At 43.7% G+C, this 115,343-nt stretch carries 105 protein-coding genes and 1 other annotated feature (2 of these 106 running past the window's edge); of the genes, 19 read left to right on the top strand and 86 right to left on the bottom strand.

The genetic code is table 11. The features are described 5' to 3' along the window. A protein-coding gene (locus tag NSU15_RS21045) for a D-alanyl-D-alanine carboxypeptidase family protein (RefSeq protein ID WP_081390066.1) crosses the window boundary here: on the bottom strand, positions 1–655 show its 5' portion. It extends 482 nt beyond the left edge of the window; 655 of the gene's 1,137 nt are visible here — the first part of the coding sequence; the start codon lies at positions 653–655; the stop codon falls past the left edge of the window. 373 nt (positions 656–1,028) lie between these two features. Here NSU15_RS21045 and NSU15_RS21050 point away from each other — a divergent pair, with 373 nt between their 5' ends. Next, positions 1,029–2,042, top strand: a complete 1,014-nt coding sequence (locus NSU15_RS21050; protein ID WP_339287454.1) for a serine hydrolase — start codon at positions 1,029–1,031, stop codon at positions 2,040–2,042. Between the two features lie 98 nt (positions 2,043–2,140). On the opposite strand, the gene NSU15_RS21055 is transcribed toward NSU15_RS21050, so the two are convergent. The 9 genes from NSU15_RS21055 to NSU15_RS21095 all read right to left on the bottom strand — a co-directional run bounded on the left by NSU15_RS21055 (position 2,141) and on the right by NSU15_RS21095 (position 10,406). Then, positions 2,141–3,472, bottom strand: coding sequence for a pyrimidine-nucleoside phosphorylase (locus tag NSU15_RS21055; protein WP_076121485.1), 1,332 nt, complete (start codon positions 3,470–3,472; stop codon positions 2,141–2,143). A gap of 161 nt (positions 3,473–3,633) precedes the next feature. After that, positions 3,634–4,458: a purine-nucleoside phosphorylase gene (locus NSU15_RS21060; RefSeq protein WP_042129737.1), complete on the bottom strand. Its 825-nt coding sequence runs from the start codon at positions 4,456–4,458 to the stop codon at positions 3,634–3,636. 44 nt (positions 4,459–4,502) lie between these two features. After that, positions 4,503–5,681 (bottom strand): phosphopentomutase, encoded by a 1,179-nt coding sequence (deoB, locus tag NSU15_RS21065; protein WP_339287455.1) that lies wholly within the window; start codon positions 5,679–5,681, stop codon positions 4,503–4,505. 226 nt (positions 5,682–5,907) lie between these two features. Then, on the bottom strand, positions 5,908–6,801 hold the full coding sequence (gene xerD / locus NSU15_RS21070) for a site-specific tyrosine recombinase XerD (RefSeq protein WP_042129741.1): 894 nt from the start codon (positions 6,799–6,801) through the stop codon (positions 5,908–5,910). 159 nt (positions 6,802–6,960) lie between these two features. Beyond that, positions 6,961–7,194, bottom strand: a complete 234-nt coding sequence (locus NSU15_RS21075) for a DUF4227 family protein (RefSeq protein ID WP_339287456.1) — start codon at positions 7,192–7,194, stop codon at positions 6,961–6,963. Positions 7,195–7,357: 163 nt separating this feature from the next. Then, positions 7,358–7,822 carry a Fur family transcriptional regulator gene (locus NSU15_RS21080; RefSeq protein WP_042129744.1) on the bottom strand — a complete coding sequence of 155 codons (465 nt, stop codon included), beginning with the start codon at positions 7,820–7,822 and terminating at the stop codon, positions 7,358–7,360. Positions 7,823–7,911: 89 nt separating this feature from the next. Beyond that, positions 7,912–8,562 carry a stage II sporulation protein M gene (spoIIM, locus tag NSU15_RS21085; RefSeq protein ID WP_339287457.1) on the bottom strand — a complete coding sequence of 217 codons (651 nt, stop codon included), beginning with the start codon at positions 8,560–8,562 and terminating at the stop codon, positions 7,912–7,914. Between the two features lie 81 nt (positions 8,563–8,643). Next, positions 8,644–9,843, bottom strand: coding sequence for an endonuclease Q family protein (locus NSU15_RS21090; protein ID WP_076121478.1), 1,200 nt, complete (start codon positions 9,841–9,843; stop codon positions 8,644–8,646). Beyond that, the gene (locus NSU15_RS21095) at positions 9,834–10,406 is read right to left on the bottom strand and encodes an NUDIX hydrolase (protein ID WP_042129751.1); all 573 of its coding nucleotides are present in this window, start codon (positions 10,404–10,406) and stop codon (positions 9,834–9,836) included. The genes NSU15_RS21090 and NSU15_RS21095 overlap by 10 nt, the downstream gene beginning before the upstream one ends. Positions 10,407–10,483: 77 nt before the next feature. On the opposite strand from NSU15_RS21095, the gene NSU15_RS21100 reads away from it, so the two are divergent. Then, positions 10,484–10,657: a hypothetical protein gene (locus NSU15_RS21100; RefSeq protein ID WP_156114838.1), complete on the top strand. Its 174-nt coding sequence runs from the start codon at positions 10,484–10,486 to the stop codon at positions 10,655–10,657. Positions 10,658–10,920: 263 nt separating this feature from the next. Here NSU15_RS21100 and NSU15_RS21105 read toward each other — a convergent pair whose 3' ends face one another. Then, positions 10,921–12,048, bottom strand: coding sequence for a tripeptidase T (locus NSU15_RS21105; RefSeq protein ID WP_042129753.1), 1,128 nt, complete (start codon positions 12,046–12,048; stop codon positions 10,921–10,923). A gap of 98 nt (positions 12,049–12,146) precedes the next feature. Here NSU15_RS21105 and prli42 point away from each other — a divergent pair, with 98 nt between their 5' ends. Further along, positions 12,147–12,248 carry a stressosome-associated protein Prli42 gene (prli42, locus tag NSU15_RS21110; protein WP_094872112.1) on the top strand — a complete coding sequence of 34 codons (102 nt, stop codon included), beginning with the start codon at positions 12,147–12,149 and terminating at the stop codon, positions 12,246–12,248. Between the two features lie 82 nt (positions 12,249–12,330). Here prli42 and lipB read toward each other — a convergent pair whose 3' ends face one another. The 5 genes from lipB to lpdA all read right to left on the bottom strand — a co-directional run bounded on the left by lipB (position 12,331) and on the right by lpdA (position 18,235). Beyond that, positions 12,331–13,041 carry a lipoyl(octanoyl) transferase LipB gene (gene lipB, locus NSU15_RS21115; protein WP_042190382.1) on the bottom strand — a complete coding sequence of 237 codons (711 nt, stop codon included), beginning with the start codon at positions 13,039–13,041 and terminating at the stop codon, positions 12,331–12,333. A gap of 57 nt (positions 13,042–13,098) precedes the next feature. Beyond that, complete coding sequence (locus NSU15_RS21120) at positions 13,099–14,463, bottom strand: dihydrolipoamide acetyltransferase family protein (RefSeq protein WP_339287458.1); 1,365 nt, start codon at positions 14,461–14,463, stop codon at positions 13,099–13,101. A gap of 198 nt (positions 14,464–14,661) precedes the next feature. Beyond that, complete coding sequence (locus tag NSU15_RS21125; protein ID WP_042129758.1) at positions 14,662–15,648, bottom strand: alpha-ketoacid dehydrogenase subunit beta; 987 nt, start codon at positions 15,646–15,648, stop codon at positions 14,662–14,664. A 3-nt stretch (positions 15,649–15,651) separates the two neighbouring features. Further along, complete coding sequence (locus NSU15_RS21130; RefSeq protein ID WP_339287459.1) at positions 15,652–16,683, bottom strand: thiamine pyrophosphate-dependent dehydrogenase E1 component subunit alpha; 1,032 nt, start codon at positions 16,681–16,683, stop codon at positions 15,652–15,654. Between the two features lie 130 nt (positions 16,684–16,813). Continuing rightward, positions 16,814–18,235, bottom strand: coding sequence for a dihydrolipoyl dehydrogenase (gene lpdA / locus NSU15_RS21135; protein ID WP_339287460.1), 1,422 nt, complete (start codon positions 18,233–18,235; stop codon positions 16,814–16,816). Positions 18,236–18,402: 167 nt separating this feature from the next. On the opposite strand from lpdA, the gene NSU15_RS21140 reads away from it, so the two are divergent. Next, positions 18,403–18,708: a DUF2627 domain-containing protein gene (locus tag NSU15_RS21140; RefSeq protein WP_042129764.1), complete on the top strand. Its 306-nt coding sequence runs from the start codon at positions 18,403–18,405 to the stop codon at positions 18,706–18,708. A gap of 180 nt (positions 18,709–18,888) precedes the next feature. Here the strand turns inward: NSU15_RS21140 and NSU15_RS21145 are convergent, their stop codons facing one another. From NSU15_RS21145 to NSU15_RS21155, 3 genes are read right to left on the bottom strand one after another with little or no spacing between them, the layout of a single operon-like run. After that, positions 18,889–20,748 (bottom strand): ABC transporter ATP-binding protein, encoded by a 1,860-nt coding sequence (locus NSU15_RS21145; protein ID WP_339287461.1) that lies wholly within the window; start codon positions 20,746–20,748, stop codon positions 18,889–18,891. Beyond that, positions 20,729–22,462 (bottom strand): ABC transporter ATP-binding protein, encoded by a 1,734-nt coding sequence (locus NSU15_RS21150; RefSeq protein WP_076121470.1) that lies wholly within the window; start codon positions 22,460–22,462, stop codon positions 20,729–20,731. The genes NSU15_RS21145 and NSU15_RS21150 overlap by 20 nt, the downstream gene beginning before the upstream one ends. A gap of 17 nt (positions 22,463–22,479) precedes the next feature. Further along, complete coding sequence (locus NSU15_RS21155; RefSeq protein ID WP_042129770.1) at positions 22,480–22,689, bottom strand: hypothetical protein; 210 nt, start codon at positions 22,687–22,689, stop codon at positions 22,480–22,482. A 158-nt stretch (positions 22,690–22,847) separates the two neighbouring features. Here NSU15_RS21155 and NSU15_RS21160 point away from each other — a divergent pair, with 158 nt between their 5' ends. Next, entirely contained in the window at positions 22,848–23,417 is a 570-nt protein-coding gene (locus NSU15_RS21160) for a thymidine kinase (protein ID WP_042129772.1), read from the top strand. A 110-nt stretch (positions 23,418–23,527) separates the two neighbouring features. On the opposite strand, the gene NSU15_RS21165 is transcribed toward NSU15_RS21160, so the two are convergent. Continuing rightward, positions 23,528–24,046 carry a DinB family protein gene (locus tag NSU15_RS21165; RefSeq protein WP_339287462.1) on the bottom strand — a complete coding sequence of 173 codons (519 nt, stop codon included), beginning with the start codon at positions 24,044–24,046 and terminating at the stop codon, positions 23,528–23,530. A 134-nt stretch (positions 24,047–24,180) separates the two neighbouring features. Between NSU15_RS21165 and NSU15_RS21170 the strand changes: the two genes are divergently transcribed. The 4 genes from NSU15_RS21170 (at position 24,181) to sda (ending at position 26,215) form a co-directional block, all read left to right on the top strand. Beyond that, positions 24,181–24,846, top strand: coding sequence for a hypothetical protein (locus tag NSU15_RS21170; RefSeq protein WP_042129776.1), 666 nt, complete (start codon positions 24,181–24,183; stop codon positions 24,844–24,846). Between the two features lie 504 nt (positions 24,847–25,350). Further along, positions 25,351–25,470: a cyclic lactone autoinducer peptide gene (locus NSU15_RS21175; protein WP_139328656.1), complete on the top strand. Its 120-nt coding sequence runs from the start codon at positions 25,351–25,353 to the stop codon at positions 25,468–25,470. 21 nt (positions 25,471–25,491) lie between these two features. Next, the gene (locus NSU15_RS21180; protein ID WP_052414675.1) at positions 25,492–25,824 is read left to right on the top strand and encodes a LytTR family DNA-binding domain-containing protein; all 333 of its coding nucleotides are present in this window, start codon (positions 25,492–25,494) and stop codon (positions 25,822–25,824) included. A gap of 217 nt (positions 25,825–26,041) precedes the next feature. Beyond that, on the top strand, positions 26,042–26,215 hold the full coding sequence (sda, locus tag NSU15_RS21185) for a sporulation histidine kinase inhibitor Sda (RefSeq protein ID WP_081390100.1): 174 nt from the start codon (positions 26,042–26,044) through the stop codon (positions 26,213–26,215). A 182-nt stretch (positions 26,216–26,397) separates the two neighbouring features. Here the strand turns inward: sda and NSU15_RS21190 are convergent, their stop codons facing one another. The 5 genes from NSU15_RS21190 to NSU15_RS21210 all read right to left on the bottom strand — a co-directional run bounded on the left by NSU15_RS21190 (position 26,398) and on the right by NSU15_RS21210 (position 36,213). Further along, positions 26,398–26,706 carry a hypothetical protein gene (locus NSU15_RS21190; protein ID WP_042129778.1) on the bottom strand — a complete coding sequence of 103 codons (309 nt, stop codon included), beginning with the start codon at positions 26,704–26,706 and terminating at the stop codon, positions 26,398–26,400. Between the two features lie 119 nt (positions 26,707–26,825). Further along, complete coding sequence (locus tag NSU15_RS21195; protein WP_042190416.1) at positions 26,826–27,485, bottom strand: helix-turn-helix transcriptional regulator; 660 nt, start codon at positions 27,483–27,485, stop codon at positions 26,826–26,828. Positions 27,486–27,878: 393 nt separating this feature from the next. Continuing rightward, a complete protein-coding gene (locus NSU15_RS21200; protein WP_042129780.1) occupies positions 27,879–34,328 on the bottom strand; it encodes a phosphodiester glycosidase family protein in 6,450 nt (2,149 codons plus the stop codon). Positions 34,329–34,557: 229 nt separating this feature from the next. Beyond that, positions 34,558–35,169: a PfkB family carbohydrate kinase gene (locus tag NSU15_RS21205; RefSeq protein ID WP_052414676.1), complete on the bottom strand. Its 612-nt coding sequence runs from the start codon at positions 35,167–35,169 to the stop codon at positions 34,558–34,560. Positions 35,170–35,301: 132 nt separating this feature from the next. Continuing rightward, a complete protein-coding gene (locus NSU15_RS21210; protein ID WP_042129782.1) occupies positions 35,302–36,213 on the bottom strand; it encodes a LysR family transcriptional regulator in 912 nt (303 codons plus the stop codon). A 163-nt stretch (positions 36,214–36,376) separates the two neighbouring features. On the opposite strand from NSU15_RS21210, the gene NSU15_RS21215 reads away from it, so the two are divergent. Continuing rightward, complete coding sequence (locus NSU15_RS21215) at positions 36,377–37,126, top strand: SDR family oxidoreductase (protein WP_042129784.1); 750 nt, start codon at positions 36,377–36,379, stop codon at positions 37,124–37,126. Between the two features lie 58 nt (positions 37,127–37,184). On the opposite strand, the gene NSU15_RS21220 is transcribed toward NSU15_RS21215, so the two are convergent. Continuing rightward, entirely contained in the window at positions 37,185–37,475 is a 291-nt protein-coding gene (locus NSU15_RS21220; protein ID WP_042129787.1) for a MazG nucleotide pyrophosphohydrolase domain-containing protein, read from the bottom strand. A 309-nt stretch (positions 37,476–37,784) separates the two neighbouring features. Next, positions 37,785–38,270, bottom strand: a complete 486-nt coding sequence (locus NSU15_RS21225; RefSeq protein ID WP_042129788.1) for a hypothetical protein — start codon at positions 38,268–38,270, stop codon at positions 37,785–37,787. Between the two features lie 310 nt (positions 38,271–38,580). Between NSU15_RS21225 and NSU15_RS21230 the strand changes: the two genes are divergently transcribed. After that, positions 38,581–40,323, top strand: coding sequence for an ATP-binding cassette domain-containing protein (locus tag NSU15_RS21230; RefSeq protein ID WP_042129790.1), 1,743 nt, complete (start codon positions 38,581–38,583; stop codon positions 40,321–40,323). 110 nt (positions 40,324–40,433) lie between these two features. Here NSU15_RS21230 and NSU15_RS21235 read toward each other — a convergent pair whose 3' ends face one another. The 27 genes from NSU15_RS21235 to NSU15_RS21365 all read right to left on the bottom strand — a co-directional run bounded on the left by NSU15_RS21235 (position 40,434) and on the right by NSU15_RS21365 (position 63,752). Continuing rightward, complete coding sequence (locus NSU15_RS21235) at positions 40,434–41,027, bottom strand: hypothetical protein (protein WP_339287463.1); 594 nt, start codon at positions 41,025–41,027, stop codon at positions 40,434–40,436. 514 nt (positions 41,028–41,541) lie between these two features. After that, positions 41,542–42,357: a sporulation transcription factor Spo0A gene (gene spo0A / locus NSU15_RS21240; protein ID WP_042129795.1), complete on the bottom strand. Its 816-nt coding sequence runs from the start codon at positions 42,355–42,357 to the stop codon at positions 41,542–41,544. 199 nt (positions 42,358–42,556) lie between these two features. Then, complete coding sequence (gene spoIVB, locus NSU15_RS21245; RefSeq protein WP_339287464.1) at positions 42,557–43,669, bottom strand: SpoIVB peptidase; 1,113 nt, start codon at positions 43,667–43,669, stop codon at positions 42,557–42,559. A gap of 138 nt (positions 43,670–43,807) precedes the next feature. Continuing rightward, positions 43,808–45,535, bottom strand: a complete 1,728-nt coding sequence (recN, locus tag NSU15_RS21250) for a DNA repair protein RecN (protein WP_042129799.1) — start codon at positions 45,533–45,535, stop codon at positions 43,808–43,810. Between the two features lie 63 nt (positions 45,536–45,598). Then, complete coding sequence (argR, locus tag NSU15_RS21255; RefSeq protein ID WP_042190440.1) at positions 45,599–46,048, bottom strand: transcriptional regulator ArgR; 450 nt, start codon at positions 46,046–46,048, stop codon at positions 45,599–45,601. A 148-nt stretch (positions 46,049–46,196) separates the two neighbouring features. Then, the gene (locus tag NSU15_RS21260; protein ID WP_094873657.1) at positions 46,197–46,643 is read right to left on the bottom strand and encodes a hypothetical protein; all 447 of its coding nucleotides are present in this window, start codon (positions 46,641–46,643) and stop codon (positions 46,197–46,199) included. Between the two features lie 146 nt (positions 46,644–46,789). Beyond that, positions 46,790–47,689 (bottom strand): TlyA family RNA methyltransferase, encoded by a 900-nt coding sequence (locus tag NSU15_RS21265; protein ID WP_339287465.1) that lies wholly within the window; start codon positions 47,687–47,689, stop codon positions 46,790–46,792. Between the two features lie 46 nt (positions 47,690–47,735). Further along, entirely contained in the window at positions 47,736–49,640 is a 1,905-nt protein-coding gene (dxs, locus tag NSU15_RS21270) for a 1-deoxy-D-xylulose-5-phosphate synthase (protein WP_339287466.1), read from the bottom strand. 99 nt (positions 49,641–49,739) lie between these two features. Next, entirely contained in the window at positions 49,740–50,687 is a 948-nt protein-coding gene (locus NSU15_RS21275) for a polyprenyl synthetase family protein (RefSeq protein ID WP_339291410.1), read from the bottom strand. Continuing rightward, on the bottom strand, positions 50,674–50,931 hold the full coding sequence (xseB, locus tag NSU15_RS21280) for an exodeoxyribonuclease VII small subunit (RefSeq protein ID WP_042129807.1): 258 nt from the start codon (positions 50,929–50,931) through the stop codon (positions 50,674–50,676). Before xseB ends, NSU15_RS21275 begins: the two co-directional genes overlap by 14 nt. Further along, on the bottom strand, positions 50,909–52,288 hold the full coding sequence (xseA, locus tag NSU15_RS21285) for an exodeoxyribonuclease VII large subunit (RefSeq protein ID WP_076121751.1): 1,380 nt from the start codon (positions 52,286–52,288) through the stop codon (positions 50,909–50,911). Before xseA ends, xseB begins: the two co-directional genes overlap by 23 nt. A gap of 11 nt (positions 52,289–52,299) precedes the next feature. Further along, complete coding sequence (gene folD / locus NSU15_RS21290; RefSeq protein ID WP_042129810.1) at positions 52,300–53,157, bottom strand: bifunctional methylenetetrahydrofolate dehydrogenase/methenyltetrahydrofolate cyclohydrolase FolD; 858 nt, start codon at positions 53,155–53,157, stop codon at positions 52,300–52,302. Between the two features lie 143 nt (positions 53,158–53,300). Further along, the gene (nusB, locus tag NSU15_RS21295; protein ID WP_042129811.1) at positions 53,301–53,753 is read right to left on the bottom strand and encodes a transcription antitermination factor NusB; all 453 of its coding nucleotides are present in this window, start codon (positions 53,751–53,753) and stop codon (positions 53,301–53,303) included. Between the two features lie 292 nt (positions 53,754–54,045). Continuing rightward, positions 54,046–54,279: a DUF2273 domain-containing protein gene (locus NSU15_RS21300; RefSeq protein WP_042129813.1), complete on the bottom strand. Its 234-nt coding sequence runs from the start codon at positions 54,277–54,279 to the stop codon at positions 54,046–54,048. A 15-nt stretch (positions 54,280–54,294) separates the two neighbouring features. Then, the gene (amaP, locus tag NSU15_RS21305; RefSeq protein ID WP_042129814.1) at positions 54,295–54,834 is read right to left on the bottom strand and encodes an alkaline shock response membrane anchor protein AmaP; all 540 of its coding nucleotides are present in this window, start codon (positions 54,832–54,834) and stop codon (positions 54,295–54,297) included. Positions 54,835–54,908: 74 nt separating this feature from the next. After that, a complete protein-coding gene (locus NSU15_RS21310; RefSeq protein WP_042132343.1) occupies positions 54,909–55,325 on the bottom strand; it encodes an Asp23/Gls24 family envelope stress response protein in 417 nt (138 codons plus the stop codon). Positions 55,326–55,439: 114 nt separating this feature from the next. Beyond that, positions 55,440–56,783, bottom strand: coding sequence for an acetyl-CoA carboxylase biotin carboxylase subunit (gene accC / locus NSU15_RS21315; RefSeq protein ID WP_042129816.1), 1,344 nt, complete (start codon positions 56,781–56,783; stop codon positions 55,440–55,442). A gap of 54 nt (positions 56,784–56,837) precedes the next feature. After that, positions 56,838–57,347 carry an acetyl-CoA carboxylase biotin carboxyl carrier protein gene (accB, locus tag NSU15_RS21320; RefSeq protein ID WP_042129818.1) on the bottom strand — a complete coding sequence of 170 codons (510 nt, stop codon included), beginning with the start codon at positions 57,345–57,347 and terminating at the stop codon, positions 56,838–56,840. A 147-nt stretch (positions 57,348–57,494) separates the two neighbouring features. Further along, positions 57,495–58,409, bottom strand: coding sequence for a SpoIIIAH-like family protein (locus NSU15_RS21325; RefSeq protein WP_339287467.1), 915 nt, complete (start codon positions 58,407–58,409; stop codon positions 57,495–57,497). A 67-nt stretch (positions 58,410–58,476) separates the two neighbouring features. Then, positions 58,477–59,118, bottom strand: a complete 642-nt coding sequence (gene spoIIIAG, locus NSU15_RS21330; protein ID WP_042129823.1) for a stage III sporulation protein AG — start codon at positions 59,116–59,118, stop codon at positions 58,477–58,479. 41 nt (positions 59,119–59,159) lie between these two features. Further along, the gene (gene spoIIIAF / locus NSU15_RS21335; RefSeq protein ID WP_339287468.1) at positions 59,160–59,921 is read right to left on the bottom strand and encodes a stage III sporulation protein AF; all 762 of its coding nucleotides are present in this window, start codon (positions 59,919–59,921) and stop codon (positions 59,160–59,162) included. Positions 59,922–60,016: 95 nt separating this feature from the next. After that, complete coding sequence (spoIIIAE, locus tag NSU15_RS21340; RefSeq protein WP_076121744.1) at positions 60,017–61,258, bottom strand: stage III sporulation protein AE; 1,242 nt, start codon at positions 61,256–61,258, stop codon at positions 60,017–60,019. Positions 61,259–61,300: 42 nt separating this feature from the next. Further along, a complete protein-coding gene (gene spoIIIAD / locus NSU15_RS21345) occupies positions 61,301–61,690 on the bottom strand; it encodes a stage III sporulation protein AD (protein WP_042129828.1) in 390 nt (129 codons plus the stop codon). Positions 61,691–61,697: 7 nt separating this feature from the next. Next, positions 61,698–61,901, bottom strand: coding sequence for a stage III sporulation protein AC (spoIIIAC, locus tag NSU15_RS21350; protein ID WP_036682849.1), 204 nt, complete (start codon positions 61,899–61,901; stop codon positions 61,698–61,700). Positions 61,902–61,914: 13 nt separating this feature from the next. After that, positions 61,915–62,433 (bottom strand): stage III sporulation protein SpoIIIAB, encoded by a 519-nt coding sequence (spoIIIAB, locus tag NSU15_RS21355; RefSeq protein WP_042129830.1) that lies wholly within the window; start codon positions 62,431–62,433, stop codon positions 61,915–61,917. Next, positions 62,426–63,427 carry a stage III sporulation protein AA gene (spoIIIAA, locus tag NSU15_RS21360; protein ID WP_076121742.1) on the bottom strand — a complete coding sequence of 334 codons (1,002 nt, stop codon included), beginning with the start codon at positions 63,425–63,427 and terminating at the stop codon, positions 62,426–62,428. Before spoIIIAA ends, spoIIIAB begins: the two co-directional genes overlap by 8 nt. A gap of 82 nt (positions 63,428–63,509) precedes the next feature. Beyond that, a complete protein-coding gene (locus tag NSU15_RS21365; RefSeq protein WP_042132345.1) occupies positions 63,510–63,752 on the bottom strand; it encodes a YqhV family protein in 243 nt (80 codons plus the stop codon). A gap of 322 nt (positions 63,753–64,074) precedes the next feature. Between NSU15_RS21365 and NSU15_RS21370 the strand changes: the two genes are divergently transcribed. Beyond that, complete coding sequence (locus tag NSU15_RS21370) at positions 64,075–64,941, top strand: YitT family protein (protein ID WP_081390085.1); 867 nt, start codon at positions 64,075–64,077, stop codon at positions 64,939–64,941. Between the two features lie 96 nt (positions 64,942–65,037). Here the strand turns inward: NSU15_RS21370 and NSU15_RS21375 are convergent, their stop codons facing one another. Further along, positions 65,038–65,883 carry a hypothetical protein gene (locus NSU15_RS21375; protein ID WP_339287469.1) on the bottom strand — a complete coding sequence of 282 codons (846 nt, stop codon included), beginning with the start codon at positions 65,881–65,883 and terminating at the stop codon, positions 65,038–65,040. A gap of 24 nt (positions 65,884–65,907) precedes the next feature. On the opposite strand from NSU15_RS21375, the gene NSU15_RS21380 reads away from it, so the two are divergent. Beyond that, on the top strand, positions 65,908–66,333 hold the full coding sequence (locus tag NSU15_RS21380; protein ID WP_076121737.1) for a hypothetical protein: 426 nt from the start codon (positions 65,908–65,910) through the stop codon (positions 66,331–66,333). Between the two features lie 861 nt (positions 66,334–67,194). On the opposite strand, the gene NSU15_RS21385 is transcribed toward NSU15_RS21380, so the two are convergent. From NSU15_RS21385 to NSU15_RS21400, 4 genes are all read right to left on the bottom strand, one after another. After that, positions 67,195–68,448 carry an aspartate kinase gene (locus NSU15_RS21385; RefSeq protein ID WP_339287470.1) on the bottom strand — a complete coding sequence of 418 codons (1,254 nt, stop codon included), beginning with the start codon at positions 68,446–68,448 and terminating at the stop codon, positions 67,195–67,197. 317 nt (positions 68,449–68,765) lie between these two features. Further along, positions 68,766–69,323 (bottom strand): elongation factor P, encoded by a 558-nt coding sequence (efp, locus tag NSU15_RS21390; protein WP_042129835.1) that lies wholly within the window; start codon positions 69,321–69,323, stop codon positions 68,766–68,768. 47 nt (positions 69,324–69,370) lie between these two features. Then, positions 69,371–70,441, bottom strand: coding sequence for a Xaa-Pro peptidase family protein (locus NSU15_RS21395; RefSeq protein ID WP_042129837.1), 1,071 nt, complete (start codon positions 70,439–70,441; stop codon positions 69,371–69,373). Positions 70,442–70,515: 74 nt separating this feature from the next. After that, positions 70,516–71,007 carry a YqhR family membrane protein gene (locus NSU15_RS21400; protein WP_339287471.1) on the bottom strand — a complete coding sequence of 164 codons (492 nt, stop codon included), beginning with the start codon at positions 71,005–71,007 and terminating at the stop codon, positions 70,516–70,518. Positions 71,008–71,163: 156 nt separating this feature from the next. Here NSU15_RS21400 and NSU15_RS21405 point away from each other — a divergent pair, with 156 nt between their 5' ends. Together NSU15_RS21405 and NSU15_RS21410 are read left to right on the top strand one after the other, a co-directional pair. Continuing rightward, positions 71,164–72,162 (top strand): DUF1385 domain-containing protein, encoded by a 999-nt coding sequence (locus NSU15_RS21405; RefSeq protein ID WP_042129840.1) that lies wholly within the window; start codon positions 71,164–71,166, stop codon positions 72,160–72,162. A 7-nt stretch (positions 72,163–72,169) separates the two neighbouring features. After that, positions 72,170–72,511, top strand: a complete 342-nt coding sequence (locus NSU15_RS21410) for a hypothetical protein (protein WP_042129842.1) — start codon at positions 72,170–72,172, stop codon at positions 72,509–72,511. An 82-nt stretch (positions 72,512–72,593) separates the two neighbouring features. Here the strand turns inward: NSU15_RS21410 and NSU15_RS21415 are convergent, their stop codons facing one another. The 3 genes from NSU15_RS21415 to mntR form a co-directional block, all read right to left on the bottom strand. Beyond that, entirely contained in the window at positions 72,594–73,523 is a 930-nt protein-coding gene (locus tag NSU15_RS21415) for a patatin-like phospholipase family protein (protein ID WP_339287472.1), read from the bottom strand. An 89-nt stretch (positions 73,524–73,612) separates the two neighbouring features. Continuing rightward, complete coding sequence (locus NSU15_RS21420; protein WP_339287473.1) at positions 73,613–75,262, bottom strand: family 10 glycosylhydrolase; 1,650 nt, start codon at positions 75,260–75,262, stop codon at positions 73,613–73,615. Positions 75,263–75,567: 305 nt separating this feature from the next. Beyond that, on the bottom strand, positions 75,568–75,993 hold the full coding sequence (mntR, locus tag NSU15_RS21425; protein ID WP_042129847.1) for a transcriptional regulator MntR: 426 nt from the start codon (positions 75,991–75,993) through the stop codon (positions 75,568–75,570). A 193-nt stretch (positions 75,994–76,186) separates the two neighbouring features. On the opposite strand from mntR, the gene splB reads away from it, so the two are divergent. Then, positions 76,187–77,263, top strand: coding sequence for a spore photoproduct lyase (gene splB, locus NSU15_RS21430; protein ID WP_076120634.1), 1,077 nt, complete (start codon positions 76,187–76,189; stop codon positions 77,261–77,263). Here splB and NSU15_RS21435 read toward each other — a convergent pair. From NSU15_RS21435 to NSU15_RS21470, 8 genes are all read right to left on the bottom strand, one after another. Then, positions 77,260–77,973, bottom strand: coding sequence for a cytochrome c biogenesis protein CcdA (locus tag NSU15_RS21435; protein ID WP_042129852.1), 714 nt, complete (start codon positions 77,971–77,973; stop codon positions 77,260–77,262). The genes splB and NSU15_RS21435 overlap by 4 nt on opposite strands. Positions 77,974–78,067: 94 nt before the next feature. Further along, the gene (locus tag NSU15_RS21440; protein WP_076120635.1) at positions 78,068–78,871 is read right to left on the bottom strand and encodes a metal ABC transporter permease; all 804 of its coding nucleotides are present in this window, start codon (positions 78,869–78,871) and stop codon (positions 78,068–78,070) included. A gap of 376 nt (positions 78,872–79,247) precedes the next feature. Further along, positions 79,248–79,997, bottom strand: a complete 750-nt coding sequence (locus NSU15_RS21445; protein ID WP_042129853.1) for a metal ABC transporter ATP-binding protein — start codon at positions 79,995–79,997, stop codon at positions 79,248–79,250. A 34-nt stretch (positions 79,998–80,031) separates the two neighbouring features. Next, positions 80,032–81,018, bottom strand: coding sequence for a zinc ABC transporter substrate-binding protein (locus tag NSU15_RS21450; protein WP_249923610.1), 987 nt, complete (start codon positions 81,016–81,018; stop codon positions 80,032–80,034). Between the two features lie 220 nt (positions 81,019–81,238). Continuing rightward, positions 81,239–83,251, bottom strand: a complete 2,013-nt coding sequence (gene metG, locus NSU15_RS21455; protein ID WP_076120637.1) for a methionine--tRNA ligase — start codon at positions 83,249–83,251, stop codon at positions 81,239–81,241. A gap of 49 nt (positions 83,252–83,300) precedes the next feature. After that, positions 83,301–83,561: a binding site (T-box leader), on the bottom strand. 40 nt (positions 83,562–83,601) lie between these two features. Then, positions 83,602–83,865 carry a membrane protein insertion efficiency factor YidD gene (yidD, locus tag NSU15_RS21460; RefSeq protein ID WP_042129859.1) on the bottom strand — a complete coding sequence of 88 codons (264 nt, stop codon included), beginning with the start codon at positions 83,863–83,865 and terminating at the stop codon, positions 83,602–83,604. Positions 83,866–83,867: 2 nt separating this feature from the next. Next, positions 83,868–84,329 (bottom strand): Fur family transcriptional regulator, encoded by a 462-nt coding sequence (locus tag NSU15_RS21465; protein WP_042129860.1) that lies wholly within the window; start codon positions 84,327–84,329, stop codon positions 83,868–83,870. Positions 84,330–84,556: 227 nt separating this feature from the next. Next, positions 84,557–86,806, bottom strand: a complete 2,250-nt coding sequence (locus NSU15_RS21470) for a stalk domain-containing protein (protein ID WP_339287474.1) — start codon at positions 86,804–86,806, stop codon at positions 84,557–84,559. A 319-nt stretch (positions 86,807–87,125) separates the two neighbouring features. Between NSU15_RS21470 and NSU15_RS21475 the strand changes: the two genes are divergently transcribed. The 3 genes from NSU15_RS21475 to NSU15_RS21485 are packed head-to-tail and all read left to right on the top strand — an operon-like array spanning position 87,126 to position 91,485. Beyond that, a complete protein-coding gene (locus NSU15_RS21475; protein WP_339287475.1) occupies positions 87,126–88,928 on the top strand; it encodes a sensor histidine kinase in 1,803 nt (600 codons plus the stop codon). 11 nt (positions 88,929–88,939) lie between these two features. Then, positions 88,940–90,184 carry a response regulator gene (locus NSU15_RS21480; protein WP_042129866.1) on the top strand — a complete coding sequence of 415 codons (1,245 nt, stop codon included), beginning with the start codon at positions 88,940–88,942 and terminating at the stop codon, positions 90,182–90,184. A gap of 23 nt (positions 90,185–90,207) precedes the next feature. Continuing rightward, positions 90,208–91,485, top strand: a complete 1,278-nt coding sequence (locus tag NSU15_RS21485; RefSeq protein ID WP_339287476.1) for an extracellular solute-binding protein — start codon at positions 90,208–90,210, stop codon at positions 91,483–91,485. 82 nt (positions 91,486–91,567) lie between these two features. Here NSU15_RS21485 and NSU15_RS21490 read toward each other — a convergent pair whose 3' ends face one another. From NSU15_RS21490 to NSU15_RS21565, 16 genes are all read right to left on the bottom strand, one after another. Beyond that, positions 91,568–93,166, bottom strand: coding sequence for an ABC transporter substrate-binding protein (locus NSU15_RS21490; RefSeq protein ID WP_339287477.1), 1,599 nt, complete (start codon positions 93,164–93,166; stop codon positions 91,568–91,570). 93 nt (positions 93,167–93,259) lie between these two features. Beyond that, positions 93,260–94,222 (bottom strand): carbohydrate ABC transporter permease, encoded by a 963-nt coding sequence (locus NSU15_RS21495; protein WP_339287478.1) that lies wholly within the window; start codon positions 94,220–94,222, stop codon positions 93,260–93,262. A gap of 15 nt (positions 94,223–94,237) precedes the next feature. Continuing rightward, entirely contained in the window at positions 94,238–95,230 is a 993-nt protein-coding gene (locus NSU15_RS21500; RefSeq protein ID WP_339287479.1) for an ABC transporter permease subunit, read from the bottom strand. Between the two features lie 725 nt (positions 95,231–95,955). Then, entirely contained in the window at positions 95,956–96,741 is a 786-nt protein-coding gene (locus tag NSU15_RS21505; RefSeq protein ID WP_339287480.1) for a response regulator, read from the bottom strand. Next, on the bottom strand, positions 96,716–98,572 hold the full coding sequence (locus tag NSU15_RS21510) for a sensor histidine kinase (RefSeq protein ID WP_042129874.1): 1,857 nt from the start codon (positions 98,570–98,572) through the stop codon (positions 96,716–96,718). Before NSU15_RS21510 ends, NSU15_RS21505 begins: the two co-directional genes overlap by 26 nt. A 29-nt stretch (positions 98,573–98,601) precedes the next feature. After that, positions 98,602–99,432 (bottom strand): carbohydrate ABC transporter permease, encoded by an 831-nt coding sequence (locus tag NSU15_RS21515; protein WP_042129876.1) that lies wholly within the window; start codon positions 99,430–99,432, stop codon positions 98,602–98,604. After that, positions 99,432–100,316: a sugar ABC transporter permease gene (locus tag NSU15_RS21520; RefSeq protein WP_339287481.1), complete on the bottom strand. Its 885-nt coding sequence runs from the start codon at positions 100,314–100,316 to the stop codon at positions 99,432–99,434. The genes NSU15_RS21515 and NSU15_RS21520 overlap by 1 nt, the downstream gene beginning before the upstream one ends. Positions 100,317–100,442: 126 nt before the next feature. Next, positions 100,443–101,852: an extracellular solute-binding protein gene (locus NSU15_RS21525; protein ID WP_042129880.1), complete on the bottom strand. Its 1,410-nt coding sequence runs from the start codon at positions 101,850–101,852 to the stop codon at positions 100,443–100,445. Between the two features lie 426 nt (positions 101,853–102,278). Continuing rightward, positions 102,279–103,016 carry a pyruvate formate-lyase-activating protein gene (gene pflA, locus NSU15_RS21530; RefSeq protein WP_042129882.1) on the bottom strand — a complete coding sequence of 246 codons (738 nt, stop codon included), beginning with the start codon at positions 103,014–103,016 and terminating at the stop codon, positions 102,279–102,281. 217 nt (positions 103,017–103,233) lie between these two features. Next, positions 103,234–105,495 (bottom strand): formate C-acetyltransferase, encoded by a 2,262-nt coding sequence (pflB, locus tag NSU15_RS21535; protein WP_042129884.1) that lies wholly within the window; start codon positions 105,493–105,495, stop codon positions 103,234–103,236. A 251-nt stretch (positions 105,496–105,746) separates the two neighbouring features. Further along, complete coding sequence (adhE, locus tag NSU15_RS21540; protein WP_042129885.1) at positions 105,747–108,368, bottom strand: bifunctional acetaldehyde-CoA/alcohol dehydrogenase; 2,622 nt, start codon at positions 108,366–108,368, stop codon at positions 105,747–105,749. A gap of 403 nt (positions 108,369–108,771) precedes the next feature. Next, positions 108,772–110,235, bottom strand: coding sequence for an extracellular solute-binding protein (locus NSU15_RS21545; RefSeq protein ID WP_042129888.1), 1,464 nt, complete (start codon positions 110,233–110,235; stop codon positions 108,772–108,774). 132 nt (positions 110,236–110,367) lie between these two features. After that, complete coding sequence (locus tag NSU15_RS21550) at positions 110,368–111,240, bottom strand: carbohydrate ABC transporter permease (protein WP_042129889.1); 873 nt, start codon at positions 111,238–111,240, stop codon at positions 110,368–110,370. A gap of 1 nt (position 111,241) precedes the next feature. Then, entirely contained in the window at positions 111,242–112,162 is a 921-nt protein-coding gene (locus NSU15_RS21555; protein WP_339287482.1) for a sugar ABC transporter permease, read from the bottom strand. Between the two features lie 117 nt (positions 112,163–112,279). Then, a complete protein-coding gene (locus tag NSU15_RS21560; RefSeq protein ID WP_042129893.1) occupies positions 112,280–113,608 on the bottom strand; it encodes a response regulator in 1,329 nt (442 codons plus the stop codon). A gap of 19 nt (positions 113,609–113,627) precedes the next feature. Continuing rightward, positions 113,628–115,343: the 3' portion of a histidine kinase gene (locus tag NSU15_RS21565; protein ID WP_339291412.1), read on the bottom strand. The gene runs 6 nt beyond the window's last position; the window shows 1,716 of its 1,722 coding nt (coding positions 7–1,722); the start codon falls outside the window, past its right edge — the gene reads right to left on this strand; it ends in the stop codon at positions 113,628–113,630.

Consider the following 115,343-nt stretch of genomic DNA (forward strand, 5'->3'; position numbering starts at 1 on the left):
TCAGTCCATCAGCACCAGTGTAGAAACGCACCAGCTTGTTCGTATTCACCAACCAGAACGGTTTGGTTGAATCCTTGCGTAAGTAATCCTGATAGGAACCCGTATATTTGATAATTTGATCATGCTTCAAAAGTTCCCGACTGATGACCGCAATATCGTATGCTGAGGAATAGTGATTGGCGGCTGGAAGACCGTTACAGTTGGCAAAATGGGTATCTTTTAGACCCAGCTCCTCTGCACGTTTATTCATCAAGTCTACAAAAGCACTCTCTGAACCCGCTATTTTTTCCGCCATAGCGACAGAAGCATCATTACCAGACGCCATAGCGATGCCTTTGAGCATATCGTCTACCGTCATTTCTTCACCCGGCTCCAGAAAAATCTGCGATCCGCCCATCGAAGCCGCATATTCACTTGTCCGCACCTTATCCGTCAGTTGCAGTCTACCTTCATCCAGCGCTTCCACCGTTAGTAACATCGTCATAATCTTCGTAATACTTGCGGGAGGCAGCTTATCATGGCTGTTCTTCTCATAAATAACAGTACCGGTACCAGCGTCCATCAAAATCGCAGAACGTGCTCCCGGTGCGAGGTCTACAGCGGCAGCTTTACTGCCAGAGTCCTTGTTTTTTTCCTCTGCATAAGCGCCTGACATAGGTCCTAGAACCGACACAGCAATACAGAGCACAAGCACAGCAAAACGCAATTTTCTCACAATGGTTCCCCTCCTGAACGTTAACCTTCATATCACAGGTACTGTGTTCCAGTTTCGTCAGAAAGGGTGGAAATTATTCCATTTTCAAGGAAATAACCACAATTATTTATCACAAGAAGTTATAAGGTTATCAATTAAAAAAAGCCCAGCAGCAGTTGCAGAGCATTTTTATTATAGGGGAGATCAAAAATTATTTCAAATTTTAATGTTTTCCATTTTTTCCGTATTCATTTAAGCCCCTTTAAAGGAAAATGAAAGGTTAGAACGAATCTATTTAAGAACTTAACAGGTTTATAGAGGAGTGAATATACAGATGAACCATCTTGCAGATTGTATTGAAGCAGAAGCTAAACAGAACAATTTCTCTGGTATAGTGCTGGTAAATCAACAGGATAAAGAAATCATCAGCAGCTGTTACGGTTATGCTAATAAGTCGGATAAACGCGAAAACAATATTCATACTCGGTTTGGGATTGCTTCCGGGTGTAAATTATTTACGGCGGTTGCCGTCTGCCAACTTGTCGAACAGGGATTGATTTCTTTCGAAAGTAGAGTCTTAGATTATCTGAAAAAGGTAGATTTCCCTCTCTTTAATCCTGAGATCACCATACATCAGCTGCTTACGCACAGTTCTGGTATTCCGGATTATTTTGATGAAACAATCATGGATGATTTCGAGGAACTGTGGAAAACACGACCTATGTACACTTTGCGGCAGCTTAATGACTTTGTGTCGTTGTTCCAAAACCTCCCCATGATGCGGACCCCTGGCGAACGTTTCCACTACAACAATGCCGGATATATCGTGTTAGGCCTTCTGGTGGAGGAATTGAGTGGAATGTCCTTTTGCGACTATGTGGAGCTTCACATCTTTAAGGCTTGTGGAATGAAGCAATCCGGTTATTTTACGTTAGATGCCTTACCTGCCAATTGTGCACTCGGATACATAGAGGAAGAAAACGGTGACTGGAGGACCAACATCTATTCAATCCCGGTAAAGGGAGGCGCTGACGGTGGAGCTTTTGTAACCGCTCCCGATATGCAGCTATTCTGGAAAGGGCTAATGAACCACACACTTTTGAGTCCAGTACTCACTTCGTTGTTACTTACACCCCACATTCATGTGGACGGCGAAGGATATTATGGTTATGGCGTATGGATCACCCTCCGAGAAGGAGAGGTGATCAAGTTCCACATTATGGGCTACGATCCCGGCGTTTCCTTCCGATCGGCTTTCTATCCTACTAGTGGTGAGACTGTAGTAGTAATGTGTAATACAAATAGCGGGGCTTCTCAGATTTTCAATAAGATCGATAATCGTCTGTAATTGTTACCAAAAAAGAGCAGCGATCTTCCCGTAATGGGAAGATCGCTGCTCTGCTGTCTGTTTAGGGTCTTCGTCATGACCATAATTATTTACCTTGACTAGTACCGTGTTACCCCATCCTTCGTAACAAGCGCGAATACCAGTGGTAATGGTGGAATCGATTCAGATGTAATACGGTAGGCTTCTAATACCTTATCTTCAGCTTCCTCTACCTTCTTATCACTGGCATCGTTGATATGCAATACTGCAAGGGTATCGCCGACCTCTACTGCATCTCCAACCTTTTTAGAAAGTTGAATACCCACAGCCAAATCTATCACAGATTCCTTGGTTTCACGTCCGGCACCAAGCAGCATAGCAGCAATGCCGATTTCTTCTGCTTGAATCCCCTCAATGAACCCCTTAGTTTTTGCTTTCACTTCAATGAATCGTTTGGCAGCAGGCAGTTTCTCCGGATCATCGATTTGCGAAACATCTCCGCCTTGCGCACTCACGATTTGTTTGAATTTCTCCAACGCTGTGCCATCTTCAATATGTGTCAAAAGCATCGAGCGGGCCTCTTCTTCATCCTTGGCTTTGCCACCAAGAACAAGCATCTGGCTACCCAGAATAAGACAGACTTCCTGCAGATCCTTCGGACCGTGACCTTTTAAGGTCTCGATTCCTTCCTTGATTTCGAGCGCATTGCCAATTCCATATCCGAGCGGTTGATCCATGTCGCTGATGATAGCGACTGTATTACGACCCAGATGTGTGCCGATGTCAACCATGGCTTGAGCAAGCGCAATAGAATCATCAAGCGTCTTCATAAAAGCACCGCTGCCGGTTTTGACATCTAGAACAATAGCGTCTGCACCTGCTGCAATCTTCTTGCTCATCACTGAGCTTGCGATAAGAGGGATGGATTCAACAGTCGCAGTTACATCCCGAAGGGCATACAGCTTTTTGTCTGCGGGTGTAATGTTGCCCGACTGGCCGATCACGGCAGCACCGATTTCACCTACTTGATCAAAGAAACGATCTCGATCCATCTCTACTGAGAAGCCAGTGATCGACTCCAGCTTATCGAGTGTACCTCCTGTATGCCCAAGACCCCGTCCAGACATCTTTGCTACAGGTACTCCAGCAGAGGCTACCAAAGGAGCAAGTACAACAGTAGTCTTATCTCCCACTCCACCTGTCGAGTGTTTATCAACCTTAATTCCTGCGATTGGGCTAAGATCTACTTGATCACCGGACATCGCCATTTCCATCGTTAGATCGCCGGTCTCCCGTGCGTTCATGCCTTGAAAATAAACCGCCATGGCCCAAGCGGAAAGTTGATAATCAGGAATTTCACCTTTACTGTAGCCTTGAATTAGGAAAGATATTTCCTCACGACTCAGCTCTCCACCATCTCTTTTTTTCTGAATAATATCGACAGCTCTCATCTTACACCTGCAATTCACGGACATTTGCGCGAGCAAATCCGATATATTTTGGTTTAGTCAAATTAACTACTTTCATTACCTGATCATACGTTAATGGCTTACGTTTAATCACTTGTGTCATAAATATGACCTCCCAGTAATTCAAAATGCAGTCCCCGAAATTACATTTTTGGAATAAAGCCTAAGACCAGCTTCAAGAAACGCTCACGCACACGTTCTGCAGTTTCCATCACCTCTTCATGATTGAGAGGTTGATCCAGGATTCCCGCAGCCATATTAGTAATACAGGAGATACCCAATACTTCAATACCCGCATGACGCGCAACAATGGTCTCCGATACAGTAGACATCCCCACAGCATCCGCGCCTAGAATACGAAGCATTACGATTTCAGCAGGCGTTTCGTAACAAGGTCCCAGGAGACCTGCATATACGCCTTCTTTGAACTCGAAATTCTGCTGAGCTGCCGTTTCCTTTGCTACCTGAATCAGGCGGCGACTGTAGGCGGTCGACATATCTGGGAAGCGCACCCCAAGTGCAGGATCATTAGGCCCTATTAACGGGTTACGTCCAGTCATATTAAGATGATCTGTAAGAAGCATAAGATCGCCTGGTTTGAAATCTGTGTTCACTCCACCAGCAGCATTCGTTACTAGTAAACTGGCTATACCAAGCTCTTTCATAACCCGCACAGGAAATGCTGTTACTTCCGGTCCATAGCCCTCATACATATGAAAGCGACCCTTCATCATCACAACACGGCGTCCTTCTATCATACCAATCAACAGCTCGCCCTCATGTCCTTCTACAGTAGACACAGGAAAGTGAGGAATCTCATCATATGGAATGCTCACTCCATCAGTGATAAGATCTGCCAGCACACCGAGACCTGAACCAAGGATCAAGCCAATTTCCGGAGCCACCGGACATTTGTCTTTTATATAAATGGCTGCTTCTTGAATTTCTTTTTGAGTTAACGCGCTCATGGATGATCCTCCTTCATTAATGTTGTGAAGCCGCCCACAATCTCTTATTGCAGTTTCGCTAAAAAGCTTGTCCCATACTGAGGCGCCTTCGCACCAAAGTTATCAGCAATGGTTGCAGCTACATCAGAGAAGGTTTCACGAATGCCCAAACTTTCTGGATGTTTAAACCGTGGGCTATAGATTAAGAGCGGCACATATTCACGGGTATGGTCAGTTCCAGCATGGATCGGATCGTTACCATGGTCTGCAGAAATAATCAATAGATCATCTTCACCGAGTGTAGATAGAATTTCAGGCAGTGCCTGATCGAATACTTCCAGTGCATGGCCGTATCCTTCTGGATCACGACGATGCCCATACAAAGAATCAAAATCCACCAGATTTGTAAACAGGAAACCGTCAAAAGGCTGACGAAGCTGCTCAATAGTCACTTCGATTCCATGTTCATTGCTCTTCGTAGGATAAGAAGCTGTAACCCCTTCTCCTGTAAAGATATCGTTGATCTTACCTACTGCGATAACATCCTTGCCGATATCAGCCAGCGCGTTCATTACCGTTGGTTCTGGGGGCTTTACAGCATAGTCATGCCGGTTTGGCGTCCGAACGAAATTTCCTGGTTCGCCAACATATGGACGAGCAATCACGCGACCCACCGAGAATTCTGGAGCCATCGTCAGCTCACGGGCTATTTTACATGCGCTATACAGCTCTTCGAGTGGAATGATATCTTCATGTGCAGCAAGCTGGAATACGCTGTCCGCAGAGGTATAAACTATCCAAGCCCCAGTTTTCATTTGCTCTTCGCCATATTCAACTAGAATCTCCGTACCGGAAGCCGGTTTATTACCGATCACCTTGCGACCAGTTGCCGCTTCGAACTTCTCAATCAACTCTGCTGGAAAGCCATCAGGATACGTATTGAAGGGAACCTCAATCTTCAGCCCCATTAGCTCCCAGTGTCCGGTCATCGTATCCTTGCCTACTGATACTTCCTGCATTTTGCCGTAGTACCCTGTTGGTGAAGCTACAGGCTCAAGCGGCGGGAGCGGAGCAATATTAGCTAACCCAAGCTTCTGGAGATTAGGTAGCTTCAATCCAGGTACACGATCCAATATATGACCAAGCGTATGCGACCCAGCATCACCGAAATTCGCAGCATCTGGCGCTTCACCGATACCAACACTATCTAGAACAATAAAACCAATTCGTTTAAATGAGGACATTGTTGTCTTCACTCCTTTTTTATATAGGTATTCTTTCGTACCAACAAGAAGAAACGGCTGTACCGTCTTCCAGAAGACATACGCTTCCGAAACTAGCGATACAACGTACCGCTTATCAGGTATCCGTTTCTGCTAAAGGATAACCTGCGGAGCAATCCCCAGTCTATCCTTTCAGTATGATTCCATCATAACCATCTTACTCACAAAAAGCATCTTTGAAGCAGAATTAACGAGCTCTGGGATGGTGGCTCTCATATACTTCCTTCATATTCTTACGGGCAATACCGTTATAAATCTGAGTCGTCGAAATATCGGCATGACCCAGCATTTGTTGTACGGATCGTAAATCTGCCCCGCCTTCCAGTAGATGGGCTGCAAAGGAATGCCTAAGTGTATGCGGTGTAATATCCTGCTCAATGTTTGCTTCCCGCGCGTATTTTTTTATGATTTTCCAAAAACCTTGACGGGTTAATCTCCCGCCTAAACTATTCAGGAACATAGCCGGCTCCTCCTGTTGATCACGGAGCAGCTTGTCCCGCATATGTGAAATGTAAGCCGCTACACTCTCAGCAGCAATGGTTCCAATCGGAACCACCCGCTCCTTGCCGGAAGTTCCTGTGCAACGTGCAAATTTCATATCCGTATGCACATCGTTCACGTTTAGCGAGATTAATTCAGAGACCTTAATGCCTGTTGCATAGAGCAATTCCAACATAGCCTTATCGCGCATCCCTTGTGGCGTATTCACATCTGGTGCAGCTAATAGCTGCTCAATTTCTGAAATGGTAAGCACCATAGGAGTTTTCTTATCAGGCTTCATTGTCTCCATGTCCAGCGTTGGGTCCTGCTCAATCAAACGTTCCTTCAACAAATAATGAAAAAAAGCACGAAGGGACACTGCGTTTCTGTTCAACGTTGCAGTTGCTCGTCCCGCTCCGCGTAATGAGCCAAGATATAACATCACATGAGATCTTCGGATCTCCTCAGGCTGAACTGCCCCCCGCTCTTCAGCAAACTCCAAAAACTGCGATACATCCCTACCGTAAGATTCCAATGTATTCGGAGATAAGCCTTTATCTCCGGATAAATAATGTAAAAAAGGCTGCAAGTGTGACTTCATTATTTCACGCTCCTGTCCTGGCGCAGCTACTCATAGTGACTTCCTGCAGCACATTCAGCATGAGGGTTCTGCAGATGTGTACATTTAGTATACGCTGCATGAATCCACCCTAGTTTTCTTCGACATTCTTCTCGCCTGTTCCTGCTTCCCACGAAGCTTTCATTCTCCGTACCAGTAATAAAAGCGCAAGCGCTGTCTTGTATCCAGACCATCATCACTACGATCGGCATGATCAAATGCCCGAACAGCGGTGCCTTCAGGAATTCCATAATTCTCTATCGGACTAATCCATTCACCAAGCCAGCTCATAGCACTGTAGAGCAAATAACTTAGAGCCACAAACATGATCATAAAATACAGCTTGCGAACTGTTTTGGGCATAGAAACGATCATATGGACGCCTCCCACTAATATATAGTTAAGATCTGCTCGTCCTTCACCTTATGCACCAAAACGGGCTGATATGTATACCTCCAATAGACCAATCATTTAAAAAGCTCTCTCCGGTAAAAAAAACCGGGGAGAGCTTATGAAGTGAATTTCATTATAAGATGACTTAGGACGGATTTCCGTTTGAATTATTCTTATCGCTACACCGATAGCATATCCCATGAAAATCAAGTCTATGATCAAGCACTGTGAAATTAAATTCTTTCTCCAGTCGCTCTTCTAGCGGTCCTAGCCAATCCTCGCGGATCTCATCCATACTACCGCATTGCACACAAATTAAATGATGATGATGGTGCTTTGCAGTATCTGTTCGTAGATCATAACGGGCGACACCGTCTCCGAAGTTAATCTTTTCTACGACATGAAGCTCGCTAAGAAGTTCCAGGGTACGATATACAGTCGCAAGACCGATCTCGGGAGCCTTCTCTTTCACAAGCATAAAAACATCTTCTGCACTAAGATGATCTTCCTCATTCTCCAGCAGCACTCTTAAGGTCGCTTCCCGTTGGGGTGTAAGCTTGTATCCTTGGGATTGTAACTGTTGCTTAATTTTGTCTATCCGGGCTTCCATTGTCTCCCTCCCCCTTGGAAAATTACCTCACCGGTCTTCAAACCACTTCTTCCATTATAGGGGGTGTCGCTTTGAGAAGTCAAACGCTTTTACTGCAATCCCAAGGTAGTCACTGCTTGTACAAGTGAAGGCGTAACCCAGCGCATCATGATCGGCGTAACATAGGTCTCAAAACTAGAAACGCCCAGAATCAACAGAGCCATCACAAGTGACAATATCGTGTACATAGTAAAAGGTCGCGTCACTGGTGTCCGGCGTTGACCTAACACTCGGCTACGAATCATCTGCAAGGAAAAGGCAATTGCCGCAGCACTACTCACTAACAACACAGGGATCAGCACCAGATTGTGCGGTGCCACAGAGACTAGAGCAAACAGCATCCCGTGCCACGAATATTGACTGACTAGACAACCGACCGAAAAACCGATCAATACCCCTTTAAGAAAATCAAGAATCAAGATTCCCGGTAACCCAATGACTGATAATCCAAGGATCCAGATCAGCCCAATCCATTTTAGATTCAAGGCCGCTATACTCCAATACGAATCAGGTGCCGCTGGTAGACTCTGTTGATCAACCGTCACAAAGAAATTCCCCAGATAATCACCCAGTTCCTGTTGCTGATCCATCGTAAGCGCACTAACGATAAGAGCTCCAAATACAACACCTACCAGAAATAATACGCCGACAAAAATATACAGAGGCGTCTGTTCCTTCATCATCAGCCTTAAATTACGCATCGAGACGTTCCCCTTTCCGGTTACATGTTACACCATATGAGAAAACGCCCCGTGATATGACTTGTCCTTAGTACAATAACTCTACATTTCGGGTTGCACGACTTTACCGTATGTTCCCCCACCGCCTGCAGATAGTTTCAATATACCTGAGCGAGCCTGAACGATCATAGAAGCCAAATCCACTCCTACTACGCTAGCAATTTCCGCTTCACCACAACCATGCAAAATGTTCATCTCGGTGCCAAAAGCTTGCAGCAACGCATTCATTTTAGCCTTCCCGAGACCCGGTATAAATTCAAGTGGAACCTGATAGTGATAAGGCGGACGGTCTGCAGGCACTACAGGTTTCTTGCGGTCAGCAATATCTAGGATGCGGTCGAATACACCCCTCACCAATTTCAGACTGCCACAATACTGGCAACGCTCCGATGTGACATATGCTTCATCAATAATACTACCGCAGCCTCCGCAGTAGGTTCGGTGGTATTTACCAAGCCGAGGATTAAGTCCGAAATTGGCAGTTACCTTCCGTCCTTCCTTACGTTCAAGTGCGAGTCGCAGTTCAGCAAAAGAAGGTTGTGCCAAAGCCATTACATTATACTCGCGGCCTAATTTGCCCAGAGAATGCGCATCAGAGTTCGTTAAGAATGTGAAGTTATCGAGCTCAGAAAGATAACCTGCCATTTCAGAATCTGCACTCAGCCCAAGCTCAACTGCAGCTATCCGATCCAGATCAAAGATATCTGACATCCGTTCCGCAGTGCAGCCGTACAAGCCCTTGTGAGGCGTGAAAATATGTGCAGGGATTAGAATGCCCCCTCGCTCATAAATCTCATCCTGAAGCTCTCTAGCCGGTGCATAGAGGCGCTGGGAACTAAGGTTCACATTTCGCATATGGCGACTCATCCAAGCACTGAAATCTGTCATCCGCTCCACGTCGGGCATGAAGGCGAGTACGTGGCACTCTTTTCGCCCAGGTTCGCGGATTTCAATCTCCGTTCCTAGGATGATCGTAGTCCCCTGATAAGCGATCCCTCCACCTTGTGCTAGCGTCATCTCTCCAGATTCTAAGGAACGCTGAATATCACGTAGAACGCCAGGTGAATGACTATCAATAATACCTATCATCTCAAGACCCTTACGCTCTGCAGCTTCTTTAGCGATTCCAGCAAAGGTGAGCTCGCGGCTGCCGCTGATTTTGACCGCTTGTCCTTCCGACGTTCGTCCGATATGAACATGCAGATCGCAATAGAAGTTCTTCAGTTCAGGTGTTAGTTCCATTGGCCTGTCAGGGTGTATAAATGCCAAGCGTACACCGCCATCATCGTCTTCGCGTCCGCGATACGTCCGTCAGCTATATATTGATAGGCTTCCTCCAAGGTAAGCTCCGAGACCTCTAAAAATTCATCCTCGTCAAGCGACATGTCCCCTGGCTCGGCATTATTAGTAACATACAAATGAATAATCTCATCAGCAAAGCCGGGAGAAGTATAGAACGATTTAAGTAACTTCAGATCACCGCTATGAAAACCGGTCTCTTCCTTCAGCTCACGACCAGCCGCAACTAAAGGGTCTTCCCCTTGATCCAGCTTACCGGCTGGAATCTCCACCTCTGTACGGTGCATAGGCTGACGATATTGTTCCACAACTAACATTTTGTTGTTGTTCAAAGCAAGCACTGCTACTGCGCCGGGATGCTTCACAACCTCACGTGTTGCGGTATTACCATCCGGCAATCTCACAGTGTCCACTTGTAAAGATATGATCTTCCCATCAAATATAGGCTTTGTAGACAGCGTCACTTCGTCAAGCTCCGGCTTGCTGTGTAAATGTTGGTTTCCCATAAAATTTCTGGTCTCCTTTATCTCTATTCTGCATACGGTGTATTATAGCAAACTTAAAGGGAAAGAAGGAATTTCAGATGAACGAAATCTTCAGCCGTACAAGCTCATCCGCAGTCACAATGGTAGGTAAACCGGAAGAAATCAAAGCCATCTTAGCTAGGTGGATAGAGCGGTATGGGCCCGATATGCCCCTCACATACATCCTTTCCCTAAAGGATCAATCCAAGATCATTCCGTCTAAGGCCGGATAACTTTCCATTAGGACATAGTGATACTTGTCCCTAAAATTATGGGGTGTTCCAATAGCCATTCACTGGCTGCTGGAACACCCCTTAAATTTGGGCTTCCCTCTGCTGAATCTGAATAGCAATCTTCCTATCGGACTCAGCTGAGCTTAAACGCGGGTATTTTCATACTGTCCTTTGACCTTGCCCAGTAGATAAAACTTACCTATAAAAAAAACAGAGCAGCAATCCTACACGGAGGATCGCTGCTCTACTGCCTTATACAAAGGTTAGCCCTTTACACTCTCTTTAACAATGTTCACTACAAGCTCAGCCACTTTAACAATGTCTTCGGCTTTAATCCGTTCCTTAGTAGTATGGATATGTTCGTAACCTACAGCGAGGTTAACGGTCGGAACATCTAGGCCATTGAACACGTTAGCGTCACTTCCTCCACCAGAGTGGAACAGTCGTGGTGTGAGTCCCATAGAAGTAATAGCCCGCTGTGCAAGCTGTACCACTGGATCATTCTCATTAAAACTGAACGCTGGATAAATTATTTCACTGCGGAATTCGCATTCTGCACCATATTCTCGGACAGTGGTCTCCAGTGCTTCACGCATCGAAGCGATTTGATCGCCAACCTTTTCCTGCACGATACTACGTGCTTCGGCATCCAATTGAACGTGATCGCACACCACATTCGTAGGGCCGCCGCCGGCGAATTTACCGATATTCGCAGTCGTTTCGTTGTCGATCCGACCAAGCTTCATAGCAGCGATCGCTTTGCTGGCTACTTGAATCGCACTGATGCCGTCCTCTGGATTAACACCTGCATGAGCAGATTTTCCAAATATTTGCATCGTTATTTTAGCTTGCGTAGGTGCCGCAACTGCAATCGCTCCGACTTCACCATTGGAATCGAGTGCGAAACCGAAATCTGCATCCAAGTTACTCGGATCCATCGAACGCGCACCTAGCAATCCAGATTCTTCACCCGCAGTAATTACAAACTGAATCTGACCATGTGGTAATTTTTGCTCTTGAATCACTCTAATTGCTTCGAATAGTGCAGCTAGTCCAGCTTTGTCATCCGCTCCAAGAATTGTAGTGCCGTCACTTGTAATCCATCCATCCGCGCCAAGCGTAGGCTTGATATTTTGTCCAGGAACAACCGTATCCATATGGCAAGTGAACAGTAGCTTTGGTGCAGCTCCACCGTTCTCAGCCGGCCAGGTAATGAACAGATTACCCGCTCCATGTCCTGTTCTTTCCTGGGAATCATCTTCGGTAACTTCTAATCCCAGAGCGTTAAATTTACTCTTAAGTACATCGGCAATCTGCCGTTCATTTCTTGTTTCACTATCAACTTGGACAAGTTCCATAAATTCTTGAATCAATCTGTCTTGTGAAATCACTGGACTTCCCTCTCTTTCGTGAATACGTTACAATGGTTGTACAGAAAGACCATCCATCTTCATGCTATTAACTTAAACTAAATCTAAAGGAGCTACTCATGCAACGTAATAAGTGGTTCAAAATCTTCATCTACGTCATGTTGTTCGCCATGATTGCCTCTACGCTCTTTATGGTTATCGAGCCTTTCCTTGCAGGTTAATATCTACACAAGGAACATTGATAATAGCGGCTAGGGACCCCCTTGCCGCTATTTGGCTTGCCTGTTAGTTCGTTAATCAACCTTAAGCCATAGTGCCAAAGAACTCATCCTGCTCTTCATAAGGAAAGTGTCTTAGAAAATACGGAACCAATTCTTTAGCCACATCTTGAAGTTCAAAACGACGACCTGCACACTCCTCTAGGGAAGTTACTCCAAATTCAGTGATACCGCATGGAATAATCCCTTGAAAGCCGTATCCAGATATTCCTTCAGAAATGTTAAAAGCAAAACCATGGCTAGTAACAAACCCTCTTCGGAATTTGCTTTTGTTAAACTTGACTCCAATGGCACAGATCTTCTCGTCGCCAACCCATACCCCTGTATACTCCGGCTTCCGTTCTCCTACAATTCCGTAGGATGCCAAATAATCAATAATCACTGCTTCCAGACTGCGCAAGTACCCGCGTAAATCTACCTTACCTTCTTCACCGAGCATAAGGATCGGATAACCTACAAGCTGACCCGGTCCGTGATATGTAATATCTCCTCCCCGGTCGATTTCAAACAGCGCAATTCCTTTTTCTTTGAGCTGCTCTTCATCTAGAAGAAGATGTTCGGGATGATTCTGTGAACCAATAGTATAGGTAGGCGGATGCTGCAAAAGAATCAATCGTTCCGGTTGCTCACCAGCATCAATGGCGTGCACACTTTCCTTTTGCAGATCCCAAGCCTCCCCATACTCCATAATAGGGTCATATGAAATCTGCAGCTTACGAATATCCGAATTATTCATACCGTCAGGTCCCCTTTTTCAGTCTCATGCCTGCACAGTTTGGCTCGTTATTATTTTTTAGTAAAGTTTCGTATCTGGGGTATATCCTTCAATGTTATCCTTGACGCGTTGCAAGAAACGACCGCAAATCACTCCGTCCAGAATCCGATGATCCAGTGACAGACAGATATTAGCCATTGATCGCACACCTATCATATCGTTAATAACCACAGGTCTTTTCACAATCGATTCAAACGTTAAGATCGCTGCCTGTGGATAGTTAATGATTGGATAAGATAGAATGGAGCCGAAAGAACCTGTGTTATTTACAGTGAAAGTCCCTCCCTGCAAATCTTCCAGACTCAGTTTGCCTTCGCGGGTTTTTTGTGCCAATTCATCAATCTCACGTGCCAGCCCAGCAACGTTTTTCTGATCAGCCTTCTTAATTACTGGAGTGATAACCGAATCTTCAGTACCTACCGCTAACGAGATATTGATATCACGTTTGACGATAATTTTGTCTACAGCCCAGACAGAGTTCATAATCGGGTAATCCTTAATCGCACTCACAACAGCCTTCATCATGAAAGCCAGATAGGTTAGATTGATACCTTCTTTACGCTTGAACTCATCCTTATGTTTATTGCGCAGTGCGACCAGATTAGTCACATCTACCTCAATCATTGTCCAAGCATGCGGAATCTCCGAGACACTTTGGCGCATTCTTGTAGCGATTGTATTCCGGATTGGTGTTACATCAATTAGATACTCAGAACTGCTGCCTCGACCACCCTCAACTTCTATGGTTGGAATACGAGGAGATTCGCTTAAATGTAGACCCGAATGACGAAGAGGCTCTTCCGTCTTCTTCTTTTCGGCTTGAACGAACTGTGGAACAGGCGGTTGTGACACCACTGGAGCAGGTTGACTAGCAGAAATCGAAGCTGGAGATGTAGCTCCGCCACTTTCGATGAAGGCTAGCACATCCTTACGGGTAATCCGACCACCCATACCAGTACCCATAACTAAAGTCAGGTCGATGTTATGCTCAGCCGCCAAAGTCTGTACTGCGGGAGAATACCGCGCACGCATTGAATCGTTAGCAGTTGATGTAGCATTTTGCCCTGCAATAGTATTAGAGGAATTAGCTGCAACTGTGTTAGTCACGTTTGGAGCAGCAGATGTTGTCACAGGCACGGCAATACGACAAATGACTTCGCCGACATTGACAACCTGACCTTCTTCCGCCAATAGTTCACCCATAACTCCATCTATCGTTGAAGGCAATTCAGCATTTACCTTATCTGTAATAAGCTCACATATCGGTTCGTATTGCTCTACCGGATCGCCCGGTTTCTTCAGCCATTTGCCGATCGTCGCCGATACTAGCGATTCCGCCAGCTGCGGCATGATCACGTCAGTCAACTTTTGGTTGTCAGACATCTTTTCACTCCTTAAAAGTTTTACGAAGTAAAACTCACTTCGTAAGCATAATCTTAAAAGTTTTACGAAGCTTCGCTTATTAGAAATACTTCGCAGTAAAACTTGCATCGTAAGCATTCGCTTATGTTTTACGAAGTAAAACTCACTTCGTAAGCATAGTCTTTAAGTTTTACGAAGCTTCGCGTCCACTTAACTATTTTAATATTGCGCCAGTCGAAGCATTTCCGCCTTCACCTTTTCTTTGCTAAGCATGAAGAACTTCTCCATTGGTGGGCTGATTGGCATCGCCGGAACATCCGGACCACAAAGACGGAAGATCGGCGCGTCTAGTTCAAATAGACAATGTTCAGCGATAATCGCCGCCACTTCGCCACCAATACCGCCCGTTTTATTGTCCTCGTGCACAATAAGAACCTTCCCTGTCTCACGAGCAGCAGCTATGATCGCCTCACGATCAAGAGGTTGCAAGGTCCGCAGATCCAGAATATGCGCTGTAATGCCTTCTTCGCGCTCCAATTCTTCTGCTGCTTGCATCGCAAAATGCAATGGCAAACTATAACCAATAACCGTAATATCTGTTCCCTTACGCAGCAGATTAGCTTCGCCAATTGGAACGATATAATCACCTTCTGGCACTTCTTCCTTGATCAGCTTATAGCACTTCTTGTTCTCGAAGAATAAAACCGGATCAGGATCACGTACGGCTGCTTTCAATAGCCCTTTTGCATCGTAAGCAGAGTAAGGTGCGACAATCTTCAATCCTGGTGTACCGAAGAAAATCGATTCTGGGCACTGAGAATGGTACAGACCGCCAAATACACCGCCGCCGATTGGCGCACGAATGACAACCGGACAATTCCAATCGTTATTTGAACGATAGCGGATTTTGGCCGCTTCGCTAATGATTTGATTCGTTGCTGGAAGCATGAAATCAGAGTACTGCATTTCAGCAATAGGCTTCATACCATACATAGCTGCACCAATCGCCACACCAGCTATAGCCGATTCCGCTAACGGTGTATCCAGTACACGCTCTTCTCCGAACTGTTCTTGCAGACCTTTTGTAGTGGTAAATACGCCACCTTTGAGCCCCACGTCCTCGCCAAGCACAAACACGGATTCATCGCGTTCCATTTCTTCCTTCATCGCGAGCCGAATGGCATCGATATATTCCATTATAGCCATGGTTTATGCTCCTCCTTTCAGGTCGGAATCACTGTAAACATACAGCAGTGTATCTTCCGGTTTCGGGAACGGAGCGTTGTCAGCATATTCGATAGCTGCTTTAAGCTCAAGATTGCATTCAGCAATAAGATCTTGTTCTTGCTCGTCACTCCAAAGTCCCAGACCGGTCAGGTAATTGCGGAATCCTGCTACGCCGTCCTTCTTCCAGTTCTCATCAACCTCTTCTTTGGTCCGATAAGCCAAATCATTATCCGAGGTGGAGTGTGGAGATAAACGGTACATCATAGCTTCGATCAACGTAGGACCTTCCCCCGCAAGTGCTCTTTCCCGAGCTTCCTTAACGACACGATATACTTCCAGTGGATCATTGCCGTCTACACGCACACCTGGAAACCCATAACCAAGAGCACGGTCGCTGACCTTACCGCCCAGCTGTTTGTGAGCAGGAATAGAGATCGCGTACTGATTATTCTGACACATAATAATAACCGGCAGCTTATTCACTCCGGCAAAGTTACAAGCTTCATGAAAATCGCCTTGGTTGCTGGAGCCTTCTCCGAAGGTTACAAATGAGACGAATTTTTTCTTTTGCATTTTGGCTGCCAAAGCAAAACCAACCGCATGAGGGACCTGCGTGGTTACAGGACTTGAGCCTGTCACAATACGCAGACGCTTACTTCCAAAGTGACCTGGCATTTGCCGCCCACCACTGTTTGGATCTTCTGCCTTTGCGAACACAGACAACATCAGTTCACGAGTAGTCATACCCACGGAGAGTACGAAAGCATAATCACGATAATATGGTAAAAAATAATCATTCTGCCGGTCCAGCGCAAATGCTGCTGCTACCTGACCCGCCTCCTGGCCAATGCCGGAGACATGAAAGTTAATCTTGCCAGCGCGCTGAAGCAGCAGACTGCGCTCGTCGTATTTACGCGCGAGCAACATATATCTGTACATATCGATGACCTGGCCGTCACTTAGTCCAAGCTGCTTATGTCTGTTAATCGTTTCTACAGTATCTTGGGATTCCATAAAGAGATACCTCCTTATTCATAAAGCCTGAGTCTTACAGGATTTAAGACCAATTGTATCCTGATCTTAAAACCTGGTACTAAGACTTGGCTTGAGTTTATTATAATCCCTTTCTACCCAAAAAGAAAAGCTAAATCCCGATAGATCTTCCGTCTACTGCTAACATTGCTTCTCCAATGATCTCCGATAGCGTAGGGTGAGCATGAATGGCCTCACCAATTTCCCAAGGTGTTGCATCAAGCAGTTGGGCTAGTGCCGCTTCTCCGATTAGATCCGTTACATGAGGACCAACCATCTGCACACCGAGAATATCTCCGCTGGTTCGATCCGCTACAACTTTAACAAACCCGTCCTTCTGACCGTATACAATCGCCTTGCCAATGGCTGAGAAAGGGAATTTCCCAGTCACTACATCATGTCCCATTGCCTTAGCTTCCTTCTCAGTGTGACCCACACTCGCTACTTCAGGACGTGTATAGACACAGCGCGGTACAAGATGTGTATGATAAGGATGAAGTCTCTCACCTGCGAGATGGTTGACCGCCATAATGCCTTCATGACTGGCCGCATGTGCTAATTGTAATCCACCGATACAGTCGCCAATCGCATAAATATGCGGTTCAGCCGTCTGCATACTAGCATTTACAGCGATAATTCCTTTATCAAAGCGAATATCTGTATTTTCCAGACCAATATTCTCGATATTTGCTACTCTGCCTACGGATACTAGCAGCTTTTCTGCGGATAAACTTTGAGTTTGCTCTCCCTTACGGGCATCGATCGTTATTCCATCCTCAGTTACCTTACAGGTTGCAGCATCTACTGTAGTTTCAGTTAGAACTTTAACGCCACGTTTTTTCAATAAGCGTTGTAGTTCTTTAGCTACTTCTTCATCCTCTTGAGGTAGTAACTGACCAGCAGCTTCAACTACCGTAACCTGTACTCCGAAATCAACAAGCATAGAGGCCCATTCCACCCCAATTACTCCGCCTCCAACAATAATGATGGAAGAAGGTAACTCGTCGAGTGTGAGTGCTTCATCACTGCTAAGAATAACTTTCCCGTCTGGTTCCAGACCAGGTAATACACGCGGACGAGATCCTGTAGCAATAATAAGATGGTTAGAGACCACTGTTTCCATTTCACCGTCTTCTAGTTCCACAGCAACAGCACCACTACGTGGGGAAAAAATAGAGGGACCCGTCACGCGCCCCTTGCCTTTAATAACTTGTATTTTATTTTTGCGCATCAAATATTGTACGCCCTGATGAAGTTGTTCAACTACCGCTTCCTTGCGCTTTTGTACTTTTGGGAATACAAGCTGTACACCGCTTGTCTCAATGCCATAGCTCTCGCTCTCATTGATTTCAGCATATACTTCTGCACTTCTGAGCAGCGATTTGCTAGGAATGCAGCCACGGTGCAGGCAGGTTCCTCCCAGTTTGTCCATTTCGATGACGACGACAGACTTACCAAGCTGTGCAGCGCGAATGGCTGCCACATATCCCCCGGTTCCTCCGCCAAGAATGGCCACGTCACATGAAATTGTCATGATATGTATCCTCCAGTCATTACACGTAAGTTCATTTTACATTGTATATTGTACTCTCTTTTTAGAGTATTACAAAACTTATAAACGTCATATCCAAATAGACTTTTTCTTACTAAAGCGTTATCATATGGTTGAATCTAATGGGCTAAGAGGGGTAGGAGACATTTATGAAACTGTTAATTTCACGCTTCATTGCCATCCTTATTCTTGTGTTTCCTGGTTTAATCGCAATGAAGGGCTTCTTAATGATGAAGGACGATATTTTTGATTATATCTCTATGCATGGCGATGACTCCGTTGTCCCAGATTTCGCTTGGCTTCACTTTGGCGGTGGTTTCCTTCTCTTTGCAGCAGGTATGACTTTCCTTGGGGGCTGGATTCTAGCAAGAGATCGCAAACGTAATTATGTTGGCCCTAGGTTCAAGGAGAAACAACAAGCGAAGCAAGCTGCAGCGCAAGAAACGATCTCCTAGGCAGCAAAATCCCCCTCTCATTGTACTTTGTACAATAGAATTCATTCCAAATAAGGTTAAATCAAACCATCCAACAACTCCTTCGAATGCAAAATGAATCTCCACACATTACATAAAGGCGAGAGCTCTCATGGAAGCAACTTGCGCTTCCTTGAAAACTCCCGCCTTTTTATGCGCAGCTTAAAGCCCAGCTTTATCAAGCGACTCTCTACGGCCACCCTGAACCAACTCGCTGTACAAGCCCCCTTGCTTCAACAACTCCTCATGAGAGCCCTGCTGCAACAATCTGCCCCCTTGAAGAACAAGAATTCGATCTGCAGCGCGGATGGTACCCAGTCTATGGGCAATAACGAAGCTGGTCCGTCCCTTCATCAACGCCTGTAGTCCTTCCTGAATCTTGATTTCGGTCACGGTATCGATACTGCTAGTGGCTTCATCAAGAACAAGCATGGAAGGGTTGGCAAGAATAGCCCTTGCAATGGATAGCAATTGCTTCTGTCCTTGGCTTATGCCGCTACCATCAGCAGAGAGCATTCGATCATAACCTTCCGGCATTCGGGTAATAAAAGAATGAGCGTTAGCCAGCTTCGCCGCTGCTTCGACCTCCTCATCGGAAGCGTCCAGTCTCCCGTAACGAATATTATCGCGGATGCTGCCCTTGAACAAAAAGGAGTCCTGCAACACAAACGCCATATGGCTCCTCAGGCTTTCACGCCGAATCGAAGTGACATCTAAGCCATCCAACGTAATCTTACCCTGATTGGGATCATAGAAACGGGATAACAGTCCGATAAGTGTCGTTTTGCCGGCACCAGTAGGTCCTACTAAGGCAATCATCTCGCCAGGCTTCGCTTCAAAGCTAATATCATGCAGTGTGTTAGAACTTCCGTCATATGAAAAAGATACCTTTTCGAACTTCACTGCACCTTCAACTTTAACCAGCGAAGTGGCTTCACCTTCATCTTTAGCTTCCGTCTCTTCGTCCAGCACTTCAAACACTCTTTCCGCTCCCGCAACCGCTGACAGTAGTGTATTCCACTGATTCGCTAAGTCATTAAGAGGGCGAGTAAATTGACGCGTATATTCTACAAACACAATAATCACACCGACCGTAATCGCTCCGCGAATCGCTAACAAACCGCCAACTCCAGCAACAATAGCGAAGCTCAAATTATTAAGTCCATTCATCAGCTTAGGAATGAACCCGGAAATGGACTGTGCCCAATATCCAGAGAGCATAATTCGCTCATTGCGTTCATGAAAACCAGCGATGACCCGTTCCTCTTGTGAAAAAGCCTTGATAATCCGTTGACCGGATAACGTCTCTTCTATATAACCATTTAACTCACCCACATTGCGCTGACGTTCTTTAAAAAGCGGACCCGTACGCCGAGTGATCCAGCGCATGCCTAATAGCATCAAAGGCACAACCAGGAATGTAAGCAGCGTCAGAAGAGGACTGAGCCACAGCATTACACCAACCGTTCCGAGCAACGTCAACACACTGGAAAAGATCTGAATAGCTGAGCTATTCAGTGTAGAGCTGACGTTCTCAATATCGTTAGTGAGGCGGCTCATGATTTCGCCCTGCTGTCTCCGGTTAAAAAATGAGATCGGCAAACGATGCAGATGAGAAAACAACTCCGTGCGCATCCGAAATACTGTCTCCTGAGCGATTTCGATCATCCAAATATTTTGCAGCCAAGATGTTAAAGAATAGAAAATATATACACTACCAAGGCTGATCAAAAAAATCGTCCACGAACGTCCGCCAGTGCCTTCCAGATAATCATCCACGGCTTTACCAATCATATAAGGCCCGAGCAGCGCTAAAGCCGAGCTGAAGACCACCATTAACAGAACGAGAAAAAGCTTAGCTTTACGCTCGGCAAGATAGCTCCAAATCCGCATGAGCGTGCCGCCCCAATCCTTCGCCTTCGCTTTTGGCTTCCTTCCAGCTGCTGAACCAAGACTTCTTCCAGCTCCAAGCTCAATGACGGGTTTTGGGTGACGAAAGGGTTCAAGAATTGCTTTGAACATGCTGCTTCGCCTCCTCTACCTGTGATTCATAAATCTTGCGGTACAGCGGAGAGCTTGCCATAAGCACCTCATGTGATCCCTTACCGATTAAGCGCCCTTCGTCCAACAGCAAAATCAAATCGGCAGATGCAGTTGAACTGATCTTTTGAGTAATCAGGAAGGTTGTACAAGAAATTTCTTTTAGTGCCTCCAGCAAAAGTCCTTCTGTCACAGCATCAAGCGCACTCGTGCTGTCATCGAGGATCAAAATAGCAGGCTTCCTCACAAGCGCCCGAGCAATGGTCAACCGCTGCTTTTGCCCACCAGATAGATTTACCCCTCGTTGACCAAGCATCGTGTCATAACCATTAGGCAATTCCATCACTGTTGCATGAATTTGAGCGGCAGACGCTGCGTGTTCGATTTGTTCCTGTGTGGCATGTTCATTGCCCCAAGCGATATTATCGCGGATCGATCCGCTGAAGAGCTGTACTTCTTGAGGAACGTAACCAATCGATCGCCGCAATCTTGAAATATCGATATCGCTGCTCTTTTGCCCATCAATGCTAATGATGCCGTCTGTCTCTTCGTATAAACGTGGGATGAGACCGACAAGAGAAGACTTTCCTGATCCGGTGGCTCCCATAATCGCTACTCGCTCACCAGCAGAAACTTCAAAAGTAATATCCTCAAGCACTGAAATGTTACTTTCAGGATACTTGAAGCTGATGCCTTCAAATTGAACATGTCCCTGTATCGGTTCGCTCTTTGCGGCTCCGCCTTCCTTAACTCCAGCGCCTGCTGACATCACTTCTGTAATACGCTGTGAGGAGGCGCGTGCCCTAGAAATTGTAACGACTAGCCCAGATATTGCTGACAATGCTCCAATGGTTCGTAAAGAGTAATTAATAACCGCAACGGTTTCTCCTAAAGTAGCATCCCCATTTGCAATCTCAATCCGTCCAAACCATAGGATCAGCATAATCGCTGCATTCACAATTAGCATAACAAATGGCATCGTCGTCTCGGTCAAACGCAGCGCAGATACCGTGGATCTCATCAAATTCCCGCTAAATACCGTGAACCGTCCAATCTCATGTCCCATGCGCACGAACACACGGATTAAGCGAATTCCTGTAAGATTCTCCTGAATTACTCCATTCACACCGTCTAGCCGATTTTGTACGTTGCGAAATAACAAAGAAGCTTTTCTCATGATGAAGTAAAGGAAGAGAAGCAACAAAGGTAGAGCTACAGTGAGAAATAATCCCAGCTTCACATGAACAACCAATGCCATAATCACACTGCCCACCACAACCAGTGGCACCCGTGTCATAAAGCGAAGGCTCATAAATATAGTGTCCTGCAGCTGCGATACATCGCCGGTCAGACGTGTGATCAGCGACGAGGTAGCAAACCGATTGAATACTTCATATGTAAAGGATTGTACCTTTTCATATAACTTGTCCCTAAGATCAAAAGCAAAGCTCTGACTCGCATGGGCAGCAAAAAAAGAACTTAACACTCCAGCTATAAACGCGACTACCGCGCTGCCGATCAATACACCGCCCCAGAGCCATACTACAGAGGAATTCTGTTCTTTAATGCCCTGGTCAATAATTTTGGAAATGAGTAAAGGCTGTGACAATTCCACCGCTAGTTCAATAAGCATCATCACTAGGGCAGCTATTGCAGCGACTTTATATTTTTTGAGAAAAGAGAAAATCAAACCCATTCGCATACCCTCTTTTTCTATTCGTACAGTGCATCCCTTAAACGAGTCGACATTGTGGAGGCCTGCCCAGTTTTCATTATTGCCCGCCGCAGCGCTTTATTGCTTCGATTCAATTCCACCAAATCTGCCATCATCTCTTCCAGCAAAGCCTCAGCCTCGATAGAAAGATTTCCATTTTGCTGAATCAGAGCTAACCGTTCCTTGTATTCGTCTATTTTTTCAGTCACACTTATTACTTCCTTTCCAATCACTTGATTCCTTTTATCATACCACATTCAAATCTATCGCAATGTTTTCACTGGATACAGCTGACACGAATATGATACTCTAATAAGGTCGCATTTTTAAGATTAGATAATTGGCTTATACGAAAGGATAGATGGAAGTGGCACAATTGTTTTTCAAATACGGAGCAATGAACAGCGGTAAATCTATTGAGATACTCAAGGTTGCGCATAATTATGAAGAGCAAGGGAAATCGGTGCTCATTTTCACTCCATCCATAGACGATCGGGACGAAGTTGGTTTTATCTCCTCCCGTATTGGGCTGCGGAAACAGGCCATACCCGTCGACGAGAATACCGATATTTATAATATCGTCAGCAGTAACCAGCCCAAACCCCACTGTGTACTAATTGATGAATGTCAATTTCTTAGCAAGGACTGCATTCTTCAGCTAGTACGGATTGTAGATGAACTAGGCATTCCCGTGATGGCGTTTGGACTTAAAAATGATTTCCAAAACCAGTTATTTGAAGGCAGCAAATACATGCTGATTTATGCTGATAAAATCGAGGAAATGAAGACTATTTGCTGGTTCTGCGAGCGCAAAGCAACGATGGCTCTAAGAGTAGAAAATGGTAAGCCTGTATACAGCGGTAAGCAAATCCAAATTGGTGGCAACGAAGCCTACTATCCAGTGTGCCGTAAATGTCACAAGAATCCACCACTATAAAAAATCTCCACAAGGCGAGGCTTTGCGGAGGACCCCAATATTTTCTTTAAGCTAAAAAAGCATTCCGAAGGCGCGTTAGCCTCAGGAATGCTTTTTTATATCTAACTCGCTTATACAAGATATCTTTCTTTAAGAATATTCAAATGATGAAGATCATGACCGATCATTAAGCAGGCCACCGCTCTCGCGGAGATAGCTCCATTGTTAACCGTTCCCATACGAATCCACGCTTCTTCCGGCAGAGTATCTAAAAGGGCTTGCGTTGACTCTCGGACAAGCTTGTAATGAGCCAGCAGCTTTTCTAAAGTGTGCGCATCGAAATTTGCGGTTAGTACATAGTCCTTTTCCTCAAACCCCGCTAATGGGGTTGTATCTCCTCTTGCCACGCGCAATAAACGATAAGACATAATTCTTCCAGTATCCGCTAGATGGCCGACCATTTGCTTAATACTCCATTTGTCAGGAGCGTAACGATGCTCTCCTTGTTCTTCCGTAAGGTTCGAAATAAAACTACAAATCTCATACGTCTGCTCTCTAAAAATAGTACAAATTTCCCCTTCTGTTGGTACTAAAGAGATATACTTTGACAGCTCATTTAAATACTCACTACTCTCTGGACGTTGACCCATGTAGAAACTCCTCACATATTGAATTTTTTTGAAAAATATGGAGAAAAATCACGTGCTCATAGTTGTATTTTAGTTAATTATGTATGATACTTGCAATATTAAGATTTGTTAAACTAGTCATCGGGAGTGTCGGCATGCTTGATTTTATTCTCTTCATGGTTTTTTCAGGACTAGAAACCTATGCTATTTTCTTTTTAGCTTTTAAAATCTTCAAAATTGATCTCTTTCATAAGGAGATGGTGTTCGGAAGTTTTGTAATGGGTTTTTTCTCCTATTCACTTCGGACGAACTATGACCTATTTCAATTAGATATTTTCTCACAATATGCACTAATGTTTTTCTTTATGTGGCTGTTGTTCCGAATTCATCCCTTTTATGCCTCCATACTGACCGGGATGGCTTATCAAGCATATTCCGTGATTCAAACCTCTCTATATTATTTTTTAAACTTTGTAATCAAGTTACCTTTAGACTCTTCCAACTCTGTTTCTATCAATATATTTATACTTCAAGTTTTATCAGCTTTGGCTGCCATAGGTATTGGTGTGTATATGCGCCGAAAACGTAAAGGATTTGATTTTGTACCCGATAAACCTGATATAAAAATAAAACCAAGTACGAGCGAAAAAATACTATTTACTCTGAATCTTCCTGCACTATTTCTAATCGCTTCCGTTTCGTTATTTTTTCAGTCAAGCTATTTTCTTCTAATCCCTATTGGTTATGGGGCTATATTATGGGGATATTTGTACTTATCCTATAAAAAGGACAGAAATGACTATGAATCATTTAGCATTTAGAATCGTTTCGGCCATAAAAAAAACAAACCCTGAGCAAACTCATTCCATAGAAGTAATGCAGTATGCACTGAGTATTATTTTGAATACCTTATTCATTATTACAGTTTCCCTTCTAATAGGGGGCTTTACAGGGCAATTAATGGGAACATTGATCGCGCTACTAAGTTTTGGATTGCTAAGGATTTGTTCTGGCGGAGCCCATTTGAAAACTGCAACAGCCTGTAATATAACGTCCATTTTCATATGTTCGTTAATCCCCCATCTTACATTCCTTACACATAGTTATTTGCTCTGGATTAATCTATTTAGTATGATTTCAATGATCTTATTTGCTCCGAATCCAGATCGAAATGCACAACTCTCTAAAGACTGGTACCTAGGATTGAAACTGTTATCCATCCTGTTAGTGCTCGCAAATTTTTGGATTAACTCGTCTGTCATCGGACTGGCTTTTTTCATCCAGTCCTTAACAGTAATCATTCCTTTACAGGGGAGGTCCAGTAGATGAAGAAAACGCTCGCTCGTGTTGCTTCTAGTGCGCTTGGCATGTCCGCTCTTGTCTTTGCAACAATAATCAAGCCTTACATTCACAGTCCAGAAATTCCAAAAGAATTGCGTAAGTAATTAAACAAGGATGGGGAAAAGATGCGTGTCTTACAGAAAGACGGTTCCTCCTGTGATATTCTGGAGGAAGAAATATTGTATTTCTCGAATTATAAGAATACAATATTCGTCCATACGAAAGAAGGCGAATTTGTTCTCCCCACCACTCTTTCCGATCTTTTCACAGCGTATGAGGGTAAGGGATTTAAACGCCTTGACCGCAGCAATGTAGTCAATATTAACAACATCGAAGGCTATGATTCCGAACGAAAAATCGTTTATTTTAATCATGGCGAGCAGTTTGCAACTGTTTCGGAGTCCAATGAACCTCGCCTAAAAAAGTACTTATCTACTCTAAAGAAAGACTCCGATTAAAAAGATCCCGGCATGTCTCTACATGTCGGGATCTTTTTTTATTTATTTAAATTTAAAGTAATCCATCCTATAATCGCACAAAAAAAGACATTATGCCATAATTATCCTCAGATGTAAAGATAAATTCGTAAGATGAATGACAGGGGACGGATTGTATTCCAAATGATACCATATAGATAAATGCGAAATAAAAACAAACATATGATGGAGGAACCAAATGAATTACTATTTTCATCCCTCACCTCGCCCCTCATCTCTTGAATCGATATCTGATGAAGAATTACTTAACATCTATGCGTTAGCGGTTGAGGCACAAGCTTTACCAGATTTCATTGAGATTGTTAAAGAGATCTTAGACAGTAGAGATCTCATACATTCTAAAGAAATATAACATCCCCGACACGAATTCATTCACTTATTATGACGCAATTATATAATTTCCCATGACTTCTACTCCGAGTGCTCTCTGGTTTGTCTTCATGTTAACTTCATCAACATAAAGAAGGTAGAGCCTCTAATGGCCCTACCTTCTTTGTTTGAAACAAGGATTACTCCATCTAAATAGAATAGTCCCTACTCCGTAATTTCAGTTTTAAATACATTTTCCAATTTCCCGCCAAGTCTCTTCTTCAATGGAACTTTAATATCTCTACCCAGCTCTTTGAAAAAAGTTTCTACATCACATTTTACATTTTTAGCAGTCGCGATCACAGCGCCATCACCAACAATATTTTGATTCTCGTCAAGAGGAACATCAACTTCGATATCATACTTTTTGGATAATGTCTTGATGTATCGTGCGAAGATCTCCAGCAATTCCTCGTTATTAAAATTCTCTATAGCGACTTTTCCCTTGCTGGTAAACTTCATGTTAATTTTCATTATTAATATCCCCTTTTCTGTCAAACCATTTTTAGTTGTTAGTTTATGGATCAAGATGAATAGATGGCTGCAAGAAAGGGCAACATTATTCATTTTTGAGATCATTTATGAAACATACATTATTTATAAGCACCCTTTATTTGTTGTACTTTAAATTGTGTAAATTCTTTGAGCGCTTGTATGACCTGATCCTGTTCTTCTTCCTTCAGCTCATAAACGCACTCCCGTAACCACTCGCCAAATAGAAAGGCTTGACGCCCTTTCCGAGGGCTCTTTCTTAAGGAGTCGAGGCAACCCTCAAACTTATCGTTCAGGACGTCAGTAAGATTGTATTTCTCAATCTTCTCTATTACCATTCCTGCCCCATATTCGGTTTCATAAACTATGACTTCATTAGAATCAAAGGAAACATAAGAAGTTTCTTTACCTTCCTTTGCCCTGAATTCCTTAAGCTTGTTAAAGGCCGTCTCATAAATGTAGTCTTGAGACTGTTTAAGCTGCGGCAGTTCATAACCATGCTTCAAGGTCTTGATATATTCAATATCAGGCATATAGTCTGCCAAATGATACATCCGATTCTTCAGATCTGTTCCAAGCGCTTCAATGATCTTGTCCAGATTGTCTTTAAGCGGAATGCTCTCTCCACGTTCGATCTTGCTAAGCTGTGAGTAGCTAATACCGCTCTTTTCTTCCAGTCCTCTTAAGGTTAACCCTCTCGTTTTTCTGATGTGCCGAATGAAATTACCCAGCTCATCGGGATAGTTCTCAAAATCATTCATGGGAGTCACCTCCCTACTATCATAACACAACATAACAATTTGTGTTGGCTTATAACAATTAATCCTAGCATTTACTTGCTTATGAAGGGTAATTCCCACTATTCAAGAACCAATATAACCCTCTTGTCACAAAAACAGGATAAGAATAGGCGTTCGTCTTCCAGGTTTTGGATTGTGTTCTCGGGTTGGAAAATCAAACGTATCTGACTGTTGAGACCTAATAATCTGATTTCTGCTTTTTCGCTCACTTGTCGGACTCAGATGCAGCTATTCATTAAAATATACGGCGAGCCGGTTCAAAAATATGACAATAAGAACTGTGGAGTCCGAAAACTAAAAAAAAATGGACCAAAAAACAGCCAGTCCCCAATTTTCTGAGACTGGCCAAAATCATTACTCCATAACATTCAACAAGTTGATGATCATCTGTGCACTTTCGGCACGAGTGCCATTTTGTTTCGGAGCAAATTGCCCTTCCCCACGTCCTTGCATCAATCCAAGTCTGAGCACCTCCCTGATAGCCTCTTGAGCCCATTTCGGAGTAGCAGCAATATCTTTAAATGCCATACCGTAAATACTATCGACAGCTACTGTTTTCTTGGCGTAAGCATATGCACGAGCCAGCATCGCAGCCATCTCTTGACGAGAAATCTTAGCATCTGGTTCAAACTGTAAAGAATTCTGGCCAGTAACAATTCCAGCTTGTCTCGCTAAGCCTACGGCTTCGGCATACCATTTGTCCGAAGCTACATCGGCGAATACGGCTTCCGTTTGACCTTTCAGCCCAAGTACGCGAACTAGCATCGCAGTAAATTCAGCACGTGTAACCGATCTGTTGGGATCGAAATGATCCGCTGTTACGCCCTGTACAAGCTGCTTAGCTGCGAGCTGTTTCACAGTAAGGAATGCCCAATGATCGGATTTCAGATCACTAAAATCCTTGTCGTATTCTAATAATGCATATTTACTAAAATGACTGATAGGAGCAACAATATAACCTTCCAACCAATTACTATTCATATACTCCAGATTACCAGCATCATCAATGTGATAAATTCCTAATAAACGTCGATCTACATTCGCGTCAACCTTAAATGAAATCGTGATCGGCTCTGCAAACTGACTTAACCTGAAGCTCTTTCCTTGTTCAGTTATCATGCTAAGCGACCATTCCCGCATATCACTTATCACTCTCAATTGTGCACCCGCAAGTGTTTCCGCACGATTAATCAGTTCCGCTGCTGCATCGCTAGCTACTGAATTCAATTGAAGTGAAATCTTACTTTCGGCAGTGATTCCAGCAGGGTTCAGCTTACTTAGATCCGCCAATACCCTCACAGGGATAATAACCGTCAATTCCTTCGTAACCACTCTGAGGGATGCACTACCAAGTAGTTCAACTGCATTCCCTGGCAAAAGTATTCCCGTTACCACTTCGTCAATGGAAACCACAACTTCACCTTGTGCATTCTTGTTCGCTGACAACTGAGATTCTGTTATCGTTACAACTCCCACTTGTGCAGATGCCGACGGTGTTGGTGAGGATGTAGGCGTTGGTGTCACCATAGGTCCCGGCACCCAGCCACCTGGCGTTGGTGTTGGTTCTGGTTCTGGTGTCGGTGTTGGTGTCGGTGTTGGTGTTGGTTCTGGTGTCGGTGTCGTCCCTGGTGAACCTTCTGTCACTGTCAATTCATATTCAGTACTTAACCCGTTATAAACAGCACTGACTTTTGTTGTACCGACAGTTAGAGCATGAAGTTCTCCTGTCTCACTAATCATGGCAACGTCATGATCGGAAGTATCATATTTTACGCCTTCGATCAATTTTAGCGTGCTGCCATCACTGTACACAGCCTGAACGACAACAGAGCCTTTACTACCCAGCTCCAACGAATCCGGCCCTTTAATCGCGATTCCTGTTAGCTCAGAAGCCACATCAGTTGTTACGACAAGGTTGTACTCCGAGGAGAACTCTCTATAGGTAACTGCAATTACTGTTGTACCTTCCTTATAAGTCTGAATCAAGCCCTGATCGTTGATTGTAGCAACATTCTTATTTGAGCTGGAATAATGAAGTCCATCTAATATCGGAATACGTTTACCTGACGCATAAACGGCTTCGGTTACCGTCTGATCAGCTTCTTCCAGTTTAAGCTCTCTTTTGCCCTGAAGCTTAATAGATTGCAGAACATCTACGTTTATCGTACTCTCCGCATAAATATTCGGGTGACCTTCCACTGCAACTCTTACCTTAGCCATACCTGGCTTCAATGCTGTGACGAGGCCGCTCTCATTTACAGTGACCACTGATTCAGTGGTGTCAGAAACGATGGACCAAATCTTTTTTAGATGATTAGCCTGTGCTGGTTGAACCTTAGCTTGCAGTTGAATGCTAGCACCAGGTTCAAGCTCTACAGTGGTTTGATCCAGCGCAATAGATTCTAGAACAAATTTCCCGATTATTAGACGGTCAATTTCCATACCATCAACCGTTCTTGCAGTAACCGTAATCTCATTCTCGGCAATCTCAACAGCGGTATAAATTTGTTCATCTTCATCATATATTTTTTCCTGCCAAAAACGTGGCGTCAACGCATAGAACTTAGGACCCGAGGAACCTCCGATCACATATCGAGTACCTTCGCCTTCCGCTACCTGCTTACCATCCTTCATCGGAAAAGTTCGTAAGTAAATATGATCATGGCCATTCATAACAAGATCCACATTATGCTTATCAAACACTGGTACCCACTTTGCCTGCACCTGCTCATTGGAGTAGATGCTGCCGTAGGGACCTTGATGGAAGAAGATCACCTTCCACTTTTTATCTGTAGCTGAAAGATCCTGATCCAGCCACTCTGCCTGTTCTGCAAACGGACTACCTGAATGTTCTGTATTCATGACCACAAAGTGAGTATCCTTCACATCAAAGGAATAGTTCGTACCTTTCACACTCGCTGTTCCATTTTGCGGATTATTGAATTGTGCTAGGTAATCCCCGTCTCCATTCGTTCCCATCACTTCATGGTTCCCGATAATCGGGACAAGTGTGGTATTCAGGAGCTGTTGCTGCGCAGCATCGAACCACCAATTCCACTGCTCTTGTTCAAATCCTTTATCCACCATGTCACCTGCATGAACTAGCATCTCTGCATCTGGCATGTAGGCAAAAGCAGCCTGAATCGTATTTCCCCAAAGACCAAAACCTGCTTTCGAGTCAGCTTGGGAATCACCGATGAACAGGAATTTTGTAGAAGTGCTCTCCCCCCCGCTTGTAACGAAGGTTCCTTGCGCACTTACATCTAACTTGCCATCCCCCACACGATATACATATTCCGTTCCAGGAGTAAGCCCTACTGCCTCCGCTTTATGAACTCGCATTGTTCCGTCATTGTTAGTGTTGTAGATCGAACTGCTGCCGGTTATTTTTATTACATTCGCGGCTTGAAAGCTCGTAAACTCTGCTTTTTTCACAAGTTCAACTATAGTGTCCCTGGTTAACGGTTCGGTTTGCCAAGTGAACTGACGGGAGGTTGCTGCATCGAGTCCCATCGTAACATTCACATTCCGCGGAGCAGTTGTTCCGTCGTATGGAGCAACTCTGAATGTCATTACAGGACTATAGATATTCCCCTTCACTGTCTGTAATTTAAACGTTCCTTCTGCAGAAGTAACGGAAGCCGTCGAAAGTATTCCGTTTGCTCCTGAGACTGCTCCTTGTACCTCCACACCATCAATCAGTAGCGAAGCTCCCTCAACGCCATTTCCACTCAAATCCTTTACCGAAAAAGAAGCGTCAAAGCCTTTGGCTATATCGTAATGATTCCAAGTGAGCATTAACTGTGTCTTCACCACAGATTCAACAGCTGCCCCAACAAAAGAAATAGGGATTCCCGTACCCTCCGTAGAGGTTACAGAACCGGATGTATTCTCAATTACAAACAGTTTACTGATGTCTCCAGCCAACTGTTCTTGTGTATAGGGACCCAAATAATCATTTCGAACTGTGTATTGAACCTGGCCAATGAGATCTTTATCACCAAGATTAGAGCTATTTATGTCGCTTAAGGTAAGGCGTACAGTTCCCAGTACCGGATCAATAATTGATGCCATTTGAGCTTCCGTTACCTTACTCCCCCGAATCACCTGCAAATCTTTAACTGCAGCAGGATTAAAAGCAAACGTAAGATTTCCTTCCTTCAGCTTGTTAGCCTTCTCCGCGGTTACATCCAAAGTGTATGTGCTGCCGGCGTATACTACTTCTGGCGTTTTGTATACATAGAATGGTGATCCTAGATTCACAGTAAAATACCATTCTTTTATCGTCTGATTACCGCTCATATCTCGAATAGCTACTTTTACTTTATGTCTACCTTCAGTTAGCGGAATCTTAGGTTTATAAGTAATTTGTCCCTTTGGTGGATAAAATCCATGCTCTACTAATTGATCATCTACAAAAACCCGAGTCTTTGCAGGATCAATTAAGGTCGTTCCTGGATGGGCTACAGGATCATAACCATCATCCTCACCATTGATAGAAAGGGTTGGCGTAGCTGTTTTTACAATTTCGTTCACACCAGGATAAGCATCTTTAAGGACTGGAGGTGTTCTATCTTCCTCTAGCGGACCATAAATGGCGCGAATATCATCTACGTAAATAGCACCTTCGCTCTTATTAAGATTACTGGTCTCCATATAGCGAACAGGCATATCCATCGTTAAAGGTGTGGCTTTTCCCTTGGGAACGGAGACTTCAACGTATTTCCATCCGGTCCAGTTCACACCGTTCACCTGATCCGTAAAATCCACAGGCACGGCTGCATTATTGCCATCACGAATCTGTCCTCGCAGCCAGTGCTTTTTGCCATCTCCATAAATCCACATACTGATTTTCTCAGGATAACCCGGAATTTGAATTCGATTTTCGGTTGAACTCGCAGCTACATATGCTCCAGATGTACCTGTCTTCCCCACAAAATCATATTCCAGCTTCAAGGCTTTATCCCCACTGCGGACAAAATCCTGATCTGTTACTTCAAGAAGCTTCACACTGTTGGCAGCTGCGCTGGAAGCTACATATTTATTGATTCCACTCTCAAAATCCTCCAGCATTACTGGCGGTAATCCAACATTAACTTCAAATGATGTCTCTACATTGCCGTATTTAGCGATAATCTTACCATTCTTTCCGTTCTCGCTCGTCGCTTGAAACAGACCATTCTTGTCCACTGTCCCTATCTCGCCTTCAACTCGCCACTCGAAGCTATGATTATCTGCTTGAATAACCTGTCCATTCCGAAGAGCTTTTATGGTCAATGGTGCAGTAGCACCTGAAGAATACGTTTTGATTACATCAGGAAATTTAAGCTCTGTGAGCTTATCCACCACTTCGATTTCGCCGCTGCCATTGACCGCACCAGCTTCTACAGTCACCTTTCCGGTTCCGGCGGAGGTTCCTGCTGTTAAGACTCCATTTCCGTCAATGGTTCCAAGACCGTCATCCACCTGCCAATTCACCGTTCCTGAATACGGAGCTGGATGTCCATTCTCATCCACGCCTGCGGTTTTGAATGCAAAGGTTGAGCCTTGCAAAATACGTTCCGTATTCGGCTGCACAACCAGCTTAGAAGCTGCAGATTGCTCAGGAGCTGTGTTGACGATAAGCAAACCGTTGCCGGTTTTTCGTTCGTAGCCATCCGAGCCCTGGTTCATCATTTTAACGCCGGTAGTACCTGGCATTCTAGCAACAAAGGTAGACGAACCGCCACCATCTAGATTCATGGCGTTAATAACGCCCATATCTTTCATTATTTTTCCCAGTTCATCGGTATCTACGCCTTCACTAAAGCCCGGTGATCTTCCATCTACTTCGAAAAGAACGATGCTTCCATCCGCTTTTGTACCAATGGCAGTACGTGGATGAATACCTAAAGGCCCTACACCTTGTTGAACTACTCCGTCCTTCACCAGCGGTCCTTCACCGCCAATAGCTACCTTGACTTCATTCCATTCTCCACTTAGCGCAAAGCTTGCAGTAACACTATCACCAACCGATAACCCCTGCAAAAGGGCACGAGACGTCCCATTAGCAGACAAAACCACCTTTCCTTGGGAAAGCGGCGTATTGCCTTGATTGTTACGGATTTCAGACACCTTCAGCTTCAAGGTCTGACCGCTTTTCACTTCTCCTTCGACAATATCTAGAACAACCTCGTCACCCTCATTGGTCGACTTTGTAGTTGTATTATAATTTTCCGTATAGAGAACCAGCTCATTTGTATTTCGATAACGGTTGATACTGGTTAAATTAGTCGTTTTTCCGTTTATCGTAATGTTTTTAGTTAACTTCGGCACACCATAAATCGAGCTGCCGTCTTCTTTTAAACCGAAGGTAAAAGCTGAGATCGAACTGTTCAGAATCACACCCTCATCCATAAACAATCCGTTAGGAACACCCGTGGCAAAACCGGAGATTTCATAAAAATCACCATTAACCCCTGCTATTACACGGTTTCCAGGCGCATCCGCATATGATGCCATTTCCGTTACACCCTTCATGCCATAAACCTTTCCATCCTTCGTGCCCGCCCGCAGCTCTAAGTTAGCATTTTGCGGGTTAAACTCGACAGCATGAACCTTTTGCAAACCGCGTTCATTTTGAAGATCCATCCAGGTATACATCGCCCCAGGTGCCAGCTCCGTCTTACGAACATCAATAACAGTACCATATTCTGTAGCAGGTAAATCAGAAATGGAAGCGCGAACAAATGCCCCCGGCTGCAACAACGAAATCAACAAAACAAAAATAACTACCACATTAATTTGCCTTAAATACCTTCTCACTGTGTTGACATCCTCCCCACTTGGCTGTCCTAATGACGATCTGAGCTTGGACAACATCATAGGGTTTATATTAACTAGGAAGTGTAAAGGTTAAATAAAATTTACCAAGGCATACTGTTAACTTCTTCTAATCCATTCATCAAATTCATGTTTCAGCTTGTCCCTGCTGGACACAAATAAAAAACCATCAAGCGGCCAGCGCTTGATGGTTTCTAATCGGTACCCAAAATTATTGATTCCAATTCGTTACTTCCTCATAAGTAGGTAATGCAGCAATAGCGCCTACCTTCGTACACACGATAGCACCCACTTGATTAACAAAATGAATTATGTCTTGCCAAACCGCAAAGGTAAGACTCCCAATTGCTTGATGTGTCAGTCGCGAAAGCTGTAACAACACTTTAACAAAATCAGCCGCTGAGATCCCCTTCTTAGCTAACCTGATAAACGCTTCCGTTCTGTCGCCCCATAAACTGCCTCTATAGTTAGGGTCAAAGGAAACGAACTGGCCAGCTTGGCGTGCTTTGCCCATAAGTTCAAAATAAGCTTCAAGATAAGTTCCACCTAACATCGCTGTTGCTGAACCAAAATGAACAACGGCTGCTTCATTCAGCTTATGAAGAGGTACATCTTGCAATCCAAAATTACCATCCGCGCCACGACTAAACACAAAATCCCGTTCTCCATCTTTTTGTAAAGATACATAAGCCATCGTCGTTAGTACTGAGGAATCTCTCACGATCAAATCCGTATTCACTTTAACTTCACGCAAAGTCTGAATTAAGAATTCACCGAATGGATCATTTCCCACTTTGTCAGCAAAGGCAATTTTAGATTTCATAATCATTCCCCTGACTAAACATCCTGTAATGCTTTGTATTCATATTTTAGAATGGTTACTGATGTTTGTAATCTTTTCGGGGCGCTCCATCCTCTCCTAATTCAAGCTCTCCAACATTGGAGAAATGAACGTTCAACCTCTTCTGATTCCTTCCTCAAACTCATGCTTAAGCCTGTTGATAAATCTTCGGACCGTTTTTGAGCCTTGTTTAGAAGCTGAAACAATAGAACCTGGAGTATGCTGATCTGAAGATCGCAGCTCGATCGTCTTCATAATCTTCTGAGAATCCTCAAATGTTTTTATAAAAGAATAATCCATACCGATCGTAATCGCGAGTCCTGCCGCAACTGCATTCTCAATGGCTCGGGTATTATTGCTTATAAAAAGGATATTCATCGGCCCAGCCTTCAGTAAATATCGCTCCACAAAGTCCTGTATGTAATGATCATCGTATATAACCAATGTCTGACCTGCTAACTGTTCAGGGGTAATCATTGTATTTAAAGCTAATGGTGAATGAGGATGTACGCCTACAACAATCTTTCCTTCCATTAATTTCTCAAATACGACCCCTTTATGTTGATCTGATAAGCCCTCCGGCGAGACCATCAGTCCGATATCCACTTCATCCTGAAGCACATTATCCAAAATCTCTTTAGGTCCCTTTTCAAAAATCTCTATTTTCACATTTGGAAAATCCATCTTAAAACCAGAAATAACCTTCACTATTATATGCATAGGTCCCGGAATTGCAGCAATCTTCAAATGACCGCTTAACGTATCACTGTAAATCTGTGCTTCAGCTTTTAATTCATTAACTTTCATTAGGACTTCATTTGCTTTGCTGATTATGGCCTGTCCTTCTGCTGTGGGAACTGCTTTTTGGCCTCGCGAACGAATGAACAAAGTAACTCCCAGCTCCGCTTCTAACAGTGTTATAGATTGGCTTATCGCAGACAGGGTGATATGACGATTCTGAGCGGCTTTTGTTAGTGAACCAATCTTTGCGACTTCTACGATATTCTCGCATTGCTCTAAATTCATTTGAATCACTCCCTAACTTAATATTTACTTAATACCTATTAAATTTACTTAAATTTTAATTAATTTGGACTAGTGTTACAATATAAATAAGTTAGTAAATAACCTTTTCACCATATGAACCTATATTTCTAGTATAACTATATTTCTCGAGGAGGAATCACAAATGACAGACAAAAGAGTAGCCGTAATAACAGGTGGAGCCAGTGGAATCGGGAAACAAACCGCTATTAAATTCGCAAGTAAAGGTGACCAAATGGTCGTTGCCGATTTCAATCAACAATTAGGTGAAGAAACAGTAGCACAGATCATCAAGGATGGTGGCGAAGCGATTTTCGTCAAAACCGATGTTTCAAAATATGAAGAGGTTGAAGCACTGGTTGAAAAGACCGTTACCACTTATGGAAGAATTGACGTCATGTTCAACAATGCCGGAATCGGCCGCGTCACTCCTGTACTAGACCAAGACCTTAAGGATTATCATAGTGTTATTAATGTCAATCAGCACGGTGTTGCCCACGGTATTATTGCGGCAGGTAAAAAAATGCGTGAACTCGGCATCAAAGGTGTCATCATCAATACTGCCTCTGTATTTGGATTCCTGGCTTCCCCAGGTACATTCGCTTATCACGCTTCCAAAGGTGCGGTCATAATGATGACCAAATCGGCAGCACTTGAAATGTCCGTTCACGGTATCCGCGTACTCGCCGTTGCTCCAGGTGCTGTAGATACCCCAATTATCCAAGGATATAAAGACCAAGGAATGGTCGATGAGATGAAGAGCAAAGTCATGGGTAACAAATTAACGCTACCTGAACAAGTTGCTGATACCGTCTACTTGCTCTCCTTGCCAGAAGCTAGCGCAATTAACGGTAGTGTTGTTATGGCGGATGAAGGTTATGCTTCATTTAAATAAAAATGATAAATAAAAAATCCAAGGCTCCCCGCGCGGGATGTCCTTGGATTTTTTTATGCTACTCCCATGTTCTTTGTTCATTAATTTCCAGCTTACGTTTAAATGCCTGATCCAAATCAATATCCAGCTTATTGGCCAGATCAAAAATATTCCACACCACGTCGTACATCTCAAATCCCAAGTTTTCTTTCTTCTCTGCACCGGGGTCGAAGGATACGGATAACACCTCTTTGGACAATTCCCCCACCTCAGTCATTAAGTACAGCATTCTCTGCTCAATGGAGCTCGTGTCAAAACCTTTGGTTTCACTGAACTTCTTCACATACTGTTGAAACTCAGATGTATTCATTTCGTTACGCCTCGCTTTTAGGGTATAAAGTTATGTAGTTTATAAAAACGATGTCATGCGATTAGCCTAGCTCATTCCTTTATTATTATCCATTTGTTCGAAGAAAACAAACTCTCCGTCATTACAAAAAAACGATTCTTCAGATCATTGAAGAATCGCTAAGAAAATTTATTTACTTGCTACTGTTTCAGCCACTATCTACGCCTATGTCGGACATTTCACTGGGCGTTAATCCGCAAGTGCACGGCCAATTTCATCGTCGAACGTGCCGCATCAGTAACGGCGGGACTCTTCATCATTATTCATTTATTATTCGCCGAGCTGCTCCTTGAGCTGCGCAATTTCTGTTTCCATGAAGGCAACACGTTTATTCAACTCGGCGATATAGTTTCTTTGAGCCTCTTGGTCTGCTGCGCTTGTTAGGTCGGCCGCAGTAGTTTCCGCCAGTTGGATGGCTTCTTTGAGAACTTGAACGCTTGATTCTGCCCCTGCTAATCTTTCCCGGAGTTTAGCCGCTGCAATACTTGCTTTCAGCGCCTTCTCAGTCTCCTTACTCTCCAATATTATCGTCTTTCCTTCAACCGTCAACCCTACTCCCGTCGCTTCGGACATCGTGCGCACAGGTACGTAGGCCGAGTTATTTACTACAATTGCATCTGCAATCTTCTTTCCGGCTTGTTTTATAGTATACATTCCGGAAACTTTAGCGCCAATTAAAGACGAGCTTGCTGAGAATCCTATTGAACCACCAAGTAACAGCGCCGCTGCTACAATCCCTACTATTTTCTTCTTCATATCTACGAACCTCCTGAGCTTATCATTCTTCCAATTATAACCAATATATTCGTAACATGAAAGATATACTAAGAGACTCTGCCACAGCCAACTCAACTACTGGCCATATGTAATCTAGCTATAAAACGCCATCTGGACAGGCGTGATCCAATTGTTCTAAGTTGGATTTTTCGATTTCACGAACAACTTTAATTCGAAATGATTGATGTTAGCTGTAAACAGTGTTACTCTATCAACGGTAAACTCAAAATTTATGATCTTCAATCCTTCTATTCATATTTACTAATTCTGTATAAAGAAAGGTAATACTATGATAAAAGTTGATAACTTATCCTTCTCATTTCCGCAAAAAGAACTATATAAAAACATTACATTTACGCTTGAAGAGGCACAACATTGCGCTTTTATAGGAACAAGTGGCAGTGGTAAAAGTACACTGATCGATATACTGATGGATCCAGAAAAATATTTGTTCGAAGGCAAGTTAGAAATTGACCCAACCTGCAAAATTGGATATGTAAGTCAGTTCTCACAAGTAGACAGAAGTAAAGAAACAACCGTTTTTGAATATATAGGAGAAGAATTTATTAAGATACAAAATGAAATAACAACTATTCTCTCTGAAATGGAAACATCATCAGATATTGATTCATTACTCGAAAAGTATCAATTAGCTCTAGATGCCTTTGATTTAATGGATGGAAATGATTTTGAAAGCAATATTAATAAGAAACTAAATTTAGCCAACCTTTTGAAGCTAAAAGATGCTAAGGTATCCGACCTAAGCGGTGGGGAATTCAAGCTTATTCAAGTGATGAAGGAAATGCTGACTCGTCCAGACTTAATGATTATGGATGAGCCCGATGTATTTTTAGATTTTGAAAACCTAAATGCACTTAAAAATCTTATTAATGCTCACAAAGGAATATTGTTAGTTGTTACGCATAACCGTTATCTATTGAATCATTGTTTTAACAAAATTATACACCTTGAAAACATGGAGATCCAAGAGTTCGATGGGCGATATATTGAGTATAACTTCTCATTACTTCAGACAAAAATTGAGCTACAAGAAATCGCAGTCGCTGAACAAGAAGAAATTGAGAGATACGATGACATTATTGATAATCTTAGAGCGATCGCAACCTATAATTCAGAAGCATCTAGAGGAAGAGCGTTAAAAGCTAGGGTTAAGTTTCAAGAAAGATTGGAAGCGCGAAAAATTAAAGCGCCATTCGTTGATATTAAGCAACCGGAAATCAGTTTTGGTGTGGACAATGAAATTGAAGAAGACATCACTGTTTTAAATGTGAATAATTATAGTGTTTCCTTTGATGAGTTGATTTTAGAAAATGTTAACTTTGAGATGAAACCTACAGATAAAGTAGCCCTTATCGGTCCAAACGGTACCGGGAAAACGACTTTACTTCGAGATATCTTTAAAAATAATCATGATTCAATTAAAATACATGATGATGTTAAAGTGGCTTATCTTTCTCAGCTTCAAGACGAAGTGCTAAAGGATTCTAATACCATACTAGAAGACTTCATCGATGCTGGGTTTGCAACTTATGACGAGATTAGAGCACATCTTTCAAACTATGGTTTTGAAGGAGAAATTCTTAATCAAAAGATAGAATCTTTATCTGGTGGCGAAAAAAACATACTGCAATTGGCAAAAGTTTCTGCTAGCAAAGCAAACTTATTGCTTCTTGATGAACCGACAAGTCATTTAGACACCTATACACAAATCGCACTGGAGAAAGCCATTGAAGATTATAAAGGTGCGATTCTCATGATTTCTCATGATTTCTATTCTGTAGTAAATGGCATGGATTATGTATTAATCATTGACGATAAGACGATTAGAAAAATGAGTATGCGAAAATTCAGAAAGATGATTTATGCCAGTCATTTTGATAAAGACTATTTAGAAAATGAACAAAATAAAAAAACAGTTGAAATGAAAATAGAATTAGCTTTAAAAGACAATAATTTTGAACTTGCAAAAGGTATGGTTGACGAGCTAGAAGAGCTGATTAAGCTGCTTTAAACTACAACCCTCTGGTGGGAAAATGTCTACAAAAAAGGCACTGATGAATAAGATCTCAGTGTCTTTTTGCTGCATTGATTTGATACGGGTATTTTCAGAATCCCATTCATTTAATCAGTAATTTTTTCAAGCTCAAAAATAGTTGCCTCTGATAACAAGATAAGCCTATCGTTATTAACAACAAAAAAACTTAAAGGTATTCCAAGGTTTGTAGAAGGGTCACTTATATTTATTACTTTTACTACATCATTTATATTTAAGTCTGGGATATCTATTTTATATAATCTATAAAAAGAGTCAGAGTTATAACATGTCGCTGTAATCTCATATAATGGTTTTTTTAGTTCATATTGATAAACACTATAGTTTTTAAGTCCTTTTGATGAAAAAAAGTCTTTTTTGATGATAATTTCATCTCCAATAAATTTTTGCCCTGTTGGATATTCAGAAGCATCATTATATGAATTTGCAAATCCTAAAAGCTTCTCAACTTCCCAAGTTCCATAGATATATTTTTCAGCTTCACTATCCAAATTTATACTTTCTTGATCACAATATACGGATGTGTTTTTTGGAATAATAGACTCATCCGTTTCAGGTTTAGTCTCACTAGAAGTATTTGGATTTGATGTCATTTCAATATTTCCACAAGCCGATGCTAGCATCAACATTATCATAATACAAACCAATAATATTTTTTCCACATTTCACACTCCCACTATTTTTTCAAGTTCATATGTCTCCTTCTAAATTAAATATTTGTTTTATCAGATGCTAAATTGTTCCATTAGAATCTCTATAATCAACTCTATTGAAGAAAGTTAACTGTTCATCCTCGATGTATCAAACTGTCCAAGAACAAGTTTTAAACTTTCTACACTGAGCTTTTTTTTGATTTTCCTGATAATTTTTGTTCTCAATTTTTTCACAAACATTCTTTGTTATTTCATTTTCAATACTATTACATCAGTGATTTTAATTGTGTTTGTAGATATACTACAACATAAAAATTATCAATCTAAAATTCAAAATCAGTCATAAACAAACACTCCTCCATTGGATTTACCGAACCCAATAAAGGAGTGAAATTTATACATATACAAAGAAGAAATTGATTGGTTTTAAATTACCTAAAAAGAAGTTTATCGGCAAAATTGTTTTAGCCTAAACACCTACCATCAACCCAAAATTACTTACCACGCACTGCCCCTAACCCTTTCAACTAACCTTATGCTCAATCCGCAGCTTGTCGGCTACCATGGCAATAAATTCCGAGTTAGTAGGCTTAGATTTGGAGATATTAATCGTATAGCCGAATAGATGGCTGATGGAGTCGATGTTGCCACGGGTCCAAGCCACTTCAATCGCATGGCGAATCGCGCGTTCAACGCGTGAAGGGGTGGTCTTGAATTTCTCTGCAATGGCTGGATAGAGCGTTTTTGTAATCGCACCTAGGATCTCGATATTGTTATATACCATAGTGATCGCTTCGCGCAGGTACTGATAGCCCTTGATATGTGCTGGAACACCGATTTCATGGATGATCGAGGTAATGTTAGCATCAAGATTCTTGCCCTTCGTAAGCGGCACTACATTCGATCTGGACGTCGACGAATAGTTGTACATGTTAGAGGATGAGCTCATGCTGCCTTGGACCCCTACAAGCTGACGTACACGATTTGCCAGGACCTCCATATCGAACGGTTTCAAAATATAATAGGATGCACCAAGCTGTACAGCTCTTTGAGTGATGTTCTCCTGACCAAAAGCGGTCAGCATGATGATCTTCGGTTGAGGATTCAGATCCATATCACGCAGACGTTCCAAGACACCCAGACCGTCTAAATGTGGCATGATGATATCAAGAATAAGGACATCGGGAACTTTGCGTGCTTCGCTGAGCATTTGAAGCACTTCTTCACCATTGTAGGCGATACCCGTTACCGTCATATCTTCTTGTTCAGAAATGTATTCGGAAAGCAAATTCGTAAACTCCCTGTTATCATCGGCCAACAACACTTCAATATTCTGCACTGGCTGCTTCCTCCTTAATTATATCTGCTATTCGAAAATAACATTTTTTTCTTGTCTCTTAACATTTTCGACATGGAGATTGAATTCCCTTCTGTCGAAAATTATTTTTCTTTATTTTTTTTCTGGCATGGATTATAATTAAATATTTTATTTCAAAGTTCGATGATCTTCGTAATCCTTCGACAAAAAAATCTTAAGGCTAAACCGCCTTAAGATTTAATGGATACCTATTCTCCTGTAGCGTTACACCAGAATCCTTAAGCATCCATTCGATGAAGCAGCCATATCCGGACTTAGGATCATTTACGAATACATGTGTTACTGCGCCGATGAGCCGTCCATTTTGAACGATTGGACTTCCGCTCATCCCTTGAACGATACCACCAGTCTTATCGATCAGTCGAGGATCTGTAATACGAATTACCATACCCTTTGTAGCTGGTGTCTGCTGATGTGCCACATGAATGATCTCAACATTAAACCGTTCCACCTGCTGTCCATCTACCACGGTTAGAATCTCAGCAGGCCCTTCCTTGACTTGATTGCTCATCGCCACAGGAATAGGTTCTTTATAAAGACTATGCTCAGGATTACGATTCATTTTACCGAAGATACCAAAATCTGTATTGCTCTCAACATTGCCAAGTACTTGGCTTTCTTTCAAGAAATGAGCTCGTTTCTCACCAGGATCGCCATCTTGGCTTTTAGATATCGACGTTACACTGGACTGAACGATATGACCGCTGCCAACAACGATTGGTGTTCCTGTATTCATGTCCGTAATTACATGTCCTAAAGCTCCATAGACACCCTGTTTCGGGGCATAAAAAGTTAATGTACCGACACCCGCTGCAGAATCTCGAATGTACAGGCCTAGCCTCCAGACTTTGTCATTAATATCATACGCGGGTTTGAGCTTGGCTGTATGCTCTTTCCCAGCGCGTTTAAAGACAATCGTCAGAGAATTATTCGCTTTTCCGGCGCGATCCACAAGCTTGGCCACCTTAGATAACTCGTCCAACTTCTCTCCATCAATGGAGATCATTAAGTCACCCGGTACCAATCCGCTGACTTCACCTGGGGAAAGCTTAGATTTCTCGGATACTTCAATCAGATGATGTCCTACAACCAGAACACCTGCTGATTTCACTTTCACTCCGATCGTTTGACCTCCCGGGATCACCTTCAGTTCCGGTTTCATTCCTTGCGCAGTCACCTTGGCAGGCTCACTGTTCAATGGTGCGGCAAAACTTTGGTGGGTTCCCGTTATGCCCGATAAACTAAGAAAGAAGGCAAATAAAAGGCCTGGCATTAACTTCCTGAGGTTAGGCTTCAATGGCTGTCACGCTCCCTTTTGCTTCTTTCGCTTGACGAAAAAGGTGGTCGCCAATTGCGTACCTATAAGATAACCTTGCCCCCAGGCTTTTATTACTGTCAATCATTGTTCCGCTTAGCTTGTTGCAGCCTTACTGGCCTCAGCCAAATTGAGCATTTCCTGCGAATGGTGCAATGTTTTTTCGGTAATTTCCACCCCACCCAGCATTCGGGCCAGCTCCATTACACGTCCATCATTCGAGAGTGATTCCACTTCAGTCATGGTTCTTCCGTCCTCAACCTTTTTGCGGATTAAGTACTGATGATCAGCCATACAAGCCACCTGCGGTAAGTGCGTAATGGAGAACACCTGACAGGTGGAGGACAGCTTATACAGTTTATCTGCAATGGATTGAGCAGCTCGACCACTCACACCGGTATCCACCTCATCAAAAATCAGAACTGGAATTGCATCATGACGCGCAAAAATGCTCTTCATTGCCAACATAATACGCGACAACTCACCACCCGAGGCAATTTTGCCAAGAGGTCTTAACGGCTCGCCAGGGTTAGGGGAAATCATAAATTCCGCACTGTCGATCCCTTGTCTTGTGAGACGTATACGCCGACCCTTATATTCAACACCACGTGGGTCCTCCAGCGTATCTAATTTAACCTGTAGCGAGGTTCTTTCCATCTGAAGATCTTTAAGCTCACTTTCCACTTGCGTGGCCAAATCAGACGCACACAGCTTCCGTGCTTCACTTAATTCAGCAGCTGCTTCCATCAACACAGCTAATAATGCATCGCGTTTGGTCGTCAGCTTCTCCAGATATTCATCTTTATTCTCAAGCAGATCGGTTTCCCGATGGATTTGTTCATAATAAGCCAGAATCTGTTCTACACTATCTCCGTATTTACGGCGAAGTCCGGTGATTAAATCAAGACGGTTCTCGATTTCTTCGAGTCGCTGTGGGTTGAACTCAATCTCTTCGCGGTAATCACGAAGCTGAAATGCAGCATCCTCCAGTTGATAATAAGAGGACTGCAACTGCTCAAGCACGGATTTAAGACCCTTTTCATCGTAACGAACCGCATCCTCGAGCCTTGAAATGACATTACCGATGGATTCTAAGCCTTGTCTATCATAGAGGAGCTCATATGCACCGGATACGGAATCCATCATTTTCTCACTGTGGGATAGTTTGACCCGTTCTTCGGCAAGTAATTCATCTTCTCCCGGTTTTAATGCAGCAGATGAAATTTCTTCTAACTGAAAACGATATAAATCAAGCATTTGGTATGCCTTCTGACTGGATTCCTGCAGCTCTCGGAGCTCTTTCTCCACTTTTGCAAAGGCGGAATACTTTTCCTGATATACCGCTTTAAGCGGCCCGATTATAGGTTCTCCGTATGTATCCAGCAGTCCCAAATGTCGTTCTGCCTTCAATAAGTTTTGGTGTTCGTGCTGTCCATGAATATTCACCAGCTGCTCGCCAATTTCACGAAGCATCGTAAGATTGACCATTTGTCCGTTTACGCGTGATGTGCTTTTCCCCTGAGAGGTAAGCTCACGACGTATAATAAGATGCTCCTCACGCTGGGCCTCAATGCCAAGGCGCTCCAAAGTATCCCAGACAGGATGACCGCTGGGAAGGCTGAAGAGCGCTTCCATCTCTGCTTTTTCACAGCCGTAACGAATAGAATCCGCGGAACCGCGGCCTCCGGCAATCAGTCCAAGCGCATCAATAATAATGGATTTACCTGCCCCAGTCTCCCCTGTAAGCACATGGAAGCCAGGATAAAAATGCACATCTACCGCCTCAACGACGGCTAGATTGCGAATAGACAAGGTTTCTAACACTAATAGAGCACCTCCGAGAAGATGATAAGAATTTGATAGAATGATGTTAATACTTTTTATATTTTAAGAAATATAACCCATAATTTGCGAAATCACGGTCTTGCTGTCCTCAGGCTGACGGCAAATAATAAGAATGGTATCATCACCAGAGATGGTCCCCATAATTTGTGGCCAGTCAATATTATCAATCAAAGCTGCCACTGAGTTAGCCGTCCCCGGTAAGCATTTCATCACCACAAGATTAGCCGATGAATCGATCTGTACAAAATTATCCACTAGAACTCGCTTCAGCTTCTGGATTGGATTGTACCGTTGATCGGTTGGAAGTGAATATTTGTATCTTCCATCATCCATAGGAACCTTAATAAGCAATAGCTCTTTTATATCCCGAGATACAGTCGCTTGAGTAACCTGGAAACCAGATTCACGCAAAGCTTCTACCAGCTCGTCCTGTGTCTCGATATCCTTTTGCGTAATAATCTCGCGTATCTTAATATGTCGTTGTCCCTTCATTGTTGCCTCCTAAAAGTTTTGTAAGCGACACTTCCAGATTAGCAGCGACAAAACTACATCGGAAGCATGGACTTAGTTTTGTAAGCGATGCACCCTGAATAGCTTCGGCAAAACTACTTCGGAAGCATACACCTATTTAAATATGGACTCAGTTTGATTCTCCGTCATCCCTGCCGAGCCTAATCACTTGAATAGATCCCGCAGCAACATTAACATACAGAACTCCGCTGCATTCCGGATAAATCAGTAAGTACGGAAGCAAGGTATCCCGTAAGCCACTTCCTGTGAAATCTAAAGGTTTGCGTGGTCTGGAAAGGATGACCAAATATATTGATCCTTCTTCCTTAGTCGCCACATAATCTATAAATAACCGGCTATACATCTGCGCCCCGTTTACGTTGAAGGACAACGGGATTTTGAGCTTCCCTCCAACGACCTCATACCCTTCATCCTCTAGTATGTCTATAGAAGGGTGAGGAATAATCACTTTATTAAACGGGATCTGATCCTTCATGAAAGAACGCGGAGAACTTTGCAGCCATATATATATCCGATAAATTATAAAAATCGATAATGCTACTCCAATAAACGCCATGACGACCTTGTCAGAGCTACCCGCCACTATCAATCACCTCGGTGATTTATTCGCGTGAAGCCTTGCTAATTCCTTCTTCTGCGCAGGCTTTTTAGGAGCTTTCCGTATATTCGATTTCACTGACTTGACCATATGGAAAAAGAAACTCACCGGCGCGATGAGTTTCCATGAGTTGAATTTACATTAAAAGTACCCGTAGCCTGCTTAATCACTTCATCCGCAAGAGATGGGAAATCCTCCACTGATATGACTGATGAGACAGCATCTGAAGGTAATAATACCTCTTCATCTTCCGCAGTTTCAGGCGATAGTCTCCAGTGAGCAAGAAACTCGATATTCCCTTCCCCACCTGTAATCGGTGAAAAGGTTAATCCCTGTAGCTGGTAACCCAGCTCTGCCGCCATGGTCAGTACATTAATCAATACCTCTTTATGGACAGCAGAGTCACGAATCACACCTGATTTACCAACCTTCTCCCGCCCCGCCTCAAACTGCGGCTTAATCAGCGCGGCAATATCCGCCGGGCGCTTAAGCAACGCTTTGAGCGGTGGAAGAATTATTTTTAAGGAGATAAACGAAACATCAATACTCGCAAAATCCGGGATCGGACCCACCAAATCTGGAGGCGTCATATATCGGAAATTCGTACGTTCCATAACACTAACGCGTTCATCATTACGCAGCGACCAATCCAGCTGATTATAACCAACATCTATCGCGTACACATGGCTTACTCCATTCTGAAGTGCACAATCCGTGAAGCCTCCAGTAGAAGCACCGATGTCTAACATGGTCCGTCCCGAAAGATCAATATTAAATTGGCGAAGAGCCTTCTCCAGCTTTAGGCCCCCACGACTGACATAAGGATGTACAGAGCCCTTAACCTTAAGGGTAGCCTCCCGCGACACCTTCATACCAGCCTTTTCAATGCGTTCCTCATCCGCTAGCACCAGCCCTGCCATAATGGCTGCTTTAGCTTTCTCACGGCTTTCATAAAAACCTTGCTCAACAAGCAATACATCTATCCGTTCTTTACGGTGTTCCATGGTCATCTCCCGATCGTTCAAAGGGTTGCTAATTTCCGGCTTCCACTTAGGAAGTCGAAGTTGTTTTGTAATTATAAGCACTCAAAGCCATCATGGACTTGATACGTGCACATAGTTTTTCTACAGTAAGACCTGTTTCCTGGCGCTGTTCTTTAATGGAGCCGTGCTCCACAAAGATGTCAGGTACACCCATCAGATGTACACGAGCATCATAAATTTCATGCTCTGCATAGAATTCTAATACCGCACTGCCGAGACTTCCCGCTTGGCTAGCCTCTTCAATAACAACCATATTGGTTCCAGCGTGAGCCAAATCAAGCAGCATGGAGTTATCTAGCGGCTTCAGGAAACGCGCATTCACGACGCCCACCTGAATTCCTTCACGCTTCAACAAATCAGCGGCTTCTTCAGCCACTTGAACCATAGGACCGCAAGCAACAACCGCATAACCTTCCCCAGTACGCAGACGTTCCCACGATCCGATTGGAATGGTATGCATCTCTGCATCCATCGTCACACCTGTACCATTAATTCGAGGGTATCGGTAAGCGATCGGGCCGTCATTATATTCAAGCGCCGTCTTCATCATATGACGCAGCTCATTTTCGTCTTTAGGCATCATCATCACCATATTCGGAATATGGCGCATAAAGGCAACATCGTACACACCCTGATGAGTCTCACCATCCGCACCTACAAATCCAGCGCGATCAATAGCGAACATAACATTTGCGTTATGACGGCAAATATCATGAACGATCTGATCATAGGCACGTTGCATGAAGGTGGAATACACCGCATATACCGGCTTCATCCCTTCCATAGCCAAAGCTGCACAAAGTGTAGCCGCATGCTGCTCCGCAATCCCGACATCAATCATACGATCCGGAAATTCCTTCGCGAATGGGAATAAGCCCGAGCCTCCTGGCATCGCAGGCGTAACTGCAATCAGACGCGAATCCTCCCGGCCCAGTTCAATTAACGTACTGCCAAATACTTCGGTGTACATTGGCGGACCCACAGCTTTAAGCGACTGACCCGATTCAATTTTGTAAGGCGAAATAGCATGCGATTTATAGAAATCGGTCTCAGCCGGTTTGTAGCCCTTGCCTTTGGTCGTCAATACATGCACAAGTACAGGTCCAGCCACATTATCTGCTTGGTGGAAGGTATCAATCATTTTCTCTAAATCATGTCCATCCACCGGGCCGAGATACGTAAAGCCAAGCTCTTCAAACAATACACCAGGTACCATCATATATTTAAGACTGTTCTTTAACTGTTCAGCGGTCTTCGCTAAACGCCCTCCGATGGCCGGAATCTTCTTAAGCAGCCCTTCAACCTCATCTTTAGCACGCAAATAGTGGCGATCTGAACGAATCTTGCTTAAGTAATTGTGCATCGCCCCTACGTTAGGAGCTATGGACATTTCATTGTCGTTCAAAATAACCATTAGCTTACGCTTCTCATGACCAATATGGTTAAGTGCTTCAAACGCCATTCCGCCAGTAAGTGCTCCGTCACCGATCACGGCAATTACTTTGTTGTCTTCACCCTTGAGATCACGGGCCATCGCCATCCCCATTGCTGCTGATAATGAGGTGCTGCTGTGTCCAGCTTCCCACACATCATGCTCACTTTCGGAGCGCTTAACAAATCCGCACAAGCCCTGATATTTACGCAAGGTGTCGAAACGGTCTTGGCGACCGGTTAGTATCTTATGGACATAGGCCTGGTGACCAACGTCATAAATCATTTTGTCCCGAGGACTGTTATAGCAATAATGCAAAGCCAAAGTGAGCTCCACGACTCCAAGATTGGATCCAAGGTGCCCACCAGTTGCTGTAAGCTTCTCAATCAGAAATCGACGAATTTCCTCCGCTAGAGTATTTAACTCATCAATTGACAGAGATTTCAGTTGTTCAGGATCATTTATTTGTGGAAGCAGCACGTATAGTTCCCCGCTTTCCTAGATGTTGTAAATTATATAAAACCCATTATAACACAAACGAAACGGCTGTCGAAATACAGCCGTTTCGAAATTTCATAATTAGTGATCTCGTGCCATTAAATAATCTGCAATTTCCAGCAGACGCTGGTGGTCGTGAAAGCCGCCGTTCAGTACAGCATTACGGGCTGTTTCTGTAAGCTGCTTCACTTCTTCACGCGAGGCTTCGAGGCCAATAAAATAAGGATAGGTTACCTTATGCTGTTTGACATCACTGCCTGTCTTTTTACCAAGCTTGCCTTCGTCCCCAACCAGATCTAGAATGTCATCTTGGATCTGAAAAGCGAGTCCAACGGCTGTTCCAAATTCATGTAAGGCCTTGAGCTGCTGCTCGTTAGCGCCTGCAATACGACCGCCAGCTAGTAGCGAGAAGATAATCAAATCTCCTGTCTTATGCAGATGAATGTACTTTAGCTGTGCAAGATCGGTTAGACCCTGCTCGCCTTCCATATCTGCAATCTGACCGCCAACCATACCACGAGGACCTGCCATTTCCGCCAAATCCTCCACGATGGATAGTACACTTTCCGCAGGGACGCCAAATTTACGCGAGGCTTGTACCACACTGTAGAAAGCATGGGTCAGAAGCGCATCACCCGCAAGGATCGCTGTAGCTTCCCCAAAGACTTTATGATTCGTAAGCTTTCCACGCCGATAATCATCATTATCCATGGCAGGTAAATCATCATGAATTAACGAGTAGGTATGTACCATCTCTATAGCAGCAGCGACAGGCAGGGCAGCCTCTCGACTTCCTCCCAGTGCTTCACATGCGATAATCACCAGCAGTGGCCGGAGGCGTTTGCCCCCAGCCATAAGTGAGTACTTCATGGCTTGCTGCAAATTCTCTGGAACCATCCATTGTGTGGGGAGAATAACCTCTAGTTCATTTGAGACTAGATCGCTTAAGGACGCGATGTAATCCTCCAGTGGCTGACGCAGTGTTTCTCCTTCAGAGTTTCTCTCAAGCTCATGCTCAAAGCGAGTCATCGGCGTCCCCTTCCAGACGTGCACCAAACGGCTTCTTACGCAGTTCTCCGTCCTCTAGGGTAATCATTTCGATCTTACGCTCTACCTGCTCAAGCTTGCTGCCGCAAAGCTGAGATAACTTCATACCTTGCTGAAATAAATCGATGGCCTTCTCCAGGGGAACGTCGCCGTGTTCAAGCTCACGTACGATTTCCTCCAGCCGGTCCATGGCGCCTTCAAAATCAAGTTCCGCTTCCTTCGTCATCGTCTTTGCCATCCTCCTTCATTCCCCATACCTGGCAGTTCAGCTGTCCGTCATTCATCTTTATCACTACAAGATCGCCAAGCTGTACTTCGTTCAGCGATTTGATTAAATGTTCTTCTGCCTCGTCATAGACTAAGCTGTAGCCTCTCGACATGACTTTTAGTGGGCTCAGCGCATCCAGATGACGAATCTCCGCTACATAGCGAGATTTCTTCTCCTGCAGGCGGGCCTGCATGGCACCCATCAGCTCACGGCGTATGCTCTCGGTGCGCTGCCGCGCAGCGGCAACACTGCCGTGCGGATGGAAGCGCTGCAGACTATGATGCAGCACAGCTTTGCGCTCGCGGGAACGGCTGAGCCGTGCATCCGCTGAGCGCTGGAGCCGCTCACGCAGCTGATCCAGCCGCTGCGTGTGCTGCATCAGCGAGCGGCGCGGGCCTGCCAGCGCCAGCGAGCGTTCCAGCCCCGCGTGACGCTCGCGTCCGCGCTGGGCGCGTCTTTGCAGCGCTTGGCGCAGCCGCTGCTGCTGCCCGCGAAGCTGCGCAGCAAGCTCGCCGGCATGTGGCACGGCCAGCTCCGCGGCCGCTGTGGGCGTAGCCGCGCGGAGGTCGGCGGCGAAATCGGCAATCGTGAAGTCGGTCTCGTGGCCAACGGCCGAGATGACCGGAATGCTTGATGCCGATATCGCTCGCGCGACTTCCTCCTCGTTGAACGCCCACAGCTCCTCAAGCGAACCGCCGCCGCGGCCGACGATAAGTACGTCGGCCTCACCCATGCGGTTCAGCGCTCCAATCGCCTTCACAATCGAAGGCGCGGCGCCTTTGCCTTGCACCAGTACGGGATAGATTACAATTGCCACCTGCGGAAACCGCCGCTGGAGTGTAATCACGATATCCCGTACAGCTGCACCCGTTGGCGAAGTAATTACGCCGATGCACTTCGGAAAGCGGGGCAACGGCCGTTTACGCGCTTCTGCAAACAGCCCCTCTTGCTCAAGCTTACTCTTCAGCTGCTCATAAGCTAAATATAGACTACCAATTCCATCCGGCTGCATATGTGTGGCATAGAACTGGTACTGCCCGTCCCGTTCATATACGGTCACATTACCTCTAGCGATAACCCGGGCACCTTCCTTCGGAATAAACGGCAGGCGCTGGTTATGGGAAGCGAACATAATCGCCTTGATCCGGCTGCTCTCATCCTTTAGCGTGAAATACATATGACCGCTGCCGTGATGCGTAAAGTTGGAAATCTCTCCGCGAATCCATACATCCGAAAGTAACGTATCCGAGTCTAGCTTCATGCGGATATAACGGTTGAGTTCTTTTATCGAATAGACCTGCCGCTCTGCCGCCATGAATCCTACCCCTATTCCAAGCCGTGACGGCGTTTAGCCGCAATCAGCGTATTGCTCATCAGCATTGTAATGGTCATCGGACCAACCCCACCCGGAACAGGTGTGATGTATCCGGCAACTTCTTTTGCACTATCATAATCAACGTCACCCGCAAGCTTACCGTTATCCAAACGGTTCATACCGACATCAATGACAACAGCACCCGGTTTCACATACGAAGCATCAATGAAATTAGCGCGTCCGATCGCTACAACCAGTATATCTGCTTGGCGGCTAATTTCTTGCATATTAGCTGTACGGGAGTGACACATCGTTACAGTAGCATTCTCACGTTGCAGCAACAAAGATACCGGCTTGCCTACGATATTACTGCGGCCAATGACCACAGCATGTTTGCCTGCCATACCTGTTCCTGTACGTTTGATTAGTTCAATTACACCAGCAGGTGTACAAGGAAGCAGACTGTCTGCACCAATCACTAGGTTACCTACATTTACAGGGTGGAAGCCGTCAACGTCTTTCTCCACAGAGATTGCATCAATAACGGCTTTTTCCTCAATATGCTTAGGCAACGGAAGCTGAACCAGAATCCCATCAATATCATCGCGTCCATTAAGCTGCGCTACGAGAGCCAGCAATTCTTCCTGAGTAGTAGACTCATCCAGTTTATGCACTTCCGAATGGAAACCAAGGCTGATGCAGGATTTTTCCTTGTTACGAACATAAACCTGTGACCCTGGATCTTCACCTACTAGAATTACTGCCAGACCGGGCTTCACGCCGCGTTTCGCCAGTTCAGCAACCTCCTGGGCAATACCAATACGAATTTCCTCAGATACTTGTTTACCACTGATGATTGCTGCTGTCATGATAGTCTCTCCCCTTTTATATACTTTACTATTGTACAAGCATAAACGCCTTCGACGTCCTTATTAGGACGATAAGCGTTTAAGCGAGAAATATAAGACATAAAGAATAGATACAAACTCAAACTTTCTTACTTTTTTTAATATTAAGAATGGTCAGCTTTAATTGTATCGATCTCTTGAATCATCTTCCCAAGCACACCGTTTACAAACTTACCGGAATCATCCGTTCCAAAATGCTTGGCCAAATCAATAGCCTCATTCACAGCAACCTTCGCCGGAACATCATTCGCGAACACCATTTCATAAGCCGCAAGACGTAAAATCTGACGATCGACACGTGACAAACGGCTCATCTGCCAGCCCTTCAAGTAATGCTCAAGCATATCGTCAATCGCAACTTTGTGCTCCCATACTCCGTTTACATGCTCCACCACATAGTGCTTGAGCTGAATCTCGTCCGTAATTACACGCTCGGTTTCATTCTCCTCTGAAGCTTCCTCCAGCAGCATTTCTACGGCATCCGCGCTTTCTACATCGTTCATTTCCATCTGATACAGGCTTTGGACAATAATCTCTCTCGCTATACGTCTTTTCATGTGTTCCTCCTAAAATCTTATATCGCATTAACATGTTTACTTAAACTTCTACAACGTCGGGCAACCATAGATAGAACTTCACACCTCTAGTGTGATAATCATTCAAACTTTTAATTGCTTCGCCTACAATTATTTTAAGCCCAAATTCTTCGACTTCTATCCCTAATCCTTAGAGGATTATTGTCCGTTAATGATAAATTTCTTAATTAAAAAAACCGCAAAGCCTTTCTTCCTGGCGCATTGGACAACACAAACTTACGGCTTCCTGCTCCGGGAAAAAGACTATCGCGGTTCATTTGAAGGGACGCCAGCGTCCGGACAGACGCGTGATCAGCTCCTGCCACTGAAACAGGGGAGCTTCTGCGTTATCCTTTCTTTTGCCGAGCGTATATCCGATGAACACTACCAGTGCAAAGAACAACATATCCCAAAAACCGCAAATTAAATAGATCAAACCTAGACCAATGCCGAAAGTCACTCCGGCGATTCTACCCCCGTGACTTTCCCATACTTCTTTCCAAGACATAAGGGAAACTCACCTCTATTCCACTCGACTTTTGAAGCTTGGAGACTGCGTGAGGTTAGCAATGTACACAGACACATCTGCAACCGGAATACCGGTTGTCTCCTGCACAAAATCATGCACCTGACGTTGCACTTCTGTGGTTAATAGCGGCAATGAATGTTCACCATCCACTACTGCGCGAATTGTAATTTCAAGGCCAGCCTGAGAAACGCGAATACGCGATTTGAGATCTCTGATTCCCTTCACTTTACCGGCAGCCTTCAGACTCAGATTCTCAATGGTCTCCACTGAAATCTGGATATCCCCATACTCTGTACGCTGATCAACAGAAGGTAAAGAAGCACGATCACGACGCAAAGAGATGTAGAAAAATCGGATGCTCAGAAGGAACAAGACAACTGCTACCACAATTGCAGTAATATAAGCTGCTGGTCCATTCTCAATCTCCAAAGTTTTAGGAATAGCACCGCTCAAGAGGAGGATGGCAATAACAGATAATATTCCGATACTTAAGCTGTAGACAAACAGCAAAAGTCTGTCCAAAATTTTTGCCACGAGTCTCATAACCTCCTTAAATTAGAGTAAACCCTCGACTTTGCTGTCGGGGGTTTATGGAAGAACGACGACTGTTATTTCACGCGAAGAACAGTTTCAGCTTCCTCGTTCTTGTCTACAGTGTTGTTGTTCTTGAATTGTACATCATGAATATGCACATTCACTTCCACAACAGTCAGACCAGTCATAGTCTCGATGGAACGCTTAACATTACGCTGAATTTCAGCAGCCACTTCAGGAAGACGGTTACCATATTCAATGATTACAGAAACATCCACTGCAGCTTCGCGTTGTCCAACCTCTACTTTAACTCCTTTGGACAAGTTCTTACGTCCGAGAAGCTCAACAATACCACCGGCGAAACCACCGCTCATGCCTGCTACACCTTTAACCTCAACGGTCGCTAAACCTGCGATCACCTCGATCACTTCAGGAGCAATCTGGATCTCACCGATTTCTGTCCGTTCGTATTCTGTCGGCAATGTACTCATTTTAGACTTCACACCTTTCAACAAAGATTCTCATAAATTCAAGCGTAAAGCACGTCTCTTATTAAACATACTATATCATTTGACGAACTTTATGACAAACAAAGCGAAGTCGTCCTAAATTTCATGCTCTTCCAGAAACTTGATGTCAAAATTGCCATCCAGAAACACAGGATGCTCCAACAGTTTCTGATGGAAAGGGATCGTAGTGTGGATTCCCTCCACCGCAAATTCAGCCAAGGCGCGCTTCATCTTTGCAATCGCTTCCTGACGTGTAGGTGCCCATACAATCAGCTTTGCAATCATAGAATCATAGAAAGGGGAAATCGTATACCCAGGGTACGCCGCGCTGTCTACACGAACACCGAGACCTCCAGGCGGCAAATAAAAGCCGATTTTACCGGGTGAAGGCATAAAATTACGCTCTGGATCTTCCGCATTGATACGGCATTCAATCGACCAACCATTAATTACGATATCTTCCTGTGTAAAAGACAAAGGATTTCCTTCTGCAACAGAGATCATTTCCTTGATCAGATCCACACCCGTAACCATTTCAGTTACCGGATGCTCCACCTGGATACGAGTATTCATCTCCATAAAGTAGAACTGTCCATCCGGACCAAGCAGGAATTCAAGCGTTCCCGCTCCCGAATAGTTTACAGCGAGTGCTGCACGAACTGCAGCATTACCCATCGCTTCGCGAATATCCGGTGTGAGCACAGAACAAGGAGCCTCTTCAATCAGCTTTTGGCGACGACGCTGTACGGAACAATCGCGTTCACCTAAATGCACTACATTACCATGCTTATCTGCAATAATTTGAATTTCTACGTGCTTCATACCTGTAAGGTACTTTTCCAGATATACACCAGCGTTACCGAACGCCTTTTGCGCTTCCTGTTGTGCAGCAGTGATCTGCTTCACCAATGATTCCTCGTCCTCAGCAATCCGAATGCCCTTACCCCCGCCACCTGCGGTAGCCTTAATGATAATCGGGTATCCGATATCACGGCCCAGCATGACGGCTTCCTCAACATCACCTACGAGGCCATCTGAGCCCGGGATGATCGGAACGCCAGCCAGCTTCATGGTTTCCTTCGCCACAGCTTTATCACCCATACGGTTGATTGCATCTGGAGATGGCCCAATGAAGATAATATTGCAAGATTCACAAATCTCTGCAAAATCTGCATTTTCAGCTAAAAATCCATAACCAGGATGGATGGCATCACATTCTGTTAAGGTGGCTACACTCATAATATTTGTAAAGTTCAGATAGCTGTCCTTGGACGGCATCGGACCGATGCAGTAAGCTTCATCAGCCAACCGGACATGCAGTGAATCCCGGTCGGGTTCCGAATAGACCGCGACGGTGGAAATGCCCAGTTCTCGGCAGGCCCTAATAATGCGGACCGCGATTTCGCCGCGGTTGGCAATCAACACTTTTTGAATGTTCATGCGTTTCCTCCCAAAGTTTTGCGAAGCTTCCGCTCCATAAGTAATCTGCGGTATTTATTCCGGTTTAACCAGGAATAGTGGTTGACCGTATTCTACAAGCTGACCATTCTCGGCCAGTACTGACACGATTTCACCTTTAATCTCCGCTTCCAGCTCATTCATCAGCTTCATCGCTTCGATAATGCATACCGTAGTTTTCTCACCAACACGGTCTCCAACATTAACAAACGATGGCATTTCCGGAGAAGCGGCACTATAAAACGTTCCCACCATTGGAGATACAATTTTATGTAGTTTGCCTTCTGCGACGGCTTGTGGCTGCTGCGCTGGAGGAACCTCACTGATTACTGGATAAGGCACTTGCTGCACGCTCTGCGGCTGCGGGGCAGGCGTAAAGGGATAGGCATTATAAGGAGTCGCCTGTACTGCTGTTCCATCAGCTTCAGGGCGATCCGGTTTGCGAATTGCAAGCTTCATTCCTTCGCTTTCGATCTCCAACTCATGTACAGAGGAGGTCTGGTCCAGCAATTTAATTAATTCCTTAATTTCGCTCAACTTGAACATACATTAGTTCACTCCTTCAGCTTTCTCTCGAAGCCACTTCTTAAGCGGACAAGATAACTTTATGTATTATATCATAAACACTAGAAATGGAAAGAGCCCGGGAGAACCCGAGCTCTTTCGTCATTTTTCCTAGAATTTCACATCTTATTATTTCTCGGAAACGTATTGAACACTAACTTTATCCTGAGACACACTCAGTTCTTTCATCACGAGATCAACGATACTAACCGCTTGTTTCACATCCAGCTTGTCACTGAGTACGACTACTTTATAGCTGTCTCCAGCTTCTTCCTTCACGATGGCTTCTCCATATTTTTGTTGGAGCTGCTCTTCGATACCGTTAATTTTAGATTCTTTTTCTTCAAGGTTGAGGAGCTGCTCTTGAGCTACTGCGTTATCGGCAGGCGTCTTCTCCATATCATTAATCAAAGCAAGTAAGTCTTGTTGGCTCTTTAGATTCTTTTGATCACGTTCATACAGGTAGTTATTGAACATGCTGCTCGCCGATACACTTTGTGAAGCTACTTCATCCAAGATTTCTTTATCGTTCTTAGCAGGGGTTTTGGATGTTGTAGTAGCCGCTGTATCCTTAGCTGCCGTATCCTTAGTTACTGTATCCTTAGCTGCTGTGTCCTTAGTTGCTGTGTCAGAAGTTTTACTGGTGTCTTTCGCAGCGGTATCCGTCGAAGCTTTCTCAGCATTACCACTGTCTGTCGCTGCTTTACTGCTGTCATCCTTAACAGCTGTAGTTGTACTGTCATCAGTAGCTGCGGTAGCTGCACTATCGTCAGTGCTCGTAGTGCCGCTGGCGTTATCTACGACGCCTCCATCCGCAACAACGTCGCCTTGATTAACGACTTCATTCACAACGATACCTTTGTCGCCAACCGTTGGTAATGCTGCGTTCGCTGTATCATTTTTCAAAGAATCTACCTGCATTGTCCCAGCTGTGTCTTTCGGAATCGATGCACCTGAATCTTCAGTAAATAAATAATATGCAGAGAGGACCACCATCAAGCTGAGCATAGAAACCAACCATATCGTTTGTCTTTTGCCGTTCATTTCTTATTCCTCCTAAAATTTAATCTAGTGGCTGCTTCGGAAGCACTCACTTACTGACTTTCTCCTGCTATTCTTGTTTGCGTGGTACTACTGAAATCCGCTGAATCGGTACATTCAAGCCTTTCTCAATAGCCTGCTCTATGAGTCCACGGACAACCTTGTTCTCTGCCCCTTTGGCAACTACCAGCACACCACGGACCTGAGGCTTAATCCGCTTCGTCACAATAGGTGTCTCATCGCCCGATTGCGAGTAAGTTACGATTTCGCCATCCCTTGTATATTGTGTCGTGTGACGTTTACCACCACTGGCATCCGTTTCTTCACTAAGTTGCTGGGAGTCGTTCATATTGCGCACCACAACAATTTCTTCTGTCGACTCCACGGTAACCATGATATCGACTGTACCGACACCGACGATTTTCTCCAAAATCTCCTTCATTCGATTCTCCATCGCCAGTTCAATGCTGTCGAACGAATTGGATGTTGTTGGATCACTCTGAACCAGCGCCGTTTGGGAGGACTGATTCAGCGGCGGCTCACGCCCTGTATTCTCGTTATCAATCTTCTTCACATTGACGAAGGAATTAAACAGCATTATCGCTGCGCCCAGCAGGCCTAAGATGATTAGCCAGCGAAAAGTATGGCTTCTCTTCGGACTGCCAGCCCCGCCCCCAGCCCATTGCTCCAGCTTTTTCAGCCAATTGCCCACGCCTTATCCCTCCTAAAATTGTTAGTTTAGAAGCTGCAGACTCATAACTTGACGTTATTCACAATGCCGCCATCCACTTGGATTACTTTGGGATCCAAATCCCATTTTTGTTCCAATAGCTTTACGATGGATTCCGTTTCACTTGAAGTTTTGTTATCTTCTGATACATTTCCGTTTACTGCTTTGGGTTCATCTGCTGATGCTGATCCATTCTCTGGATTTGCACCGATTTTCACTTCAACAGGCTCTACTGGAGCGATTGCAATTGGTGGAGCAGCCGCTGCGCTGGAAGTTCCGGAAGCCCCTATGGGATTACCTGTCGCCGGGGACATTGAGACCTTCACTGCGGAGATAACAGGAATATCCTCGTTACCAGAACCGCCGGATTTCGCCATACCGAGCGTTACAGCGACGTTAACCCCACGTTTGCCGGTCTCGCTGATAATTTGCTCCCTCATTTGTTCAGCAACCTCTTCTGCCGCCAGCTTTAGGCTCTGATCCTGACGCCCCTGCGCAAGCTTTTGCCCGTCAGCCAGAATCTTTTCCAAAGAAGGATCTCCGCTTCCCCCTCCTGTGAACAAGCCTCCCTCTTTCTCCTGCCGCCCCATGGCTATACTCAGCTCGGCTATTGCGTCACCTTTAAGGAGAGAAACGATTGGGCTAAGCATGGTAAGTAGGATCAGGAGGCTCAGCACCAGCCTCGCATAACGCTCCATAGATTTACTCGGAAGGAGCAACTCAACGAACGATGCTAACAATACGACAAGAATGATCTCCCGCAGCCATCCTCCTAACCAGCTCATCTTTTCCTCCTTAAAGTTTTGTCAGCATAACCTTTAGTGAAATCACTTCGTACAAAACTCTCTTCGAAAGCACCCGCTAGGTTTTGTCAGCATAGTCACCTCATCATGACAGTTAAATTTCCTGCGGTTAGCATGATCGTGACGGCCATAAAAAACATTAACGATACGGCTGCCAAAGCTGCGAATACGTACACCATGCTTTTTCCGATCGTCTGTAAGCAGACCACAATCGGCGTCTCTCCTAATGGCTGCATTACAGCAGCAGCAACATTGTAGATCAGAGCAAGCACCAGGATTTTGATCGCTGGAAAAGCACATAAGAACAAAATGATAATGACACCGGATAGCCCAATGGCGTTCTTCACTAGAAGTGAAGCGGAGATCACTGTGTCTGTGGCATCTGCGAACATTTTTCCGATGACCGGAACAAAGTTGCCTGTGATATATTTAGCGGCCCGAATCGTAACACCATCTGTCACTGAGCTCGTAATTCCCCTGACTGAAATCACACCGAGGAACACAGTGAGCAGTACGCCTAGCAATCCAGCCCCGATATTTCTTAGCAGATTCGCCAATTGAGTCAACTTATATTTCTCCGACAATGCACTTACGAGATGAAGCACAGCAGAGAAGAATAATAGTGGAAAGACAATGGTGTGAATCAGAGTACCTACGGTATGAATCATAAAAACAATCAGTGGATGTGTGACCGAGACAGTAACGATGTTCCCCATCGAAGCCAGCAAAGCGAACAACAGCGGAATCATGGCCATCATAAAATCAATCATCCGGTCGATAGCATCCTTCGCATAACCGATAGCAACATTGAAGCTGTTCACGGCAATCACTAGCACCACCATATAACAGAGCGTATAAGCCACCTTGCTGACCGTTTTTCGCTCAAAAGCGGTTTGCAGCGTCTCCAGTATCATGCTGAGCACACTGACCATGACAATCGTGACCAGCAGCCTCCCGTTGTACAGCACCTCATGCCACATAAAGCCAAGAAGTCCTGATAACACACTCTGCAAGCTGAGTCCCTTATCCCCCGGAAGCAGCATGTCCATAAGCGAAGGTGTTGCCCCGTCTGGAAAAAAACCTCCGTAATCCTTCATCAGTTGATCCCAGTACGACTCCACCTTATCCGTTGGCAAATTGCTCACCTGACCCTTGACCCACTGGTCTACTGGGGAGGAATTCCCTGATCCAGGTGCTGGAGTTGCTGGAGAAGCTATGGCCACCTGAGCTGTACCTGCAAACCATAGAATGAAGAGAAAGGGGAGCAGCAGCAGTATTATTTTTAATTTTGGAGGACGAAAAACACTGCGCTCTTGCATAACTTCTCCTCCCTAATCGTTGCTTGGCTTAATTCAATCGCTTTAAGCAGGTAGCAGCTTCATGACCGTTTCAATAATGATGCTGATAATAGGTACAGCTAGTACCATAATCAGGACTTTTCCGGCGAGTTCTATTTTGGAAGCAATTGATTCCTGCCCTGCATCGCGCACGATCTGTGCTCCAAATTCAGCGATATAAGAAATCCCTATGATTTTGAACACGGTCTTTAAATAGATCATTTCCATCCCCGATGACTCTGCCACCCGCTCCAGTGTGGACAGAATCATTCCAATCTTGCCGATTAGAAACAGAAAGATCAGAATCCCAGTGGCAGTAGCGAGAAGGAAGGCGAACATCGGTTTTTGTTCCTTCAGTACGAGAATCAATATGGTCGATATCAGCCCTATTCCAACAACTTGAATGATCTCCATAGCACGCCTATTGAAAAAGAAAGATCGTTTTTATTTCCTGCAGCAGTCCGTCCAGCATTCGGATAACCATAAATAGCACGACGACGAACCCGATCACGGTGACCCAATGTGCGAAATCTTCTTTTCCCATCTGTTTAAGCACCGTGTGTATCATGGCGATAATTATGCCAATGCCGGCAATTTGAAAAATCGCATTGACTTCAATATTCATTCCTGGCACCTCGCTAAAAGATCAAAATGACGATCAATGCTCCAAGCAGCAGACCCAGGCTTTTACTCAACTTTTCATATTTGCCTTGATCCTCTCTGGCCACCGACTCCTCCTGCTTCAATTGCTGCAATGCTAACGCGATATGAGTGCTCTGGTTCGACCTATCGCTTGTGCCGAGAGTACAGCTGAGCTGGCGGAAAATCTCTTTTTCTGTCCCCTTCATTGCGGTAGTCTTCCAATGCGTATCCATAGCCCTCTGGATGGCATCCTGGGCACTTCGGTCATGGGGTGGGCTCATCTCTTCAGCTGTTTTAACAAACAACGTCTTGAGCGGCTCCTTAGACTGAATCCCAATACGCCGCATAGCTTCAGGCAATGGGGTAAAGCCGTACATAATTTCTGTCTCTAGCCGCTGTAGCGCTGCTATTAAACCTCTAATATGTCTTGGCCTGTCTGCATATTGTCTTGCAAATTGGAGCCCTGCCAGCGTACCTGCCAGCACAATTAGCACGGCACCGAATAGCTTAAGCATGTAAATCACCGCCTAATCGATCCCCGGGAGAGATAAGCAGCAATCCGCGTTTCTGCCCATCCAGAATACGAAAGGTGAGCCCCGCTTCTGAACGATGCAGAATGACGTATCTCTCGAACATCTTTTGTTCCAATAGACCCCCTAGTCCCGGTCTACGAGCCAGTTCTATTACCTCTTTGCCGTGAGCCGAAGCAACGACTGATATTCCAGCATGCAGCGCTTCGGTTACCGCATCGGCGTCTTCAGGACGACCAATCTCATCCGCGATCAATACATCCGGTGACAAGGACCGAATCATCATCATCATGCCTTCTGCTTTGGGACAACCATCGAGAATATCTGTACGCGGACCGACATCAAAGGCGGGAATTCCGCGTCTGCTTCCGGCAATCTCAGAACGTTCATCGACAATCCCCACCTTCAAACCGGGTCTTCCGCCTTCACGCTTCCCCAAATCTCCTAAAGAGATTTGTCTTGCGATATCGCGAAGAAGTGTTGTCTTACCGTGCTGTGGGGGCGAGAGAATCAAAGTGTGCATCATTCGCTGCCTCCCCTTGTCCAGCAGATAAGGGAGCACCTTATCCGCGATACCGGGAACCTCACGGGCTATGCGGACATTGAAGCTTGTAATGTCTCTTAGGTGCTCAACACCCCCATCACTCAACACCGTCCGACCAGCAAGTCCTATTCGATGGCCGCCCGGAATCGTAATAAATCCCTTTCTCAGCTCTTCTTCCATCGTATATAGTGAATGGTTGCTGATCAGATCTAGCAGTCTATGACTGTCCTCCCGATCCGGCCTATAGGCTTCTTCCGGTCTTTGTGTTAAGCTGCCATTTGCTCTAAGAAAGTGATATTTACCTGAATAGTTAATCTCCAGCGGACGACCTTCACGGACCCGAATCTCTTCCACCATTCCAAGTAGCGGAAGGGGAAGGCACTTTAACAGTGCTCTTACTTTTTCAGGAAACAATTGCAGCCAATCATCTACCATACAAAGTACCCCCAAGTTGTCCTCTATCTAATTGCTTTATTCCATATTTATGCTTGTACGCGCTCAATATGCCTATCATCTATCATTTTTTTAGAATCCCGATTAAGAGAAAGGCTACACCGCAGCCCACCCAGCCCAGTTTGCTCCAGGACAACTGCTGAGCCATTCCTGTAAGTCCGATCGCTGTCGTCAATATCAAGATCGTTGGTCCTACCAAAGCCAGTCCAGAATTGACTGCGAGTGCCTTATCTACTTGATTCAATCGCAGCATAATTAGCGCAGCTATAATCTCCGCACTACCTGAGAACATTCGAAGAATTGCCATCCAACTTACATACTTGTCCAATCCACTCCACTCCTAACTTTTACAAATTCAAACCAAATGATATCGAGGGCTTGTTTGTCTTTCTCTTATCCATGGATATGCGATAATTACTCACTTTAGACAAGGAGAAATGACAGATTTGCAAGTCCCGCTGTGAAAGAGTTCATAGTACGCCCCTATATAAATAAATATAATCAGTACGATAAAATTATTTTTTACGAACACTTCCATCTGTGGTATCCTTGTTAATTGGAAATATAGTGGGTTTATATTTTCAAAAAGAGCAGACTATAAAGACATTAGAAAAGAGGGGATTTGTGTCATGCAAGTTCGAAGTTACGGGTTATCGCCATCTATGCGTACCGTAGTCAGACCACTTAAGGAAGTAGCTATTATTATTTTTTCAGCCTTTTTAATTGCAAGCGGGATGCGATTGTTTCTAATTCCTCATCAGCTTTTGAGCGGTGGGGTAGCAGGGGTTGCCTCGGTCGTCGGTTATTTAACGGATCCGAAGTACATCTCCAAGCTTTATTTTGTAATAAACCTTCCTTTAATTGTCTGGGGATTTATTGCAGTGGGAAAAAAATACATCTTACTCAGCTTGCTTTCTGTCGTGGCTACAACCTGGTTCATAACCATTATTCCTGAGGTGCAGTTGACCAAAGACCCCATTCTGGCAAGTATTTTCGGCGGGGTAATTATTGCTGGCGGTGTTGGTTTTTCTCTCCGTACAGGGGGCTCTTCCGGGGGATTTGATATATTAGGCTCGATTATTTCACGTAAACGGGATATTCCGATGGGGAATATTATGTTCTTAATGGATGGTATGGTTATTCTGAGCTTAGGCTTCTTTAAAAGCTGGGACTCCGCTTTGTACGCTATGCTCTGTATTTTTGTGAAGAGTAGAGTAGTCGATATGATCCATATTCGCCATGTGAAACTGACCTGCTTCATCGTTACTAAAGAACGGGAGAAGATGTTAAATCGTCTTAGAGAGTTGCCCCATGGCATCACTGTCGTCGATGCAGAAGGTGGATACAGTCATGAAGGAAATACCATGCTTATGACGGTAACGACTCGATATGAGCTTGCTGAGCTGCGAAAGACTATAATTAATACGGACCCAAGTGCTTTCGTTAATGTACTAGAAACTGTTGAGATTCAGGGCAGATTCAGACGATTAGGTTAATTTCAGGGACTTACCTCCCATGTTGGTATATAAATGAAAAGGAACGCTGCAGATTAAATGCAGCGTTCCTTTTCATTTATATAGGTTGCTATTTGTTTATTTTTTGCTAGCGGAAATATACCAGTCGTTCACTTCCTTAGTAATTTCATCACCGCCAGATTTCTTCCAGTTGGCCACCATCGTATCGAATTCTTCGATAGGGGATTGGCCATAAATGATCTTGGAGTACGTTTGAAGTACCAATTTCTTCAACAGCTCATTTTTGGATTTCATGGTTTCGGTCAGAGGCCCTTGGAAGTAATTCTTCATACGAATATCCTTCTGCTCCAAGACGATCTTCATGGCTTCAATATTCTCCGGTTTACGAACCGCAGCCGTTGCAATCTCATACGGTGTTTCAGGCGTACCACCGTTTGCCAGTTTATTCATCGTCTCTGCGTACAATCCCGGCTCACGAGCACCGTCAAAAGTAAGAGAGTAGTAGATCGGTTCAACTAAATGTGTCCGGTCGCCATAGCCTGGGAATAGATCCGGATATTTCGCTGGGTCCTTAACTACAGTACCATCTGCTTGCTTGGCATAATCATAACCTTCAGCAAAACCATTTTCGAAAATGCCGCCCTTTTGCGGATTTGCCCAGTTATCGAATAAGAAGTTATAATAACGCAGCAATGCTTCTTGATGCTTCGAATCCTTATTGATCAGCATCCATCCGTTAACAGACGGGTTACCACTTTGTGTACCAATTTTGCCATCAGGACCTGCAGGAATAGCATAAGCTTTGTATTTTGCACCAGGTACGTTGTTCAGCAGATCCCCAAACGGCCAGTCAGGAAGCCAGTTGCGGCCTACAATTGCACCGGCTTGACCTTTAGTGAATTGTTCGTAACCACCATTTTCATCGACTAGACCTGCATCTTTAGTGATATAACCTTTTTCCATCCACGTCTTTAGTGTAGAAAGTGCTTGCTTCGCACCTGGATCGATCGAACCGTAGCTTACTTTGCCATTGCCTCTTCCATTTCTTCTCTTATTCATCGCACCAAAAAATGGCTGGCCGACACGATCGGTGAAGATTTCTACACCGTTACTAGCGGTCAGCCTATGCAAACAGTAGATGAGCTGCGCAACTGGAGTGAACGTGTCATCGCCAGCTACCGTCGCTCGGTCAGCAGTGTAGAGAAGGATTCCCGAAACTCGATTATCCGCAAGGTCCAGGAATACATAGCGCAGAACCCAGGTACAGCTTCGCTACAGACTATCTCTTCAAGTGTGTATCTAAATCCTTCATACCTCTCGAAAATTTACAAACTTGAGACTGGTGAAGGAATTAATGAATATACGCTTCGTGTTCGTATGAGAAAGCAATCACTTTACTTACCAACCGTATAGCCTTTATTTGGATGAAATAAGCACATATATTAGGTACGGACCGTATTGCACTTATTCCCTAATAACAAGTCCATCCCGGGTGAATCAGGACGAATAACTGCACTGGCTCGTTTATGTTACCGGCGGCACATTTGTATTCGGTTTTTCGAATACATTTAGATCGTTTACGTTACCAGCGGCACATTGTATTCGGTTTTCCGCATACATTTGGCTCGTTTATGTTACCTGTGGCACATTGTATTCGATTTTTCGCATACATTTGGCTCGTTTACGCTACCGACGGCACATTGTATTCGATTTTTCGCATACATTTGGCTCGTTTACCTTACCGGCGGCACATTGTATTCGATTTTTCGCATACATTTGGCTCGTTTACGTTACCGGTGGCACATTGTATTCGATTTTTCGCATACACATTTGGCTCGTTTACGTTACCAGCGGCACATTGTATTCGGTTTTTCGCATACATTTGGCTCGTTTATGTTACCGGCGGCACATTGTATTCGATTATTCGCATACATTTGGCTCGTTTACGTTACCAGCGGCACATTGTATTCGGTTTTTCGCATACATTTGGCTCGTTTACGTTACCGGCGGCACATTGTATTCGATTTTTCGCATACATTTGTCCTTAGGCTCGGCTAAAACATGCATTTCGGAGGATATAAGGTCCGCTCGGTTTTTAGAATCTGACGGTTGACTCCTCGTTTATTCCATGTCTCCTGCTTCTTCACGTTCACCCCTCCTTCCTCTTTCTTCGGAGTTATCCACATTTTTTTGTATTGTATAATTTCCTAAACAATAAAAAAGATGCTTACAGCCATTTAGCTGTAAGCATCTTTTTTATTTCCCCAGTAGCTCTTATCGGCGATCCTTAGGACCTCCGACGAAAGCCTGCTCTGTTGTATCGAGATTGTAGGCGGTATGCAGCGCCTGAATGATTGAAGGCAAATTGCCAGATTCAATGACGCAAGAAACTTTGATCTCAGACGTACTTACCATCTTGATGCTCACACCCTCTTGGGAGAGTACATCAAACATTTGAGCCGCAACCCCTGGATGGCTGACCATACCCGCACCAACGATGGACACCTTTACCAGGTTATCCTCAGACGTAACTTCACGGTAAGGCAACGTTTTATGAATTTGCTTAATTACTTCTTTCGCACGATCCAGCTCATCAAGAGAGACCGTAAATGAGAAGTCAGCCTGCTCATTTTGTACACCGCTTTGTACAATAATGTCAACGTTAACGCCCTCTTCAGCCAATTTGCCGAAGACTTGAGCAAGCACGCCCGGAACATCAGGCACTCCTAGAATACTTACACGTGCTACGTTCTTGTCATACGCAATACCACTTACTACGACTCCTTGCTCCATGCTTGCTTCCTCCTTCACAACGGTACCTTCATTATGATTAAAGCTCGATCTGACGACCAGCTTAACTTGATGACGCTTAGCGTACTCCACTGCACGTGGATGTAGTACAGCTGCTCCCAGATTGGCAAGCTCTAGCATTTCATCGTAAGAAATTTCCTTCAGCTTACGCGCTGTCTTCACGATACGTGGATCTGTGGAATAGATACCATCGACATCGGTATAAATCTCGCATACGTCTGCTTCAATCGCAGCAGCCAATGCTACAGCTGTTGTGTCCGAACCTCCACGTCCTAATGTGGTGATCTCACCTTCCACAGTCATTCCCTGAAAGCCTGCAACGATCACGATCTGTTCACGTTCCAAAGAGGCTAATACACGACGTGGGTCAATTTCATTGATACGAGCTCTGCCGTGAGTTTCGTCTGTCCGGAATCCGGCCTGCCATCCTGTATAAGAAACTGCATTCCGCCCGATCCCATGCAGGGCAATGGATAATAGAGCGACGGAGATTTGTTCACCTGTCGTCATCAACATATCCATTTCACGCGCGGGCGGCTGCCCGTTTAATTGCTTCGCCGTATCGATCAAATCATCTGTTGTATCCCCCATTGCAGATACAACCACAACGCAGCGATGTCCCTCATCTTGCTTGTCTGCGATGCGCTTAGCGACGCGTTTCATACGTTCAGTGTCGCCGACGGAGCTGCCTCCGAATTTCATAACATAAAGTGACAAAGTCCCATTCACTCCCCATATCGGTCTATGTAGTTGCTTCTAATCGGTTTCCCGCTTTAAATCAGTATAATACGAAAACAGTGCCTTGCGTTAATGGTTTCACAAAAAAATTATTAATTTCCATACTGGATTCAAAAAAGATAAGATCGCCATCGATCTTTAGTCTGGCCTTATTTTACTCATCTTCCAATATTTTAATGCGAGCTTGTTCGACAAACAAGAACCCTAACACCATCGTCCATTCCTTTACATTAAAAAACCTCCACCGTATAAACGGGGAGGTTATTATAATCATATCTAAGTTATTATTCTGCTGCCTACGCGCGGGAGATATATTTACCTTCACGAGTATCAATGAGCAGGATATCTTCTTCGTTGATAAACAATGGAACCTGTACGCTATGACCAGTTTCAAGCTTGGCCGATTTCGTAGCACCTTGAGCCGTGTTTCCTTTAACGCCAGGCTCAGTTTCAACAACCTTCAACTCTACGCTGGTAGGAAGATTGATTCCGAGAATCTCGCCTTTGTAACTAACGATGTTTACAGTCATGTTCTCTTTAAGGAAATTCAATTCCCATTCCAATTGCTTTTCAGACAATTCGAATTGGTCATAAGTTTCGTTATCCATGAATACATGGTCCGATCCGCTTGCATATAGATATTGTACGCCACGGTTTTCGATAATAGCACGGCCAATTGTTTCACCTGCACGGAATGTGCGCTCTACTGTATTACCGTTACGCAAGTTCTTAAGCTTGGAGCGAACGAATGCTGCGCCTTTACCTGGCTTAACGTGTTGGAAATCAATAACGGTAAAAATATCTCCTTCTACCTCTACGGTCAAACCTGTCTTAAAATCATTTACTGAAATCACTAAAAATCCCTCCAAAATTCATAATTAATCTAATACATCCCGCTTACTTACAGTACTGTATATTCTTTAGACGAATGGGTCAGCAACGAAATTCCGCTCTCCGTGATCACAATGTCGTCTTCAATACGTACTCCGCCAATTCCTGGCAAATAGATACCAGGCTCTACAGTTACGACCATCCCCGGCTGCATAACATCGTCACTAAGTTTGGACAAACGCGGCCACTCATGAACTTCCATTCCAAGTCCATGACCCGTGCTGTGTCCAAATTGTTCACCATATCCGTAGCTAGCAATGATATCACGTGCCAAGGCATCGCATTCCCGTCCAGTCATACCCGGTTTGATATGTGCTAACGTATGTAGCTGAGCTTCCAGCACAATATCATAAATCTCTTTCAGCTTCGGATCCGGCGCTCCGAGTGCGATGGTTCTTGTCACATCTGAGCAATAGCCATCAAGTAATGCACCGAAATCAAGGGTAATGAATTCATTGCCTTGAATTACACGGCTGCTTGCTACTCCGTGTGGCATGGACGAACGTTCGCCTGAAGCAACAATCGTATCAAACGATGAAGAAGTTGCACCATGGGTACGCATATAAAATTCCATTTCCAAATCAACATCGCGTTCAGTCATGCCCGGCTTGATCACGTTCAGAATATGACTGAATGTAGCATCGGCCAGATCTGCTGCACGTTGCATAACGGCAAGCTCTTCCTCATCCTTGAACATACGAAGGTCTTCCACGGCCTTGGAAACTGGGACTAACACTGCCGGCTTAAGTGCTTCTGCATATGAGGTGTACGCGCTGAATGAAACATCATCCTGTTCGAAACCGATACGTACTTCTTTACCAGAAGGCAGAAGCTCGCGTACTGTATCAATGAACTTAGTTGCATGTTCTACAACTTTTACCCCCACTGCTTGGTCCGCGGCCTGTGTCATATACCTGAAGTCAGTCAGCAGATAACAATCATCACTTGTCACCAGTACATAACCGGACGATCCGGTAAATCCACTTAAATAGCGGCGGTTATAACCGCTAGTTATCAACATTGCTTCCAATCCTTGATCCTGCAAAACCTTACGCAGCTTGGAGACACGCTTGTTACCCATTTTCATTCTCCTCTCGAAATAGCCACATTGTATTTTAACATAGGGATATCCCCTTGAGAAGTTTTTTCGCGCCGTTAGGCAAGCGCTGTACTTTGCTCACGCTTCCGTTCGTCCGTATACTCGATCGCTGCTGTATATCCAATGAACATTCCCCATAGTAGAAAAATGCAGAACTCACTAATGACCGTGTTCCACGGCAGCTTGAATGGGGGCTGCATAAGAAACAATTGAGAACCAGGAATAAATATAACCGCCCACCAAAAAATGCCGTAGACCAGCCCTGGCCAAGGTCCCTTCAGCTTGCGCAGAAGCAGTACATACAGTATGGACGCGATCACCGAAAATACGATAAAAAACATGTATCCCACGAAATGTCCGAACGCAGTTGTCAAAAACTCATGTTTATAAAAAGGCTCTGCGATAAAACCAGGACTGACTTTGGTAAAACTGAACCAATAGGTAAGCCAGTGAAGCCCTCCCCAAATCAATCCAGAAAAAAAACCTAATTCGAGTGCAAAAAGCCAAATATTTGTATGCCCCGATTGTTGTTGATGAGATTTGCTCATGAAATTGCCTCGCTTTCTTTATTTTCAATACTGAATTATCTCTCGCTCTCTCTAGAAGATAGTATGTACAGCAAAAGGCGATCCAACTAGTAATGTCATCAAAAATTAGTTACAATGTATTATATAAATCATATTAAATACGAGAAGGTGAATTGGTTGTCCCAGGAAACTCCCAGTTACGGCGGCCAAGCCGTCATTGAAGGTGTCATGTTCGGCGGTAAGCATATCAATGTAACAGCCGTACGACGCAAGAATCAGGAAATCACATTTTTAGAGGTACCCAAAACAGATAAGAGCTGGGTCACGAAACTGCGCAAGATTCCGCTGCTTCGCGGCCTTGTCAGTATTATAGATGCCAGCGCTAAAGGCTCTAAGCACTTGAACTATTCAGCAGAATCCTACGCCGAAGATGAATTGGAACCGGAAGATCTGGAGAAGGAAAAAGCAAAGCCGAAGAAAAAGGATGAGGGCTGGAGCTTAGGAATGATTTTTGGCGTAGCAGTAATGGGTATTCTCTCCTTCTTGTTCGGAAAGCTCATTTTTACGCTCGTACCGGTATTTGTAGAGGATTTTTTATTTAAAAATGTATTTGATAACTACGTACTGCACAACCTCATAGAAGGCGGCATCAAAATGGTTCTCTTGCTGGTCTATTTATGGGCGATTTCTCAAACACCTGTGATCAAGCGACTGTTCCAGTATCACGGTGCAGAACACAAAGTCATCAGTGCCTTTGAAGCAGGCGAAGAACTGACTGTTCAGAACGTTCAGAAATACAGCCGTCTGCATTACCGCTGCGGAAGTAGCTTTATGATGCTTACGATTATCCTCGGGGTGATTATTTACTCCGTAGTGCCATGGGATAATCTTTGGGAACGTGTAATCCAGCGGATTATCTTGTTGCCAGTCGTAATTGGTGTATCGTTTGAAGTACTGAAGGGTACCAATGCAGTAAGAGAAGTGCCAGGTCTTAAATATCTGGGTTACCCTGGATTGTGGCTGCAGCTCCTTACAACCAAAGAGCCAAAAGACGATCAGGTAGAAGTATCTATCGCCTCTTTCAACCGTATGCGTGAGCTTGATGCTGCGATTGAAGCAAGAGGGTATACGGAGGAAAGTATGTCCGGTGGCATATTGGATCCTGCGAAAGGATGAGTGATCTATGATCAGGCATGCTTTAATTTTTTGGATTACGGTTACGCTTGCGATTTTCGGTTTTGTGATTGGAGTGTTGACTGCCCCTTTCTTTACGCTGTCGAAGCTGATTCTCCCATTAGTACTGCTCACGATCATTTATTATGCTTACAAGAAAATGGGACCAGGGAAATATGCTCGAAGCAGTAATGGATCTAAGGTTAAAGTGAAGCCTTCTCAGAAGACCATGTCAAAGGTAGCAGGAATTCGCAAGAATCAAGCTGCACCAGGCAAACGCAAAAGCTATCCTTTCCAAGTGATCGAAGGAAGTAAAGGAAAAAATGACGATCAGCTTCCTAAGTATCACTAACTTCATACCAACTCAAAAAAGCATCTCCACGTTTTTAAGTAACGTGCGGGATGCTTTTTTTCTATACGTCGATGCTCGCTCGTTATCTTGGTCGCCACTCCTTAAAGAAATCCTCCCCTGCTTTAAGTCCAGCAGCATACAATTCATCGCTTTGCGCTTTTGTAATTTGAAACTGAGTCGTCCCAATCCCAAGCGTAGGAATTTTTACCGTGCGAACAAATTTATCCCCTTCAATAAACTTCTCATCATGAGCAGAGAGCATGGTAGTTACCATAGCTTGGAGCATACTGAATGGCCCGTTGATTTTATGCGGCTGCGGATCCGTCTTACCTACCGTTTGATAACCTACCGTAGGAATTTTATTCCCTGGTTGTTTGCTACCGTTATTCTTGCCGTCAAATAGCCACAATGGGAAATTACTCAAGAGCCCACCATCCACAACATACACAAATTGCTGAGTAAAGGATTTCCCTCTTGCTGCTTGCCCATTAAGTCTTAGCATGACCGGATCAAAAAAATAAGGAATGCTGCAGCTCATTCGCACTGCCTTAGCCACTTCAAAATGCTCCGGAGAGATCCCATACTGCTCCAAGCCATCTGGCAAGACTAATATCCTTCCATTTGTGATATCGGATGCGATGATGGATAATTTACCGGCAGGCAGATCACGGAAGGTGATGATTCCCTTTTTCAGTAATAATGCTCTTACCCAGGACTCCAGGGCTTCCCCAGAATATAATCCTTTCTTCAATAACACTCGAAGCGCAGGACCAACGATAGCAGTATTGTAAACGGGACCTCGCTTCAGAAACGATGAAAAGGATGTTCCTTGGATGATTCGACACATTTCCTCCCCTTCATAGCCCGCTGCTAGTAAAGCGGCTACAATCGAACCTGAGGAGGTTCCTGCTACTCTTTTAAAAGTCCAGCCTGCCCTTTCTGTAGCTTCCACTGCTCCTGCGAGGGAAATTCCTTTTACGCCTCCTCCTTCAAAAACTGCGTTAATCTCCATACACAAAAATCCCCCGTTTCCATAGATTCTATTGCTTATCTATGAGCACGGGGGAACATTCATGACACCTTATAAATAACAGTTACCTATTAGGACTTAAAATAAAAGGTCAATAAGCTCGACAATCCGAACGGATTGCGGACTACGACGTCATTCGCTCTGAACATAATACTACCTGCAACCTCTTCATACTTCTCATTATATTTGAGCTGATTAATAATTTGATCTCCACTTTGCCATTCTGCCTTTTGATCACTGGCTCCGACCTTATAACCAGCTAACCCGATGTAGAGTTTAACATTCGTATTCTCTACTTCTTTTACCCACCAATCTACTAACTTGTCATAACGCGCTGTGCTAAAGGACAGACTCCAATAAATTTGCGGAGCGACATAATCAATCCAGCCCTGCTTAATCCATGTCCGAACATCCGCATACATGCTGTCATAAGCAGTTACCCCTGCACTAGTGTCCGAACCTGTACTATCATTTTTAATATTCCGCCATACTCCAAAAGGACTGATTCCATAAGAAGCCTTAGGTTTTACCTTATGAATCTGTTCTCCCAACTGACGGACAAATTCATTAATATTATCTCGGCGCCAATCAGCTTTAGAAAGCTTTTTCGAATTATAGGTAGAATAAGCAGCATCATCGGCAAAAGTAACATTGGAAGGATAAAAGTAATCATCCAAATGGACACCGTCGATATCGTAACCTTTAACCACTTCCATCACCGTGTCGATGATATGCTCACGAGCCTCCGGAATACCTGGATTAATGTATTTCTTACCATCGGCATTCACAATCCATTCTGGATGTTCTTTTGCCACATGGTTACTTGCTATCGTTGAGGTGGAAGCATCCGTCGTTGCACGGAATGGGTTGAACCAAGCATGAAACTGCATGCCGCGGGAATGCGCAGCACTGACCATATAGCTTAGAGGATCATATCCCGGATTCTTCCCTTGTGTACCCGTCAATACCTTAGACCAAGGAACTAAAGTCGATGGATACAGACTGTCTGCTGAAGGTCTAACCTGCACAAACACAGCATTAAAGCCAACGGCTTTTAGCTTGTCTAACAAATTATCAAACTCCTGCTTTTGCTTCGCTTCGTTTCCTGCCGAAGACGTTGAAGGCCAGTCCAGATTGAATACGGTGGAAATCCAAGCCCCCTTCATTTCCTTACTAGTCGATCCACCAGGGATAGTGGGTATCGTTGGCACCGTTGGTACTGTTGGTGTTATTGGTGTCGTTGGTGTCGTTGGTGTTCCTGGATCGACAGATTGTGGGGGTTCCGTGTTGGAGAACAAGGAGATATGCTTATTCACCTGATGCCATAACACCTGCAGTCCCAATTGCTCACTTACAAAACGAATCGGTACCATTACCCGCCCCTGCTTAATCTGCACAGATGTATCCAGCGCTACTGAGGCATCGTTTACCAAAGCATTTTTCTTGCCGCTCGTTAGCTTAAGGACCGTCTCCCCTAGAGTGATCGTTACAGTCTTATTCATTTGATTCCATACTACGCCGGCATTTAATCCATTACTGATCACACTAATGGGCACCATCGTTACATTGGAGGTTGTGATATACGGGGGCACATCACTTACCAGAGCTTCTCCATCCAGTTCAATGGTAATTTGCACCGCTGCCGCGCGTGCACCAGGTGACCATAAAGGCAGAAACAACATAAGTACTAACAAGCTCAACATCCATTTACGATAATTCATAATTCCTCCCCAAATCTAAAAAATATGTATCTAAAAAAAAGAAAAAACGGATAGATCCTTCATGCAAATGAGAGAATGCCTCCTTGAAAAAAGGGGGTCTCTGTCTTTGCAAAAAATATAAGAGGTACCGAATGAAACTCATACCCTCTTATATTTTTAAAAAGGACTGTATCCGTTTTGACGCTAAAAACTGGGAAAGGTTGCACTAAACAAAATAGAAACGGCTATACTATCCACTGATTATGCTCACGAAAGCCTTGCTGCGCATAACTTTTAGGACAGTATCCGTTTCGGGAAAAAACATTTTAGGAATCACTTGTCAGTTCATTGTGAATCGCATATAACGTCTGTATACGTTCTTCGTCACGCCGGAAATATTCTACCAATGTTTCAATACGAGTAATCGAATCCCAACTTAAGTGATGCTCGATTCCTTCAACATCATTATAAATGTATTCCTGCTGTACTCCGATCAATCCGAGGAATTCCTCCAGTAGTTGATGACGATCAACTAGCCGTTTTCCTACTTTTTTCCCTTTGTTGGTTAGGACAAGCCCACGATATTTCTCATAGATGAGATATTCGTCCTTATCCAGTTTTTGGATCATCTTGGTCACAGAGGAGGGGTGTACTTCCAGTCCCTCGGCAATATCCGAGACCCGCGCATAACCTTTCTCATCTATGAGCTTGTATATGCGCTCCAAATAATCCTCCATGCTGGGTGTTGGCATTAAACTTTACCTCTTTTCTATAATGAGCATGGCGCCGGGCCAAACCTTGCTCTAACAATGATACATGTTTCTAACGCACCTTGGCAAGTCCTTCAAAGGAACTTACAGATGAGTTGCACATGTTTACCATGCTTCTGTTGGGGCTGAGTTAGACATAATAAACATACTCGTCATTCCAAAGGAGCGTGAAAGTATGACTATAGTGACGCCAGAGTCCGCTACTGTAAAAAGATCCAGAAAACCAACTGCACTTTTTCTTCCAGAGCTCGTTTTCTTTGAGCCGAATGCTTTAAATTACCCTAAAGGTGAAAAAATTATGGAATGGGTAAAAGCTAACGATATCCCCTATCGTATGACTACATCACATAATCGTATTATGAATTTCCCCGGTGAAACTGAGGTCGAGCAATACAAAATTGCCAAAAGAACGCTTGTTGTCGGCCTACGCAAAACTTTGAAGTTTGACCAATCCAAACCATCGGCTGATTATGCTATTCCGATCGCCACCGGCTGTATGGGGCACTGCCATTATTGCTATTTGCAGACCACCTTAGGGGCAAAGCCTTACATTCGCGTATATGTAAACACAGGAGACATTATTGATGCTGCCAAAACATATATCGAGGAGCGCAGTCCAGAAATCACGACTTTTGAAGCTGCCTGTACTTCAGATCCGGTTGGACTAGAGCATATCACAGGTTCTCTGGCAGAACTAATTACATTTATGGCAAAAGAACCCCTTGGCCGTCTGCGCTTTGTGACCAAATACCAACATGTTGAACCACTGCTTGCTTTAGAACATAACGGACATACCCGAATTCGCTTCAGCGTCAACGCAGATTATGTAATCAAAAATTTCGAGCCTGCCACCTCCCGCTTTGAGGAGCGTATTGAAGCCGCTGGCAAGATAGCACGGGCCGGTTATCCGCTTGGGTTTATCATTGCTCCAATTATTTGGTATGACGGCTGGCAAGAAGGCTACGCTGAGCTACTGGCCAAATTAGCCCAGACCCTCCCCCCTGAAGTTGGAAAGGGATTAACCTTCGAAATGATTCAGCATCGATTCACCAAAACCGCTAAGACGGTAATTGAGAAGCGCTACCCCAAATCCAAGCTTGAGATGGACATGGAGAAGCGTAAGAAGAAATGGGGCCGCTGGGGACAAAATAAATATGTCTATCCTGACGAACAGCAAACCGCCCTGCGAGAGTTTATCACAGAGCGGATATTCGAACATTTTCCAGAAGCAGGGATTGATTATTTCACCTAAAAAATGAGCCAATCCGGTGTGATTCCCTGCAGCCACACTGTGATCCGGAACATTTGATCTGTAAAGAGCAGAACGCCCATAAATACCATGAGAACGCCGCCAATCTTCATCAGCACATTTGAATATTTAAGGATACGTCTGGCTCCGCCAAGAAAGAAGGCCAAGACAAAGAATGGCAATGCGAAACCGATGCTGTAAGCCGTAATTAACGTAAACCACGTGCCGGGCTCACTGGCGGAAAGTGCGATAATTGCGGTCAGAATCGGTCCGATACATGGAGACCAGCCCGCTGAAAAACCGATCCCAAAAATAAAGGATCCCACATAACCCGCCGGCTTCCATTTTAAATCAAGCTTACGTTCACGAAGTAGAAATTGCGGCTGAAAGATCCCAAGCAGAAATAATCCCATCACAATAATCAGAATCGCCGATAATTGCCGGATCAGATCACGTTGTCCATTAAAGAATTGTCCGAATAGTCCTGCACCAAATCCCAGTGTGTAAAAAACCGCTGAAAAACCTAAAATAAATGCCAATGTATGGGTTATTGTGCGTATTCGGACCTCTTTGGTATTGCTGCCTGACTTCAATTGCTGAACGGATAATCCGGTAATATACGATAAATAAGAGGGATAAAGCGGTAAACAGCAAGGTGAAATAAACGATGCTACCCCTGCTGCTAAGGCTATTCCTGCATTGATATTAGACAAGGTAGCGGCTCTCCTTCCAGCATTCGAGTCACTTCAGGGAAATAGTGTAGCTCCTTCATTTAAAAAAATGCATACCCTATATTTTATTCGCTGTTTATGCTGGCAAACCCTTTTTGCCGATCAAGGTCAATACTAATAGTGATATGAGTAAAAGCACAATGGTAGCACCAGGTGCCAGATTCCATACTCCTGCAACTACTAGTCCGCCTACAACAGCAATTTCTGAAATAATGACCGATAGGATAACCGAGGATTTAAAGCTTCGTGACAGCAATAAGCTTATGGCCACCGGAATGGTTAGTAGAGCAGATACTAGCAACGACCCGACAATTTTGATCGCTGTGCTGATTACAAGCGCCGTCAGAATAGTGATCAGCATGTTGAGCAGCTTCACAGGCAGCCCGCTGACACTCGCAGCATCCTCTTCAAAGCTAAGCAGGAAGAATTCCTTAAAGAACATCGTAACTACTACTACAACAGCTATCGTTACGATCCCTACTACGATTAAATCGGTATTGTCTAGCGTATAAATGCTACCGAACAAGTAACTCATAACATCAGCATTATAACCTTTTCCCAGGGTGAAAAAGAGTGAGGCTAAAGCCACCCCGCCCGACATAATTATCGCAATCGATAGCTCCGCGTAACTCTTATATGCCTTGCGAAGCTTCTCTATTGCAAAGGAAGCCACCACTGCAAAAATAAGACCTGCTCCTAGCGGGTAGAATCCTGTTAAAAAACCAAGTGCCACACCGGCTATCGTAACGTGAGCCAGTGTATCTCCAATCATAGATAAACGTCTAAGCACAAGAAAAACGCCTATAAGCGGCGCTGTGATACCTATCAGCAGACCGCCTGCAAGCGCCCGCTGAAAAAAATCGCTAAATAGAATCTCCAACTTTAACTCTCCTTCTTTTGGTACCTTTTCGAACCATTCGAGCATTTATAAACCTTATATCCTCTAAAACCTTAGATCCTAAATATATTATCAAATCTTTTTTCGATCCCTCCCAAACCCTCCCTTCCAAGGGAGGGCCCCAAGGGCTCTGCCCTCTGGACACCCGTTCAGTGCAACTAGCGTAGGAGTTGGGAATACCGAACATAGATAGGTCGGGGAAAGATCGCTTTCGCCCCTTACGGGGCACGCTTGTACTTAGGTGGTATCTAGATACGGAAAAATTAGAATTAACCAGAATGAGAAACCCCTGACTTCCGCACACTCTATGTATAACTCTAACCACAGACAAAACTGCGATTCAGAGTTTAACTATGACCTAAGAGAGCGTGTGCTGCAGGTTCTCTTCCGTACAATTCTGCAAATCATGAGAGTGACGGGAGAAAAAGTTAATCTTACCGTTCGTTTGCACAGGTTCATTCCCTAAGTAATTTTTAATCATGTCGATATCATGCGACACCATCAGGAATGTCATATGATGATGGGCATGCATATGTGTAATTAGATCAAAGAATCCTGCTTGGGATTCAGCGTCAATACCGACTGTAGGCTCATCCAAAATTAAGAGATCCGGATGGTTGATCAGCGCACGCGCGAGAAATACACGCTGCTGCTGGCCGCCTGACAGCTGCCCTACTCTTTTCTCCGCAATGTCCTGTATCCGCATCACTTCCAGCGCATCTTCGCACTGGCGGTGCTGAGCCTTAGATACTCTACGTATAAGATTCTTGTTGTTGTATAAACCAGATAGCACTACTTCACGCACCGTTGCTGGAAACAGCGGGTTGAAGGCATTCTTTTGTGGAACATAACCAATCCGTTCCCAGTCTTTAAACTTGCGGACAGGTGTTCCGAATAATTTAATTTCACCACTGCTAGCCGGAAGCAAACCGACGATCATCTTCATCAGTGTTGTTTTACCAGCGCCATTAGACCCAATGATACCAAGGAAGTCTCGTTCTCTTACACTATAGTTAAGATTCGAGATCACCTTCTGTTCGCCATATGAAAAAGAAAGATCCTGTATATCGATGATATGCTGATGGCAGTCCAAGGATACCGATTGCATGCTTAAGCACCGCCTTTTCCTTATACTTTCCTTATTATTGTAAAGCCATAATCAGATTTTGCAAATTTTTCTCCATTAATGTGAAGTAGTTATCCCCGTTCTTTTCTTGCTCTGCAGTAAGACCCTCTACTGGATTAAGAACCATAGTAGACACTCCGGCTTCAGCTGCTAACGTCTTAGCCAGTTTATCGGAGACAAGCTCTTCAAAAAAGATGTACTTGATGTCTTCGTCTTTAACCAACTTCGCCAGATTCACCAAATCTTGACCTCTTGGCTCTGCGTCAGGTGATAATCCCATGATCGCATGCTGTTCAAGACCATAATCACGCGCAAGGTATGAGAATGCTTGATGCGAAACTACGATTTCATGGTTAGGCAGCTTGGTAAGCTCCTGCTCAAATTTACTATCCAAAGCCTGTAAACGTTCAGCAAGCTTATTGTAACGCTCTTCATAACCATCTTTATGCTCCGGATCTACAGACTGGAGACTGTCTTTAATATTGCGGGCCATGATGATCGCTGATTTCGGGCTAACCCAGGTATGCGGGTCTGTATGAAGGCTGTCCCCAGAATGGCTATTATGATCAGCATCATCTTCATGATGATCCTCTTCACTGCTGCCCCCGTGATCATGTCCGTCATCTTCATCAGTCATTATTAAATCAATCCCTTTACTTACTTCAACGGCTTCCACCTTGCTGCTGCTGTCAAGCCCTTTTAGAAAATTAGGAACCCATCCCTCAAGCCCTGCTCCGTTATACAGGAACAATTGCGCCTTAGAGGTGTTAACAATATCCTGACTGCGCGGCGTCCAATCATGCGGCTCTACACCAACCGGAAGCAAATTAATGGCATTTATATCATCTCCACCAATTTCCCGAGTAAACTCATAAATAGGATAAAAAGTAGTTACAACATTTACTTTCCCTTCAACTATACTTCCACTGCTCTTAGGTCCACATGCAGTGAGTGTAAATACAAGCACCAGTGCAAGAATGAGCAGACTTATTCGTGACTTCATAGCAACCATTAAATTGATCTCCCTCTCAAATCGTAATCTTTACTATTAGAAGTATAATAGTAATCATTACGATAAGTCAACAATAAATCCTGATAAGATGATTCTGAATTCTATCTTTGCTAATACTTCGAAAAAAGGAATGTTCCCACAGCCTATCCGGCTGAAGGAGCATTCCCTTCCTTGATATAAATTTTCATTTATATATTCTACATTACCAATCTTACTTCACAATAGCTCCATTTGGCATGCTGTCTGGCACCGTTGCTATGGTTAATTGATCACCTTTAGAAGCCGCTAGAATCATCCCTTGTGACAATTCTCCGCGTAGCTTCACCGGCTTCAGGTTCACAATACAAATCACTTTTTGTCCTACCAGCTCTTCCGGCGTGTAGAATTTAGCGATACCAGAAACGACTTGACGCTGCTCATAACCTAAATCCAGCTGCAGCTTCAGTAGCTTGTCGGCTTTCTTTACAGGCTCTGCTGCAATGACCTGAGCTACTCTGAGCTCAGCCTTGGCGAAATCGTCGATACCGATCTCTTCTTTATGCTCTTCCTCAGGCTCGGATACCGCTGGGGCAACAGGAGCTGCTTCGGCTGCTTCAGCCGCAGGCTTGCCAGCACCCATGGCTTCGGCAATATAAGCTACCTCTTGCTCCACATCTAGACGCGGGAAGATAGGATTGCCTTTCACCAGCTTTGTTCCTGCCGGAATCAGACCAAAAGTCTTACCGCTGTCCCAGGTCGTCAGCTCACCTGCTTCGATGCCAAGCTGCTCCCAGATCTTCGCTGGGGTTTGCGTCAAGAACGGCTGCAGCAGAATGGAAGCGGTGCGAAGACCTTCCACAAGATGTCTCATCACGGAAGCTAACTCCGCTGTTCTGCTCTCATCCTTAGCAAGTACCCAAGGCTGTGTCTCATCAATATATTTATTGGTGCGGCTGATAAAGATTCCGATAGCTGTCAACGCTACGGAGAACTCCATTTTTTCCATCGCTTCTTCTACTTTGGCATAAGTGTTCTCTGCCGCAGCTTGAAGCTCACCATCAAATGCTGTTACATTTCCTTCATACGCCGGAAGCTCTCCACCGAAATACTTCTCCACCATTGCACCTGTCCGGTTCAATAGGTTACCAAGGTCGTTGGCAAGATCATAGTTAACCCGATCTACAAAGCTTTCAGGTGTGAATGTACCATCTGAACCAAACGGTACTTCCCGCAGCAGGTAATAACGAAGTGCATCCAGGCCGTAACGATCAATCAAAGTAACTGGATCTACTACGTTCCCTTTGGATTTCGACATTTTGCCATCCTTCATGAGCAGCCAGCCATGTGCAAACACCTTTTTCGGAAGAGGTTCACCTAGCGCCATTAGAATAATTGGCCAGTAAATGGTATGGAAACGAACGATTTCTTTGCCGACAATATGTACATCTGCAGGCCAGAAGTTATCGTACAGACTGCGATCCTCAGAACCGTAACCCAAAGCAGTAATGTAATTCGTCAACGCATCGATCCATACGTACACTACATGCTTTTCGTCGCCTTTAACTTTAACCCCCCAATCGAAAGTCGTACGGGAAACCGCAAGATCCTCCAGACCAGGCTTGATAAAGTTGTTGATCATTTCGTTCTTACGGGATTCCGGCAAAATAAATTCCGGATTCTCCTCATAAAATTGCAGCAATCGATCTGCATATTTACTCATCCGGAAGAAATAACTGGCTTCCTTCACCAGTTCAACAGGATGACCGCTATCAGGGCTTTTTGCGCCAATGATTACGCCATTGTCATCTCGAACGATATCAACCAATTGCGTTTCGGTATAGAAGGTTTCATCCGGAATACTGTACCAGCCTTCATATTCACCTTTATAAATATCACCTTGCTTGAGCAGTCGATCAAAAATATCCTGAACAACCTTTTTATGACGATCTTCCGTAGTACGGATAAAGTCATCATTGGAGATATCTAACTTACGCCATAATTCCTTAATTCCAACAACGATGTCATCTACGAACTGCTGAGGGGTTTTACCCGCTTCCTCAGCCTTCCGTTCAATCTTTTGACCATGCTCGTCTGTACCTGTTAGATAACGTACGTCATAGCCGCGTAGACGTTTGTAGCGGGCCATCGCATCTCCAGCTACAGTAGAATAAGCATGTCCAATATGCAGCTTATCGCTCGGATAGTAGATTGGTGTAGTTAAGTAAAAAGTTTTCTTCTCGCTCATTGATTAATCATCCTTTCTTTCATTAAAAGACAAAAAACTCCCGCCCCTATAATGGGGCGAGAGTATAACTCACGCGATACCACCCAAATTTCCTGTCTCTTCACAGAGAACAGGCTTCGCCAGTTCCTTCCCGGGAACTGTCCATTAACGCTGGAACACGCTGTTATCTTACGTGAACCTCAAATGCAGTTCCCGCTCGAACACAGTTCCTCCCGGACCATATTCAATCTAACGCTCCATACCGGCTTTCAGCTCGAACCGGCTCTCTGTAATGGACGTACCGATTTACTCATCCGTTCCTCGGAATTCATACTATTACCTGTGAATATACCCAATGATAAGGGCCCCTGTCAAGTCGCACGGGCAGAATCCTTCTTCGAGGGTTGTTCCTCAAGAGGTGGAACCGGATCAAGCCCCCCTGGATGGAAGGGATGGCATCTAGCAATCCGCTTGGCAGCAAGCCATGAGCCTTTAAGTGGGCCATGGACTTCAATCGCTTCCAGCGCATAGGCAGAACAGGTTGGATAAAAGCGACAAGTTGCAGGCTTAATTGGGGAAATGTACTTGCGGTACACCCGAATGGGAGCCTGAATCGTTCTTCGAAGGGTCGCCATCCTTAGACCCCTTTTTTGTGATTAGCTGCTGCGACTAGTTCTTCTTCCCGGTTCTCTTCACATTCTTTGCAATAACCGAACACCTCAAATTTATGCTTGACTACCCGGAATTGATCAGGTGTATCCGTTAAATTCATCGGGCAGAAATTAATCGGGTAGGTTTTCTCGCATTGAAGGCAGATCATATGATGATGGTGATCCTGATGATTACAGCTTCCCTTGAATTTCACTCCGTCTTCAAAGACGATTTGTTCAAGTACACCAAGCTCTTCCATTACACGCAGATTGCGGTACACGGTATCAAAGCTAAGTCCGCTATACTTGCGGCCCATATGCTCATAGACATCCTTCGCTGACAAATAACCCTTATTCTCGCCGAATAACTTGGCAAGCGTTTTGCGTTGGTCGGTGATTCGCAGACCTTGCCCCGACATGACCTCTAATATTTGTTCTGTCGACAGCATACGCTCATCTCCCATAACATTTCAGTTCATTTCATTTATACTTCACTCTCTTAATAATGCCCCAAAATAAATGCCCCGTCAATGAAACAACCAAGTGCATGAGCGTTCATCGGAGTAAAATCATACATTTAAATACAAAAAGTCCGGCTGAGTATTCCTTGGTGGAATATTCAGCCGGACTTTTATTTCAGTTAATCCCAAATAACTTAAAGGATGGACATATTATTTTATTTCTTCGCAGGTAGCGGTGTAACTAGGAAATTCACCGGCAAGTTACTACCAGAAGCTGCTGTGAACAAAATCTCCACGGAGCCGCCATAATCGCCAGTACGATAAATTACACTGTTCATGTCAGCACTGGAGAGACTTCCAGATGTCGGCATGTGTACAATTTGACCGTTAACTAAGACAGGACCCATGTAATTACCGCCACGTGGATTAAACGTAATCAAGGAATTAGGTGCAACACGATCGAATTTGATTTTGTATAACACCCCGAAATTACCCGCATTCGATGCTTCAGTACCGTTCATTGGGTCTACGCCGATCAAATTCAAATCACTCGAATTGTCACCGAGAAGAAGTCTCGCAGGAGTTACTCCTACTTCATCGGTAACCGTGATGATGCGTGTAGAATCAGCATAAGTTCCTCTGTTATGCACCCCATCACGATCCAATATTGGAAGTGTAGGCAGTGTTGTCAAAGGATCTTTATTCGCATCGATCATCATGACATTATATTCAATAGGATAATCACTAAATAAATCCGCTTGGAGTGATACAATCTCGCCTGGTTTCATGGCAATTTTGTTTAGATCCGTAAGAATCGAGACGCTTTCCCCGGGTTGTAGGACCGTTGTCTTATAATCTCTTCTAGTCTGCATAGACTCCCAGTACCGCTGCACTGACATTTTACCAGTACCTTCTGGATAAGAGTTTGGACCGCCAAAGCCTACATATTCGGTTGTAATTGTCGTAGGGTACAGATTGTTATTCTTAGCAATCACATACACCTTCGTTTTAATATTCATATTATTCTTGTGGTGAACCAAGAAGCGGGTTCCGCCAAATGATGTTTCTTTATACGTGATCCCTTCCGTATTCACTGTTTCTGGACTGTTACTGCGGATAAGGGTATAAGGCTCAGAAGAAAGGTTATACGCTACCTTCTGCCAAGTTGGAACCATCGATCCATCGATGTTAAATACACTACCTGGAGAACCGAACAATCTGTAGAAATCCTCTTTACTGTACATGATTTCATCTGAAATATTAATGGTCTTCTCAAAAGTGCTGATTGCGCCATGTGAATCTTTTACTTGAATGGCTACTGTTGCTGGACCTGGAGTGAAGAACGCTTCTGCTTTGTTCGTCCAAGTCACTTCAATTTGATCACCGTCTGGGTCGCTGCTTAGATCTGAATAAGTGATCATTTCACCCATTTTGTAAGAGTCTTTGTCTGTCGTGAAATTAGCGACTGGTGGTGTATTCGGTTTAAGTACATTGATGGTCACGGAGTAAGGATCGCTCCATTGTCCATTCGCATCCATAACGGAATAGGATACTACATAAAATCCTGGTTGATCATAAGCATCCTGCTTACCTTCCCAACGTTCATCTACAATAGCTGTACCATTCGGAGAAGAATTGGAGGTCACAAAATTCACAAGCTCACCCGCATAAATCTCAGTCGGCACTGTAAAAGAAGCTTTAGGCTTCGTGTTAAGCGTAAGAATTACTCTTTTTTGCACATTATCAACGGTATAAGGAATGCCTAACGCACCGGTGATGGACGTCAAAGGAACCATGAACGTACCATTAATTTGGTAAGCGGGACCTTTCATCGTCACATTTTTACCATTAACGGAATAGATCTTACTATCCGTCTTAAAGCGCATTACATCGCTTCCTTTGGTAACAATCGTTTCTTTCGTTTTATAATCGTAAATGTATTTCACACCTACGCGCTCTACCATAGCTCGGATCGAAACGTATGAGACACCATTCTTCACGGCCATAGGCTGATTAGCCAAATATTCAACACCGTTTTGGTACATTTTTTTACTGTTCATCATTAGTACAAGCTGATTACTAGCCGCGGCACGAACGCCATCTGTTGGTGTTGGCTGTGTAGTAGGTACAGGTGTTGCTGTTGGAAGTGGTGTTGCTGTAGGTTCAGCTGTTGCCGTAGGATCAGCTGTTACCCCAGGTTCAGTTGTTGCTCCAGGTTCAGTTGTTGCTCCAGGAATTGGAGTAGGAGTTGGTGTAGGTGATACTACTCCCCCTGGTCCCTCAGTCTGCAATGGTGGCAATGGGTCAGTAGCCTCTGGCATAACATCCGTCACAGATGTAGCAGCTGCCCCTACTTCATTGGTATTACCGGAGGTATTATTGACAGCTTCGGCAAAAGCCGGCACTGCCGAAGCGGCCTGAGAGATGGCCAAAACAGCAACTAACGTTAATTTCTTCAAATCCATGATATAACTCCTCTGCTCCTATTTGTAAATATAAGTAGGTCTCTGTCTTTTTCATACGCCTCTTATATTCCCCGCAAAAACGTATCCACCCTCTACAGAGCGGAACAATTGCTTTTTGCCACGTTCGTTATAACAAACCATAGTATTAGACGCATTCGACCGCAAAAAGTTTCATTTTAAGGTAAAGAAAGATTAACTCAGTATTAAATCAACCACAACCCACCCTTCAGCTCCCCCCCGAAAAAAATGAGATTATCCATATAAATATGTGTATTTTGCGGTAAGGTATATTCGCATTCATTTGCTTTTGTTACAATGTATGGAAGAATATCTTTTTCATGCGGGTGATGACATGTCCAAGAAAATCTCCATCCTCGTTCAATTAATCATGGGTTTCTCACTAATCATCTTTACGATCGTAGCCTTTACGATATTTTTGTCCTACCGTTCGTCATCCCAAGCCGTTCTTAACCGGTCGAACCAATATATTCTAGAGTCCGTCAAACAGCTTCAAGGTAAAATGGATGCTATTCTTCAAGATAATGACAAACTCTCATCTACGATCATGTTCAGTCCCTTGATTCAAGAAACACTGGGAGACTTAGCAGAATCCCGCACACCTCATACTGACGCTATGGATATTACCCGCTACATCGATCAACAGACACGTTCCATCAACTCTGACATCCAGTTCAAGCTGCTCGGACTTTCAGATAATCAGGTATATACCAATAGCAGTTCTTTAAAAGTAATCTGGGACAGCGAGAAGGAAATCCGCGGGGCCTATTGGTTTCCAGCTATAGCAAAGAATAACGGCCGCATGGTCTGGTTTGGTGTAGATGTATGGCAGAACGGTACGATCCCTGTGGTCATGGGAGCAAGGCAAATTAATGATTGGAATGATTTAAATCGGTTAGGAACTCTATTTCTCGTCCTCCCTGTGGAGGTCATTCATAACGCTGTCAGCCAATTTCACCTGGGTAAAAATGAGAAAATCCAAATTGTTGATTCATTTAACACCATTGTTTATTCCACGGATCCAAATGAGATTGGGCTGTATATGGATGACAGAATCCTAAATCAATTCAGCAACCATAAAGCACGAATCATCCCGCATACCATAAACTCCCGCAATATGTTCGTATCCTATGCCTATTCAACCTATAGCGAGTGGAGTGTGTTTGCTTATATTGATTCTAAAGAAGCTGTTAAAGATTTAAATGGCATTCGCCGGAATATTATACTTATTGGTTTGTTGGGGATGGCCGCAGCGCTATTGTTTACTTCCTTTTTCTCGTGGACACTATCTAAACCGCTTCGTAATCTCGCAACCAAACTAAGCAATGTTGAGCGTGGAACCACACTGCCTTTTGTAAAGACAACCATGAACAAAGAAATGGCTATCCTTTACTCAAGCTATAACTCCATGCTTCAAAACCTGGACCACACCATTGCTGACCTTTCAAGTAAACAAATTAGTGAAAAACAAGCTCAAATCGTGGCACTAAAAGCACAATTCCGCCCTCATTTTCTCTACAATACTTTAAATACCATCTATTGGTCACTTGCTAATAAGCGCCTGCGAGAAGAGTCACAAATGGTACTCGCACTTAGCGACTTGCTCCGTTATAGCATTGATCGAGGATCGGAATTTGTTACGGTTGAGGAGGATTTACAGCAATTAGAACGGTTCATTTATCTGCAAAAATTACGCTACGAGGACAAACTACAGGTTGATCTGTATGTGAACCCTGAGGTCATGAATCGGCAGCTTATGAAGCTAACCCTTCAGCCCCTTGTAGAGAATGCCATCACTCATGGACTTGAACCTACGCTACGGGAGGTATGGCTCATACGTATTCGAGCCTACAGTGAGGGCACGTTACTTGTGCTAACTGTAGAAGATAATGGGGAAGGCATGAGCGAGTCAAGAATGGCAGAGGCCTTAATCAGTGACGAGGTCAAGCCAGAGAAGCTGCTTCACACCGGCATCGGTCTTTCCAATTTAAATCATCGTATAGAACTAATCTATGGACATGGATTTGGCCTTCATTTATCAACAAGCGAACTCGGAGGCTTATTAGTAAAAGTCACTGTTCCATTACAGTTCGATCAAGGGTAGGGGGCGAAGTGATGAATGTGTTAATTGTTGATGACGAGAGTTTTGTTCGACGTTCTCTGTCAGAAATGCTGGGAAGTGCGAACCAGAATTTTAGCATCATTGGGTCAGTAGAGAACGGATTAGCAGCTGTGCAATTGTTAAAAGAGCATGCTGTCGATCTCGTAATATCAGATATACGAATGCCCGGCATGGATGGACTCGAGCTCTCCAAGCATATCCATGAATGTTATCCTGACACTGAAACGGTTCTGCTCACAGGTTATCAGGATTTCTCCTATGCCAGCCAAGCCATTCGGTACGGTGTTCGAGAATATCTGGTCAAGCCAAATTCAGTCGAAAATATCCTCGAGGTCGTAACAAGTGTGTACGATCGTCTGGAATTAAAAAAGCAACATAGGCAAGTATCGCAACTACGAGAAAAGAATCTACGTGAGAAGCGCCTTTCGGATCTTCTTTATGGCATTCCATTGCCCTATTTTGAAGAACAGCTCATCCCTCCCTTTCATTCTTTTGTCGTCGTAACTGTAAATCATCTAGGTGATGATATGCCACAGTACTGGTCCGAACAAGCAATGTATGCAGCCGTAATCAATATATTAGAAGAGTGTTTTTCACTTTACGCTAACGTTGTCGGCATACAAGAAGAGCAAGAAGCAATAATCATGTTATTCTATCCGCATGAACAATCTGAAAGAATCGATGAGGCGTTGACGCAGGAGACGATGAGTAAGCTGTCAAGTATCTTGAAATCGCCTTTCAGCGCGGGTGTCTCCAACCCTCATTATGACCTTGGAGCTCTCACAACAGCCTATCATGAGAGTCTACAGGCGTGCCAACAGATCAAAAAGGATAGTACACGATCGGTTATCTATTATAATGATGTATCTATGTACTCGGCGTCCCCACAGCTTACGGAACAACTACAGGTTAAGGCTACACGCAGGGTAATCTCTATGATGATTGAGGTAATGAATTCCCGACTCCAAGAGAACCTCTCACTCAAAATGATCGCAGATGAACTATACATGAACCCCACCTATCTTGGTCGTCTGTTCAAAGACGATGTAGGAGAATGCTTCTCCAGTTTCCTAACCAAGCTCCGTATTCAAAAAGCAAAAGAGCTGCTAAATAATGTTACGCTTAAGGTTTACGAGGTTAGTGATTTAGTTGGCTTTAAGGATCCTGCATACTTCAGCCTCATATTCAAGAAATACATGGGTATGACTCCTCAGGAATTTCAGAAGCATAACAAATAAAGTCGAGGTGTGTTCTCTTGCATGTGAACGCTAAGTTGATGACTGTCCTGTTAACCCTTGGATTGCTTCTTCATACAAGTGGTTGCCAGATCTCTCCCTCCAAGGAAGACATTGATCTACAAGACCCGATCCAGCTGAACATCTGGCTTACCGCTGGATCAGGTCTTGAGCCGCTTATAGCCGAGTATCAATCCCAGCATCCCGAGCTAGAAATTCGTATTCAGACCTCTACCTCCACGCAGCTTCCCGCCAAGCTGCAGACTTCATTCGCAGCAGGATATAGTTCCCCTGATGTAGCGGCTATTGATATTAGCTATCTGGATCGTTTTAAGCAGTTCCCCGATTATTTTTATAATCTAACAACATTTGGAGCGAGTGGTCTGAAGGATCAATTCCTGAGTTGGAAGTGGCAGGAGGTGCTCGGGACTGACTTTATCTTCGGATTACCGACTGATATTGGTCCTTACGCTATGTTGTATCGGACTGATATTTTCGCGTTATCTGGACTCCCTACCAAACCTGAAGAAGTAGCAAATAGAATCCAAACTTGGGACCAATTCCTCAGGGCCGGCACTATAGTTCATGAGGCAACTGGCAAAGCCTTTGTCAATGACTTAGAGAATCTGTATCTAACCCTTTTGCGCCAGTCCAAGCTTCAATATTACAGCCCCACTACACAAGAACTGATCGTAGGAAATAATCCTGCAGTTAAAGGAGCCTGGGACTTCGCGATTCAAGCGCTTAAGCTGAATCTATCCGCCGGTATTGCCGTAGATACACAGCGCTGGGGTGCAGGTCTGCTAAATGGAGACTTTGCAGTTATGCTCTGTCCAGCTTGGATGATTGATCATATCAAGAGCAGTGCTCCAACAGCCAGCGGATTATGGAATGTAACGACCATCCCAGGAAACAGCGCTAATCGGGGAGGTTCCGTCCTTACTTTGCCTAGAACAGGCAGTCATCCAGAGGAGTCATTCGCGCTTATCAAATGGTTAACCGAGCCGGCACAGCAACTAATTTCATTTAAGACACAAGGTGCATTTCCCTCCACACCCAAAATTTATAATGATCCAGAGATCCACAACCTGTATGATCCCTATTTTCCTAACTCAGAGATTGGACGTGTCCTATCTACAGCAGCACAAGAAGTAATTCCTACCTATTACGGTCCTCACCATGCTGATGTAGAAATAAATATGCTCGAATACTTGACCAAAGCTGAGCAAGGTAAACTAGATCCCGAGCAGGCTTGGTCACTTGCCATTCAGGTGGCACAAAAAATAGATACTTCCTTCCGCTAACCTATTTATCAATCGCACAATAAAGGCTATCCCCAGCATTATTATCATGCCGGGAATAGCCTTTTAGTTTCGTTTAAAGGATTTATTTTTGAGCAGCTAAGAAAGCATCCAATTGTTTTTGCTTTTCTGCAATAATCTTATCAAGTCCAGCTTTCTTGAGCTTGTCGGCATACTTAGTCAGCACGGTATCTGGATCAACAGAACCGGTGTCCAAACTGATATCGTATTCATCCATTACAGCTTTACAAGCCGCCATTTCAGTCTTCATAGAGGATGCGTCGAAGTTGAAGCCTAGTGCTACAGAAGCTTTACCTTTGGAGTTAAAAGCCTTGAATTGCTCCCATTTGTCTGGAGCTTCACTTTCCCATACAGGATTCAGGAATTGGCTTCCAAGCATCCAGGCGGCAGCAGTATTATAGTCACCCGTTTTGTCAGTAGCTTTAATTGTATCGCCGCTAACGACATCATAATGAACACCTTTTACACCAAATACGAGGAGATTATTGATTTCTTTATCCGTGTGCAAAAGATCTAAGACCATCATGGCACGAGCTGGATCACCAGAAGAAGCGGAGATCGCTAACATCGAACCTGCGGCGTCACTGGTAGAAATCGTTGGTTCGTTAAAGGCAATTTGTTTCAGTTTACCAACCAAACCTGTAGCATTAGCCAATTCGCTATCTTTACCAGGTTTAAGGGATTGTACTGTCATAAAGACATTACCAGCCTTCATTGCATCTTGTGTAGAATTCGTTGCAACGGCCGCATCTTTGTTAATATAACCTTTCTTCATGTATTCACGGGTAAGTTTGATGATTTCCTTATAGCGGTCCAGCTCAATCATAGATTGAATTTTAGTGTCCGATGAATCCTTAAGCAGAACGCCCGGAATTGAAGCATCACCAAGCGTATCGTACTGTGCCATGTACTGAGAGTTGAAGGTCTCTCCTTGTTTGAAATACAGTGGAGTAAGGTCTGGTCTCTTCTCCTTTACAACTTTGAGAACGGCATTCAGATCTTGAATGGTCTTTACATTCGACATATCAATGCCAAGTTCATCAGCAATATCCGAGCGATACACGATCCCGCCTTGTGCGGCTAACTCCTTATTCGTAGGAACGGCATAATTCACACCATTGATCGCAGAACCTTTTAAGAATTGCGGGTCGAGGTTTTTAAGAATCCCTTGGCCATATTCGTTCAATAGATTACCGTACTTGCCGTTATCATCATTAAGCGGGAGGTAAGCACCTTTAGCGGAGTTGGTTACATAGTTTTTCCATTGCGCTGTAAAAATAATATCGAATTTCTCCTGACTGGCAATCTTCAGGTTAACATCATTGTCCCATGGACCCCAGTCGATCGGTGCGATATCCAATTTAGCGTTAATTTTAGGCTCCAGAAGCTTATTGATAGCATCCTCAACAACCTGTTCATCCTTTTGAACGGCACCGACATAGATTAACTTGACAGTATAAGGATCTAATTTCTTCTCAGGTTCAGCTGTAGGATCTGCAGCAGGTTCATCTGTTGCCGCAGCGTTGGTAGCGGTTGCATTTTCACTTGGCGCTGGTGAAGCCCCTTCATTATTTCCGTTATTCCCTCCGCATCCAGCTAAGCTAAGACTGAGTACCACGATAAGCATCAGTGTTAATAGTGCGCTTGTTCGAATAGCCTTCATGTATACCATAACCTCCCTCAAAATATTTATATATGCTGAATCGGACGTTCACACACTTGCGTAGAGCGCCGAATTAAGCCATTCCAAACATCATTAGCCTTTAACTGCACCAACGGTAAGCCCCTTGATAAAATATTTTTGAAAAAACGAGTACACGAACACGATTGGACCGATACCAATAACAGCCATCGCCATTCTTACCGTTTCTGTCGGCAGATTGATTTCTACACCTTGTGCAGCTAAGGCTGCCATCGCTTGAGGGCTTGCAGTCAAGAATTGAACATTCAACATCGTCTTATACATTAGATACTGTAGATTGACATGCCCTTCTGGTGAAATGAAGATCAAGCTGAGATACCAGTCATTCCAATACGCCAAAGTCTGAAATAATCCCACTGTAGCTAACACCGGTAATGACAATGGAAGAATGATTTGAACGAAGATCCGAAACTCCGGTGCCCCGTCGATTTTAGCGGATTCAACAAGTGCCGGCGGAATTGTGTTTGCAAAAAAGGTCCTCAAAATGATAACAAAGAATGCTGAAACCAGCAGTGGCATAATCAGAATCCATAGCGTATCTTTCAAATGCATCATTTGAGTATAAACCAGATACCAAGGTACTAGGCCTCCATTAAACAGCAGTGTAAAAAACATAAAGAACGAAAAGAAATTACGATGTGGAAAATCTCCACGTGAGATAGGATAGGCATACATTGCCATTATCACGAGACTCAGAATCGTTCCAACCACTGTCACAAATAAGGAAACGGCAGCTGCATCTATAATTTGCCAATAATCTTTTAACAGAAATTCATAAGAAGAAATATCCCACTTGCTAGGAAAAAAGCTATAACCATTCTGTACAACGGATTTCTCATCCGAAAACGATACGATAATTACGAGAATCAACGGGACCACACAAATCGCTGTGTAGATCCAGAAGAATATATTAATTAACAAATTGGAAATATTCGAAATTTCATTGGGTTGTCTTTGCCGTTTAGTTCTCTTTCCTGTATGACCCGACGGCCCGATTGCAGTTTCTGTCTGGCTCAACACTCCCACCTCCCTCTAAAATAACGCATCATCTTTACTTATTCGTCGTACGGCTAGATTCGCTAAGAAGATCAGTAGAAATCCTACAACAGATTGCACGAGACCCGCGGCAGAAGACATCCCTATATCACCAATCGCTAGGAAGGTCTGATACACATAGGTGTCGATAACTTGCGTAGTGGAGTATAATGCGCCTGCATTTCTAGTAACCTGAAAGAACAATCCGAAGTCTGCGTTAAAAATCCTGCCGATCTGCAGCAGCGTCATTACGATAATAACCGGACTGATCAGTGGTAGTGTGATTTTGCGAATCTGCTTCCATTTAGAAGCACCATCGATCAGCGCAGCCTCATAATATTCATGATCTATACCGATGATCGCAGCCATGTAAATGACCGTCGTATATCCAATCTCTTTCCACAGCTTCACTATCACTAGAATCCCCGGCCAATATTGCGACTGGGAGTACCATTCAATTGGATCGACTCCAAATAAAGGAAGCAGCGTCTTGTTCATAAACCCATGCTCTGCACTCAGAAAGCCGTATACTAAATAACTAACGACGACCCATGAGAGAAAATACGGGAGAAACATCGCACTCTGATGGAATTTCGATAGCCATCTGCTGCGCATTTCGTTAAACATAATCGCAAAAGCCAGCGAAAAAAATAGTGTAAGTACAATAAACGCAGTGTTGTACAATAGAGTATTTCTTGTAATAACCCAAGCCGTCTCCGTCGAGAATAGATACTTAAAGTTCGCTATCCCCACCCAGTCGCTGCCTAGAATCCCTTTCTGGTAATTGATATCCTTAAAAGCAATTACCGTCCCTAACATCGGTATGTAGTTATTGATGATCAGAATAATAATGGCTGGGAGCATCATCAAATAGAACACCCAATATTTCTTCATCACTCTTAGAAAATTCGGCACTCTCCCCCTGCCTCTTTTCTTTACTTCTGACAAGCTGACGGAAGGATTCGTCACACTCATTTTCAGTTCCCCCATTTCCCCATCATCCCAATCTAAGGCCATTATCACGCTGTTAAGCTACCGTCTTGCATTTCCTTCTTACACTCTAATTAAAACATATGATAAATTATGGGAGTATAGGGAACATATTATATTTCTATAAAAAAAGAGATGATTATCCTTAGTAACTAAGGATAATCATCTCTAATGTTTAAAATCATTTAATTTATTACAGCCGTAGGCTGAATTACTATGTACTTATCACAGCCGCAGGCTGGTCGATAATCTTTCGCTCTTCTATCACAGCCGTAGGCTGGTCGATAATTCTTTCGCTCTTCTATCACAGCCATAGGCTGATCGATAATTCTTTCGCTCTTCTATCACAGCCATAGGCTGGTCGATAATTCTTTCGCTCTTTATCACAGCCGTAGGCTGGTCGATAATCTTTCGCTCTTTATCACAGCCTCAGGCTGGTCGATAGTCCATTCATTCCCTAAGGAGTCCCCACATCCGCAGGAGTGGGACGACACCATACCCACAACAAAGTGTGGTGAGGGAGAAGGAACGGAGAGGAAGTTTGGAACTGTAGGAGCGTAGCGTTCGCCTAAAAGCTTTCCTTGGAAAGCTACCTCGGAAGCATATGCTATCCTCGGATTTCAACCGCGAGCAGCGGTTTCCAATCAAGAAATCCGAGGATAACAGCGACCGGAAGTCCAAACATTCCTCGCAGTGACGCTAAACCTCACCATACGCCGCCGACCTTATAATACTTCCGCCCGACACCGATCGCGATACTCCTTAGGAGACATCCCCGTCTGCTTCTGAAATACCTTCGTGAAATAACGCCGTTCCTGATAACCCACTCCGGAACCAATTACCGTTATGCTCTTGTCGCTATTGGTAAGCATAAACTTGGCAGCTTCAATTCGCTGTTGTGTTACGTATTCCACGAAAGTCATTGCAAATCGGTTTTTAAACAAGAGACAGAAGTAACTGCCGCTAATTCCGATTTTATTCGCCACTTCCTCAATCCCGATATCAGAATGAAGATGTTCAGAAATGTACTGAGCGGCTAGATTCATAAGCTGATCCGGTGTTTTTTTACCATTGTCCGCTTCAGGAATCTCCTGAAATAAAGGAATGCTATTATACAGTTTATTTTTAAACTGTTTACTACGGATAGAAGCTCCGATCTCACGTACCTTATTGCCAAGTTCTTCATAATGGATCGGCTTACAAATGTATTCCTTCACCCCAAGCCGGATCGCTTCCCGTGCATAGTCAAACTCTTGATACCCGGTAAGAAGAAGTACCTCACTATCCAATCCCATTTCCCGCAACTTTCCTACAAAAGTTAACCCATCCATCACTGGCATACGAATGTCACTTAACACAAGATCAGGCTGCTCCTCTTCGGCAATGCGCAAGGCATCCATACCGCTTCGCGCCATACCAACGACCTCCATCCCCATCTCCTGCCAAGGCAACACTCTGTTTAAATTATTCAGAATTGGGGCTTCGTCATCTACCAATAATACTTTTAGCATAATGATCTTCCCCCTGCTCGTATTTAGGTATGACACATTGAATAATAGTACCATAGCCTGGACTGGAACAAATAAATATTCCGTACCTGTCACCGTATTCAATGCGGATGCGATCCGCTACACTGCGAATACCAAGTCCTCTGCGTTCAAGATTCATCCGGTTTTCTCGTTCAACTTTAACCTCTTGCTCCACAGGATCATTCACAATGTATTGGAAAATGGACAACTGAGACGGCGTAATACCAATACCGTTATCTTCAATCTGTAAAATCAAGTCCCCTTGCTTCTCCCAAGCTTTCACAGAAACTTGACCTTTGTAATCAATCCCCTCAAATCCATGCTGAATGCTGTTTTCTACAAGCGGTTGCAAAGTAAGCTTTAGAATGCCGCAACTCATCAATTCTTGTGGGATATCAATATCATATTCAAATAAATCCTCAAACCTGAATTTTTGAATATCTAAATAATTGCGTAGATGTTTAATTTCTTCATCCAGTGTAATTTCTTCTCGATCCTGAATGCTGATACGTAAAATACTTGCCAGTCTGTAGACCATCTCACTAACTTTCTTGCCTTCATTCTGTATAGCCAGAACATTAATCGACTCTAACGTATTGAATAAAAAATGCGGTTTGATCTGCGCCTGTAGAACACGCATTTCCGCTTGATTCTTGCGGCGCTGTTCCACATGGATTCTATTAAACAACCCATTAATTTTATCCATAAGATCATTAAAGCCTTTTGCAAGAAGCGTTAACTCATCATTCCCTTTTACCTCTACCCGCGTAGTCAAATCCCCATCCTCAACCCGTCGCATAAAACGAACAATTACGGCAATTGCGCCAGTAATTCGATTCATAAAGAACAGATTGAAAATTACCGCTGCTAAAAAGCATAAGAAGATAACCCCAACAAACCATCGTGCAAATACTGTAACTTCATGAGACAGAGAGTTCCATGAAGTTACAGACACTAGACTCCAAGGATAATCTTTCAAATGATACATGGAGAGAATACTTTTTTCCCCGTTGTACTGCGTTTTAAAACTCTGAAACCCTTTTTCAAAGGTAATCTCTTTATTCGCGAATGACTGAATATCCTGTCCATCCAGCTTTTGATCTGGGTCGAATAGAATCATTCCATCATCATTTACAAGCATAAACGAGACATCTTGATTACTATCCCCAATTTTTAAATTGCGAAATATCGATTCGAACTCCCAATTTTTGATCTGTACAACGAGGATACCTATGTTCTGAAAGAAGCTCAATTCCTTAACGAGTCGAATTTGTGTAAACACAGGTTCAGTTCCCGTAAGTTCGGGATATTCATGAGGAGCCAGCCACTTCGGCACACCATTCAAATCCATTACTTCCTGGTACAAATCACTTTTCTTGAATGTATCATAGGGTAGTGTTCGGAAATTTTCCTTATTAAAAAGCGACACGATTTCAGAGTTACCTCTACCGTTAAAATTGTACAAAAAAGCATAGCTGATCGATGGATGGTTAAATAACAGACTACGGAAATTGCGCTGGCTTGCATTCAAATTGAGTTGCTCGGCATCAGTCAAATCCTGGTTAGTAGGATCTTCTGCGCTAAGTGCCATATGAAAAACCGAGGTAGCAATTCCGTTGTCTGTAACGTTATCCATATCTTTTAACACATTCGAAATACTGTAACTAATTGCTTTAAGTGAGTATTCCGACTGCTGACTGTACTTCTTCTCAATAGAGTTATAAGTCACGAAAAACATAAGCATGCCTAGAATAAATAAAGGAATGATTATCAGGCCCAAAAATGCCGTAAATAATTTATAGCGCAAATTCATCGGCTGGTGCTCCTGACTGAGAAAAAAAGTTATCCTTTTACGCCGCCTGCTGTTACGCCTTCAATAATTTTCTCCTGTAAAATCGCATAAATGACAATTACCGGCAATACGCTGAAGACGATACCCGCTGACATTTGTGCATAGTTCATCTGGTATTGATCACGGAATTGAACCATACCAACTGGGAGCGTACGTAGTTCATCATTTGATAGGAAGTAGTTTGCCAGCAAGAATTCATTCCAATTGCCCAGGAAATTAACAATGAATACAGTAACCATGGCAGGTACGGTTAGAGGTACAATAATTTTAGCAAAGATACCTGGTGCCTTCAACCCATCCATGACCGCTGCCTCTTCAATTTCTCTAGGCAACGAGCGCATAAATGCAGCCAATATAATTATCGTAAACGGAATTGCATTCGCGATATAAGGGATAATCAACGCCCAGTGCGTATTCAGAATCCCCATCTTACGTACAATCGTATAAATAGGAAGCATCAATGCGTTGTTTGGAATGAGCATTCCCACCATAACTAAGGTGAACAAAATCGTATTCCATTTGCCTTGGCGCATCCGAGTAACTGCAAAAGCAAACATAGACGCTAGAATGATAGATACTACAGAAGCCAATATGGAAATGTACAAACTGTTAAAAAAGTAGGTGCTGATCTTGGCATTTACCCAAGCTTCAACGTAGTTATTGAAGACGAACTCCTTTGGAATCCCAAAAGGGTTAAGTGCTATTGCATTGTTATCCTTTTTCACAGAGGAGAATAACACGAACAGGAAAGGAAATAGAATAACTAGTAGATAGGACAATAGTGCGACGTGTGGCAGACTTTTTTTCAGGGCGCGTGGCATCAGTATTCAATCCTTTCTGTGCGTCGGGCTATCAGCAGCTGATAAATAGCTGTAACCACCAATGTAAATACAAAGATCAGGACTGCAATGGCATTACCGTACCCGTACTTAAAGTTAGTGATAGCATATTTAATCATGTAAGTTGCCATTACATCGGTTGAACCAGCAGGTCCACCCTTAGTCATTACAATGACGATATCCGCCGCTTTCATTGCTCCAGCAATGGACAACATGATTACAACAGAAATGATCGGAACAATTAAAGGAAGCGTGATACGTGTAGCACGTTGGAATCCAGTTGCGCCATCAATGGCAGCTGCTTCATCCAATTCACCTGGTATCGACAGAATAGCTGCAAGTACCATTACAACGTAGAATCCGGTCCATTGCCAAGCATTCGTGATCAGGATGGATAACATTGCGAATCTTTCATCCGACAGCCAGTAAAGTGGATCAATACCAACTAAGCCTAGAACCTTATTTAAAAGTCCAATGTTGGGCTCATAAATGAAGCCCCATAGAATACCGATAACTGCTGTAGACATAATAGAAGGCATGAAGACCGCTGTCTTATATAAGCCTTTTAGCTTCTTTACATTTGATATCAATAACGAGAAGAATATGATTAACGGCACCTGTACAAAACAGGAGAAAAGAATGAAGAAACCGTTATTTTTGACAGATATCCAGAATCGTTCGTCTCCTAATGCCTTCTCAAAATTACTGATTCCGGCAGACTTAACTGTGTCAGATACACCATTCCAGCTAGTAAAGCTGTAATAGATTGAACTGAAGATGGGATAGATGAAGAACATCGTGAACAGGATCAGTGCTGGAAGAATAAAAAGGAAAAATACCAATGGATTTCTTAATGCTTTATTCATGACTACCTCCGGTTGCTTTGACATCTGGCGAACAATGAATGTTTAGATCAGCGCAAACACATAATTTCTTTGAGTTTAAAAATGTACCCTGGTTCTAGCACCAGGGTACATTCAGTTTGCAGCTACTTATTCAACTGCTGCGTTTGCTTCTTCTTGTACCTTCTGTAAAGCTTCGCCCATCTTCTCTGGAGTTGTCTGACCACCAATCAGCTTTTGAATTTGAATGTTACTGATTTCTGTAGTTACATCTGCTTGAACGAGAGAGTCAAATGCTGGGAACGAAGATTGTGAGTTATTAAGTACACCTACGATTTCGCTCATCAGATCATCCGTAATATTTTCATTCAGAACGTTTTGGTCAATTTTCATTGCTGGCAATACGCCATCTTCAACAAGTCCACGTAATTGCATTTCTTCATTAAAGAGGTTTTTGATAAATGATTTCACAGCAGCTAATTGACGTGGATCTTTCTCAGCAGAAGCAGAGAAGCCATAGCCATTGTTTACATCGCGCATCAATGCTGTTTGGTCGCCCACGCCACCATCAACTGGAGGAATATTGAAGAATCCAACTTTACCGATCAAGCCTTCGCCAGATTGTCCAGCTTTGAATACGGAGGATTTCCAAGTACCATCATACAGCAGGATTGCTTCAGCACTAGTGAATTGTGTTGTATATTCAGCATACTCGAAACCAAGTTCGCCTTTTTTGAAGTATCCTTTATCAACCCATTCTTTGTACTTCGCAAAGCCTTTTACAACGTTTGGATCAGTCCATTTAGCTTCGCCTGTTGCAAATTTAGCAGTTACATCTGGACCTGCATAACGTGACCACAAGTGGTTAGCTAGCATAAGTGGTACCCAACCAGCCTTAGACGCACCAGCTAAAGGCACTTTTCCGTCAGCCTTGATGTCAGCCAATTGTTGTTCCAATTCAGCAAATGTTGTTGGAGCTTTCCAACCCTTGCTAGTATAGTATTCTTTGTTGTAGAAGAATCCTTCACCAGATCCACCGATTGGCAATCCGTAAATTTTTCCTTCATAAGTGAAAGGATCTAGATTTGAGAATTTATCCTTAATTCCAAGTTCCTCAAGAATTGGAGTCAGGTCAAGTAATTTACCTTCTTTAGCATAGATCTTAGAGTCAGGGCTACCGAACAGATCGAAAATCTCTGGTGGATTACCTGCAGCCATTTCACCACGCAATTTTTCTTTACGGTTTACATCTGAATCTACTCCATCGAGTTTAAAGGTCAGACCAGGTACATCGCCTTCTACCTTTTTCACTACTTCTTGCAGAATAGCTAGACGTTTCTGTTTGTCTGCACCGATTTGAGTGTGACGAATCGTCATTTCGAACGGTTCGTTACTTACCGGTTCTTCTGTTGCCGGAGCATTTGTAGCGTCCGCTGCATTAGTCGCGGTAGCGTTTCCATCTCCTTTGTTAGAAGATGCACTATTGTTGCTTCCGCAACCTGCCAGTAAAGCTGATGATACAAAAATCAGGGACAATAGCAAAGTCATACCTTTTTTCATTTCTTGTGACCCCCCATATAATGTTATGCTTTACACTTCTTATTATAGAAAACAGATTCCATTCTCGTAAGGTTAAGATTCATCCACTATAGGGATAAAAATCTCTAATGAAAGCGGAATCAACTACACAATATGTTATGTATAATAACTTTATTATAGTAAAAATTACGATTAAACGTTATTATATGTGATTTAACCACACATTACCTCGGGTAATAATTATAAAATCTTTAAATAATGATATATTATCTGTCATTATGTATTTACAAACTCCTTAATCAACAGCTGTAACTATATCATGTTTTTACAAGGTAAATACAAAATTACCCCTTTTCAAGATACCAGACGTTCCCCTTTTAACAAAAAAAGCCGTTCCTTCAGTAGTAAATCACTGAAGGAACGGCTCTCACTTAAGGTAGATATCAATTATACCAGTGCTGTCTGTTTACGACCTTCTTCGACCAAGCGGTATGCCCGCTGAACTTCTTCATCGGAAGGGGATGGCACGCCATCTAACTCATAAGCCTTGCCGAGCATTTCCCATTTATAAATACCCATTTGATGATAAGGTAAGATCTCAAATTTCTCAACACCATTTAAGGTTCCAATGTAACGGCCCAAGTTAATAAGATCCTCTTCACGATCATGAATGCCTGGAACATATACATGTCTAATCCACATCTTACGATTATGATCTGATAGCCAGCGTGCAAGCTTCAAAGTACGATCATTAGATTTACCAGTCAACTTGATATGCGCTTCCTCATCTATATGTTTGAGATCTAGCATAACCAAGTCGGTAACATCCAATAAGTCATTAATCTTGTCACCTTCGTTGTAACCATTACTATCTAATGTAGTATGCAGATTCCAACGCTTTTTAACTTCTGTAAATAACTGCTTTACAAATTGCGCCTGCAAAGTTGGTTCTCCACCGGATACTGTCAATCCACCACCGGATGAACGATAGTAGTTTATATATGGCTCGATCTCCGCAAGCACTTCTTCTAAAGTCATTTCTTTACCTTCATCTAAAGCCCAAGTATCAGGGTTATGACAATACTGACATTTCAGCAAGCATCCTTGCATAAATAAGACAAATCGAATACCAGGTCCGTCAACGGTTCCAAAGGTTTCCAAAGAGTGTATGCGACCTTTAATCATAGGATATCATCCTTTCGCCACGACAGACTAACAGTCCCTCTTTCACGAAGAAGCTCCCTGTCTTTGAGACTGTCATTTCCCTTAATCGCGGCTGTGATATTTAAAATTTTAACAATTCTCAAACAAGATATTACCGCCCTTGAGACAAGGGCGGCATCTTCCTTGCAATTATTTCAATGTAGTACTTCATTCAAAGATCTTTATGAATAGGAACGAATTACATCGAACCATGGAACGTACGGTTGATTACATCCAATTGTTGTTCACGAGTCAGCTTGATGAAGTTAACTGCATATCCGGATACGCGGATAGTCAATTGTGGATAGTTCTCTGGGTGTTCCATAGCGTCCATCAGCTGTTCACGGTTAAACACGTTAACATTCAAATGTTGAGCGCTGTTATGGAAGTATCCATCCATCATGTGTACCAGGTTAGACTTACGGGATTCTTCGTCTTTACCCAGTGCTTTAGGTACGATAGAGAATGTGTTAGAGATACCATCTTGTGCATCGGAGTAAGGCAGTTTGGCTACAGAATTAAGGGAAGCCAGAGCACCTTTCTTGTCGCGTCCGTGCATTGGGTTAGCACCTGGTGCGAAAGGTTCACCTTTCTTACGTCCGTCAGGTGTAGTACCTGTCTTCTTACCGTACACTACATTTGAAGTAATGGTCAGTACCGATTGAGTCGGTACAGCATCACGATATGTTTTGTGCTTACGGATCATAGACATGAAAGCTTCAACCAATTCTACTGCGATGCTGTCTACAGCATCATCATTGTTACCGTAGCAAGGGAATTCACCTTCAGTTTCAAAGTCAATTGCAATACCTTGTTCGTTACGAATTGGTTTAACCTTCGCGTATTTAATAGCGCTCAGTGAGTCAGCTGCAACGGATAGACCAGCGATACCACAAGCCATCGTACGCAGAATGTCGCGGTCATGCAGTGCCATTTCAATACGTTCGTAAGAATACTTGTCATGCATATAGTGAATGATGTTCAAAGTGTTAACATAAGTCTTAGCCAACCACTCCATCATCGGTTTGAAGCGTTTCATTACTTCGTCATAATCCAGATATTCAGAAGTGATCGCTGGGAATTCCGGTCCAACTTGTGCTCCGGATTTCTCGTCTTTACCACCATTAATAGCGTACAGCAAAGCTTTTGCTAGGTTGGCACGAGCACCGAAGAACTGCATTTGTTTACCGATGCGCATTGGAGATACGCAGCAAGCAATCGCATAATCTTCACCCCAGTATGGACGCATTAGATCGTCATTTTCATACTGAATTGCACTAGTTTCGATGGAAACCTTAGCACAATATTTTTTGAAGGCTTCAGGCAATCTTTCGGACCAAAGAACTGTCAAGTTTGGTTCCGGTGCTGGACCCAAGTTGTACAGGGTGTTCAGGAAACGGAAGCTGTTCTTCGTAACACGAGTTGTTCCGTCTTCAGCCATACCACCGATGGATTCAGTTACCCATGTAGGGTCGCCGGAGAACAGATCGTTATAGTCAGGTGTACGCAAGAATTTCACGATACGCAGTTTCATTACGAAATGATCGACGATTTCTTGAACTTGCTCTTCAGTCAAAGTACCTTCAGCAATATCGCGTTCTGCATAGATGTCTAGGAAGGAAGATACACGTCCCAGGGACATCGCCGCACCATTTTGCTCTTTAACTGCTGCCAGATATCCGAAGTATACCCATTGAGTAGCTTCCTTGAAATTGGTCGCTGGTTTGGAAATATCCATACCGTGAGCGGCTGCCATTTCTTTCAATTCGCCCAGTGCACGAATTTGCTCGGACAGCTCTTCACGAAGACGAATTACCTCTTCAGTCATGGAATCAACTTCAAGTTCAGCTTGTTGTTGTTTTTTGTCTTTAATCAGGAAATCAATACCGTATAGAGCGATACGGCGGTAGTCACCGATGATGCGTCCGCGGCCGTAAGCATCAGGAAGACCTGTGATAACGCCGGATTTACGCACTGCTCTCATGTCTGGTGTATATGCATCAAATACGCCTTGGTTATGCGTTTTGCGAATGTTCGTAAACATATCAACGATGTTTTGTGGAAGCTCGAAGCCATAAGCTTTCGTAGCATCGACCATCATCTTGATCCCGCCGAATGGCTGGATGGAACGTTTGAAAGGAGCGTCAGTCTGAACGCCTACAATTTGTTCCTTGTCCTTATCAATGTATCCAGGAGCATGTGAAGTGATTGTGGAGACAGTATCCAGGGAAACATCCCATACGCCGCCTCTTTCTCTTTCTTCTTTGCTCAGTTGGGAAATAATTTTCCATAGTTCAGTTGTGTTACTAGTAGGTCCTACGAGGAAATCTTCGTTTCCTTCATAAGGCTTAATGTTACTTGCGATAAAATTGTTAACGTCAACTTTCTTGGACCATTTACCTTTTGTGAAATTTCTCCAACCGGATTTCACTTCATTTACTTCTTTTTCAATCACCGACATGCTAAATCCCTCCATCTATATTTATTATATTTGTAGAGATCGCGGGCTTGAAGGTTGATCCCGTGTCTCGTGATCCCCAAAGATGTGGTTGTTCCAAATTTCACAATCAACATTTCATATGTGGGACCGTTGTTTATATAAACATTCTAGTTTATTTTCTATAAAAACACTGTGACAAATATCACCTTTCGAGTGATATTTGTCACCTTTATCTAAGTCCACAACTATCCTATTCTCTATTTAACCAATTATTAATTATCAAATCTTCCGTAGAATGCATTACGGTATACATCAGCAAGTTCAGATACCAACGGCAGCTTAGGATTGGCAGTTGTACATTGATCTTCAAACGCACGGTCAGCCAAGTAATCTACACGGGATTCGAAGTCCTTAGGATCAAAGCCCAGTTGTTGGAACGATTCCTCGATACCCAATTTTTTATTCATATCGCGAATAGCATTGATCAGGCTAGTTACACCTTCTTCAGTTGTGCGAGCTGGCAATCCCAAAATACGGGCAATTTCAGCGTAACGCTCATCAGCTACGAAGTGCGAATATTTAGGGAACGAAGCGAACTTCGTAGGTTTTTTAGCATTGTAACGGATAACGTGTGGCATAAGGATCGCGTTAGTACGACCATGAGCGGTGTGGTACTGTCCGCCCCATTTATGCGCCAAGCTGTGGTTAATTCCCAAGAATGCATTGGCAAAGGCCATACCCGCAAGTGTTGATGCATTATGCATTTTCTCACGAGCTACTCTGTCGCCTTCCAGTGCCGATTTTTCAAGGTATTGGAATACCAGTTGGATGGCTTTAATAGCTAGACCATCAGTGTAGTCACTCGCCATAACAGATACATAAGCTTCGATAGCATGTGTCAATACGTCCATACCTGTATCTGCAACTGCAGTTTTTGGCAAGCTGTATACGAACTCTGGATCAATGATAGCTACGTCTGGTGTTAACTCATAGTCAGCCAATGGATATTTAGTGTGTTGTTCAGTTGTTTTATCGGTAATAACTGCGAAAGATGTTACTTCCGAACCCGTACCCGAAGTAGTTGGAATCGCTACAAACTTAGCTTTGTTACCAAGTTTAGGGAATTTGTATACCCGTTTACGGATGTCCATGAATTTTTGTTTTAGACCGTTAAAGTCTGCGTCTGGATGTTCATAGAATAACCACATTCCTTTTGCAGCATCCATTGGGGAACCGCCGCCAAGTGCGATGATGCAGTCCGGTTGGAATCTGTTCATCATTGCAGTACCTTTTTCAACTGTAGTTGTCGATGGATCTGGTTCAACTTCCGAGAACACTTCGATAGCTACAGGAGTTTGGCGTTGACGCAGGTAATGTTCAACTCTTTCAACATATCCAAGCTTAACCATCATTGGGTCAGTGATAATTGCGACACGTGTGATATCAGGCATTTTGGTCAGGTACTGAGTAGCGCCTTTTTCAAAATAGATCTTGTCAGGTACTTTAAACCATTGCATATTCACGGTACGACGATTCACCCTTTTCACGTTGATCAAATTGATTGCTGTAACGTTTTGCGACACGGAGTTACGACCATAAGATCCGCAGCCCAGAGTCAACGAAGGGATATTAGTGTTATAAATATCGCCGATCGCACCATGTGTGGAAGGCGAGTTAACTAGAATACGTCCTGTTTGCAGACGGTTAGAGAACTTCATGATTACTTCTTCATTGTTGGAGTGGATAGCCGAGCTGTGGCCCATGCCGCCAAATTCAACAATTTGAGCTGCACGTTCGATCCCTTGATCTGCATTTTTAACCTTGTAGCAAGCAAGAACTGGGCTTAATTTTTCAGCGGATAGTGGATATTTAGTACCTACACCTTCAAGTTCTGCTACCAGAATCTTTGTGCCGGCAGGGACTTGAATGCCACACATTTCAGCAATTTTCACTGCGGATTGACCTACGATTGCTGGGTTAACCGCACATTTATCTACGTTCATTGCTCCACTAGTCAGTTTGGCAGCTTCTTCTTTATTAACAAAGTAGCAGCCATTTGCGATCATTTTTTTCTTCACTTGATCGAAGATTGGTTCTTCGATAATAACAGCTTGCTCGGAGGCACAGATCATACCATTATCAAATGTTTTAGAAAGAATGATGTCCGTTACGGCTTGATCAATATCCGCGCTCTTTTCAATGAAAGCAGGTACGTTACCAGGGCCTACGCCAAGTGCTGGTTTACCACAGCTGTAAGCTGCTTTTACCATTGCAGAACCACCAGTTGCCAAGATAAGAGCAACGTCTGGGTTGTTCATCAATGCGTTTGTCTTGTCCATTGTTGGCATTTCAATCCATTGGATACAGTTCTCAGGAGCGCCAGCTTTCACGGCAGCATCATGAAGAATTTTTGCAGCAGCTGCACTACACTCTTGCGCAGATGGGTGGAAACCGAATATAATAGGGTTCCGTGTCTTAATCGAAATCAACGCTTTAAACATCGTGGTGGATGTAGGGTTGGTTACCGGTGTGATACCCATAACAATTCCGACGGGTTCAGCAATTTTTTGGAAGCTATCATAAGCGTTGTCTTCAATAACGCCTACTGTTTTATCGTATTTAATTCCGTGCCAGATATATTCAGTTGAGAAGATGTTCTTCGTAATTTTGTCTTCGTATACGCCGCGTCCAGTTTCTTCTACGGCCAATTTTGCGAGGTACATATGTTTGTCGAGTCCAGCCAACGCCATTGCATGAACGATAGTGTCAACTTGCTCTTGGTCTAGCGCCATGAACGCCTCATGCGCTTTTTTTGCTTTATCCACTAAATTCTGAATATACTCTTCAGCGGTAACTTGTTTAACTTGGGCGGCGACTTCGTTCTTAACTGCCATCTCCCTCGTCCTCCTGTCAATTTTTAGTTGTTTTTCTCTACACATTTATCTTATCACATGATTTCCACCTTGTATAGTGAAATCTTTCACAAAGTATAAAGTTTTTTTGATTTGTTTTCAAAGCGCTTTCATTCGATCATATTATAGATATTTTTCCATATTTTATGTTAAAAATCCCTTCAAATCTTAGAATTATACTTTAATAAGCAAAGTATTGAGCCCATTTCCTTCCATCCACTTTAATACAGCACTCCGTTAAGGCATTCCCTTCATCACAGAAATTTACGATTTTCCTATGCCGTAATAGTTTCCAGTTGATCATCATTAGCTCTGTAGATTTATAAATTTATAAATTATAACAACAAAAAAACCGGCCCCAAAGGGACCGATTTTATTAATTTACCTATTCTGCTTTAATCGTATCAAAGAATTTCTCTTGCACTGTTTTAGCTGCTGCTTCTAGCTGGCTCTTAGAATCCGTTCCTTTTTTGGAGAACAGCTCTTGAATGACATTGGACATTGTTGCGTAGTAGTCCTGTGTATTGTATTGAGCTTCAGGTTTACCATCTAAGAGTCCCATAATGTCAGGGCTATATTGGTATACATTGGTGTACTTGTCATAAACCGCTTTGGTCTTCTTACCAAACTCAGAATCTGCTGAGTAGTAATCTAAGAGTGGCGGGATAAAGTATTTACCATCAGCTGTACGTTGTTGAAGGACTGCATCCAGTGCTTCCAAACCTTTATCAGAGAAGTAATCAAATGTGATATAACGGAATGCCATTTCTTGCTCATCTGGTGTTGCATTCGGATTAATTACGAGGTAATCACCACCAAGTACCCCCGTATGCTTGCCGCCTTTTTCCATAGCAGGCATTGGATATGTGAGCACATCCTCAGGTTTCAGTCCACCTTGATTCAGTGCTTGCTCGATTACGCCATCGGACCCAGCCATTACCATAGCTGTACGACTTTGTTGGAATGCGCCTACAGCATCGCCCCAGCCAAGTGCCCAGTCCTGAGGAATCGCGTTAGCTTCCCATCTAAGTTTCTTGTAGAAATCCAGTGCTTTAACACCAGCATCGGAATTAAAGGTAGCGACAACCTTGCCGCCTTCAACCTTTTGAATTTCACCGCCAGCTTCGAACAGGAAGTTGGTCCAGTTCCAGCCTGCTTCGTTACCTTTACCCATTGGAGCAATACCGGAAATACCTTTTTTGACATCAGCTACGCCTTTAGCCGTATTCAGCATATCATCCCAAGTCCAATCCATTGGTGGGACCGCAACGCCTTTTTCATCCAGCATTTTTTTGTTGATCATAGTCGTTGTTACATAACCTTTTTGAGTTACTCCGAAAACTTTACCATCAATGATGAACTGATTTTGCAGTACTGGGTTAATTTGATCCTTAAATTCGTATTTGTTCCAAAGATCCGTAATGTCAGCAACCCAGCCCTTTTCCACCAGGAACTTAGCTTCTGTAGCGTAGGTGTTAAAGAAGGTTGGTGCTTCATTCGCAGCCATTTTGATTCCGATTTCACTTACATTGTACTGCCAGTCGTCTTTAACAATTTCAACATTTGGATATTCAGCCTGGAAACGTTTAATCTTGTCATCTTCTTGTGCTCTCACTTCAGTCAAGTCAGGTGTTGGATAGTGAATCTTGATCGTCACTTTTCTTTGAGTAATGTCATCCACTGGCGCCTCCGTAGCGGTTGCTGTATTATCCGTTACCGCATTTGTTGGCGCAGTAGTTGCTTCCCCGCCTTTGTTTCCCGCTGTGTTTCCGTTATTATTGCCACTGCAAGCAGATAGCAACGAACCGGCTACAAGTACGCTTAGTAGAACGCTAGAGTACTTACGCATTGAAACTCCCCTTTTCAATTCATAATTATCTTACAGATAAATCTTAAAATAGAAACCGTTTGCAAACGAGGTGCATTTATATTCACTTCATGTGCATGTTTACGATCCGTGGTTAAATTCGTCGATAATTGCTTATCCTTTCACTGCTGACAAAGCAACCCCACGCATAATGAATTTTTGGAAAATCAAGAAGACAATGATTGGTGGCAACGATACTAAAAACAGGATTGCAAATTTGATATTAGTATTGAGTGCCTTCACATTAATAACGTATTTATAAATGGCTGTCGCAAGCGTATATTTCTCTTCACTGTGCATAACTAGAGATGGCCAGAACCAGTCATTCCATGCGGTAGAAAAGATAAAGATCGCTAATGTTGCAAAAATCGGAATTGAAAGTGGTACAGCAATGGAGAAAAAGCTTCTCGGCTCAGAGGCTCCATCAATTCGTGCTGCTTCAAAGATTTCTGGATGAATCCCGTCAAAAAAGTTCTTTAACAAAAGAAAGTAGAAGGTGTTCGCACCTGCTGGCAACCAGAAAGCCGCGTACTGATTCAGCAATCCCAGCTCCTTCAAATTGACAAAGTTCGGGATCATGTAGCTGGTAGCCGGAATAAACAATGTCATCAGGAAGAAGAAGTAAATCGCTCTTTTGTATGGAACATTCATACGGGAAATACTAAAAGCGGACATTCCCAATACGACTAAAGTCACAACCATATTCCCTAAAAAAATATAAATGGTGTTTCTAAGAAACATCGGCAGATCAATGTAATTCATTGCATCCTTAAGGTTGCTGAAGTGCCATTCCTGAGGAAAAAAATGCGGTGGGAATGAATTCACCTCTTGATTCGACTTCAATCCGTTGAATAACGTCATACAAATCGGGTACAGCATGCTAAAAACCATAACCAAAATGACTACACACATCAAACCGTAAACAATCTTATTACTTGTTTTTTTCAAATCGTGTTCTGAAAGAATCCCTCTATCTGCGCTCTTCATCTTAGTAGTCCTCCTTGTTAAGCTTGAACTGTAAAATGCCCAAACCACCCAGGACAATGAACATTAACATGCCAAGCGCAGTAGCTGTTCCATAATCGAGTCTTGTAAATGCATATTTTACAATCAACAATGCGTAGGTAAGTGTAGTGTTATTCGGCCCACCATCAAGCAACGCCATTTGTGACTGATACCCTTGTGAAGTACCAATAATTTGTAGAATCAACATCAAAAAGATTAAATTACGCAGTGAAGGCAAAGTGATGTACTTTATTCGTGCCCATATACCTGCCCCATCAATCTCAGCGGCTTCATACCAATCTCGCGGAATGCTGAGTACAGCAGCCAAGTATATTAACATCCCTGATCCGAACTGCTGCCATGTCTCCATAAACACAAGTGAAATCATGGACCATCTTGTATCTGTTAAGAAGGCAACTTGGTCCACACCCATTGTACCTAGTAACGCATTAATTGGACCCACCGGATCATATAGCCATCTCCACAGTCCATACAGGACGACACCAGGCATAACGAAAGGCAGATAAGCCGCTACACGTACAAAACCCCCAAACTTTCTCAGCTCCGAGATCATGATAGCAAAAGCAATCGGAACCCAAAACCCAATAATAAGACATAAAAACATGTAATACCCAGTGTTTTTTAATGCAGTCAAGACATCTGGATCACTAAGTGCTCTACTGTAGTTCTCAAAGCCTACAAAGCTATTCCCTTTAACAAAATCCACATGGTAAAAGCTGTACAGTAAGCCTTTGAGAATTGGAACCCACAAAAACATAATAAAAATAATTACGGCAGGTACGAGGAACATATATCCCCAAAAGTTTTTCTTCCAGCGGTTTTGCTTGTACGGTGTCCCCTTCAGCGTCGCCGGGTTTTCGGTTACTACTGCGGTTTGATTCATCAGGCTCCCTCATTCCATTGTTCTTTCAGCATTTTTCGCAAAATGCTTCCTACCTTAAATTGTAGGAAATGAGGGTTGTACTGAACATGTCTATATCTACCGAAGTCATGGGTGTTTTTACTTCTTCAATTCGCTGGGGCTAATCCCATAATATTTTTTGAAAATTTTACTAAAATGCTCGGGTGATTCATAACCTACACGTTCCGCAATTTCGTATCTGCGAAGATCGGTATTCAAAATCATTTCCCGACTTTCTTCCATCCGGAGCTTGATTACATATTCCCACAGGTTATAACCTGTATTTTTCTTAAATAGGTAACTCAAATAATTGGGACTAACATGATTCTTCTTAGCCACATCGTGAATCGTCAGTCCTTTTTGCGCATAGTTCTCGTCAATATATTCTTTAGCTTTTTGTACGATCAGATTGCTATGGGTATGAAGCTCTTCTACAGATGGATCACTCGTGTAACTGTTCCAGTTGAAATCCCCATAATAGAACACATAATGGTCACTGTGCTCATTGTTCCAGAGAATTGCATTGGAAGCCTGACGGTTCAATACAGCCATAAACGAAAGCCCCTTTAGAATCTGGCTGATGCCAATGACCACGTTCAGATGTAAGTATTTATGGATATTAAAATGAAGACTGCGTCCAAGAATATCTAGCCTATTGATTTGGCTGGCAGATGAATCCTCATAGCTTTTTTCATCCCATTGAATAATGATCGTAATCTCACCATCCGGTGCATAAAAAGCTATCGAGTTCCATTCCTGATCCATTAGTTCTTTGGCAATGTTCAGCGCAGCATAACAAAGAAGCCGTCTGTCCCGCAAAGTGTACTGCTTCTCTTGGTTCATTCCAGACAGTGGTACCTTAAGTTTTAAGACGGAAAAATACGGCCCTTGCAGCTTCAGGTTATCCAGCTTCAGCAGGTTATCTGCCTCAGCAAGTACAACTCCAGGGTCGATGAGCAATTCATTCAAAAGCTTGCTGAATTCTGGAAGCGGCTCTTCCAGTCGAAAGCTCTCGTTAATCCCTGACATGAAAACGTCTAGTTCTGGTGAGGGCTTACCCATCTTAAGGAGCACATTTCTGACCGAATCCAAAAACTGCTCACTATTCAAAGGCTTAATTAAATAATCCTTAGCACCGAGCCTAACGGCCATTTGAGCATATTGAAACGTCTCGTGTGCAGAAATCACGATAGTCTGAACCCATGGTTTGGCAAGTTTTGCATGCTGCATCAGATCAATTCCACTCATCGCACCCATCTGAATATCCGTAACGAGCAGATCAATTTCCTCCATGCGGATACAGTCCAACGCCTCAAAGCCGCTATTAGCTGTATAAATATTAGAAATATCCAGCCCGGATGAAGCTAATAAATTGCTCAGTCCTTTGCAAATCAATGGTTCGTCATCTACTACCAATATATTGAACATATCTGTATGCTCCCCTTCCTTAGTCCTGATTCTCCGATTTCGGAAGCTTGACTGTTACTAGCGTTCCGCCTTCTGTACGAGGGGTATAGCTGATGCCATAATCAGAGCCAAAATGTAAATGAATACGCTGGTTAATATTACGGATACCATAACCGCTGGTAGGATTTGGACTGTCATCATTCAATACAGCTTCAATGGCTTCATAATCAACAGACTTATATCCGTTATCTTCAATAGAGATCCTAACGGTTTCGTCCTCACAAACTGCAGTGATGGTGATCTCACCATCCTCGCCCATATTTTTGACCCCATGAATAATAGCATTTTCTATTAATGGCTGCAGCGTAATTTTAGGAATTAGGTTGCTTTTCGTATTTGGGTGAATATCCATCACAACTCGAAATACGTAATCATAGCGGTGCTGCTGCAGCTTGATATAAGCCGTTGCATGCTCCAGCTCTTCTTCAAGGGTAATCAGCTCCCTTCCACGACTAAGACTGATCTTCATAAGTTTAGACAATTCCTTGATCATCTCGGCGGATTCGACATTCCCTTCTAATGAGCTTTTCCAATAAATGCTCTCTAGGGTGTTATAAAGTAAATGGGGGTTGATCTGTTGATAAAGCAGTTGAAGCTGTGATTCCTTCTGTTTAAGCTCCATCTGGTATTTGTATGTGATTAATCCGTTAAGCCTGCGGGCCATGTCATAGGTAGAAGCAATCAGCACACTGACCTCATCATTACTCCCCCTCCGCGGCGTTTCTGGAACACGATTACCTGGCTCGTATTTTCGCACGAAAAAAGCCAGCTTTTGCAAAGGAGTCATTAATGAACGCCAGAAGTACGTTATCATAATCAGTCCAAATACTGCATAAGCCACGGTGATATATTGAATAACACTTTTCATTTCGTTCTGTTGCTGCAATAGCGCCTTCACTGGAACTTTGTAGACCAGTTTTTGACCAAGCGCATGGTTATTGTTAACCACATAGATAAAATCGGAGGTAATCACATCTACTGTACCTTCCAAATCCTCAGCAACCACCGTCTCCGGCAACGCAATTACTTCTCCAGTATTATTCGTAGTGGAAGCAAGAACACGGTTATTCAAGTCTGTTAAGTAAATTTCGCCGTCAGGCAAAGAGATTGATTTGAGAGATTCTCCAATTTTAGAGTCCATTTTGGTGATGACCAAAACGCCAATCGTCTCCGCTTTTCTGGAAATGTTGTTTACAGCTCTCATGTAAGTTAGTGTTTTTAAATTCTCTGCTTGCGCGCTTAGCCTCTCCGTGAACTTCAGCGAGCCGCGTCCCTTTTTCTGTACAACCTCTTCAAACCAGTATGGCTCTTCGGCTTTGGAAAAGAAATAAACGCCCGCCTTCTTAACCTGTGGGAAATTGGGGGCGAAAAAGTAATAATCATTCGGATCGTATATATAAAGGGAGTAATAAATACCATCTCCCCGTTCAGCACCCTGGGAGTAACTGACCAACAACTTCTCTATCGTCTCATACCGTTTGACTCTCTCCAGTATGGTATCCGAGCCAGTCATATTAATTTGCTGAATCAGAGGATTCTGTATCACGGTGGTAGTGATTTTATTTACTGTGTCGATATCCCGATTAATAATCGTAAAGTTCTGCTTGTTCAATTCCACATAAGCATTCGTAACATGGCGCTTCAGTATTTGCTCCGCCTTCATATTCCCATATATGTTCAAAAAGAGGATCGGAGA

It is taken from the genome of Paenibacillus sp. FSL E2-0201 (assembly GCF_037963325.1).
In the GTDB taxonomy this organism is placed as follows: domain Bacteria; phylum Bacillota; class Bacilli; order Paenibacillales; family Paenibacillaceae; genus Paenibacillus_AQ.

Excerpts from the sequence above, each read along its gene's own strand:
- NSU15_RS21050 (WP_339287454.1), top strand. The coding sequence starts at position 1,029 with ATGAACCATCTTGCAGATTGTATTGAAGCAGAAGCTAAACAGAACAAT.
- NSU15_RS21055 (WP_076121485.1), bottom strand. The coding sequence starts at position 3,472 with ATGAGAGCTGTCGATATTATTCAGAAAAAAAGAGATGGTGGAGAGCTG.
- NSU15_RS21060 (WP_042129737.1), bottom strand. The coding sequence starts at position 4,458 with ATGAGCGCGTTAACTCAAAAAGAAATTCAAGAAGCAGCCATTTATATA.
- deoB (WP_339287455.1), bottom strand. The coding sequence starts at position 5,681 with ATGTCCTCATTTAAACGAATTGGTTTTATTGTTCTAGATAGTGTTGGT.
- xerD (WP_042129741.1), bottom strand. The coding sequence starts at position 6,801 with ATGAAGTCACACTTGCAGCCTTTTTTACATTATTTATCCGGAGATAAA.
- NSU15_RS21075 (WP_339287456.1), bottom strand. The coding sequence starts at position 7,194 with ATGATCGTTTCTATGCCCAAAACAGTTCGCAAGCTGTATTTTATGATC.
- NSU15_RS21080 (WP_042129744.1), bottom strand. The coding sequence starts at position 7,822 with ATGGAAGCCCGGATAGACAAAATTAAGCAACAGTTACAATCCCAAGGA.
- spoIIM (WP_339287457.1), bottom strand. The coding sequence starts at position 8,562 with ATGCGTAATTTAAGGCTGATGATGAAGGAACAGACGCCTCTGTATATT.
- NSU15_RS21090 (WP_076121478.1), bottom strand. The coding sequence starts at position 9,843 with ATGGAACTAACACCTGAACTGAAGAACTTCTATTGCGATCTGCATGTT.
- NSU15_RS21095 (WP_042129751.1), bottom strand. The coding sequence starts at position 10,406 with ATGGGAAACCAACATTTACACAGCAAGCCGGAGCTTGACGAAGTGACG.
- NSU15_RS21100 (WP_156114838.1), top strand. The coding sequence starts at position 10,484 with ATGAACGAAATCTTCAGCCGTACAAGCTCATCCGCAGTCACAATGGTA.
- prli42 (WP_094872112.1), top strand. The coding sequence starts at position 12,147 with ATGCAACGTAATAAGTGGTTCAAAATCTTCATCTACGTCATGTTGTTC.
- lipB (WP_042190382.1), bottom strand. The coding sequence starts at position 13,041 with ATGAATAATTCGGATATTCGTAAGCTGCAGATTTCATATGACCCTATT.
- NSU15_RS21120 (WP_339287458.1), bottom strand. The coding sequence starts at position 14,463 with ATGTCTGACAACCAAAAGTTGACTGACGTGATCATGCCGCAGCTGGCG.
- NSU15_RS21125 (WP_042129758.1), bottom strand. The coding sequence starts at position 15,648 with ATGGCTATAATGGAATATATCGATGCCATTCGGCTCGCGATGAAGGAA.
- NSU15_RS21130 (WP_339287459.1), bottom strand. The coding sequence starts at position 16,683 with ATGGAATCCCAAGATACTGTAGAAACGATTAACAGACATAAGCAGCTT.
- lpdA (WP_339287460.1), bottom strand. The coding sequence starts at position 18,235 with ATGACAATTTCATGTGACGTGGCCATTCTTGGCGGAGGAACCGGGGGA.
- NSU15_RS21140 (WP_042129764.1), top strand. The coding sequence starts at position 18,403 with ATGAAACTGTTAATTTCACGCTTCATTGCCATCCTTATTCTTGTGTTT.
- NSU15_RS21145 (WP_339287461.1), bottom strand. The coding sequence starts at position 20,748 with ATGTTCAAAGCAATTCTTGAACCCTTTCGTCACCCAAAACCCGTCATT.
- NSU15_RS21150 (WP_076121470.1), bottom strand. The coding sequence starts at position 22,462 with ATGGGTTTGATTTTCTCTTTTCTCAAAAAATATAAAGTCGCTGCAATA.
- NSU15_RS21165 (WP_339287462.1), bottom strand. The coding sequence starts at position 24,046 with ATGGGTCAACGTCCAGAGAGTAGTGAGTATTTAAATGAGCTGTCAAAG.
- NSU15_RS21170 (WP_042129776.1), top strand. The coding sequence starts at position 24,181 with ATGCTTGATTTTATTCTCTTCATGGTTTTTTCAGGACTAGAAACCTAT.
- NSU15_RS21175 (WP_139328656.1), top strand. The coding sequence starts at position 25,351 with ATGAAGAAAACGCTCGCTCGTGTTGCTTCTAGTGCGCTTGGCATGTCC.
- NSU15_RS21180 (WP_052414675.1), top strand. The coding sequence starts at position 25,492 with ATGCGTGTCTTACAGAAAGACGGTTCCTCCTGTGATATTCTGGAGGAA.
- sda (WP_081390100.1), top strand. The coding sequence starts at position 26,042 with ATGAATTACTATTTTCATCCCTCACCTCGCCCCTCATCTCTTGAATCG.
- NSU15_RS21190 (WP_042129778.1), bottom strand. The coding sequence starts at position 26,706 with ATGAAAATTAACATGAAGTTTACCAGCAAGGGAAAAGTCGCTATAGAG.
- NSU15_RS21195 (WP_042190416.1), bottom strand. The coding sequence starts at position 27,485 with ATGAATGATTTTGAGAACTATCCCGATGAGCTGGGTAATTTCATTCGG.
- NSU15_RS21205 (WP_052414676.1), bottom strand. The coding sequence starts at position 35,169 with ATGAAATCTAAAATTGCCTTTGCTGACAAAGTGGGAAATGATCCATTC.
- NSU15_RS21210 (WP_042129782.1), bottom strand. The coding sequence starts at position 36,213 with ATGAATTTAGAGCAATGCGAGAATATCGTAGAAGTCGCAAAGATTGGT.
- NSU15_RS21215 (WP_042129784.1), top strand. The coding sequence starts at position 36,377 with ATGACAGACAAAAGAGTAGCCGTAATAACAGGTGGAGCCAGTGGAATC.
- NSU15_RS21220 (WP_042129787.1), bottom strand. The coding sequence starts at position 37,475 with ATGAATACATCTGAGTTTCAACAGTATGTGAAGAAGTTCAGTGAAACC.
- NSU15_RS21225 (WP_042129788.1), bottom strand. The coding sequence starts at position 38,270 with ATGAAGAAGAAAATAGTAGGGATTGTAGCAGCGGCGCTGTTACTTGGT.
- NSU15_RS21230 (WP_042129790.1), top strand. The coding sequence starts at position 38,581 with ATGATAAAAGTTGATAACTTATCCTTCTCATTTCCGCAAAAAGAACTA.
- spoIVB (WP_339287464.1), bottom strand. The coding sequence starts at position 43,669 with ATGCCAGGCCTTTTATTTGCCTTCTTTCTTAGTTTATCGGGCATAACG.
- argR (WP_042190440.1), bottom strand. The coding sequence starts at position 46,048 with ATGAAGGGACAACGACATATTAAGATACGCGAGATTATTACGCAAAAG.
- NSU15_RS21260 (WP_094873657.1), bottom strand. The coding sequence starts at position 46,643 with ATGGCGTTTATTGGAGTAGCATTATCGATTTTTATAATTTATCGGATA.
- NSU15_RS21265 (WP_339287465.1), bottom strand. The coding sequence starts at position 47,689 with ATGGAACACCGTAAAGAACGGATAGATGTATTGCTTGTTGAGCAAGGT.
- NSU15_RS21275 (WP_339291410.1), bottom strand. The coding sequence starts at position 50,687 with ATGACTCGCTTTGAGCATGAGCTTGAGAGAAACTCTGAAGGAGAAACA.
- xseB (WP_042129807.1), bottom strand. The coding sequence starts at position 50,931 with ATGACGAAGGAAGCGGAACTTGATTTTGAAGGCGCCATGGACCGGCTG.
- xseA (WP_076121751.1), bottom strand. The coding sequence starts at position 52,288 with ATGGCGGCAGAGCGGCAGGTCTATTCGATAAAAGAACTCAACCGTTAT.
- folD (WP_042129810.1), bottom strand. The coding sequence starts at position 53,157 with ATGACAGCAGCAATCATCAGTGGTAAACAAGTATCTGAGGAAATTCGT.
- nusB (WP_042129811.1), bottom strand. The coding sequence starts at position 53,753 with ATGAAAAGACGTATAGCGAGAGAGATTATTGTCCAAAGCCTGTATCAG.
- NSU15_RS21300 (WP_042129813.1), bottom strand. The coding sequence starts at position 54,279 with ATGTCTTGGAAAGAAGTATGGGAAAGTCACGGGGGTAGAATCGCCGGA.
- NSU15_RS21310 (WP_042132343.1), bottom strand. The coding sequence starts at position 55,325 with ATGAGTACATTGCCGACAGAATACGAACGGACAGAAATCGGTGAGATC.
- accC (WP_042129816.1), bottom strand. The coding sequence starts at position 56,783 with ATGAACATTCAAAAAGTGTTGATTGCCAACCGCGGCGAAATCGCGGTC.
- accB (WP_042129818.1), bottom strand. The coding sequence starts at position 57,347 with ATGTTCAAGTTGAGCGAAATTAAGGAATTAATTAAATTGCTGGACCAG.
- NSU15_RS21325 (WP_339287467.1), bottom strand. The coding sequence starts at position 58,409 with ATGAACGGCAAAAGACAAACGATATGGTTGGTTTCTATGCTCAGCTTG.
- spoIIIAF (WP_339287468.1), bottom strand. The coding sequence starts at position 59,921 with ATGAGCTGGTTAGGAGGATGGCTGCGGGAGATCATTCTTGTCGTATTG.
- spoIIIAE (WP_076121744.1), bottom strand. The coding sequence starts at position 61,258 with ATGCAAGAGCGCAGTGTTTTTCGTCCTCCAAAATTAAAAATAATACTG.
- spoIIIAD (WP_042129828.1), bottom strand. The coding sequence starts at position 61,690 with ATGGAGATCATTCAAGTTGTTGGAATAGGGCTGATATCGACCATATTG.
- spoIIIAC (WP_036682849.1), bottom strand. The coding sequence starts at position 61,901 with ATGAATATTGAAGTCAATGCGATTTTTCAAATTGCCGGCATTGGCATA.
- spoIIIAB (WP_042129830.1), bottom strand. The coding sequence starts at position 62,433 with ATGCTTAAGCTATTCGGTGCCGTGCTAATTGTGCTGGCAGGTACGCTG.
- spoIIIAA (WP_076121742.1), bottom strand. The coding sequence starts at position 63,427 with ATGGTAGATGATTGGCTGCAATTGTTTCCTGAAAAAGTAAGAGCACTG.
- NSU15_RS21365 (WP_042132345.1), bottom strand. The coding sequence starts at position 63,752 with ATGGCAATTCTTCGAATGTTCTCAGGTAGTGCGGAGATTATAGCTGCG.
- NSU15_RS21370 (WP_081390085.1), top strand. The coding sequence starts at position 64,075 with ATGCAAGTTCGAAGTTACGGGTTATCGCCATCTATGCGTACCGTAGTC.
- NSU15_RS21375 (WP_339287469.1), bottom strand. The coding sequence starts at position 65,883 with ATGGAAAAAGGTTATATCACTAAAGATGCAGGTCTAGTCGATGAAAAT.
- NSU15_RS21395 (WP_042129837.1), bottom strand. The coding sequence starts at position 70,441 with ATGGGTAACAAGCGTGTCTCCAAGCTGCGTAAGGTTTTGCAGGATCAA.
- NSU15_RS21400 (WP_339287471.1), bottom strand. The coding sequence starts at position 71,007 with ATGAGCAAATCTCATCAACAACAATCGGGGCATACAAATATTTGGCTT.
- NSU15_RS21410 (WP_042129842.1), top strand. The coding sequence starts at position 72,170 with ATGATCAGGCATGCTTTAATTTTTTGGATTACGGTTACGCTTGCGATT.
- NSU15_RS21415 (WP_339287472.1), bottom strand. The coding sequence starts at position 73,523 with ATGGAGATTAACGCAGTTTTTGAAGGAGGAGGCGTAAAAGGAATTTCC.
- NSU15_RS21420 (WP_339287473.1), bottom strand. The coding sequence starts at position 75,262 with ATGAATTATCGTAAATGGATGTTGAGCTTGTTAGTACTTATGTTGTTT.
- mntR (WP_042129847.1), bottom strand. The coding sequence starts at position 75,993 with ATGCCAACACCCAGCATGGAGGATTATTTGGAGCGCATATACAAGCTC.
- splB (WP_076120634.1), top strand. The coding sequence starts at position 76,187 with ATGACTATAGTGACGCCAGAGTCCGCTACTGTAAAAAGATCCAGAAAA.
- NSU15_RS21445 (WP_042129853.1), bottom strand. The coding sequence starts at position 79,997 with ATGCAATCGGTATCCTTGGACTGCCATCAGCATATCATCGATATACAG.
- NSU15_RS21450 (WP_249923610.1), bottom strand. The coding sequence starts at position 81,018 with ATGAAGTCACGAATAAGTCTGCTCATTCTTGCACTGGTGCTTGTATTT.
- metG (WP_076120637.1), bottom strand. The coding sequence starts at position 83,251 with ATGAGCGAGAAGAAAACTTTTTACTTAACTACACCAATCTACTATCCG.
- yidD (WP_042129859.1), bottom strand. The coding sequence starts at position 83,865 with ATGGCGACCCTTCGAAGAACGATTCAGGCTCCCATTCGGGTGTACCGC.
- NSU15_RS21465 (WP_042129860.1), bottom strand. The coding sequence starts at position 84,329 with ATGCTGTCGACAGAACAAATATTAGAGGTCATGTCGGGGCAAGGTCTG.
- NSU15_RS21470 (WP_339287474.1), bottom strand. The coding sequence starts at position 86,806 with ATGGATTTGAAGAAATTAACGTTAGTTGCTGTTTTGGCCATCTCTCAG.
- NSU15_RS21475 (WP_339287475.1), top strand. The coding sequence starts at position 87,126 with ATGGAAGAATATCTTTTTCATGCGGGTGATGACATGTCCAAGAAAATC.
- NSU15_RS21480 (WP_042129866.1), top strand. The coding sequence starts at position 88,940 with ATGAATGTGTTAATTGTTGATGACGAGAGTTTTGTTCGACGTTCTCTG.
- NSU15_RS21490 (WP_339287477.1), bottom strand. The coding sequence starts at position 93,166 with ATGAAGGCTATTCGAACAAGCGCACTATTAACACTGATGCTTATCGTG.
- NSU15_RS21500 (WP_339287479.1), bottom strand. The coding sequence starts at position 95,230 with ATGGGGGAACTGAAAATGAGTGTGACGAATCCTTCCGTCAGCTTGTCA.
- NSU15_RS21505 (WP_339287480.1), bottom strand. The coding sequence starts at position 96,741 with ATGCTAAAAGTATTATTGGTAGATGACGAAGCCCCAATTCTGAATAAT.
- NSU15_RS21510 (WP_042129874.1), bottom strand. The coding sequence starts at position 98,572 with ATGAATTTGCGCTATAAATTATTTACGGCATTTTTGGGCCTGATAATC.
- NSU15_RS21515 (WP_042129876.1), bottom strand. The coding sequence starts at position 99,432 with ATGCCACGCGCCCTGAAAAAAAGTCTGCCACACGTCGCACTATTGTCC.
- NSU15_RS21520 (WP_339287481.1), bottom strand. The coding sequence starts at position 100,316 with ATGAATAAAGCATTAAGAAATCCATTGGTATTTTTCCTTTTTATTCTT.
- NSU15_RS21525 (WP_042129880.1), bottom strand. The coding sequence starts at position 101,852 with ATGAAAAAAGGTATGACTTTGCTATTGTCCCTGATTTTTGTATCATCA.
- pflA (WP_042129882.1), bottom strand. The coding sequence starts at position 103,016 with ATGATTAAAGGTCGCATACACTCTTTGGAAACCTTTGGAACCGTTGAC.
- pflB (WP_042129884.1), bottom strand. The coding sequence starts at position 105,495 with ATGTCGGTGATTGAAAAAGAAGTAAATGAAGTGAAATCCGGTTGGAGA.
- adhE (WP_042129885.1), bottom strand. The coding sequence starts at position 108,368 with ATGGCAGTTAAGAACGAAGTCGCCGCCCAAGTTAAACAAGTTACCGCT.
- NSU15_RS21545 (WP_042129888.1), bottom strand. The coding sequence starts at position 110,235 with ATGCGTAAGTACTCTAGCGTTCTACTAAGCGTACTTGTAGCCGGTTCG.
- NSU15_RS21550 (WP_042129889.1), bottom strand. The coding sequence starts at position 111,240 with ATGAAGAGCGCAGATAGAGGGATTCTTTCAGAACACGATTTGAAAAAA.
- NSU15_RS21555 (WP_339287482.1), bottom strand. The coding sequence starts at position 112,162 with ATGAATCAAACCGCAGTAGTAACCGAAAACCCGGCGACGCTGAAGGGG.
- NSU15_RS21560 (WP_042129893.1), bottom strand. The coding sequence starts at position 113,608 with ATGTTCAATATATTGGTAGTAGATGACGAACCATTGATTTGCAAAGGA.